Source organism: Kitasatospora sp. NPDC127035, from assembly GCF_042726075.1.
Lineage (GTDB): Bacteria > Actinomycetota > Actinomycetes > Streptomycetales > Streptomycetaceae > Kitasatospora.
This window is the reverse complement of sequence record NZ_JBHXDN010000007.1, coordinates 1-112039: the sequence shown is the minus strand read 5'-3', so window position 1 is coordinate 112039 and position 112039 is coordinate 1. Positions and strand designations below refer to the sequence as shown.

General features: G+C 73.8%; 103 protein-coding genes and 2 pseudogenes (1 of these 105 cut by a window edge). 54 read left to right on the top strand and 51 right to left on the bottom strand.

Annotated elements, in window-relative coordinates; translation table 11 throughout:
* Both ACFWIC_RS06715 and ACFWIC_RS06710 read right to left on the bottom strand, forming a co-directional pair.
* Positions 1-134, bottom strand: the beginning of a protein-coding gene (locus tag ACFWIC_RS06715) for a GNAT family N-acetyltransferase (RefSeq protein WP_380516460.1). It extends 430 nt beyond the left edge of the window; the window shows 134 of its 564 coding nt (coding positions 1-134); its start codon is at positions 132-134; its stop codon lies off the left edge, out of view.
* Between the two features lie 105 nt (positions 135-239).
* The gene (locus ACFWIC_RS06710; protein WP_380516457.1) at positions 240-737 is read right to left on the bottom strand and encodes a hypothetical protein; all 498 of its coding nucleotides are present in this window, start codon (positions 735-737) and stop codon (positions 240-242) included.
* 310 nt (positions 738-1047) lie between these two features.
* Here ACFWIC_RS06710 and ACFWIC_RS06705 point away from each other — a divergent pair, with 310 nt between their 5' ends.
* A complete protein-coding gene (locus tag ACFWIC_RS06705; protein WP_329950702.1) occupies positions 1048-2652 on the top strand; it encodes a hypothetical protein in 1605 nt (534 codons plus the stop codon).
* Positions 2653-2748: 96 nt separating this feature from the next.
* On the opposite strand, the gene ACFWIC_RS06700 is transcribed toward ACFWIC_RS06705, so the two are convergent.
* Entirely contained in the window at positions 2749-3621 is an 873-nt protein-coding gene (locus ACFWIC_RS06700) for a class I SAM-dependent methyltransferase (protein ID WP_380516454.1), read from the bottom strand.
* A gap of 128 nt (positions 3622-3749) precedes the next feature.
* Between ACFWIC_RS06700 and ACFWIC_RS06695 the strand changes: the two genes are divergently transcribed.
* Complete coding sequence (locus ACFWIC_RS06695; protein WP_380516450.1) at positions 3750-4394, top strand: PhzF family phenazine biosynthesis protein; 645 nt, start codon at positions 3750-3752, stop codon at positions 4392-4394.
* Positions 4395-4517: 123 nt separating this feature from the next.
* On the opposite strand, the gene ACFWIC_RS06690 is transcribed toward ACFWIC_RS06695, so the two are convergent.
* The 5 genes from ACFWIC_RS06690 to ACFWIC_RS06670 all read right to left on the bottom strand — a co-directional run bounded on the left by ACFWIC_RS06690 (position 4518) and on the right by ACFWIC_RS06670 (position 8123).
* Positions 4518-5147 (bottom strand): VanZ family protein, encoded by a 630-nt coding sequence (locus tag ACFWIC_RS06690; protein WP_380516447.1) that lies wholly within the window; start codon positions 5145-5147, stop codon positions 4518-4520.
* A gap of 256 nt (positions 5148-5403) precedes the next feature.
* The gene (locus ACFWIC_RS06685; RefSeq protein ID WP_329950706.1) at positions 5404-5769 is read right to left on the bottom strand and encodes a hypothetical protein; all 366 of its coding nucleotides are present in this window, start codon (positions 5767-5769) and stop codon (positions 5404-5406) included.
* Complete coding sequence (locus ACFWIC_RS06680; RefSeq protein ID WP_380362119.1) at positions 5766-7280, bottom strand: ATP-binding protein; 1515 nt, start codon at positions 7278-7280, stop codon at positions 5766-5768. Before ACFWIC_RS06680 ends, ACFWIC_RS06685 begins: the two co-directional genes overlap by 4 nt.
* 22 nt (positions 7281-7302) lie before the next feature.
* A complete protein-coding gene (locus ACFWIC_RS06675) occupies positions 7303-7449 on the bottom strand; it encodes a hypothetical protein (RefSeq protein ID WP_380516443.1) in 147 nt (48 codons plus the stop codon).
* Positions 7446-8123: a response regulator transcription factor gene (locus ACFWIC_RS06670; protein ID WP_327677620.1), complete on the bottom strand. Its 678-nt coding sequence runs from the start codon at positions 8121-8123 to the stop codon at positions 7446-7448. Before ACFWIC_RS06670 ends, ACFWIC_RS06675 begins: the two co-directional genes overlap by 4 nt.
* A gap of 485 nt (positions 8124-8608) precedes the next feature.
* On the opposite strand from ACFWIC_RS06670, the gene ACFWIC_RS06665 reads away from it, so the two are divergent.
* The gene (locus ACFWIC_RS06665) at positions 8609-9400 is read left to right on the top strand and encodes a SigE family RNA polymerase sigma factor (RefSeq protein WP_329950708.1); all 792 of its coding nucleotides are present in this window, start codon (positions 8609-8611) and stop codon (positions 9398-9400) included.
* 392 nt (positions 9401-9792) lie between these two features.
* Here the strand turns inward: ACFWIC_RS06665 and ACFWIC_RS06660 are convergent, their stop codons facing one another.
* From ACFWIC_RS06660 to deoC, 5 genes are all read right to left on the bottom strand, one after another.
* Positions 9793-10428, bottom strand: coding sequence for an ATP-binding protein (locus ACFWIC_RS06660; RefSeq protein ID WP_329882704.1), 636 nt, complete (start codon positions 10426-10428; stop codon positions 9793-9795).
* Between the two features lie 70 nt (positions 10429-10498).
* The gene (locus ACFWIC_RS06655) at positions 10499-10909 is read right to left on the bottom strand and encodes a hypothetical protein (protein WP_329950709.1); all 411 of its coding nucleotides are present in this window, start codon (positions 10907-10909) and stop codon (positions 10499-10501) included.
* Positions 10910-11232: 323 nt separating this feature from the next.
* Positions 11233-12138 (bottom strand): aldehyde dehydrogenase family protein, encoded by a 906-nt coding sequence (locus ACFWIC_RS06650; RefSeq protein WP_329882706.1) that lies wholly within the window; start codon positions 12136-12138, stop codon positions 11233-11235.
* Complete coding sequence (locus ACFWIC_RS06645) at positions 12131-13642, bottom strand: aldehyde dehydrogenase family protein (RefSeq protein WP_380516437.1); 1512 nt, start codon at positions 13640-13642, stop codon at positions 12131-12133. Before ACFWIC_RS06645 ends, ACFWIC_RS06650 begins: the two co-directional genes overlap by 8 nt.
* A gap of 5 nt (positions 13643-13647) precedes the next feature.
* Complete coding sequence (deoC, locus tag ACFWIC_RS06640) at positions 13648-14634, bottom strand: deoxyribose-phosphate aldolase (protein WP_329950710.1); 987 nt, start codon at positions 14632-14634, stop codon at positions 13648-13650.
* A 202-nt stretch (positions 14635-14836) separates the two neighbouring features.
* Here deoC and ACFWIC_RS06635 point away from each other — a divergent pair, with 202 nt between their 5' ends.
* Positions 14837-15514 carry a PH domain-containing protein gene (locus ACFWIC_RS06635; RefSeq protein WP_329882709.1) on the top strand — a complete coding sequence of 226 codons (678 nt, stop codon included), beginning with the start codon at positions 14837-14839 and terminating at the stop codon, positions 15512-15514.
* 147 nt (positions 15515-15661) lie between these two features.
* On the opposite strand, the gene ACFWIC_RS06630 is transcribed toward ACFWIC_RS06635, so the two are convergent.
* From ACFWIC_RS06630 to ACFWIC_RS06620, 3 genes are all read right to left on the bottom strand, one after another.
* Positions 15662-17377 (bottom strand): phospho-sugar mutase, encoded by a 1716-nt coding sequence (locus ACFWIC_RS06630; protein WP_329950711.1) that lies wholly within the window; start codon positions 17375-17377, stop codon positions 15662-15664.
* Between the two features lie 260 nt (positions 17378-17637).
* A complete protein-coding gene (locus ACFWIC_RS06625) occupies positions 17638-18459 on the bottom strand; it encodes a purine-nucleoside phosphorylase (protein WP_329882711.1) in 822 nt (273 codons plus the stop codon).
* A gap of 389 nt (positions 18460-18848) precedes the next feature.
* The gene (locus ACFWIC_RS06620) at positions 18849-19286 is read right to left on the bottom strand and encodes a gamma-glutamylcyclotransferase (RefSeq protein WP_329882712.1); all 438 of its coding nucleotides are present in this window, start codon (positions 19284-19286) and stop codon (positions 18849-18851) included.
* A gap of 78 nt (positions 19287-19364) precedes the next feature.
* Here ACFWIC_RS06620 and ACFWIC_RS06615 point away from each other — a divergent pair, with 78 nt between their 5' ends.
* Positions 19365-20819: an NAD(P)H-quinone dehydrogenase gene (locus tag ACFWIC_RS06615; RefSeq protein ID WP_329882713.1), complete on the top strand. Its 1455-nt coding sequence runs from the start codon at positions 19365-19367 to the stop codon at positions 20817-20819.
* Between the two features lie 236 nt (positions 20820-21055).
* Positions 21056-22021 (top strand): DeoR/GlpR family DNA-binding transcription regulator, encoded by a 966-nt coding sequence (locus ACFWIC_RS06610; RefSeq protein ID WP_329882789.1) that lies wholly within the window; start codon positions 21056-21058, stop codon positions 22019-22021.
* Positions 22022-22092: 71 nt separating this feature from the next.
* Here ACFWIC_RS06610 and ACFWIC_RS06605 read toward each other — a convergent pair whose 3' ends face one another.
* The 6 genes from ACFWIC_RS06605 to ACFWIC_RS06580 all read right to left on the bottom strand — a co-directional run bounded on the left by ACFWIC_RS06605 (position 22093) and on the right by ACFWIC_RS06580 (position 28112).
* The gene (locus ACFWIC_RS06605) at positions 22093-23865 is read right to left on the bottom strand and encodes a biotin carboxylase N-terminal domain-containing protein (RefSeq protein WP_329882714.1); all 1773 of its coding nucleotides are present in this window, start codon (positions 23863-23865) and stop codon (positions 22093-22095) included.
* Between the two features lie 264 nt (positions 23866-24129).
* On the bottom strand, positions 24130-24963 hold the full coding sequence (locus ACFWIC_RS06600; protein ID WP_329950712.1) for a hypothetical protein: 834 nt from the start codon (positions 24961-24963) through the stop codon (positions 24130-24132).
* Between the two features lie 385 nt (positions 24964-25348).
* Entirely contained in the window at positions 25349-25948 is a 600-nt protein-coding gene (locus tag ACFWIC_RS06595; protein WP_380516431.1) for a nucleoside triphosphate pyrophosphatase, read from the bottom strand.
* A 49-nt stretch (positions 25949-25997) separates the two neighbouring features.
* Positions 25998-26123, bottom strand: coding sequence for a morphogenic membrane protein MmpB (gene mmpB, locus ACFWIC_RS06590; RefSeq protein WP_329882717.1), 126 nt, complete (start codon positions 26121-26123; stop codon positions 25998-26000).
* A 151-nt stretch (positions 26124-26274) separates the two neighbouring features.
* Entirely contained in the window at positions 26275-26496 is a 222-nt protein-coding gene (locus ACFWIC_RS06585; RefSeq protein WP_329882719.1) for an acyl-CoA carboxylase subunit epsilon, read from the bottom strand.
* Positions 26497-26531: 35 nt separating this feature from the next.
* Positions 26532-28112 carry an acyl-CoA carboxylase subunit beta gene (locus ACFWIC_RS06580; protein ID WP_380358069.1) on the bottom strand — a complete coding sequence of 527 codons (1581 nt, stop codon included), beginning with the start codon at positions 28110-28112 and terminating at the stop codon, positions 26532-26534.
* A gap of 212 nt (positions 28113-28324) precedes the next feature.
* Here ACFWIC_RS06580 and ACFWIC_RS06575 point away from each other — a divergent pair, with 212 nt between their 5' ends.
* The 4 genes and pseudogenes from ACFWIC_RS06575 (at position 28325) to ACFWIC_RS06560 (ending at position 33473) form a co-directional block, all read left to right on the top strand.
* Positions 28325-29215, top strand: a complete 891-nt coding sequence (locus ACFWIC_RS06575; protein ID WP_329950715.1) for a biotin--[acetyl-CoA-carboxylase] ligase — start codon at positions 28325-28327, stop codon at positions 29213-29215.
* Between the two features lie 201 nt (positions 29216-29416).
* The gene (locus tag ACFWIC_RS06570; protein WP_380516425.1) at positions 29417-30574 is read left to right on the top strand and encodes an adenylate/guanylate cyclase domain-containing protein; all 1158 of its coding nucleotides are present in this window, start codon (positions 29417-29419) and stop codon (positions 30572-30574) included.
* 586 nt (positions 30575-31160) lie between these two features.
* Positions 31161-32297: pseudogene (locus ACFWIC_RS06565) on the top strand (diguanylate cyclase domain-containing protein); the annotation flags it as partial.
* 816 nt (positions 32298-33113) lie between these two features.
* Complete coding sequence (locus ACFWIC_RS06560) at positions 33114-33473, top strand: hypothetical protein (RefSeq protein WP_380516422.1); 360 nt, start codon at positions 33114-33116, stop codon at positions 33471-33473.
* A 2-nt stretch (positions 33474-33475) separates the two neighbouring features.
* On the opposite strand, the gene ACFWIC_RS06555 is transcribed toward ACFWIC_RS06560, so the two are convergent.
* A complete protein-coding gene (locus ACFWIC_RS06555; RefSeq protein ID WP_380358059.1) occupies positions 33476-34117 on the bottom strand; it encodes a TetR/AcrR family transcriptional regulator in 642 nt (213 codons plus the stop codon).
* A gap of 68 nt (positions 34118-34185) precedes the next feature.
* Here ACFWIC_RS06555 and ACFWIC_RS06550 point away from each other — a divergent pair, with 68 nt between their 5' ends.
* The gene (locus ACFWIC_RS06550; RefSeq protein ID WP_380516563.1) at positions 34186-35433 is read left to right on the top strand and encodes a macrolide family glycosyltransferase; all 1248 of its coding nucleotides are present in this window, start codon (positions 34186-34188) and stop codon (positions 35431-35433) included.
* Positions 35434-35486: 53 nt separating this feature from the next.
* On the opposite strand, the gene fdhD is transcribed toward ACFWIC_RS06550, so the two are convergent.
* The gene (gene fdhD, locus ACFWIC_RS06545) at positions 35487-36308 is read right to left on the bottom strand and encodes a formate dehydrogenase accessory sulfurtransferase FdhD (protein WP_329950720.1); all 822 of its coding nucleotides are present in this window, start codon (positions 36306-36308) and stop codon (positions 35487-35489) included.
* Between the two features lie 255 nt (positions 36309-36563).
* On the opposite strand from fdhD, the gene hutH reads away from it, so the two are divergent.
* Entirely contained in the window at positions 36564-38147 is a 1584-nt protein-coding gene (hutH, locus tag ACFWIC_RS06540; RefSeq protein WP_380358053.1) for a histidine ammonia-lyase, read from the top strand.
* Between the two features lie 141 nt (positions 38148-38288).
* Here the strand turns inward: hutH and ACFWIC_RS06535 are convergent, their stop codons facing one another.
* Positions 38289-38732 carry a hypothetical protein gene (locus tag ACFWIC_RS06535; RefSeq protein ID WP_329882727.1) on the bottom strand — a complete coding sequence of 148 codons (444 nt, stop codon included), beginning with the start codon at positions 38730-38732 and terminating at the stop codon, positions 38289-38291.
* Between the two features lie 317 nt (positions 38733-39049).
* Here ACFWIC_RS06535 and ACFWIC_RS06530 point away from each other — a divergent pair, with 317 nt between their 5' ends.
* The 6 genes from ACFWIC_RS06530 (at position 39050) to hutI (ending at position 46289) form a co-directional block, all read left to right on the top strand.
* On the top strand, positions 39050-39919 hold the full coding sequence (locus ACFWIC_RS06530; RefSeq protein WP_329882728.1) for a MurR/RpiR family transcriptional regulator: 870 nt from the start codon (positions 39050-39052) through the stop codon (positions 39917-39919).
* A 42-nt stretch (positions 39920-39961) separates the two neighbouring features.
* Positions 39962-40282 (top strand): hypothetical protein, encoded by a 321-nt coding sequence (locus ACFWIC_RS06525; protein WP_329950721.1) that lies wholly within the window; start codon positions 39962-39964, stop codon positions 40280-40282.
* Between the two features lie 435 nt (positions 40283-40717).
* Positions 40718-42385: a urocanate hydratase gene (gene hutU, locus ACFWIC_RS06520; protein WP_329950729.1), complete on the top strand. Its 1668-nt coding sequence runs from the start codon at positions 40718-40720 to the stop codon at positions 42383-42385.
* Positions 42386-42414: 29 nt separating this feature from the next.
* Complete coding sequence (locus ACFWIC_RS06515) at positions 42415-43614, top strand: allantoate amidohydrolase (RefSeq protein ID WP_329882791.1); 1200 nt, start codon at positions 42415-42417, stop codon at positions 43612-43614.
* Entirely contained in the window at positions 43605-44954 is a 1350-nt protein-coding gene (locus ACFWIC_RS06510; RefSeq protein ID WP_380358048.1) for a formimidoylglutamate deiminase, read from the top strand. The genes ACFWIC_RS06515 and ACFWIC_RS06510 overlap by 10 nt, the downstream gene beginning before the upstream one ends.
* Positions 44955-45119: 165 nt before the next feature.
* Positions 45120-46289: an imidazolonepropionase gene (gene hutI, locus ACFWIC_RS06505; protein ID WP_380516560.1), complete on the top strand. Its 1170-nt coding sequence runs from the start codon at positions 45120-45122 to the stop codon at positions 46287-46289.
* 134 nt (positions 46290-46423) lie between these two features.
* On the opposite strand, the gene ACFWIC_RS06500 is transcribed toward hutI, so the two are convergent.
* Both ACFWIC_RS06500 and ACFWIC_RS06495 read right to left on the bottom strand, forming a co-directional pair.
* The gene (locus tag ACFWIC_RS06500) at positions 46424-48532 is read right to left on the bottom strand and encodes a prolyl oligopeptidase family serine peptidase (protein ID WP_380516416.1); all 2109 of its coding nucleotides are present in this window, start codon (positions 48530-48532) and stop codon (positions 46424-46426) included.
* A gap of 133 nt (positions 48533-48665) precedes the next feature.
* Complete coding sequence (locus ACFWIC_RS06495) at positions 48666-50174, bottom strand: peptide MFS transporter (protein WP_380516413.1); 1509 nt, start codon at positions 50172-50174, stop codon at positions 48666-48668.
* Between the two features lie 330 nt (positions 50175-50504).
* On the opposite strand from ACFWIC_RS06495, the gene ACFWIC_RS06490 reads away from it, so the two are divergent.
* Complete coding sequence (locus ACFWIC_RS06490) at positions 50505-51179, top strand: response regulator transcription factor (protein WP_030300686.1); 675 nt, start codon at positions 50505-50507, stop codon at positions 51177-51179.
* A 71-nt stretch (positions 51180-51250) separates the two neighbouring features.
* Positions 51251-52498, top strand: coding sequence for an ATP-binding protein (locus ACFWIC_RS06485; protein WP_329882734.1), 1248 nt, complete (start codon positions 51251-51253; stop codon positions 52496-52498).
* Between the two features lie 63 nt (positions 52499-52561).
* On the opposite strand, the pseudogene ACFWIC_RS06480 reads toward ACFWIC_RS06485, so the two are convergent.
* Both ACFWIC_RS06480 and ACFWIC_RS06475 read right to left on the bottom strand, forming a co-directional pair.
* Positions 52562-52846: pseudogene (locus ACFWIC_RS06480) on the bottom strand (ester cyclase); the annotation flags it as partial.
* Positions 52847-52977: 131 nt separating this feature from the next.
* Positions 52978-53583 (bottom strand): GtrA family protein, encoded by a 606-nt coding sequence (locus tag ACFWIC_RS06475; protein ID WP_329882735.1) that lies wholly within the window; start codon positions 53581-53583, stop codon positions 52978-52980.
* A gap of 241 nt (positions 53584-53824) precedes the next feature.
* On the opposite strand from ACFWIC_RS06475, the gene ACFWIC_RS06470 reads away from it, so the two are divergent.
* The 4 genes from ACFWIC_RS06470 to ACFWIC_RS06455 all read left to right on the top strand — a co-directional run bounded on the left by ACFWIC_RS06470 (position 53825) and on the right by ACFWIC_RS06455 (position 57379).
* Positions 53825-54982: a 5-(carboxyamino)imidazole ribonucleotide synthase gene (locus tag ACFWIC_RS06470; protein WP_329882736.1), complete on the top strand. Its 1158-nt coding sequence runs from the start codon at positions 53825-53827 to the stop codon at positions 54980-54982.
* Complete coding sequence (gene purE / locus ACFWIC_RS06465) at positions 54979-55512, top strand: 5-(carboxyamino)imidazole ribonucleotide mutase (RefSeq protein ID WP_329882737.1); 534 nt, start codon at positions 54979-54981, stop codon at positions 55510-55512. Before ACFWIC_RS06470 ends, purE begins: the two co-directional genes overlap by 4 nt.
* 23 nt (positions 55513-55535) lie before the next feature.
* A complete protein-coding gene (locus ACFWIC_RS06460) occupies positions 55536-56768 on the top strand; it encodes a dipeptidase (protein ID WP_380516408.1) in 1233 nt (410 codons plus the stop codon).
* A 191-nt stretch (positions 56769-56959) separates the two neighbouring features.
* Positions 56960-57379, top strand: a complete 420-nt coding sequence (locus ACFWIC_RS06455) for a CoA-binding protein (RefSeq protein WP_329882739.1) — start codon at positions 56960-56962, stop codon at positions 57377-57379.
* 56 nt (positions 57380-57435) lie between these two features.
* On the opposite strand, the gene ACFWIC_RS06450 is transcribed toward ACFWIC_RS06455, so the two are convergent.
* On the bottom strand, positions 57436-58212 hold the full coding sequence (locus ACFWIC_RS06450; protein WP_329882740.1) for a TIGR04222 domain-containing membrane protein: 777 nt from the start codon (positions 58210-58212) through the stop codon (positions 57436-57438).
* Between the two features lie 354 nt (positions 58213-58566).
* On the opposite strand from ACFWIC_RS06450, the gene ACFWIC_RS06445 reads away from it, so the two are divergent.
* On the top strand, positions 58567-58728 hold the full coding sequence (locus ACFWIC_RS06445) for a hypothetical protein (protein WP_380361740.1): 162 nt from the start codon (positions 58567-58569) through the stop codon (positions 58726-58728).
* 87 nt (positions 58729-58815) lie between these two features.
* On the opposite strand, the gene ACFWIC_RS06440 is transcribed toward ACFWIC_RS06445, so the two are convergent.
* The gene (locus ACFWIC_RS06440) at positions 58816-60153 is read right to left on the bottom strand and encodes a UDP-glucose/GDP-mannose dehydrogenase family protein (protein WP_329882742.1); all 1338 of its coding nucleotides are present in this window, start codon (positions 60151-60153) and stop codon (positions 58816-58818) included.
* 211 nt (positions 60154-60364) lie between these two features.
* Here ACFWIC_RS06440 and ACFWIC_RS06435 point away from each other — a divergent pair, with 211 nt between their 5' ends.
* The 3 genes from ACFWIC_RS06435 (at position 60365) to ACFWIC_RS06425 (ending at position 63685) form a co-directional block, all read left to right on the top strand.
* Complete coding sequence (locus tag ACFWIC_RS06435) at positions 60365-61654, top strand: LCP family protein (protein ID WP_380516403.1); 1290 nt, start codon at positions 60365-60367, stop codon at positions 61652-61654.
* 199 nt (positions 61655-61853) lie between these two features.
* Complete coding sequence (locus ACFWIC_RS06430) at positions 61854-63161, top strand: beta-ketoacyl-[acyl-carrier-protein] synthase family protein (protein ID WP_380516400.1); 1308 nt, start codon at positions 61854-61856, stop codon at positions 63159-63161.
* Positions 63162-63205: 44 nt separating this feature from the next.
* Positions 63206-63685, top strand: coding sequence for a GNAT family N-acetyltransferase (locus ACFWIC_RS06425; protein WP_355403860.1), 480 nt, complete (start codon positions 63206-63208; stop codon positions 63683-63685).
* Between the two features lie 47 nt (positions 63686-63732).
* Here the strand turns inward: ACFWIC_RS06425 and ACFWIC_RS06420 are convergent, their stop codons facing one another.
* From ACFWIC_RS06420 to ACFWIC_RS06410, 3 genes are all read right to left on the bottom strand, one after another.
* On the bottom strand, positions 63733-63951 hold the full coding sequence (locus ACFWIC_RS06420; RefSeq protein WP_329882746.1) for a DUF397 domain-containing protein: 219 nt from the start codon (positions 63949-63951) through the stop codon (positions 63733-63735).
* A gap of 50 nt (positions 63952-64001) precedes the next feature.
* Entirely contained in the window at positions 64002-64601 is a 600-nt protein-coding gene (locus tag ACFWIC_RS06415) for a hypothetical protein (protein WP_329882747.1), read from the bottom strand.
* A 255-nt stretch (positions 64602-64856) separates the two neighbouring features.
* Positions 64857-65468, bottom strand: coding sequence for an NAD(P)H-dependent oxidoreductase (locus ACFWIC_RS06410; RefSeq protein WP_380516395.1), 612 nt, complete (start codon positions 65466-65468; stop codon positions 64857-64859).
* Positions 65469-65531: 63 nt separating this feature from the next.
* On the opposite strand from ACFWIC_RS06410, the gene ACFWIC_RS06405 reads away from it, so the two are divergent.
* Together ACFWIC_RS06405 and ACFWIC_RS06400 are read left to right on the top strand one after the other, a co-directional pair.
* Entirely contained in the window at positions 65532-66170 is a 639-nt protein-coding gene (locus ACFWIC_RS06405; protein WP_380516392.1) for a class I SAM-dependent DNA methyltransferase, read from the top strand.
* 107 nt (positions 66171-66277) lie between these two features.
* A complete protein-coding gene (locus ACFWIC_RS06400; protein ID WP_380361750.1) occupies positions 66278-66772 on the top strand; it encodes a peptidylprolyl isomerase in 495 nt (164 codons plus the stop codon).
* A gap of 119 nt (positions 66773-66891) precedes the next feature.
* On the opposite strand, the gene ACFWIC_RS06395 is transcribed toward ACFWIC_RS06400, so the two are convergent.
* Complete coding sequence (locus ACFWIC_RS06395; RefSeq protein ID WP_380361752.1) at positions 66892-67332, bottom strand: DoxX family protein; 441 nt, start codon at positions 67330-67332, stop codon at positions 66892-66894.
* Between the two features lie 98 nt (positions 67333-67430).
* Between ACFWIC_RS06395 and ACFWIC_RS06390 the strand changes: the two genes are divergently transcribed.
* Positions 67431-68009, top strand: a complete 579-nt coding sequence (locus ACFWIC_RS06390) for a TetR-like C-terminal domain-containing protein (protein ID WP_329950801.1) — start codon at positions 67431-67433, stop codon at positions 68007-68009.
* A 115-nt stretch (positions 68010-68124) separates the two neighbouring features.
* Here the strand turns inward: ACFWIC_RS06390 and ACFWIC_RS06385 are convergent, their stop codons facing one another.
* Complete coding sequence (locus ACFWIC_RS06385; RefSeq protein ID WP_329950802.1) at positions 68125-68649, bottom strand: peptidylprolyl isomerase; 525 nt, start codon at positions 68647-68649, stop codon at positions 68125-68127.
* Positions 68650-68733: 84 nt separating this feature from the next.
* On the bottom strand, positions 68734-69267 hold the full coding sequence (locus ACFWIC_RS06380; RefSeq protein ID WP_380361754.1) for an NUDIX hydrolase: 534 nt from the start codon (positions 69265-69267) through the stop codon (positions 68734-68736).
* A 188-nt stretch (positions 69268-69455) separates the two neighbouring features.
* Here ACFWIC_RS06380 and ACFWIC_RS06375 point away from each other — a divergent pair, with 188 nt between their 5' ends.
* Positions 69456-70076 carry a hypothetical protein gene (locus ACFWIC_RS06375; RefSeq protein WP_329950804.1) on the top strand — a complete coding sequence of 207 codons (621 nt, stop codon included), beginning with the start codon at positions 69456-69458 and terminating at the stop codon, positions 70074-70076.
* A gap of 50 nt (positions 70077-70126) precedes the next feature.
* Here the strand turns inward: ACFWIC_RS06375 and ACFWIC_RS06370 are convergent, their stop codons facing one another.
* Complete coding sequence (locus tag ACFWIC_RS06370) at positions 70127-70621, bottom strand: hypothetical protein (protein ID WP_380361758.1); 495 nt, start codon at positions 70619-70621, stop codon at positions 70127-70129.
* A gap of 48 nt (positions 70622-70669) precedes the next feature.
* A complete protein-coding gene (locus ACFWIC_RS06365) occupies positions 70670-72073 on the bottom strand; it encodes an LCP family protein (RefSeq protein WP_380516385.1) in 1404 nt (467 codons plus the stop codon).
* Positions 72074-72439: 366 nt separating this feature from the next.
* Between ACFWIC_RS06365 and ACFWIC_RS06360 the strand changes: the two genes are divergently transcribed.
* The 4 genes from ACFWIC_RS06360 (at position 72440) to ACFWIC_RS06345 (ending at position 77024) form a co-directional block, all read left to right on the top strand.
* Complete coding sequence (locus ACFWIC_RS06360) at positions 72440-72526, top strand: putative leader peptide (protein WP_355403890.1); 87 nt, start codon at positions 72440-72442, stop codon at positions 72524-72526.
* 185 nt (positions 72527-72711) lie between these two features.
* Positions 72712-73266, top strand: coding sequence for an NADPH-dependent FMN reductase (gene ssuE, locus ACFWIC_RS06355; protein ID WP_329882758.1), 555 nt, complete (start codon positions 72712-72714; stop codon positions 73264-73266).
* 379 nt (positions 73267-73645) lie between these two features.
* A complete protein-coding gene (locus ACFWIC_RS06350) occupies positions 73646-74434 on the top strand; it encodes an ABC transporter ATP-binding protein (RefSeq protein ID WP_380361762.1) in 789 nt (262 codons plus the stop codon).
* 19 nt (positions 74435-74453) lie between these two features.
* Positions 74454-77024 (top strand): FtsX-like permease family protein, encoded by a 2571-nt coding sequence (locus ACFWIC_RS06345; protein ID WP_329950806.1) that lies wholly within the window; start codon positions 74454-74456, stop codon positions 77022-77024.
* 202 nt (positions 77025-77226) lie between these two features.
* Here the strand turns inward: ACFWIC_RS06345 and ACFWIC_RS06340 are convergent, their stop codons facing one another.
* Positions 77227-78864 carry an LCP family protein gene (locus ACFWIC_RS06340; RefSeq protein WP_380516381.1) on the bottom strand — a complete coding sequence of 546 codons (1638 nt, stop codon included), beginning with the start codon at positions 78862-78864 and terminating at the stop codon, positions 77227-77229.
* 176 nt (positions 78865-79040) lie between these two features.
* Here ACFWIC_RS06340 and ACFWIC_RS06335 point away from each other — a divergent pair, with 176 nt between their 5' ends.
* Both ACFWIC_RS06335 and ACFWIC_RS06330 read left to right on the top strand, forming a co-directional pair.
* The gene (locus tag ACFWIC_RS06335) at positions 79041-80081 is read left to right on the top strand and encodes a glycosyltransferase family 2 protein (protein WP_329950808.1); all 1041 of its coding nucleotides are present in this window, start codon (positions 79041-79043) and stop codon (positions 80079-80081) included.
* A 110-nt stretch (positions 80082-80191) separates the two neighbouring features.
* Entirely contained in the window at positions 80192-80905 is a 714-nt protein-coding gene (locus ACFWIC_RS06330; protein WP_380516378.1) for an acyltransferase, read from the top strand.
* A gap of 129 nt (positions 80906-81034) precedes the next feature.
* On the opposite strand, the gene ACFWIC_RS06325 is transcribed toward ACFWIC_RS06330, so the two are convergent.
* The 3 genes from ACFWIC_RS06325 to ACFWIC_RS06315 all read right to left on the bottom strand — a co-directional run bounded on the left by ACFWIC_RS06325 (position 81035) and on the right by ACFWIC_RS06315 (position 85235).
* Positions 81035-82729: an LCP family protein gene (locus ACFWIC_RS06325; protein ID WP_380516375.1), complete on the bottom strand. Its 1695-nt coding sequence runs from the start codon at positions 82727-82729 to the stop codon at positions 81035-81037.
* Positions 82730-82943: 214 nt separating this feature from the next.
* A complete protein-coding gene (locus ACFWIC_RS06320; RefSeq protein WP_380516372.1) occupies positions 82944-84407 on the bottom strand; it encodes an LCP family protein in 1464 nt (487 codons plus the stop codon).
* A gap of 36 nt (positions 84408-84443) precedes the next feature.
* Entirely contained in the window at positions 84444-85235 is a 792-nt protein-coding gene (locus tag ACFWIC_RS06315) for a TIGR03089 family protein (protein ID WP_329882765.1), read from the bottom strand.
* Between the two features lie 103 nt (positions 85236-85338).
* Here ACFWIC_RS06315 and ACFWIC_RS06310 point away from each other — a divergent pair, with 103 nt between their 5' ends.
* Positions 85339-86655: a peptidoglycan recognition protein gene (locus tag ACFWIC_RS06310; RefSeq protein ID WP_380516369.1), complete on the top strand. Its 1317-nt coding sequence runs from the start codon at positions 85339-85341 to the stop codon at positions 86653-86655.
* 107 nt (positions 86656-86762) lie between these two features.
* Here ACFWIC_RS06310 and ACFWIC_RS06305 read toward each other — a convergent pair whose 3' ends face one another.
* On the bottom strand, positions 86763-87245 hold the full coding sequence (locus tag ACFWIC_RS06305) for an SgcJ/EcaC family oxidoreductase (protein WP_380516366.1): 483 nt from the start codon (positions 87243-87245) through the stop codon (positions 86763-86765).
* Positions 87246-87284: 39 nt separating this feature from the next.
* Here ACFWIC_RS06305 and ACFWIC_RS06300 point away from each other — a divergent pair, with 39 nt between their 5' ends.
* The 3 genes from ACFWIC_RS06300 to ACFWIC_RS06290 are packed head-to-tail and all read left to right on the top strand — an operon-like array spanning position 87285 to position 88963.
* Positions 87285-88220, top strand: coding sequence for a DNA-3-methyladenine glycosylase family protein (locus tag ACFWIC_RS06300; RefSeq protein ID WP_380516363.1), 936 nt, complete (start codon positions 87285-87287; stop codon positions 88218-88220).
* 45 nt (positions 88221-88265) lie between these two features.
* Positions 88266-88520, top strand: a complete 255-nt coding sequence (locus ACFWIC_RS06295) for a type II toxin-antitoxin system Phd/YefM family antitoxin (protein WP_380361472.1) — start codon at positions 88266-88268, stop codon at positions 88518-88520.
* Positions 88517-88963, top strand: coding sequence for a PIN domain-containing protein (locus tag ACFWIC_RS06290; RefSeq protein ID WP_380361474.1), 447 nt, complete (start codon positions 88517-88519; stop codon positions 88961-88963). The genes ACFWIC_RS06295 and ACFWIC_RS06290 overlap by 4 nt, the downstream gene beginning before the upstream one ends.
* Before the next feature lie 34 nt (positions 88964-88997).
* On the opposite strand, the gene ACFWIC_RS06285 is transcribed toward ACFWIC_RS06290, so the two are convergent.
* From ACFWIC_RS06285 to ACFWIC_RS06275, 3 genes are all read right to left on the bottom strand, one after another.
* A complete protein-coding gene (locus tag ACFWIC_RS06285) occupies positions 88998-90290 on the bottom strand; it encodes a coenzyme F420-0:L-glutamate ligase (RefSeq protein WP_380516359.1) in 1293 nt (430 codons plus the stop codon).
* Positions 90287-91297 carry a 2-phospho-L-lactate transferase gene (gene cofD, locus ACFWIC_RS06280; RefSeq protein WP_329950816.1) on the bottom strand — a complete coding sequence of 337 codons (1011 nt, stop codon included), beginning with the start codon at positions 91295-91297 and terminating at the stop codon, positions 90287-90289. The genes ACFWIC_RS06285 and cofD overlap by 4 nt, the downstream gene beginning before the upstream one ends.
* A gap of 68 nt (positions 91298-91365) precedes the next feature.
* On the bottom strand, positions 91366-92034 hold the full coding sequence (locus ACFWIC_RS06275; protein WP_329882772.1) for a cysteine dioxygenase family protein: 669 nt from the start codon (positions 92032-92034) through the stop codon (positions 91366-91368).
* Positions 92035-92653: 619 nt separating this feature from the next.
* On the opposite strand from ACFWIC_RS06275, the gene ACFWIC_RS06270 reads away from it, so the two are divergent.
* From ACFWIC_RS06270 to ACFWIC_RS06260, 3 genes are all read left to right on the top strand, one after another.
* Positions 92654-92923: a WhiB family transcriptional regulator gene (locus ACFWIC_RS06270; protein ID WP_030310813.1), complete on the top strand. Its 270-nt coding sequence runs from the start codon at positions 92654-92656 to the stop codon at positions 92921-92923.
* 270 nt (positions 92924-93193) lie between these two features.
* Positions 93194-97084 (top strand): glycosyltransferase, encoded by a 3891-nt coding sequence (locus ACFWIC_RS06265; RefSeq protein WP_329950818.1) that lies wholly within the window; start codon positions 93194-93196, stop codon positions 97082-97084.
* Between the two features lie 6 nt (positions 97085-97090).
* Entirely contained in the window at positions 97091-98758 is a 1668-nt protein-coding gene (locus ACFWIC_RS06260; RefSeq protein ID WP_380516354.1) for a DUF5719 family protein, read from the top strand.
* Between the two features lie 40 nt (positions 98759-98798).
* On the opposite strand, the gene ACFWIC_RS06255 is transcribed toward ACFWIC_RS06260, so the two are convergent.
* Positions 98799-99254, bottom strand: coding sequence for a metallopeptidase family protein (locus ACFWIC_RS06255; RefSeq protein ID WP_329882775.1), 456 nt, complete (start codon positions 99252-99254; stop codon positions 98799-98801).
* A gap of 162 nt (positions 99255-99416) precedes the next feature.
* On the opposite strand from ACFWIC_RS06255, the gene ACFWIC_RS06250 reads away from it, so the two are divergent.
* The 6 genes from ACFWIC_RS06250 (at position 99417) to ahcY (ending at position 106009) form a co-directional block, all read left to right on the top strand.
* Positions 99417-99782, top strand: a complete 366-nt coding sequence (locus ACFWIC_RS06250) for a DUF3499 domain-containing protein (protein ID WP_329950820.1) — start codon at positions 99417-99419, stop codon at positions 99780-99782.
* A 115-nt stretch (positions 99783-99897) separates the two neighbouring features.
* Complete coding sequence (locus tag ACFWIC_RS06245) at positions 99898-101343, top strand: phosphomannomutase/phosphoglucomutase (RefSeq protein WP_380516349.1); 1446 nt, start codon at positions 99898-99900, stop codon at positions 101341-101343.
* A gap of 65 nt (positions 101344-101408) precedes the next feature.
* The gene (locus tag ACFWIC_RS06240; protein ID WP_380516557.1) at positions 101409-101612 is read left to right on the top strand and encodes a Trm112 family protein; all 204 of its coding nucleotides are present in this window, start codon (positions 101409-101411) and stop codon (positions 101610-101612) included.
* Positions 101613-101806: 194 nt separating this feature from the next.
* Entirely contained in the window at positions 101807-103090 is a 1284-nt protein-coding gene (locus ACFWIC_RS06235) for an SIS domain-containing protein (protein ID WP_329950822.1), read from the top strand.
* Positions 103091-103181: 91 nt separating this feature from the next.
* A complete protein-coding gene (locus ACFWIC_RS06230) occupies positions 103182-104159 on the top strand; it encodes a cation diffusion facilitator family transporter (RefSeq protein WP_329950823.1) in 978 nt (325 codons plus the stop codon).
* A 401-nt stretch (positions 104160-104560) separates the two neighbouring features.
* Positions 104561-106009 carry an adenosylhomocysteinase gene (gene ahcY / locus ACFWIC_RS06225; RefSeq protein ID WP_329950824.1) on the top strand — a complete coding sequence of 483 codons (1449 nt, stop codon included), beginning with the start codon at positions 104561-104563 and terminating at the stop codon, positions 106007-106009.
* Positions 106010-106078: 69 nt separating this feature from the next.
* Here the strand turns inward: ahcY and ACFWIC_RS06220 are convergent, their stop codons facing one another.
* Positions 106079-107170: a hypothetical protein gene (locus ACFWIC_RS06220; RefSeq protein WP_380516344.1), complete on the bottom strand. Its 1092-nt coding sequence runs from the start codon at positions 107168-107170 to the stop codon at positions 106079-106081.
* A complete protein-coding gene (locus ACFWIC_RS06215) occupies positions 107167-107682 on the bottom strand; it encodes a SigE family RNA polymerase sigma factor (RefSeq protein WP_329950826.1) in 516 nt (171 codons plus the stop codon). The genes ACFWIC_RS06220 and ACFWIC_RS06215 overlap by 4 nt, the downstream gene beginning before the upstream one ends.
* Positions 107683-107801: 119 nt before the next feature.
* On the opposite strand from ACFWIC_RS06215, the gene ACFWIC_RS06210 reads away from it, so the two are divergent.
* Together ACFWIC_RS06210 and ACFWIC_RS06205 are read left to right on the top strand one after the other, a co-directional pair.
* Complete coding sequence (locus ACFWIC_RS06210) at positions 107802-108455, top strand: hypothetical protein (protein ID WP_329882784.1); 654 nt, start codon at positions 107802-107804, stop codon at positions 108453-108455.
* A gap of 175 nt (positions 108456-108630) precedes the next feature.
* Positions 108631-109245, top strand: coding sequence for a hypothetical protein (locus ACFWIC_RS06205; RefSeq protein ID WP_380516341.1), 615 nt, complete (start codon positions 108631-108633; stop codon positions 109243-109245).
* Positions 109246-109445: 200 nt separating this feature from the next.
* Here ACFWIC_RS06205 and ACFWIC_RS06200 read toward each other — a convergent pair whose 3' ends face one another.
* Entirely contained in the window at positions 109446-110393 is a 948-nt protein-coding gene (locus tag ACFWIC_RS06200; RefSeq protein WP_329950828.1) for an RDD family protein, read from the bottom strand.
* A gap of 235 nt (positions 110394-110628) precedes the next feature.
* Here ACFWIC_RS06200 and ACFWIC_RS06195 point away from each other — a divergent pair, with 235 nt between their 5' ends.
* Positions 110629-111633: a stage II sporulation protein M gene (locus tag ACFWIC_RS06195; RefSeq protein ID WP_329882787.1), complete on the top strand. Its 1005-nt coding sequence runs from the start codon at positions 110629-110631 to the stop codon at positions 111631-111633.
* Positions 111634-112039 lie beyond the last annotated feature (406 nt).

The following is a 112039-nucleotide window of genomic DNA, read 5'->3' as shown; positions in this document are numbered from 1 at the left end:
CGCGGCCAGTGGCCGAGTTCGTGCGCCGCCACGGGGTCGGAGCGCCAGGAGTACAGCAACTCGGCGTCGTCCACGTCGAGCGGGACGAGGGTGATGGCGGGGGTGGTGGCCTCGGGCGCGCGGGTGCTGGTCATGGGCGGATGGTAGGGCGGGGCGGGCGGGGCGACCACCGGAATGCCGCGCCGCCCGCCGGGCGCGCCGAACGGCGCGGCCCGGCGGACGGCGGTGGGCCGGGTGGGTCAGCCCTGCTGCGGGCCCTGCGGCTGGGCCGGCTGGTACGGGGCGGCCGGCTGGTAGGGGGCGGCGGGCTGGTACGGCTGGGCCTGGTGCTGCGGGGCGGCCTGCTGGTGGGGCTGCTGGTACGGAGCGGCCGGCGGGTACGGAGCGGCCTGGTGCTGACGCGCGGTCGGGTTGTACTGCGGGGCGTTCGGCACCGGCACCGGCTGCGGGGCGGTCGCGTTGGAGCGCTCGGCCAGCGCCTTCACCGAATTGGCGATCAGCACCACCGGCAGGATGAAGGCCTGGAAGAAGATCCGGTACTCGCCGCCCTCGAAGACGAACCCGAGGTAGTACGCGTACCCGACGAAGGCTATGCCGGCGACGATGTTGAGGATGCGCCAGCCGAGCTTCACCCCGCCGAGGTTGATGGCGCCGAGGACCACCATGGCGATGCCGCTGACGGCCAGCAGCACGACGTACCAGGAGAAGAGGGGCTCGGCGTCGAAGTCGAAATTCAAGGGAGGTTCCTGTGGGTGAGTGAGGAAGAGCGGCTGATGGGGACGAGTGCGCACAGTACTGGAGTCCACCGACAGTCGTCCTCACGATTTCGCCACGGTGTCATCGCCGAATCCACCCGGCGAACCCGCCGTTCACCCCTTGAAAACCGCTCAGGAAGCGTCAGTGCGTTCGGATATGATGCGGCCGTCGCTGGTGGTTGGGGGGCGAAGCAGCGACCCGGGTGAGAGTCCCGGTGCGGCCTCCCACCTCGGCGAACCGCCTGCTGCCGGGTTCCGTCGGGTTCGCCCGCCTTCCTCCCATGAGGTCCCCTTGCGTACTCAGCACCGCAGATCCCTCGCCCTGGCCGCCGCGGCGACCCTGGTCTCGGGTGCCGCCCTCGCCGCCGCGCCCGCCGCTTCCGCACTTCCGCGCCCCGCCAAGGCCGACACGGTCCGCAGCGCCCAGGGACAGGGCGTCCCGGGCCCCGGCGTCCAGGAACAGCGCAGCCCCGTCACGGTCACCCTCGACGGCTTCCCCCGCGGCTTCACCGCGGGCGGCCTCGCGGCGGAGTTCACCGCCACGCTCCGCAACTCCGCCGACCACGCCGTCGACGTCACCACCGGGTTCACCGTCGCGAACGGCGACTCGGGGATCCGCGAGACCCAGCTCCGGCTGGAGTTCCAGCCGCCCGGCGGAGCGCAGTGGAAGCCCGCCACGCCCAACCCGGGGGCCGCCGTCGGGGCGACCTGGACGCTCGACGCCTTCAACTCCCGGCTGAGCCTGCCCGCCGGGGGCTCGGCGACGTACCGGCTGCGTCTCGCCGTCACCGCCGACGCTCCCGCCGGTCGGGCGACCGCCGCGCTGAACGCCGTCGTCTCGGACCCGACGCTGCCGCCGGAGAACCGGATCTCCAGCGCGAGCAGCCCGTTCTCCGAGTTCGTCACCACGGCGGCGGGCGGCAGCGCGACCCCCACGCCCGCCCCCGCGCCCGGTGTGCCGTTCCTCGCCCTGGACGCGGTGCCGGTCTCCTTCACCGCGGGCGGCGAGGCGAAGCCGTTCCGCCTGTCGCTCACCAACCGCAGCGGCAAGGAGATCGCCTTCCTGCCCGAGCTGACCTTCCGGGGGCGGGCCCTGCCCACCGCCGAGGGGACCCGGCTGGAGTTCCAGACGGCCGAGGGCGAGTGGCTCCCGGCGGTCGACCAGGGCTCGTCCGCGGCGGGGCGGCTCACGCTCACCCTGCGCACGGGGGACAAGGACAGCGGCCTCGTCCGGCTGCGCGACGGCGAGTCCCGGACGGTCAACGTCCGGCTGGCGTTCGCACAGGACGTGCCGGCCGGCGTGCTGTCGCTGGTGTTCACCGGTCTCAGCCTCCCCCAGGGCGGCGGGAACGGGTCCGGGGCGACGGCCACCAGCTCGGCGGTCGACATCACGGTGGCCGGCGCCGCGCCGTCCACGCCGCAGGCCCCGCAGGCGGCGCCCAGCACGGTGGGCACCGCCCCGGTCGCCGAGCCGACCGCGCCGTCCGTCGCCCCGGCGGGCCCGCCCGCCGCCACCGCGCCCGCGGTCGGCCTCGCGGCGGTCACGTCTCCGGCGCCGTCGACCAGCGCGCCGGTCGTGCAGGCGGCCGACGCCACGCCGACCGCGCCCGCCGCACCGGCCCCGGCCGTCACCGTGACCGTGGCGGCGGCCCCGCTGCCGCCCGCCGACCTGGCGACGACGGGCGGCGACTCCTTCAACGCACCGATGGCGATCACCGGGGGCACCGCGATAGCGATGGGCATCGGCACGCTGCTCGTGGCCCACCGCCGCCAGCAGCTCCGCCCGGCGGCCCGGCCGTCCCGCCCGGCGGCGGGCCCGGCGGCCGGTCCTGCGGGTCCGCCCGGCCCGGCCGGTCCGGTCGGCAGGCCCGGCCCCGGCGGGCCGACGGGGGGCTGAGCCCGGCGGGCGCGTCCGGTACGTCCGGCGCGCCCGCTTCGAGCACTGCCGGGACCTACCGGGAGCTGTCGGGACCTACGCGGGACCTGCCGGGGCCTACCGGGCGGCGACGGTCGCGCGGGCGAGTACGGACAGCTCGAAGGGGCGGAGCGCGTCGGTGCGTTCCCACTCCGCCGGGCCGACCGTCTCGTGCTGCCGGACGTACTCGACCGGGCGGAGCCCGTGCGCGCACAACAGGCGGTCCATCTGCTCGACGCCGAGGAAGGTCCGCCAGGGCTCGCCCTGCTCGGCGGTCGCGGCCATCACCGCCTCCGCGTACGCCGCACCCGTCTCGTCGCGCTGTTCGGGCGGCAGGAGGTGTTCCACCACGAGTTCGGTGCCGGGGGCGAAGCCGCCGACGGCGTCCAGGGTCCGGCCGATCGCCTCCCGGGTGAGGTACATCGTGACCCCGAGCCAGCCGACCAGTGCGGGCCGGTCGAGGTCGAAGCCGGACCGGACGAGCCCGTCGGTCAGTGACCGGGCGGACATCTGCTCGAAGTCCACCGGGACGAGGGCGGTGGAGGGCGGCAGCGGCGTCCCCGTCGCGAGCAGCAGCTCCCGCTTCCACTCCTGGGCCGCAGGGCGGTCGACCTCGAACACCCCGACCCGGCCTGCGAGTTCGGACCGGTAGGCGAAGGAGTCGAGCCCGGCGCCGAGGATCACGTACTGGTCGATCCCGAGGGTGGCGAGCCCGGCGAGCCGGTCCTCGGTGTAGCGGCTGCGGGTGACGGCCGTGGTCCGTGCGCCGGCCAGGACGGGGTGGCTGCCGTAGGACCGGTGATAGCCGAGGAGTTCGTCGGCGTGCTCAGCGAGAAACGTGTGGGCCACGGTGTCGGAGAGGATTGCGGGGGCGTCGTCGACGAGGAGATGCGCCGCGCGTGCCGCAGCCGCCATGAGAGCCGTCCGGCTCGGTTGTCCGTTGTTCACCATGAAAGCGGACATTACCGATAGATTTTGACAGTATATCACAAATTTAAATATTTCGGAAGTTTATTCAGGCGGTATTTCGATAACGAATTCGGCTCCGGAGCGGGATCCGATCGGACGAGGGTGAGCAGATGACCGACCACGAAGTGCTGCACGTGTTCTGCGGACCGGACGGCGGGTACGGCAACCTGCTCGGCGTCGTCCGCGACGGGGCAGCCCTTCCCGCCGAGGCCGACCGGCAGGCGTTCGCCCGCGAGCTCGGCTTCAGCGAGACGGTGTTCGTCGACGACCCGGAGCGCGGCGCCGTCGACATCTACACGCCCACCCTCCGCCTGCCCTTCGCCGGGCACCCGTGCGTCGGCGCCGCCTGGCTGCTCGGCGTGGACCGGCTGGTCACCCGGGCCGGCGCGGTCGACGTCCGGCACGACGGCGCGTTCACCCGGATCGCGGCGCCCGCCGCCTGGGCGCCGCCGCGCACGCTCCGGCGCCACGGCTCACCGGCCGAGGTGGACGGGTTGGCGGTGCCGCCGCCGGGTGAGTGGATCTACGCCTGGGCCTGGGTGGACGAGGCGGCCGGTACCGTCCGCGCCCGCGCCTTCCCCGGCCGGGACGACGGCATCGACGAGGACGAGGCCACCGGCGTTGCCGCCCTCCTCCTCACCGCCGAGCTGGGCCGTGATCTGACGATCACCCAGGGGTGCGGTTCGCAGATCGTCACCGGGATCCGCGACGGCGGCCTGATCGAGGTCGGCGGCCGGGTCCGCAGGGCGGACTGAGCTCGGGCGGACCGGGGCGGGGCGGACCGGGGTGGGGCGGACCGGGGTCGGACCGACTGCCGAGGAGGGTGTCTTGTCGGAGGAGACGCAGTTCGCGGGGTGCCCGGCGGGCGGCGTCGGGCTTCAGTGACCGCGGCCCGCGACGGGCTCCGCGTAGACGGCGGGCGCAGAGGTGGGCGCGGCGGTGGGTGCGGCTGCCGGGGCCTGAACCCGGGCGGACACCGTGGGCCGTGACGCCGTGGACCTCGGTGCCGGGGCCCTCGGTGCCGGGGCCCGGGGGGCCGTCGCGCGGCGGAGGAGGAGGGAGCGTCCGGCGGGGACCAGGGCGAGGTGGGTGATGCCGACGCCGACGACCGCGAGCAGGATGTGGTCCACGTTGAGGACGTGGCCCGGGGCCCAGGAGGAGAGGAACTCCAGGGCGGTGGCCAGCAGGGCCGAGGCGCCGGTGGTGCGGAGGAAGGACAGCAGCCAGGGTGCTCGGAGACGACCTCCGGCGAGCGGCAGCAGGAGGCCGAGCGGGGCGGGCAGGAGCAGTTCGCCGAGGACCTGTCCCAGGCTGGAGGAGTGCAGGGAGGCCAGCGGCGTCAGGTTGGCGTCGTACACCCAGGCCACCGGCAGCGGGCGCAGCACCAGCCAGCCGACCAGGACCAGATGGAGGGTGAGGCCGAGGAGGCCCACCACCCGGAGTGGGTGGTGGACGGCCGTCGCACGCCCGGTGTGGGCGGCTGTCGGCCGCCCGGTCTCGGTCCGCACGCCGGCACGCTCTGCGCGTGTCCTGGTGCCATCTCGCTGCACGGGAGGAAGGACGTGGGCCGACGGCGCGACGGTTCCACGGCCGGTGCGAACTTTGTGCTGCACGCCGGAGCAGGTCCGGGACGGCGCGCCGGAGCCGCGCGCCGGAGCGAACCCGGAGCCGCTCCGGGGCGCGAGAGGCGGCAAGGGGCGCGCGGGAAGGGGTGGGGGCGGCCGAGTGGATGCCCGGTGGACCCGCAGGCCCGCCGGGCGCCCCTCAGCGGCAGGGTGCCGCGGTCGACGGCGAGGTCGACGGCACCGCGCTGAACGCGTTGTCGGCCGGGGGTGTGGACGGCGTCACCACCACCGGCGACGGCGAGGCCACCCCCGCGCGCGCCGGGGCCGACACCTTCCCCGGCTCGGGGGACCGCGTCGGCGTCACCGCCGCAGGGGGGACGGCGGCGGACGACGGCGTGCCGGGCGCCGTGGGTATCTGCGCGACCGTGGGGCAGGCGGTCCGGCTGGCCGGTGCCCCCGCGTCCACCGGGACGGCGGTGGGGCGGATGCCGCAGCCCGCCGCCAGTACGGCCAGGCCCAGCAGGGCGGCGGCACCGAAGGACCGCCGGTCGAAGGGACGTCTCACTGGGCACTCTCCTCGGGGGCGTCGGCCGGCGGCGGGGGTGGCGGCGACACCGGCAGCGTCAGCGTGAACACCGCACCCACCTCCCCGTTGGCGGCCGTGATCGTCCCCCCGTGGATCTGCGCGTTGGCCATCGCGATGGAGAGGCCGAGACCGCTGCCCTCCGACCGCGCCCGCCCCTTGTCGGCCTTGTAGAACCGGTCGAACACGTGCGGCAGCACGTCCTCGGGGATGCCGGGGCCGCTGTCGGACACCTCGACGACCACCGAGTCCGGGGTCTCCCGCACCCGCACCCGCACCGGCGAGCCGCCGTGCTTGAGCGCGTTGCCGATCAGGTTGGCGAACACCACGTCCAGCCGGCGCGGGTCGACCACGGCCCGGACCCCGCGCGGGGCGTCCAGCTCGACCGCGTCGTACCAGGCCCGGCCGTCGATGCAGGACATGATCAGGTCGGCGATGTCCACCTCGTCGGCGACCAGCTTGGCCGTGCCGGCGTCGAAGCGGGTCACCTCCATCAGGTTCTCCACCAGGTCGGACAGCCGCCGGGTCTCGCTGACCACCAGCCGGACGGCCGGCTCGATCATCGGGTCGAGCGACTCCGCCTCGTCCTCCAGGATGTCCGTCACGGCGGTCATCGCGGTCAGCGGGGTGCGCAGTTCGTGCGACATGTCGGCGACGAACCGCCGGCTCTGCGCCTCGCGCGCGCTCAGCTCCTCGACCTGCTCGTGCAGCGACTCGGCCGTCCGGTTGAACGTGCGCGCCAGATCCGCGAGCTCGTCCGAACCCTCGACCTCCAGGCGGGTGTCGAGGTGGCCCTCGCCGAGCCGCCGGGCCGCGTCGCCGAGCCGCTTGACCGGCCGCAGCACCGTCGCCGACGCGGCCTGCGCGAGCAGCGCCGAGCCGATCAGCGCCAGCAGGGTGGCGATCGCCAGCGACCAGCCGAGGGTGTTGAGGTCGGCCCGCTCGTTCTCCAGCGACTTGAACATGTACGCCGTCGGACCGGTCGACACCACCTTGGTCCCGCCGATCACGAACGGCCGGCCGTCGAGGTTCTGTCGCTGCCAGTAGAGGTGGTACGTGTACGGGTTGGACTCGGTGATCTCGCGCGGCTTGGCGACGGCGGTCTGCAACGGGGTCGGGACGTTGGCGAGCGAGTACCGCGCCGGATCGGAGGAGGCGATGCAGTCCGGCAGGGCGGGGTCGACGACGACCACGTCGTAGGTGAGTCCGGAGCTGGCGACGTAGCCGGCGAGGTCGATCAGGTCGTGACAGGTCGCCTTCAGCGGCAGGTTCGAGACGTTGCGGCTGAGGGAGACCCGGAAGTCGTTGAGCGCGGTGTCCTGGGCGCGCTTGAGCACCGCGTCCCGGTTCAGCCAGTACGCGATGCCGGAGGCCGAGACGGCGGTGAGCAGGGCGACCGCGGCGAACACCGCGATCAGCCGCACCCGAAGGGAGCGCAGCCGTCGCCACGGGCCCGAGGAGAACCGCCGGGTCGTCGTCTGATGGTCAGTCACGGGAGCCTGTCGTTGCGGAAGTTCAGTGCGGGGGTCGGGATATCGCCGGGCCGGTGGGGTGTCCGGTGGAGTGCCCGGCGGGGCGGGTGCCGGTGAAGGCACCCGCGGTGGCGCCGATGGGGGCGGCGGTCGGAGTGGCGATCGGTGCGCTGGTCGGGGTGGCGGTCACGCCGGTGGGTCCAGCCGGTAGCCGACCCCGCGCACCGTGCGGATCAGCGTCGGCGCCGAGGGCACGTCCTCCACCTTGGCCCGCAGCCGCTGGACGCAGGCGTCCACCAGCCGGGAGTCGCCCAGGTAGTCGTGCTCCCAGACGAGACGCAGCAACTGCTGCCGGGAGAGCGCCTGCCCGGGTCGCCGGCTGAGCTCCAGCAGCAGCCGCAGCTCGGTCGGGGTGAGCTGGAGGTCCGCGCCGTCCTTGGTGACCGTCATCGCCGCCCGGTCGATCACCACCGTGCCGTAGACGGAGGAGTCCGAGCTCTCCCGCTCGCCGCGCCGGAGCACGGCCCGGATCCGGGCGTCCAGCACCCGTGGCTGCACCGGCTTGACCACGTAGTCGTCCGCGCCCGATTCCAGGCCGACCACCACATCGATGTCGTCGGAACGGGCGGTGAGCAGGATGATCGGCAGCTGGTCGGTCCGGCGGATCCGGCGGCAGACCTCGAAGCCGTCGATTCCGGGCAGCATCACGTCCAGCACGATGAGGTCCGGCCGCTGCTCCTTGAAGAGCCTCAGACCGTCCTCGCCGGACGCGGCGGTGGCCACGCGGTGGCCCTGGCGGGTGAGGGCGAGTTCGAGGCCGGTCCGGATGGCGTCGTCGTCCTCGATCAGAAGGAGGAAAGGCACGGGCTCATTCTGGCTCACCCGGAGCGGCGAATCACCCCCCACTCGCCCCTGCCGTCACCCGCCCCCGTCCCCCACCGCCCGACCGGGAACCGGAACCCGAGCCACCGGCGTCCGTCAACGGCGGGAGGCCGAGCACGACAAAAGGCCCGGCCCTGTGACAGCCCTGTGACAGTCGACGGACAGCGTCATCACAACCGGCGGGCAAGATTTTCGATGTCGCCGCAGGACAGCGGGCCAACTGGCCGGCTGGAAGGCGGCAACGGAACCGCTCGTACCGAACAAGGGGGCGCACGATGAACGCCATGCTTCAGACCCGGACCAACCCGGCTGTCGGCACCGCGCGTTCGTCAGCGAACACCCACAGGACCCGGTTCGAGGTCAGGACCGACGAGACCTCCGGTGCCGTGATCGTACGGGGGTGCGCACACAGCACCGGTGGAAGTACTGCCGCACGCCGGGTGAGCGGCGGCGGCAGGACGGGGGAGATGTACGGGATCGGCCGTCGGGGGAACGCGGCCGACTCCGGCAACACCCTCACGCTGCGGGGGATCCTCCCCGTCCGCGTCGAGGGCACGGACGCCCCGGGGGGGAACCGGGGCATCGGGGGGACCGGCCTGCGGAAGGCCGACTCGGGGGAGTCGGCCGGCCGCGAGGCCGCCGGTGCGACGCTGCTGCGGCTGAACCCCGCGGCGGCGCGCACCACCGAAGTGGCACAGGGCGGCGCGCGGGAGGAGCGCCCGGCCGTCGCGGAGGACCACATCACGGAGTTCACCGCGTACGTGCGCGAGCGTCGCGCCTCTCTGTACGCCACCGCGTACCACCTCACAGGTGACCGCTACGAGGCCGAGGACCTGCTGCAGAGCGCGCTCTTCAGCACCTACCGGGCCTGGGGCCGGATCACCGACAAGGCGGCGGTCGGGGGCTACCTCCGCCGCACCATGACCAACCTGCACATCTCCGCCTGGCGGCGCCGCAAGGTCAGCGAGTACCCGACCGAGGAGCTGCCGGAGACGGTCGGCGACACCGACGCGATGGGCGGCACCGAGCTGCGTGCCGTGCTCTGGCAGGCGCTGGCCAAGCTGCCGGAGAACCAGCGGACCATGCTGGTGCTCCGCTACTACGAGGGCAAGACCGACCCGGAGATCGCCGACGTGCTCGGCATCAGCGTCGGCACGGTCAAGAGCAGCATCTGGCGCGCGCTGCGCCGGCTGCGCGACGACGAGCAGCTGAACACCTCGGGCGACACCGGCCGGGCCTTCGGCGAGCTGGTCGCGTAAGGGCCGCAGGGGGCCGCTCCAGGGCGGTCGCAGGGGCCGCCGAGGGCGGCCCCGGGAATGACTCCCGTCGGGGGACGGGTAGCAGGACGGACACGGCACGGAGGCGCCGGCTCGGGGGAGCGGCGCCGCCGGGGGAGGCCGGGACCGTCCGGGGAAGGCGGCGGGCCCGGTGCGGGGGAGACGCACCGGGCCCGCCGTTTCCGTTTTCCCGTTCTCGGGCTGCGCCGTGAGGCAGACCGCGCGGTGGCCGGCCGTGACGTGGAGCCGACCGTGACGTGGAGCCGGGCGTGCCGCGAAGGCCGGTCGTGCCGCGAAGCCGTGAGGCCGGCCGTCCGGGGCTCCGGGCCGCCGTGGGCGGCCGCAGCGGGTCCGGCCCGGCCCCTGTCCGGACGTCAGACGGCGGAGAGCTCCTGGGAGGCCGCCACGCGGATCCGGCGCTCGGCCTCCGGCCCGGCGCAGGGGTGCGCGCCCAGCGCGACCTGCCGGCCGATGATGGTGCGCTCGGCGCGCATCAGCCGCCAGCCGCGCCGCACCAGTACCGGAAGCGACTTCCGGCCCTCGCGCACGTCCCGGCGCAGCCGCCGCCAGGCGGTGGTGAGCGGACCGTTGCGCAGGCAGAGGGCGTCACCCAGCAGGCCCTCGGCGGCGCATTCGCCGACGATCTCGGCGGCGAAGATGCCCTCGGCGACGAACGCACCGGCCCCGTCGAGGTCCAGTACCCGGGTGGCGATCCGTCCGTTGTCCGGGATCGAGTACACCGGCACCTCGGCCCGGCCGGTCCCGTACAGGTCGCGGATGGCCGCGACGGCCTGCTCGCGGTGCCAGGAGAGCGGGGAGTCCCAGTCGACCGCGCCGTCGGGCAGCAGCGGGAGGGTGGGGTCGTCGCCGTCCTTGTAGAAGTCGTCGAGCTGGAGCACCGGCAGGGCGCTGCGCTCGGCGAGCGAGGACTTCCCCGAACCGGAGGGCCCGGAGAGCAGGACCACCCGGGCGCGGGCTATCGGCACAGGGTTCAGCGGGGAGTCACTCACGGGACACCAGTCTGACGCATCCGGGGCGGATGCCGAAACCGGTCGGACCGAACTGTCCGCATCCGTCGGGTCAGACGGTCTTGAGGACCTCCGGCGCGGTGAGTGCGGCGTGCACCAGCGGCAGGTAGCGGCTGTCGACCTGGAGGTAGACGGGGTGGCCGTCGCCGGGCGGGCGGTAGGCGGTGGCGGCCCAGTCCTGGTCGTGCCAGGTGCCGGGCTCGGGGTCGTGGAAGGTGCCCCCGGCGGCCAGTTCGGTGCGACCGCCCTCGGACGGGCCGAAGGTCACGACGGCGGCCCCGGGGGTGATGCGGAGCTTGCCGTTGACGTAGACGGGCTGCCAGCCGGGACGTTCGGAGCGGGCCGAGCAGGGGACCTTCGCGGTGCGGCCGGCGGCGAGGCGGCGGCGGGCACGGGCCACGAACAGCTTGCGGAGGAACCCGTCCGCGAACAGCGCCATCATCTCCGCCACGAATTCACCCACGGCAGCGTCCCCCTTGATCGTTTCCGGTACGGGCGATTCTGGCCCGGGGTGCGACCGGGCGGGGACCACCGAACGGCTCGACGTCCCGCGACGAAAGTCGCGCGGACGGAGGGGTGGGCCGGGAAGGGGGGCGAGCCGGGAGGGCGAGGGCCGGGAAGGGCCGCGCCCGGCCCGGAAAACCGACGGACCCGCGCCAGGGGGGGAGAGGCGCGGGTCCGTCCTGTGACCGTCCGGGCCCTGGGGGGGTGAGGGCACTGGGGACGGCCAGTCTGTGGAGTTGTTACTCGTGGCTACTCAACGTAACCGTAGGGCCGACCGGGAGGTCAGATCCCCATCGGGTGCCAGACCGTCTTGGTCTCCAGGAACGAGAGTAGCCGGTCCGTACCGGGCGCATTGGTCCAGTCCTGGGCGAACGGGTCCAGCTCCGGGCGGATCACCCTCTTCAGGGTATCCGCGGCAAGTGCCTCCAGCGAGGCCGCCGCGCCGGGACCGTCGTCGGCGATCGCGCCGGTGAGGTCCACCGCGTTGACGTCCTGGTGGGAGGCCAGGGTCGGGGCGATGTCCGAGGTCCTGCCGGAGATCAGGTTGACCACGCCGCCGGGCACGTCCGAGGTGGCCAGCACCTCGCCCAGCGACAGGGCCGGCAGCGGGGCGTCGGCCGCGACCGCCACCACCACGGTGTTGCCGGTGGCGATGGCGGGGGCGACCACCGAGACCAGGCCGAGCAGCGAGTGCCCGTAGCCGGCCTGCGGGGCGACGATCCCGACCACGCCGGTCGGCTCCGGGGTGGAGAGGTTGAAGTACGGCCCGGCGACCGGGTTGGCGCTGCCCGCGATCTGGGCGACCTTGTCGGTCCAGCCCGCGTACCAGACCCACCGGTCGATCGCCGCGTCCACCAGGGCGGCGGCCTTCTTCGGGCCGATGCCCTCGGAGAGCGCCACCTCGGCCGCGAACTGCTCGCGCCGGCCCTGCAGCATCTCGGCGACCCGGTAGAGCACCTGGCCGCGGTTGTACGCGGTGGTGCCGGCCCAGCCCTTGACCGCCGCACGGGCGGCCAGGACGGCGTCGCGGGCGTCCTTGCGGGTGCCGAGCGGGGCGTTGGCGAGCCACTCGCCCTTGGAGTCGGTCACCTCGTACACCCGCCCGCTCTCGGAGCGCGGGAACTTCCCGCCGACGTACAGCTTGTAGGTCTTGAGGACGTCAAGACGCGCGATGGTGGTCTCAGACATCGAGGTAGGCCTCCAGACCGTGCCGGCCACCCTCGCGGCCGTAGCCCGACTCCTTGTAACCGCCGAACGGCGAGGTCGGGTCGAACTTGTTGAAGGTGTTGGCCCAGACCACGCCGGCCTTCAGCCGGTCGGCGGTCCAGAGGATCCGCGAGCCCTTCTCCGTCCAGATGCCGGCGGAGAGGCCGAACGGCGTGTTGTTGGCCTTCTCGACCGCCTCGGCGGGGGTGCGGAAGGTCAGCACGGACAGCACCGGGCCGAAGATCTCCTCCTGGGCGATCCGGTGGGCCTGGCTGACGCCGGTGAAGATGGTCGGCTTGAACCAGAAGCCGGTGCCCGGCAGCTCGCACTCCGGCGACCAGCGGTCCGCGCCCTCGGCCTCGCCGGCGTCCGTCAGCTCGGTGATCCGCGCCAGCTGGGCGGCCGAGTTGATGGCACCGATGTCGGTGTTCTTGTCCAGCGGGTCGCCGACCCGCAGGGTGGACATCCGGCGCTTCAGCGCGTCCAGCAGCTCGTCCTGGATCGACTCCTGGACCAGCAGGCGCGAGCCCGCGCAGCAGACGTGCCCCTGGTTGAAGAAGATGCCGTTGACGATGCCCTCGACCGCCTGGTCGATCGGCGCGTCGTCGAAGACGATGTTGGCGGCCTTGCCGCCCAGCTCCAGCGACAGCTTCTTGCGGCTGCCGGCCAGCTGCTTGGCGATCGCCCGGCCGACCGGGGTGGAGCCGGTGAAGGCGACCTTGTTGACGTCCGGGTGCGCGGTGAGCGCGGCGCCGGTGGTGCCGTCACCCGTGACGATGTTGACGACGCCCTTCGGCAGACCGGCCTGGCGGCAGATCTCGGCGAAGCGCAGCGCGGTCAGCGGGGTGGTCTCGGCCGGCTTGAGGACGACCGTGTTGCCGGTGGCCAGCGCCGGGGCGATCTTCCACGCCAGCATCATCAGCGGGAAGTTCCACGGGATGACCTGGCCGGCCACGCCCAGCGGCTTCGGGTTCGCGCCGTAACCGGCGTAGTCCAGCTTGTCCGCCCAGCCCGCGTAGTAGAAGAACCAGGCGGCGACGGTCGGGATGTCGAAGTCGCGGGTCTCGCGGATCGGCTTGCCGTTGTCGATCGACTCCAGCACCGCCAGCTCGCGGCCGCGCTCCTGGATGATCCGGGCGATCCGGAACAGGTACTTCGCGCGCTCGCTGCCCGGCAGCGCCGACCAGTCGGTGAAGGCCCTGCGGGCGGCGGCGACCGCGCGGTCCACGTCCTCCGCGGTGCCCCGCGCGAACTCGGCGAGCACCTGCTCGGTGGCCGGGTTGACCGTCTTCAGGGCCTCGCTGCCGGAGGAGTCGACGAACTCGCCGCCGATGAAGTGGCCGTACGAGGTGGCGATGTCGCCGGCCGCGGCGGGCGACTCGGGGGCGGGGGCGTAGCCGAACAGGCCGGCCGGCTTGACGGCCTGCGCCGCCTGTCCGGCCTGCCCGGTCGCGGGCCCCGCGGTCTTCTTGGTGTTCTTGGCCATGATTCTCAGTCCACCGTCACGTAGTCGGGACCGGAGTACCGTCCGGTGGTCAGCTTCTGCCGCTGCATCAGCAGGTCGTTGAGCAGGCTGGAGGCGCCGAAGCGGAACCAGTGCGGGGTCAGCCAGTCGTCGCCGAGGGTCTCGTTGACCATCACCAGGTACTTCATCGCGTCCTTGGTGGTCTTGATCCCGCCGGCGGGCTTCACGCCGACCTGGACGCCGGTCTGCGCGCGGAAGTCGCGGACCGCCTCCAGCATCAGCAGGGTGACCGGCGGGGTCGCGTTGACGGCGACCTTGCCGGTCGAGGTCTTGATGAAGTCGGCACCGGCCAGCATCGCCAGCCACGAGACGCGGCGCACGTTGTCGTACGTCTGCAGCTCGCCGGTCTCGAAGATGACCTTGAGGTGGGCGGAGCTGCCGTCGGCGCGCCCGCACGCCTGCTTGACGGCGACGATCTCGTTGAAGACGTCCAGGTACCGGCCCGAGAGGAAGGCGCCCCGGTCGATCACCATGTCGATCTCGTCGGCGCCGGCCGCCACCGCGTCGGCGGTGTCGGCGAGCTTGACCGGGAGCGCGGCGCGTCCGGCGGGGAAGGCGGTCGCGACGGAGGCGACCTGGATGTCGGTGCCCTGCAGCGCGGCCTTCGCGGTGGCGACCATGTCCGGATAGACACAGATGGCGGCGACACGGGGAGCGGTGGGGTCGGTGGGGTCGGGGTTCCTGCCCTTGGTGCACAGCGCGCGCACCTTGCCGACCGTGTCCGCGCCCTCCAGCGTGGTCAGGTCGATCATCGACATGGCCAGGTCGATGGCGTACGCCTTCGCCGTGGTCTTGATCGAGCGGGTACCGAGAGTGGCGGCACGCGCCTCCAGGCCGACCTGGTCGACACCGGGCAGGCCGTGCAGGAAGCGACGGAGCGAGGCCTCGGACGTCGCGACGTCCTGGAGACCGCTGCCCGCAACGCCGGGGGCATTGGCTGCAAGAGTGGACATAGTCACCACACCAGCATATCTACGCGCGTAGCCAACCGCTAGACCGGAGACCTATCGATGCCGGACCGAGATCTGACCGCCCACCCGGCCCGACGCGGGGGCGGATTGCGGCGGGGCCACCCGACGCCGGGAGGAGTGACCGGGGCCGAACCGTGATCGCGGACCCTGTGGGCGGCGGGGGGCATGGGGCAGAATCGTCGGCATGACCGAATCCGACGGCAAGCCCCACCAGGGCTCGGCCGGCTCCGATGGGGAGCCCGTGTACGCCGACCGCGTGTACCGCTCCGTTCCCGGCGTGATCTCCGGGGTGCTGTTGTTGGCCGTGGCGGCGTGGCTCATCGGGGACGCGGCGATCAACGGGAGCGGCAAGACGCCGTGGGTGTCCCTGGCCGCCGTGCCGGTGTTCGTGCTCCCGGTGATCGCGTACACCCTGCGGCCGGCGGTGCTGGCCAACGAGCGGCGGCTGGTGGTGCGCAACCCGCTGCGCACGATCATCGCGCCGTGGGCCGCCGTGGACGCGCTGCGGGCCGGGTACTCGGTGGAGCTGCTCGCCGACGGCCGGAAGTTCCAGGTGTGGGCGGTGCCGGTGTCGCTGCGGCAGCGCAAGCGGGCCGCCCGGGCGCGCGAGCACGGCGGGCGGCAGCACGCGTCCCGGCTCGGGATGGTCTTCGGCCAGGCGTCGTCCGGGGCGGCGGTGCAGGGCTCGACGGACCCGAACCGGGCCTGGTCCGACCAGGTGGTCGGCGTCCTCCAGGAGACGGCCGAGCGCAACGCCTCCCGTCCGGACGCGGCCGGCCCGGTGCAGGTCCGCTGGTGCTGGTGGATCATCGCCCCGACCCTGGCCGGGCTGGTGGCCCTGATCACCATCATCGCGGTCTGACCGCGCCCCCCGACCGAGAGGGCCCGCCGATCCGGCGGGCCCTTCGTCGTACCGCCGGGACGGCGCCGTCCCGGCCCGGCGCGGCGCGTGGACGCGACGAGCGCCTCCCGGCCCGTACCGGGGGCGCTCGGTCGTGCGTGCGGTCGGTCAGGCGTCGATGCCGGCGGCGGCGGCCAGGTCGCGCTTGACGGCGGCGAGGAGGGCGGCGGCCCGCTCCCGGGCCGGGGCGAGGTCCGCGGCGGTGGCGACCGGGAGGACGACCTCCAGGTAGCACTTGAGCTTGGGTTCGGTGCCGGAGGGCCGGACCACGATGCGGGCGGAGCGGACGGCGTCCCCGGCCAGGTAGTAGCGCAGGCCGTCGGTGGCCGGCAGGTCGGCGGAGCCCTCGGTGAGGTCGTCGGCGCGGGTGACGGTCAGCCCGGCCAGCTCGGCGGGCGGCTGCTCGCGCAGGCGGCGCATGGCGTCGGCGATCAGCGCGAGGTCCTGGACCCGGACGGAGAGCTGGTCGGTGGCGTGCAGGCCGTGCTCCAGCGCCAGGTCGTCCAGCAGGTCGGTGAGGGTGCGGCCGGACCGCTTGAGGGTGGCGGCCAGTTCGGCGACCAGCAGGGCGGCGGTGATGCCGTCCTTGTCGCGGACGCCCTCGGGGTCGACGCAGTAGCCGAGCGCCTCCTCGTAGCCGTAGCGCAGGCCCTCGGCACGGGAGATCCACTTGAAGCCGGTGAGGGTCTCGGCGTAACCGAGCCCGGCGGCCTCGGCGATCCGGCCGAGCAGCGAGGAGGAGACGATGGTGGTGGCGAAGGTGCCGGCGGCCTGCTTGGCGACCAGTGCGGCACCGAGCAGCGCGCCGACCTCGTCGCCGCGGAGCATCCGCCAGCCGTTGGTGCCGCTGCCGGCGCCGCCGTTGGCCGGGACGGCCACCGCGCAGCGGTCGGCGTCCGGGTCGTTGGCGATGACGAGGTCGGGGCCGACCGAGGAGGCGGTGCGGAAGGCGAGGTCCATCGCCCCCGGCTCCTCCGGGTTGGGGAACGCGACGGTCGGGAAGTCGGGGTCGGGCTCGGCCTGCTCGGCGACCACGGTGGGCGCGGGGAAGCCGGCCCGGCGCAGGGCGGCGACGAAGGTGTCGCGGCCGACACCGTGCATCGGGGTGTAGACGACGTCGAGGTCGCGCGCGCCGTGCGGGTCGACGATGGAGGCGGCCCGGTCGAGGTAGGCCTCGACGACGGACTCGTCGACGGTCTCCCAGCCGCTCCCGGCGAGCGGGACGTCGGTGAGCGAGCCGATGGCGTCGATCTCGGCGGCGATGCCGGCGTCGGCGGGCGGGACGATCTGCGAGCCGTCGCCGAGGTAGACCTTGTAGCCGTTGTCCTGCGGCGGGTTGTGGCTGGCGGTGACGGTCACGCCGGCGGCGGCGCCGAGGTGGCGGACGGCGTAGGCGAGCACCGGGGTGGGCAGCGGGCGCGGGAAGAGCGCGGCGCGAAGGCCGGCTCCGACCACCACGGCGGCGGTGTCGCGGGCGAAGTCGTACGACTTGTGACGGGCGTCGTAGCCGATGACGACGAGGTCGCCGAGGCCCTGCTGCTTGACGTAGGCGACCAGGCCGGCGGCGGCCCGGATGACCACGGCGCGGTTCATCCGCATCGGGCCGGCGCCGAGTTCGCCGCGCAGCCCGGCGGTGCCGAACTGGAGGCGGCCGGCGAAGCGGTCGGCGAGATCGGACCAGGCGAGCTTCGCCCGGGACTCGGCCTCCGGGTCCTCGGCGTCGGCGAGCAGCGCGGACAGCTCCTCGCGGGTCTGCGGGTCCGGGTCCTCGGCCAGCCAGGTCCGGGCCCGGGCGAGGAGGTCGGTGGTGGTTGCCTGCGTCATGGCTGCAGCTCCATCGGGAAGTGCGTCGGTGGTACGGCCGGAGGGGCGAGCGAGGCCGGGTGGCCGGAGGGTTCCGCGTGACGTGCCTGGGGTTCTGCCGGATGTGCGGGGGGAGGGGCGCATGCGGACGGGGCCCGCGGGCGGACGTGATCAGCGGATCGGTCGATCAACGGATCACGGTCGCTCGCGGACCCCGTCGCCCGGGCGGCGTACGCCGGACGCCCGGTGTGGGGCGGGCGTCCGGTACGGGCCGGAGCGGCTCAGATCCGGTCGAGGACCTTCGCCAGCAGCGCGCCCATCCGCTCGGCGGAGGCCTTGCCGGCCTCCAGCACCTCGGCGTGGTTGAGCGGCTCGCCGGTCATGCCGGCCGCCAGGTTGGTGACCAGGGAGATGCCGAGCACCTCGGCGCCGGCCTCGCGGGCGGCGATGGCCTCCAGGGTGGTCGACATGCCGACCAGCTCGCCGCCGATCACCCGGGCCATGTTCACCTCGGCCGGGGTCTCGTAGTGCGGGCCGCGGAACTGGACGTAGACGGCCTCGTCGAGCGTCGGGTCGACCTCGCGGCACAGGTCGCGCAGCCGCTTGGCGTAGAGGTCGGTGAGGTCGACGAAGTTGGCGCCGACGATCGGGGAGTCCGCGGTCAGGTTGATGTGGTCGCTGATCAGGACCGGCTGGCCGGGGACCCAGCCGTGCCGCAGGCCGCCGCAGCCGTTGGTCAGCACGATGATCCCGCAGCCGGCCGCGGCGGCGGTGCGCACGCCGTGGACGACGGTCGCGACGCCGTGGCCCTCGTAGTAGTGGTTGCGGCCGAGGAAGATCAGCGCGCGCTTCTCGCCGATCTTCACCGAACGGATCGTGCCGGCGTGGCCGGCCACGGCGGGGGCGGGGAAGCCCGGCAGGTCGGTGACCGGGAACTCCGCGACCGTCTCGCCGAGGGCTTCGGCGGCCGGCACCCAGCCGGAGCCCATCACCAGGGCGACGTCGTGGCGCTCGGCACCGGTCAGCTCGCGGAGGCGCTCGGCGGCGGCCTGAGCGGCGGCGTAGGGGTCGGCGGAGACGACCGACTGAGGAGATGCGTTCACACGACCGAGGATAGACGGGAAACGGCTACGCGCGTAGAAAATCCTGGTACGACGTGCCGGATCGTTACCCGGATGGCGTGAACGTACAGCTCCGGGACACCTGGCGGGGGGTGCGACCCGGAGCAAGGCACGAACCCGGTGGCGAGCCGCGGGCCCGGCGGGCGTCACGGGCGGGCGGGCCGCGGGGCGGAGCGGGCCGCGGGCCCGGTCGGCGGGCCGGTGGGGCGGGCCCCGCGAAGGGGGCGGGGGGCGGTCCGGTGGGGCGGGCCCCGCGAAGGGGGCGGGGGGCGGTCCGGAGGAGTAGTGCGGGCGGCGGGGGACCGCCACCCCGGGGGGGCGGGGGGAGGCGGCCGGCGGGCGGGGTGCCCGGGCCGCGCCCCCGGAAGCGGTCAGCAGGGGCGGCGGCGCAGGTCCAGGACGTAGTCGTCGGGGGCGCCGGCGCTCTCCGCCGCGTCCGCGATCAGCCCCAGGTACCGGGCGGCGGGCAGGCCGCCCTCGTAGTCGTTGAGCACGTACGTCCAGACCGGCACGTCGCCGTCCAGGGTCTGCGCGCGCAGCTTGATCTTGCGGTAGATGCCGAGCTGGACGCCCTCCCAGCGGTCGAGCCCCTCCTCGTCCATCGGCGCGACGTCGTAGAGCGAGACGAAGACCTGGTCCTTCTCGTCCTCCACCACCGTGGCCAGCGAACCTTCCCAGCCGAGCTGCTCGCCGCCGAAGGTGAGCCGCCAGCCGGACAGCCACCCCGTGGTGCGCAGCGGTGAGTGCGGGGCGCGGCGGGTCATCTGCCGGGCATCGAGGTTGGTGGCATACGCGGCGTAAAGGGGCATGGGGGGAAGACTACGTTCCTCGGGCGATCGGGCAGAAGCCCCGACCCCGGCGTGGCAGCGCTCCCGGCGTGCGGGACAATGGTGGACGTGACTCGGATCGTGATCATCGGTGGCGGACCCGGCGGATACGAGGCGGCCCTGGTGGCGGCCCAGCTCGGCGCGGAGGTGACCGTCGTCGACCGCGACGGCCTGGGCGGATCGGCGGTGCTCACGGACTGCGTGCCGTCGAAGACGTTGATCGCGACCGCGGAGGTGATGACCACCTTCGACAGCTCGTACGAGGAACTCGGCATCATCGTCGCGGACGACACTCCGCACATCGACAGCCCGGCCCGGGTGGTCGGCGTGGACCTGGGCAAGGTCAACCGCCGGGTGAAACGCCTGGCGATCGCGCAGTCCCACGACATCACCCAGTCCGTCACGCGGGCCGGCGTCTCCGTGCTGCGCGGCCGCGGCCGGCTCGGCACCGGGGGCCAGGCCGTGGACGGCTCCCGCGAGGTGCTGGTGGACGCGCCCGACGGCAGCGTCCAGTCGCTGCGCGCCGACGCGGTGCTGATCGCCACCGGCGCGCACCCGCGCGAGCTGCCGGACGCCCAGCCGGACGGCGAGCGGATCCTGACCTGGACCCAGGTGTACGACCTGGAGGAGCTGCCGCGCGAGCTGATCGTGGTCGGTTCCGGCGTCACCGGCGCCGAGTTCGCCGGTGCGTACCAGGCGATCGGTTCCAACGTCACCCTGGTCTCCTCGCGCGACCGGGTGCTGCCGGGCGAGGACCCGGACGCCGCCGAGGTGCTGGAGGAGGTCTTCCGCCGTCGCGGCATGAACGTGATGAGCCGCTCGCGGGCCGAGAGCGCCAAGCGGATCGGCGACAAGGTGGAGGTGACCCTCTCCGACGGCACGGTGATCGAGGGCACGCACTGCCTGATGGCCGTCGGCTCGATCCCCAACACGGCGGAGATGGGCCTGGAGGAGGCCGGGGTCAAGCTCAACGACTGGGGCCAGATCCAGGTCGACCGGGTGTCCCGCACCTCCGCCCCGGGCGTGTACGCGGCCGGGGACTGCACCGGCGTCTTCATGCTCGCCTCGGTGGCGGCCATGCAGGGCCGGATCGCGATGTACCACGCGCTCGGCGACGCGGTGCAGCCGCTCAACCTGAAGACCGTGGCCTCCAACGTCTTCACCGACCCGGAGATCGCCACCGTCGGCTACACCGCCGCCGACGTGGAGTGCGGCAAGATGGACGCGGTCGAGGTCAAGCTGCCGCTGCGCGGCAACCCGCGGGCCAAGATGCAGGGCATCCGGGACGGCTTCGTGAAGCTGTTCTGCCGCCCGGGCACCGGGATCGTGGTCGGCGGTGTGGTCGTCGCCCCGCGGGCGAGCGAGCTGATCCACCCGATCTCGCTCGCGGTGGACGCCAATCTGACCGTCGAACAGGTGGCCAGCGCCTTCACCGTCTACCCGTCGGTCTCCGGCTCCACCGCCGAGGCCGCCCGCCAGCTCCACATCCGCAAGCGGGACGCGGGCGAATCCTGAGCATCCGGGGCCCAGTTGAGGGCGGTCGCCGTTCGGCGGCCGCCCTTTGCGCAGGCCGGGGCGTCACCCGGACGGCGGGCGCAGTTCCGGGTTGCTGACGGCGCGTATTGTACGGTCACGCGCCGCTCTTGCGTGAGCAATTCCCGCTACTAGCAGCAAACGCCTGAAAGCAGACGGTCACGCACGTTACCGTCGGTTCTGTGTTTGCAGCAGAACGTCGCCAGTTGATCCTCGAAATGGTGCGCGCCAACGGAGCGGTCTCGCTCCGGGAACTGGCCCGCGTCGTCCAGACCTCCGAAGTGACCGTGCGCCGCGACGTACGGGCACTGGAGGCAGAAGGGCTCCTCGACCGCCGGCACGGCGGCGCGGTGCTCCCCGGCGGCTTCAGCCGCGAACCCGGTTACCCGCAGAAGACCCACCTCTCCGCCGCAGAGAAGAGCGCCATCGCCGATCTCGCAGCGGGCCTGGTGGAGGAAGGTGACGCCGTTGTCGTCGGCGCCGGTACCACCACCCAGGAGCTGGCCCGCCGGCTGGCCCGGGTGCCCGGGCTGACGGTGGTCACCAACTCGCTGCTGGTCGCCCAGGCGCTGGCGCACGCCAACCGGGTGGAGGTGGTGATGACCGGCGGTACGCTGCGCGGCTCCAACTACGCCCTGGTCGGCAGCGGCGCCGAACAGTCGCTGCACGGGTTGCGGGTGTCCAAGGCGTTCATCTCGGGCAGCGGGCTGACCGCCGAGCGAGGCCTTTCGACCACGAACATGCTCTCCGCGAGCGTGGACCGGGCGTTGGTGCAGTCGGCCGCCGAGGTGATCGTCCTCGCCGACCACACCAAGCTCGGCGCGGACACCATGTTCCAGACCGTCCCGACCGAGACCATCACCCGGCTGGTCACCGACGAGCAGGCGACCGCCGACGACGCCACCGCGCGGGAGCTGGACGCGCTGGCCGACTGCGGGGTGCAGATCGACCTCGCGCCGCTCGGTACTCCGCCGACCGGTGACGCCCCGGTGCACGGCACCGGCAGCGGTCCCGTCCACCAGACCCAGCCGGGCCCGATGGCCCGCCGGGCGGCCCCGCCCCCGGGCGGCGCCCCGCTGCCCGGCCAGCGCCGCCCGGGCACCCACGGCCCCGGGGGACCGGGCGGTCCGGGCGGCCCGCTGCCGGCCAGACTCGCCGAGCTGGGCCTGCCGCGCGGGCGGTGACCCGCCGCCGGAAACGGCACCGGTCCGCACACCCTGGGGGGCGTACGGACCGGTGACGCAACGGGTGGACGTCAGTCCTTGATCTCGCAGAGCGCGGCGCCGCTGGAGACGCTGGCACCCACCTCGGCCTTGAGGCCGACGACGGTGCCCGCCTTGTGGGCGTTCAGCGGCTGCTCCATCTTCATCGCCTCCAGGACGACGATCAGCTCGCCCTCCGCGACGACCTGGCCCTCCTCGACGGCGACCTTGACGATGGTGCCCTGCATCGGAGAGGCCAGCGTGTCACCGCTGACGGCCGAGCCGGCCTTCTTGGCACCCACCCGGCGCTTGGCCTTCGCGGCCCCCGCACCGGCCGCCGGGGCGGTGGAGACGCCCAGCGAGGACGGCAGCGAGACCTCGATCCGCTTGCCGCCGACCTCGACGACCACGGTCTCCCGGCCCTCGGCCTCCTCGCCGTCACCGGCGGCACCGGCGAACGCGGGGATGGTGTTGTCGAACTCGGTCTCGATCCACCGGGTGAAGACCTGGAACGGGCCCTCGCCGCCGTGCACCTCGGGGGCGAACGCGGGGTCGGTGACCACGGCCTGGTGGAACGGGATGGCGGTGGCCATGCCCTCGACCTTGAACTCCGCCAGCGCGCGCCGGGCCCGCTCCAGCGCCTGCTTGCGGTCGCGGCCGGAGACGACCAGCTTGGCCAGCAGGGAGTCCCAGGCCGGGCCGATGACCGAACCGGTCTCGACACCCGAGTCCAGTCGGACGCCAGGGCCGGACGGCGGGGCGAACAGCGTCACGGTGCCCGGCGCCGGGAGGAAGTTGCGGCCCGGGTCCTCGCCGTTGATCCGGAACTCGAAGGAGTGACCGCGGACCTCCGGGTCGTCGTAGCCGAGCTCCTCGCCGTCGGCGATCCGGAACATCTCCCGGACCAGGTCGATGCCGGTGACCTCCTCGGTCACCGGGTGCTCGACCTGCAGACGGGTGTTGACCTCCAGGAAGGAGATCGTGCCGTCCAGCGCGACCAGGAACTCGCAGGTGCCGGCGCCCTGGTAGCCGGCCTCCTTGAGGATGGCCTTCGAGGACCGGTACAGCTCGGCGTTCTGCTCGGGGGTCAGGAACGGCGCGGGCGCCTCCTCGACGAGCTTCTGGTGCCGGCGCTGCAGCGAGCAGTCACGGGTGGAGACGACCACGACGTTGCCGTGCTTGTCCGCCAGGCACTGGGTCTCGACGTGCCGGGGGTTGTCCAGGTAGCGCTCGACGAAGCACTCGCCGCGCCCGAAGGCGGCGACCGCCTCGCGGACCGCGGACTCGAACAGCTCCGGGATCTCCTCCAGGGTGCGGGCGACCTTGAGGCCGCGGCCGCCGCCGCCGAAGGCCGCCTTGATGGCGACCGGCAGGCCGTGTTCCCGGGCGAACTCGACGACCTCGTCCGCACCCGCGACCGGGTCGGGCGTGCCGGCCACCAGCGGGGCACCGGCGCGCTGCGCCACGTGCCGGGCGGTGACCTTGTCCCCGAGATCGCGGATGGCCTGCGGCGGCGGGCCGATCCAGGTGAGGCCCGCGTCGAGGACGGCCTGGGCGAAGTCGGCGTTCTCCGACAGGAAGCCGTAGCCGGGGTGGACGGCGTCCGCACCCGAGTCGGCGGCGGCCTGGAGGACCTTCGCGATGTCCAGGTAGCTGGTGCCGGGGGTGTCGCCGCCCAGCGCGTAAGCCTCGTCGGCCGCGCGGACGTGCAGCGCATCCCGGTCCGGCTCGGCGTAGACGGCGACGCTGGCGATACCGGCGTCCGAGCAGGCACGGGCGACGCGGACGGCGATTTCCCCGCGGTTGGCGATGAGCACCTTGCGCACTGTGGCTCCCTTCTTGAACCTCGTTGAGTTTATGGATTCCTGGGCAGTACCGGCGAGTAGCCCCAGGTTGTGAACTATCCCACACGGAGGGTGATGCGTCCGGACGGGTGGTGGGCGGCCCGGCGGAAGTCTCTGCAGGTGACGGCAGGTGGGTCGGAGGGCGTCCGGTGCTTGCGGACGGTGACGCAGTGTCCCGGCGGGGCCGTGGCGGGGCGGTGGGCTTGGCCACACTCCGGCGGTTCGCGAGCCGCGCCCGGGCGTTCCTCAGGGAGTCGGCGCCGGGGCGGGGGCGGTGGAGGCGGGGGCACCGGCGGCCGGGGCGGTGGAAGCGGGGGCGGCGGAAGCGGGGGCGCCGGCGGCCGGGGCGGGCGCGGCCGGAGTGGGCGCGCGCTCCAGGGCCTGGGCGGTCACGTCGGCGACCTGCTCGACCACGTCCGGTCCGTACGCCTGGGGGTTGACCACCCGCAGGAGGAGGGCGAACGTGCCGTCCGCGCCGTGGCGGCGGGCCAGCCGGCGGTGGTGCGCCACGAGGTGGCGGACTCCGGCCTGGTTGGCGACCCCGGTCTGGCCGGAGATCAGGAAGACCGGGCGGCCACCCCCGGGAGTGGCCAGCCGGGCCAGCAGGACGTGGACCCCGGCTTCCCAGTCGGCGGTGTAGGAGCGGCCGCCGACGGTGATCACGTTGTCGGCCGCTTCGGGGCCGCTGGATATCGTCACCCCGGGCAGGCCCCAGGCGAGGTGGGCGGCCATCCGGTCGTTGGAGACGGGGCCGCCGAAGCAGAGCTCGGTCTTGGCGCCGAGGCTGCGCGGCGCGGCGTCGTGCGCGACCAGGTCGGCCTGCGAGCCGCACTCCTTCACCAGGGCGGCCAGCTCCATCAGCGCGTAGGCGTCGCGCCGGGTGACGGTGCGGGGGTGTGCGCCGGTGCCGATGCTGCGGTTGACCACGATCAGGCACTCGCCGCCGGCCGGCAGGCCGAGGAAGGCCCTGGTCCGTTCCAGCCGCCGTCTTCGGCGCAGGCTCTGGCCGAGCCACCCGATCGTGGCGCTGAGCGCGCTGGCGACCAGCCCCAGCAGCACGTTGAGCAGACTGTCGGTCATCCGCCCATCACCTCCCCGTTCGAACGGTGCCGGTCAGCCTAGCGGTGGGCAGGCCGGTGGCCCCGGTCCGGACCGTCGACGGTGCCGGAGCGCACTTCTAGCGTGCATCAGATGAGGCAAACAACGGGGAAGTTGGCGTTAATAGCACTCGTCTTTGGCGCACTGACGACGGCCGGGTGCAGCAGTTCGGGCACGGGCGGAGCGGCGGGCCCGCCGCCGGTCGCCGCCGTGGTCCCGCTCAGCGGCCCGGCCCGCTTCGGCGCGGATACCGGGCGGGCGCCCGCCGCCGCGACCTCCCCGGTCAGGCAGCCGAAGCCCTGCCCGGGCTCGAAGTACGGCGCCGAACTGCTCGGGGCGGCGCGTTCACCCCGGCCGGCGGCCGACGTCAGACCCAGAGGTCGGTGATCCGGACGTCCAGTTCGGCGAGCAGGCCGCGCAGCAGCGGCAGCGAGAGGCCGATGACGTTGCCCGGGTCGCCGTCGATGCCCTCGACGAACGGCGCCGAGCGGCCGTCCAGGGTGAACGCGCCGGCCACGTGGAGCGGTTCGCCGGTGGCGATGTAGGCGGCGACCTCGGCGTCGTCGGGGGTGCCGAAGCGGACGGTGGTGGAGGCCGTGGCGGAGGCCTGTCGCCCGGTGACGGTGTCGATGACGCAGTGGCCGGTGCGCAGCACGCCGGCGCGGCCGCGCATCGACTGCCAGCGGGCCAGCGCCTCGGTGGCGTCGGCGGGCTTGCCGAGCGCCAGGCCGTCCAGCTCCAGCACCGAGTCGCAGCCGATCACCAGTTCGCCGTCGGTGAGCGTGGCGGCGACGGCCTTGGCCTTGGCCTCGGCGAGGACGAGGGCCAGCTCGGCGGGGGTGGCGGCGGTGAGGGCGTCCTCGTCGACGCCGCTGACCACCACGCGCGGGTCGAGGCCCGCCTGGCGCAGCAGCCCGAGGCGGGCGGGGGAGGCGGAGGCGAGCACGAGGGTGCGGCGGTCGGTCATGCCCACCAGCGTAGAGGGGCGGTCCGGTCGGCCGAGCGGAGCGTCGCGTTCAGAGCATCAGCAGCACGGCGATCAGCAGGGTGAGGGCGGCGAGCACGTGGCCGGCCCGGTGCAGCCTGCGCTGCATTCGCTGGGCTTCCGGGGACGGCTCGTCGCGGGGATCTGACCAGAGCACTCCTCCAGGGTGCTCCGCGGGGCTGCCGGGACGCCTGAGTATCCGTACTCAGGTTTCGGGGCAATCCGGACGTTCGCCGGGCGTGCCGCCGGGCGGGGCGGCAGGTGCTTCGCCGGCACCCGCCGCCCCGCCCGGGGCGCGCCCGGTGCTGCTATCCGGCCCAGCCGGAGGTGCGCCAGGCGTTGGCGCCCGGGCGCGGGGCGGTCCGGAGCCGGCGGGCGCGGTCGTTCCAGGGGGAGTCCGGGCCGGCGCCGGCCCGGCGGGTCGCCTCGGCGGCGGCCTGCGCGGCGGCGGCCCGGGCCTGGACCACCGCCAGGACGGTGGCCAGCTCCTCGGGGGTCGGCTGCCCGTGCAGCACGTGGATCGGGGCCATGCTCAATCCTCTCGCGATCCTCTCGGAGCGGGCGACTACAGCGGGATGTTGCCGTGCTTCTTCGGCGGCAGCGTCTCGCGCTTGCCGCGCAGCGCGCGCAGGCCGCGGACGATGTGCCGGCGGGTCTCGCTCGGCGCGATGACGGCGTCCACGTAGCCGCGCTCGGCCGCGAGGTACGGGTTGAGCAGGGTGTCCTCGTAGGAGGCGATCAGCTCGGCCCGCTTCGTGTCGACGTCGTCCGCCTCGGCCAGCTCGCGCCGGTGCAGGATGTTGACCGCGCCCTGGGCGCCCATCACCGCGATCTGCGCGGTCGGCCAGGCCAGGTTGAGGTCGGCGCCCAGGTGCTTGGAGCCCATGACGTCGTACGCGCCGCCGAAGGCCTTGCGGGTGATCACGGTGATCAGCGGGACGGTGGCCTCGGCGTAGGCGTAGATCAGCTTGGCGCCGCGGCGGATGATGCCGTCCCACTCCTGCTCGGTGCCGGGCAGGAAGCCGGGCACGTCGACGAAGGTCAGCACCGGGACGTTGAACGCGTCGCAGGTGCGGATGAACCGGGCGGCCTTCTCGCTGGCGGCGATGTCCAGGCAGCCGGCCAGGTCCATCGGCTGGTTCCCGACGATGCCGACCGCGTGGCCCTCGACCCGGCCGAAGCCGGTGATGATGTTGCCCGCGTACAGCGGCTGGGTCTCCAGGAACTCGCCGTCGTCGAGGATGTGCTCGATCACCCGGTGCATGTCGTACGGCTGGTTCGCCGAGTCCGGGACCAGGGTGTCGAGTTCGAGGTCCTCGTCGGTGATCGCGAGGTCCGCCTCCTCGGGGAAGGACGGCGGGTCGGAGAGGTTGTTGGAGGGCAGGTACGAGAGCAGGCTCTTGACGTACTCGACCGCCTCCTTCTCGTCCGCGGCCAGGTGGTGCGCGTTGCCGGACTTGGTGTTGTGGGTGTGCGCGCCGCCCAGTTCCTCCATGCCGACGTCCTCACCGGTGACGGTCTTGATCACGTCGGGGCCGGTGATGAACATGTGCGAGGTCCGGTCGGCCATCACCACGAAGTCGGTGATCGCGGGGGAGTAGACCGCGCCGCCCGCGCAGGGGCCCATGATCAGCGAGATCTGCGGGATCACGCCCGAGGCGTGCACGTTGCGGCGGAAGATCTCGCCGTACAGGCCGAGCGAGACCACGCCCTCCTGGATCCGGGCGCCGCCGGAGTCGTTGATGCCGATCACCGGGCAGCCGGTCTTCAGCGCGAAGTCCATGACCTTGACGATCTTCTCGCCGAACACCTCGCCCAGCGAGCCGCCGAACACGGTGAAGTCCTGCGCGAAGACGGCGACCTGGCGGCCGTCGACGGTGCCGTACCCGGTGACCACGCCGTCGCCGTACGGGCGGGTCCGCTCCTGGCCGAAGTTGGTCGAGCGGTGCCGGGCGAACTCGTCGAACTCGACGAAGGACCCCTCGTCCAGCAGTTCCGCGACCCGCTCACGGGCCGTCAGCTTGCCCTTGGCGTGCTGCTTCTCCACCGCCTTGGCGGAACCGGAGTGCACCGCCTCGTCGAGCCTGCGCCGGAGGTCGGCGAGCTTGCCGGCGGTGGTGTGCGGGTCGTACGGCGCCTCGGTCATCCGGTGGCTCTCCCTGCTCCTTGGCCGCGACCTGTTTCGGGGTCGCGCGGGCCGGGTGGGGATCCGCGCGGATGAGGGCAGGGCGGCGCTACGAACTACCGTTGGGTAGCGTAGTCATCGCTGACGGTTTCCCGTTATGGCCAGCGACACAGTGTGGTCGGCCGCCGTTCTGCGGGACAATGGGGCGGCCTAGGGCCTCTAGGGTGTGCCGCATGACCTCCGACACCCCCCGCCGCAGTGGACTGCGCGGCTTCGGCCATGCCGGGCCGTCGCCGTGGACCGACCTGGACCGCCCGCCGCTGGACGCCGAGGCGCTCCGCCGGGACCTGCTGGTCCCGGGCGGGTTGTGGACCGGGCTGGACGTCGTCGACGAGACCGGCTCCACCAACACCGACCTCGCCGCCCGAGCCCGGGACGGCGCCCCGCAGGGCGCGGTGCTGGTCGCCGAGGCGCAGCGGACCGGGCGCGGACGGCTGGAACGGCAGTGGACGGCGCCCGCCCGTTCGGGGCTCTTCCTCTCCGTCCTGCTTCGCCCGGACGGGGTACCCGTCGAGCGGTACGGCTGGCTGCCGATCCTGGTCGGCGTCGCGGCGGCGAGCACGCTGAGCCGGGTCGCCGAGGTGGAGGTCGGCCTGAAGTGGCCCAACGACCTCCAGGTCGGGATCGACGGGGCGGAGCGCAAGCTGGGCGGCATCCTCACCGAGCTCGGCGGCGGCGCGGTGGTCGCCGGTCTGGGCGTCAACGTCTCGCTGCGCGCGTCCGAGCTGCCCGTCCCCACCGCCGCGTCGCTGGTCCTGGCCGGTGCCGCCGTCACCGACCGGTCCACGCTGCTGCGTGCGCTGCTGCGCGAGTTCGCCGGCCTGTACCGGGAGTGGACGGACGCCGCCGGCGACCCGCACGCCAGCGGACTGCTGAGCGCGTACGCGGACCGGTGCACCACGCTCGGCCGGGAGGTCAGGGTGCTGCTGCCCGGCGACCGCGAACTGGCCGGCGAGGCGGTGGCGATCGACGGGGACGGCCGGCTGGTGGTCCGGACGCCCGACGGTTCGCGGCGGCCGGTCGGCGCGGGCGACGTCGTCCACGTGCGGCCGGAGCCGCGCTGACGGCGGCCGGACGCCCGGCGCCGGGGAGCGGCGCCGGAGCGCGGAACCGCCCGGGCCGACGGGAGTCTTCACCACCCCTTGACCCGGGCGGATGCCCCGGATCGCGGGATTCCGTGCGAATATTCCACCTGGCAGCAGTGTGAGGCGCGCCACTGCCCGCCGGGGTGGCGGGCGCGCCCGGACAGGCAGGACACGAGGCGAGTGCGGCGACCGCACGGGGACGGACCGGTGGCAGAGGACGGCAGCAACGGCGGCGCGGCGGGCTCCCACGACCAGACGGGCCCCCACGACCAAACGGTCGCCCTCGACCTGGAACGCCTGATCCTGGACGCGCCGCGACGCTACACCCCGTACCAGGCCGCGCGGGCGGCCGACGTCCCGATGGACCTGGCCACCCGGTTCTGGCGGGCGATGGGCTTCCCGGACATCGGGCAGTCCCGGGCGCTGACCGACGGTGACGTGATCGCTCTGCGCCGGCTGTCCGGGCTGGTCGAGTCGGGGCTGCTGAGCGAGGCGATGGCGATCCAGGTGGCGCGTTCCACCGGTCAGACCACGGCCCGGCTGGCCGGCTGGCAGATGGACACCTTCCTGGAGAACCTCACCCAGTCCGTCGAACCCGGTCTGACCCGCGCCGACGTCGCGTACCCGCTGGTCGAGCTGCTGCTTCCGGAGCTGGAGCAGTTCCTGGTGTACGTCTGGCGCCGCCAGCTGGCCGCCGTCACCGGCCGCGTGGTGCAGGCCGCGGAGGACAACGAGATCACCAGCGGCCGGCTCGCCGTGGGCTTCGCCGACCTGGTCGGCTTCACCCGGCTCTCCCGGCGGCTGGAGGAGGAGGAGCTCGGCGAGCTGGTCGAGACGTTCGAGAACACCTGCTCCGACCTGATCGCCGGCCAGGGCGGCCGGGTGATCAAGACGCTGGGCGACGAGATCCTCTACGTCTCCGAGGACCCGGTGACGGCAGCCGAGATCGCGCTCAGCCTGATCGAGGCGCTGGCCGAGGACGACAGCATTCCCGCGCTGCGGGTGGGCATGGCGTTCGGCACGGTCACCTCGCGGATGGGCGACGTCTTCGGCACCACGGTCAACCTGGCCAGCCGGCTCACCTCGATCGCCCCGAAGGACGCGGTGCTGATCGACGGCGAGTTCGCCGTCGCGCTGGAGCAGAACGGCAGTGTCGCGCCCGCCGACGTCGACGGGCCCGGCCTGGCCGAGGCGCTCGCGGCGGCGGCCGGTTCGCGGTCGGCGGGCGCCCCGGACACCGGGCACCGGTTCAACCTCCAGCCGATGTGGCGCCGTCCGGTGCGCGGGCTCGGGCTGGTCGAGCCGTGGCTGCTCTCCCGGCGGCTGCGGGCGGAGTAGGGCCCGGTTCGGCAGGCCGCATCGGGTTCGGCGCGGCCGTGACGATGTGTAGTGGCCGGAGCTGCCGGAGCTGCCGGAGCTGTCCGACGCTTTCGGAGCGGGCGGAGGCTTTCGGAGCGGCCTGAACGGTTCGGGAGAACGGCCGTCGTGGGTGCCCGTGGGGCGTGGCCGGGTGGTGCGGGGGCGGCGCGGAACGCCGTCGAGCGACGTACGGGCGGAGCGGGGCGCCGCCCGGCGGAGTAGAACCTGCCCGGGCCGGGCACGGTCTTGCCGCAAGCCGAACGGTTGAAAGTCGTACTGCCCTGCGGATCCTCTTCGACAAACGGGGCATAACCGAATGAAACCGCCATAGTCTTGGTGCAAGCGGCCGAATGGGTGCGGCTCCCGGGGGCGGGGTCCCCGGGGCGCGGGCCCGGCGGCCCGCCGCAGGGGACCGAGCAGGACCGAGCACAGGGAGCGAGGCGAGCCGGTGAGCAGTGAGGCGATCATGACGGACCGCGGCTGCGACTGCGACCGGACGCAGCAGCCGCCGGCCCCCGGGGCCCCCGACACGCGGCTGACCTCCGTGGTCGAACTCGCCCAGGACATGGCCGGGGCGCTCACCCCGCTGGAGGCCGTCCGGGCCGCCGCCGCACGCGCCACCGAGGCACTCGGCGCCACCATGGCCGCCGTCTCGGTCTGGGACCGCGAGTCCGGCCGGCTGCGGGTCCTGGTCAACCACGGGGAACTCTCGCCGGGGGAGGAGGAGCTGCCCGAGGACGAGTCCTACCCGGTGGCCGACTTCCCCGAGATCGTCACCTACCTGGAGGAGCGCTGGACCACCGGCCGGCTGCCGCGCGCCTGGGTCCAGACCGCAGACAACAGCCAGCCGCACCCCGGGCACGCGCACCCGACCGCAGGCGCGTACTGCCAGGAACGCGCCGCCGCGCTGCGCCGGCGCGGGCGGGCCTGCTGCGTGGTCGCGCCGATCGTCCTGCACGGGCAGGCCTGGGGCGAGCTCTACCTCGCCCGGGCCACCGGGTCGGCCGGGTTCACCGACGCGGACGCCGACTACGCCACCCTGCTCGCCGCCCAGATCTCGGCCGGCCTCGCCCAGACCGAACGCCTCGCCGACCTGCGCAAGCTCGCCTTCTCCGACCCGCTCACCGGTCTGGCCAACCGGCGTGCGGTGGATGCGCGGCTGGAGAGCGCGCTGGAGGCCCACAACCGGGACAACACCGTGGTCTCGCTGGTGGTCTGCGACGTCAACGGCCTGAAGCGGGTCAACGACCAGCTCGGCCACGAGGTGGGCGACCGGCTGCTGGAGCGCTTCGCCCACCAGCTGTCGCTGGCCGCCGCCAAGCTCCCCGGCAGTCTCGCCGCCCGGCTCGGCGGTGACGAGTTCTGCCTGCTCGCCGAGGGCCAGAAGGCGGACGAGGTGGTCGCCGTCGCCGAGGAGCTGTGCGCCCGGGCGCTCGCCCTGGCCGAGGGCGAGGGCGTCGCCTGCGGGGTCGCCTCCACCGGTGACTCGATCGGCCCGGTCACCACCCCCGACCGGCTCTTCCGGCTCGCCGACGCCGCCCAGTACCGGGCCAAGGCCGCCCGCGCCGCCCACCCGGTGGTCGCCGGACGCAGCCACGGCCCGGGCTTCTCGCCCGACCCGACGGTGCTGCTCGCCGACGCCGCGGACCCGCACCACCGTGCCGACGGGCGCGGCCGACCCGGCGGCCGGGCCGGCTCCGGCGACCGGCGGCGCTTCCGCGGCGCCGCGCACAGTGCCGACCCGGGGCAGTTGCTCACCGCGGTGCTCGCCGCGCTCGACCAGCACGGCAACACCCGCTCCGTGCACCCCGCGGACACCATCGGCAAGCTGGCCGTCGTCGCCGAGATCTCGGCCCGGCTGCTGGACGCGGTCGGTTGGTGGATCTCGTACGTGCCGCCCGGCTCGCAGCTGATGCGCACCGCGCAGCACGCCGTCTACCGGATGACCAGCGGGCCGAGCAGCACCCGCGCGGAGACGCAGCGGGCCCAGATCGAGGCCCCGGACGCCGTCTTCGACCTGCGCCACTACCCGATGACCCGCCGGGCCGTACGCGGCGGGGCCTTCGCCCTGCGGGCCGGCGCGGCGGGCAACGACCCGGCGGAGGAGGCCATGCTGGTGGTCTCCGGCTACCGCGGCATGGTCGCGGCCGGCGGCCAGAACGCGGCCGGCGGGTGGCTGCTGGAGCTGTTCGCGGACGACGCCACCCTCCCGCTGGGCCAGGTCGCCGCGGCGCTGCGCTCCCTGGTCGCCGTCGCCCTCGCCGGCCCGGCCTCGCCCCCGGTGAGCTGAGGGCCGGAGGCGGGGGAGCGGCGGGCGGGCGAAGGGCGGGCGGGGCCGGGCCGTCGGCGTGGTGTGGCGGTTCGGTGACCGGTCTGTTCCGAGCCGGTCGCGGTCCGGTGGCGAGGGCGTTGCGGGACTGGGCGCGGTGGGGCGGGCGTGGGATGGTGTCCGCGGTCGGCGGGCCGTCGGGGCCGCGCCGGATCGGATTCTCGGGGGTTGACTCCTATGCGCGCTCGGTTGACGGGCCTCGTCCTCTCCGCGGTGCTCGCCTTCGGCGGCGGCGCGCTCGCCGCCGCGCCGGCGGCCTCGGCGGCCCCGGTGGTGCGGTCGGCCCCCGCGGCCCCGGAAGCCCCTGTGGCCCGGCAGGCGCCCGCCCCCGTGGTGCCCGCGGCGGCCGGGCAGGCGGGCGTGTCGGCGGAGCGGCACGGGGCGTCGCGGCTGGCCGAGTCGTCGAAGGACAAGTCCAAGAAGAAGAAAAAGAAGAAGAAGGGCCTCGGCCGGATGATGGGCCTGCTGATCGGCGCCGTGCTGGTGCTGACGGTGATCGCCGTGATCATCGTGGTCGTGCTGGTGCTCCGCCGCCGCAACCGCCGCTGAGGTCAGCCGCCGTCCGGCGCTCCGTCGGCCGCTCCGGCCGCTCCGTCCGTCGCTCCGAGCGCGCGCAGGACCGCGGCGACCAGGCGGTCCGCGTACGCGTGGTCGACCGCCCCGAGACCGTGCAGCCAGCGGTAGTACATCGGCCCGTAGAGCAGGTCGACGGCGAGGTCGAGGTCGGTGTCGGCCGGGAGCTGTCCGGCGGTGCGGGCGCTGCGCAGGCGGTCGCGGGTGACCTCCAGCAGGGGGTCCAGCAGCCGTTCGCGGTACTCGCGCAGCAGGTCCGGGTCGACCAGGTACTCGGAGATCAGACCCCGGCCGGTGTTGTCGAAGGCGGGGTCGGTGAGCTCGTCGGCGGTCGGGCGCAGGACGGCGCGCAGGTCGGCGGCGAGATCGCCGGTGTCGGGCAGCGCGAGGCTGCCGCTGGCGTCCTCGCTGACGGCGAGGAAGGCGTCGAAGACGACCGCGCCCTTCGACGGCCACCAGCGGTAGATGGTCTGCTTGCCGACTCCGGCACGGGCGGCGATCTTCTCGATGGTGAGCTTGGCGAAGCCGACCTCGGAGACCAGGTCGGCGGCGGCGGCGAGGATCGCGGCGCGGCTCTGCTGGCTGCGGCGGCTGGGGTCGGGCGCGGTCTGTCGGGACATGGGGCCATCCTAGCGCTACAGCGAGACGAACCGTCTCGTCTTGACGAGTGGCGGGTCGTCAGGTCATGATGAGGGCGTTCCGACGAGACGGATCGTCTCGTCTCACCATCTCGACGAAGGGCACCACCATGACCCGCTCCGCACACATCGCCATGGTCTCCATCCCGGCCCACGGGCACGTCAACCCGAGCCTCGCCGTCGTCGCCGAGCTCGTCGCCCGCGGCCACCGGGTCAGCTACGTCAACGACGCCTCGTTCGCCGGGCCGGTCGAGGCGACCGGGGCGACGCTCGTGCCGTACCCGACCGCGCTGCCCCTCACCGACGACTCCCAGGTGTGGCTGCAGGACCCGGTGGCGATCCAGAACCTCTTCCTCGACGACGCCGTCGCCATGACCCCGGTGGTCCGCCGGCTCTTCGAGGAGGACCGGCCCGACCTCGTGCTGTACGACATCGCCGGGTTCACCGGGCGGGCGGTGGCCGAGGGGCACGGCGTCCCGGCCCTCCAGCTCTCCCCGACCTACGTCGCCTGGCAGGGCTTCGAGCAGGACATGGCCGAGGTGTTCGAGGCGATCCGCAGCGGCCCCGGCGGGCCCGCGTACATGCGGCGGTTCGCCGACTGGCTGGCCGAGAACGGCACCGTCGTCCGGGACCCGGAGGAGTTCAAGGCCCTCCCGGCCCGCGCGCTCGCCCTGATCCCGCGGGCCCTGCAGCCCAACGCCGACCGGGTCGACCCCGCGCGGTACACCTTCGTCGGCCAGTGCTTCGGCGACCGCTCGCACCAGGGCGGCTGGCAGCGGCCGGACGGCGCCGAGAAGGTGGTGCTGGTCTCGCTCGGCTCCGCCTTCACCCACCAGCCGGCCTTCTACCGGGAGTGCGTCCGCGCCTTCGGCGACCTGCCCGGCTGGCACGTCGTGCTCCAGATCGGCAAGCACACCGACCTGGCCGAGCTGGGCGAGGTGCCGGCCAACATCGAGGTGCACCGGTGGGTGCCGCAGTTCGACGTGCTCGCGAAGGCCGACGCCTTCGTCACCCACGCCGGCATGGGCGGCAGCAGCGAGGGCCTCTACCACGGGGTGCCGATGATCGCGGTGCCGCAGGCCGTCGACCAGTTCGGCAACGCGGACAAGCTGGTGGAGCTGGGCGTCGCCCGCCGCCTCGACACGGAACAGGCCACCGGGGAGGCGCTGCGCGCCGCCCTGCTGGAACTGACCGGCGACCCGGAGGTGGCCGCGCGCCTGGACGTGCTCCGCGCCGAGGCGCGCGCCGAGGGCGGCACCGCCCGCGCGGCCGACCTGGTCGAGGCCGAGCTGCGCTGACGCGGGGGCGGGATCCGGGCCCCGGGCGCGCCCTCGCGGGCGGGCCCGGGGCCTCAGGCGATCCGGTCCGGGCGGGTGTACACGTTGGCGCCCTCGCCGCGCAGGAAGCCCACCAGGGTCAGGCCCAGCTCCTCCGCCAGGTCCACCGCCAGCGAGGACGGCGCCGACACGGCGGCCAGCAGCGGGGCGCCGGCCAGCGCCGCCTTCTGGGTCAGCTCGAACGAGGCCCGGCCGCTGACCAGGAGCACGTGCCCGGTCAGCGGGAGCCGTCCCGCGCGCAGCGCCCAGCCGACCACCTTGTCGACGGCGTTGTGCCGGCCGACGTCCTCGCGGGCGCAGAGCAGTTCGCCGCTGACGCCGTCGAACAGGCCGGCCGCGTGCAGGCCGCCGGTGGAGTCGAAGGTCCGCTGGGCGGCCCGCAGCCGGTCCGGCAGCCCGTACAGCAGCGCGGGCGGGACGGTCAGCGGGTCGTCGGCGACCGGGTGGCGGACGTGGGTGCGGACGGCGTCCACGGTGTCCCGGCCGCAGAGGCCGCAGGCGCTGGTGGTGAGCAGGTTGCGGTGGGCGGAGAGCGGCAGCGCCCCGGCGCCGCGCAGCGTCGCGTCCACCACGTTGTAGGTGTTGGCGCCGGCCTCGTCGGTGCCGGCGCAGTAGCGCAGTGCCGCGAGGTCCTCGGAGGCGTGCACCAGCCCCTCGCCGACCAGGAAGCCCGCCACCAGGTCGAAGTCCTGGCCCGGGGTGCGCATGGTGACCGTGAGCGGCTCGCCGCCGAGTCGGATCTCCAGCGGCTCCTCGGCCGCCAGCGCATCCGGCCGGGTGCTCCGCCCGTCCCCCCGCAGCCGGACCACCCGCCGCCGCGCCGTCGCCCGCGTCATCGTGTCGCCGCCTCCTGTGTCCGTCGGTCTGCCTGTCGGTCCGTGCCGTCCGTGCCGTCCGCGCGGTCTGCGCCGTCCGTGCAGGCCGGGGCCGGTCCGTTGTCGTGGCGTGCGCCGTGGGGCGCCCGTCACCCCCCACAGCGTGCGGCACCGGCTGCGGTATCCGAAAATCCAGGTGACCGACCGGTCCGGCGCCGGAGTCCCGGAAGGGCTCAGGTGTTGTCATATCTTCATTCACCTGATGAGATGGTGTATATGGATATGCACAGTGCTGCGGCCCCCCACACGCCGCTCGTCCAGGTCGGCAAGGCCGACGTCAGCGCCGAGGACGTGCTGGCCGTCGCCCGGGGGAACGCCCGGGTCGAGATCGGCCCGGACGCGCTCGCCGAGATGGCGGTCGCGCGCGCCCGGATCGACGCCCTGGCGGCCGAACCCCGCCCCGTCTACGGCGTTTCCACCGGCTTCGGTGCCCTCGCCGTCCGGCACATCAGCCCCGAACTCCGGGCCCAGCTGCAGCGCTCGCTGGTCCGCTCGCACGCCGCCGGGATGGGCCCGGCGGTCGAGCGCGAGGTGGTCCGCGCGCTGGTGTTCCTGCGGATGAAGACGCTCGCCAGCGGTCGCACCGGGGTCCGCCCCCTGGTGGCCCAGACCATGGCCGCGATCCTCAACGCCGGCATCACCCCCGTGGTCCGGGAGTTCGGCTCGCTCGGCTGTTCCGGTGACCTCGCGCCGCTCTCGCACTGCGCGCTCGTCCTGATGGGCGAAGGCGTCGCGACCGGCCCCGACGGCGTCGAGAAGCCGGCCGCCGAGCTGCTCGCCGCCGCCGGCATCGAACCGGTCGAGCTGCTGGAGAAGGAGGGCCTCGCCCTCATCAACGGCACCGACGGCATGCTCGGCATGCTGGTCATGGCCATCGCCGACCTGCAGCGGCTCTTCACCACCGCCGACATCACCGCCGCGATGACCCTGGAGGCGCTGCTCGGCACCGACAAGGTGCTCGCCCCCGAGCTGCACGCCCCGATCCGCCCGCACCCCGGCCAGGCGCTCTCCGCCGCCAACATGCTGGCCGTGCTCAAGGACTCCGGCCTCACCGGCCACCACCAGGACGACGCTCCGCGCGTCCAGGACGCCTACTCGATCCGCTGCGCCCCGCAGGTCGCCGGCGCAGGCCGTGACACCCTCGCCCACGCCGCGCTCGTCGCCTCCCGCGAGCTGGCCGCCTCCGTCGACAACCCGGTGGTGCTGCCGGACGGCCGGGTGGAGTCCAACGGCAACTTCCACGGCGCCCCGGTCGCGTACGTGCTGGACTTCCTCGCCATCGCCGCCGCCGACCTCGGCTCGATCTCGGAGCGCCGCACCGACCGGCTCCTCGACAAGTCCCGCTCGCACGGCCTGCCGGCCTTCCTCGCCGACGACCCGGGCGTGGACTCCGGCCTGATGATCGCCCAGTACACCCAGGCGGCGCTGGTCAGCGAGAACAAGCGGCTCGCCGTGCCCGCCTCGGTCGACTCGATCCCCTCCTCGGCCATGCAGGAGGACCACGTCTCGATGGGCTGGTCCGCCGCGCGCAAGCTGCGCCAGTCCGTCGACAACCTCGGCCGGATCCTCGCCGTCGAACTCACCGCCGCCGCAAGGGCGCTGGAGATCCGCCGGCAGGCCGACGCCAGCGGCACGGTGGCGCCCGCCAGTGCCGCGGCGATGGCCGCCGCCCGCGAGGCGGGGGTCGGCGGCGCCGGCCGTGACCGCTTCCTCTCGCCGGACCTGGAGGCCGCCGCGGCGCTGGTCGCCTCCGGCGACCTGGTGCGCGCGGTGGAGCGGGTCACCGGCCCGCTGGCCTGACGACCGGTCGTGCGGAGCGCACGGGGCGCTGCTCCGGACCCCGCCGTGGGCCCTGTGGCGGGCTCCGCGACGGGCCCGGCGCCGGACGGGACCGGCCGCCCGAGGCGGCCGGTCCCCCGGCGTGGTCGGCCCGGGGGAGGATCAGTCCCAGTCGCTCCGCACGCTCTCCGCGGCGCGCCGCTCCGCCCGGTCCAGCCGGCGCTCGGCCAGCGCGGCGGACACGTTGACGCCGACGATGCCGGCCCAGCAGACCACCAGTCCCCAGATCCCGCTGGTGCCGCCGGCGATGCCGGACAGCGGGATGCCCAGTGCCATCGAGACGATCGGCACCACCCGGGCGCCCGAACCGTGCGGGCGGTGCGGGCGGCGTCCGGGACCGTGCGGCCGGTGCCCCTCCGCCGGGTCGTAGCCACCGGCGGGGCCGAGCCGCTCCGCGACCCGGCGCTCCACCCGGGCGTCGAGGCGGGCGTCGATCCGGGAGAGGAAGGAATCGACGAGTTCCGACTCGTACTCCTTGCCGAGCTCCTTGCGGGCCTGCAGCGAGGCATCGAGATCGCGCCGCATGTCGTCCTGGCGAGTGTCCATGGCAACCAGGGTGCGCCCACGAGGGCGTGTCGGTCCATCGGTTCGCACCGTAATCCGGGAGGACTAGGGGGGAAATCAGGGTCACCCCCGGGAGGCCGACCGGGTCGCCGGTCCGACCGGTCGCCGCGCGGCAGCCGGACCGACCACGGGGGCGGCGGTCGGATCGGCCGTCGGATCGGTCACGGGGGCGGTGGCCGGACCGCCGTCCGGCCGGCCGCCGGAGGTCTCACCCGGTGTTCCGGCGTACGAGACGTCTTTGCCAGTGGCAGCCCGCTGCTGCACAGTCATCCGAACAGCTCGCATCCGGAGGTACCGCAATGACCGCCACCGAGGACACCGGCACGGTCGGCCCCTCCGCCCGGCTGCTCCAGCTCTTCGAAGGACACCGGCTCACCCCCACCCAGCGCCGGATCGCGCACTCCCTGGTCCGGCACGCCACCGAGGCCCCGTTCCTCTCCAGCGTCGAGGTCGCGGAACTCGCCGGCGTCAGCCAGCCCTCCGTCACCCGTTTCGCGGTCGCCCTCGGCTACGACGGCTACCCCGCGCTCCGCAAGCAGCTGCGCGAACTCGGCGCCGGCGAACCGGCCGCGCCCGAGACCCCCGCCGACGCCGTCCGCAACGAGCACCAGCAGGCCGTTCTCGCCGAGATCGAGCACCTGCGCCTGCTCGCCGACCTGCTCGCCGACCCCGAACCCATCGCCCGCGCCGCCCGGCTCCTCGCGGCCTCCCGCCCGCTGCCCGTCCTCGGCCTGCGCGCCGCCTCGGCGCAGGCGCGCGGCTTCGCGTACTTCGCGGCCAAGGTGCACCCCGACATCCGGCTCCTCGACGAGGGCGGCAGCATGCTGGCCGACCGCCTCGAACAGGCCGCCGCCGCCGGTGCCACCGCACTGCTCTGCTTCGCCCTGCCGCGTTACCCGCGCGAGCTCATGGAGGCTCTGACGGTCGCCCGGGACTGCGGGCTGACCGTGCTCACCGTGGCGGACAGCGCGTTCGCCCCCGTCGCCAAGCTCTCCGACCTGATGCTCCCCGCCGCCGTCGGGACCAACCTGGTCTTCGACACCGCCTGCGCGCCGATGATGCTCGGGCGCGTGTTGTTGCAGACCATGTGTGACGAACTCCCGGGCGCCGAGGCCCGTTTGGAATCCATCGAGCAGTCGGCCGCGGCGCGCGGGCTCTTTCTGGAGTAGTCGTCACAAACCCGGGCATCCCTCTGTACAGGGGGTGCCGCCATGCGCGTGATCCACGAGATGAAGTTCGTCGGGCGCCTCGCCTCGGGCGCCGACGAGTGGTCCTGCCCGACCTGCGGACGCCGCGTCACCCTGCGCCGTCTGCCCGAGCCCGAACTGACCGTCCTCGATCCGGGCGACGACACCGCCGTGCACGTCGGTGTCATCGAGCCCGACGCCCGCGCGGCCGCCACCGCGGAACGCTACGGTCTCGGCCCCGTCCAGGAGATCCCCCGCCAGCCCCGCCCCGCCGACCCGGACGCCGACGACCGCCGCTGGCTCGCCGAGATCGGCATCGACTGGGACGGCGACGCCGCCGCCTGACGGTGGCCGGCGACACGGGGCGCGGACCGGGAGGCCGGCCGTGCCGCTCGCTCGCCCGGGAGCGGCCGGGCGGGCGGCACGGGTGCGCGGCGGGAGAGCCGTCCGACGTTCCCCGCGTGCTTCCCGCGTGCTTCCCGCGGGGAGGCGGGGACGTCACCGCGGTGCCTCCGGCGATCCGGACGCGAAGGCCGGTGCTCCGCTCGACCTCCTCCGCCGTGTCGCGGAGTCCGTCGGGCTGCCCGGTGACGGCCGTCGTCGTCTCCTCCGCTCCCCGTCGCTGGGCCGAGCGGCTGGTGTTCGCCGGGTTCGGGGTAGCGCTCGGTGGTCGGCCGCGCGGGTGTTGATCGGATGTGCGCAGGTCTGGCCGGAGGCTGAATGTTTGGATATATTCAGCCGAGTAGAGACTGAATGAATTCATCCGTAGGGAGGCTGGACATGGTGCAGCAGGCGAGCGGGCCGCGCGAGGTGCGGGCGGCACGGGGAACCGCGCTGACGACGCAGGGGTGGCAGCAGGAGGCCGCCCTGCGGATGCTGATGAACAACCTCGACCCGGAGGTGGCCGAGCACCCGTCGAAGCTGGTCGTCTACGGCGGCACCGGCAAGGCCGCGCGGGACTGGCGCTCGTTCGACGCCATGGTCCGGACGCTGGAGGGGCTGAAGCAGGACGAGACCATGCTGGTCCAGTCCGGCCGTCCGGTCGGCGTCATGCAGACCCACGAGTGGGCGCCGCGCGTGCTGATCGCCAACTCCAACCTGGTCGGCGACTGGGCCAACTGGGAGGAGTTCCGGCGGCTGGAGTCCCTCGGGCTCACCATGTACGGGCAGATGACCGCCGGCTCGTGGATCTACATCGGCACCCAGGGCATCCTCCAGGGCACCTACGAGACCTTCGCCGCCGTCGCCAACAAGCGCTACGAGGGCACGCTGGCGGGGACGATCACCCTCACCGCCGGCCTCGGCGGCATGGGCGGCGCCCAGCCGCTGGCCGTCACCATGAACGGCGGCGTGGCGATCTGTATCGACTGCGACCCGTCCCGGATCTCCCGCCGGATCGAGCACCGCTACCTGGACGTCGAGGCCAAGAACCTCTCGCACGCGCTGGAGCTGGCCACCGCCGCCCGCGACAGGAAGCAGCCGCTCTCCATCGGCCTGCTGGGCAACGCCGCCGAGCTGTTCCCGCAGCTGCTCGCGATGGACGCGCCGATCGACATCGTGACCGACCAGACCAGCGCCCACGACCCGCTGAGCTACCTGCCGCTCGGTGTCGCCTTCGACGACATGGCGACGTACGCGGCCGAGAAGCCCGCCGAGTTCACCCAGCGCTCGCGCGAGTCGATGGCCAGGCACGTCGAGGCGATGGTCGGCTTCCAGGACCGCGGTGCCGAGGTGTTCGACTACGGCAACTCGATCCGCGGCGAGGCCCAGCTGGCCGGCTACGACCGCGCCTTCGCCTTCCCCGGCTTCGTCCCGGCGTACATCCGGCCGCTGTTCTGCGAGGGCAAGGGCCCGTTCCGCTGGGCGGCCCTCTCCGGTGACCCGCAGGACATCGCCAAGACCGACAAGGCCGTGCTCGACCTCTTCCCCGAGAACGAGTCGCTGCACCGCTGGATCAAGATGGCCCAGGAGAAGGTGCACTTCCAGGGCCTGCCCGCGCGGATCTGCTGGCTCGGCTACGGCGAGCGCGACAAGGCCGGCGAGCGGTTCAACGACATGGTCGCCTCCGGTGAGCTGTCCGCCCCGATCGTGATCGGCCGCGACCACCTGGACTGCGGCTCCGTCGCCTCCCCGTACCGGGAGACTGAGGCGATGCTGGACGGCTCCGACGCGATCGCCGACTGGCCGCTCCTCAACGCCATGGTCAACGTCGCCTCCGGCGCGTCCTGGGTCTCCATCCACCACGGCGGCGGCGTCGGCATCGGCCGCTCGATCCACGCCGGCCAGGTCACCGTGGCCGACGGCACCCCGCTGGCGGGGGAGAAGATCCGCCGGGTGCTCACCAACGACCCGGGCATGGGCGTCATCCGGCACGTCGACGCCGGCTACGACCGGGCCGACGAGGTCGCCGCCGAGCGCGGTGTCCGCATCCCGATGGGCGAGCTGTGACCGAGCCCGGCTCCGACAGCTTCGAGCGGATGTGGGCGGAGCTGCTCCCCGTGGGCCGCTCCGCCTCCTCCGGCGGCTACCGCCGGTTCGCCTGGAACTCCGCCGACGCCGAGTGCCGCGCCTGGTTCGAGCAGCAGGCCCGCAGCCGCGGCCTGACCTACGAGCTGGACCGCAACGGCAACCAGTGGGCCTGGCTCGGCGACCCGGCCGGGGAGGGCGCGGTCGTCACCGGCTCGCACCTGGACTCCGTCCCGGACGGCGGCGCCTTCGACGGCCCGCTCGGCGTGGTCTCCTCCTTCGCCGCGCTGGACGAACTGCGCTCGCGGGGCGCCGGGTTCACCCGGCCGCTGGCGATCGTCAACTTCGGCGACGAGGAGGGCGCCCGGTTCGGCGTGGCCTGCATCGGCTCCCGGCTCACCGCCGGGGTGCTGGACCGCGAGGCCGCCCACGAGCTGCGCGACGCGGACGGCGTCCGGCTGCCCGACGCGATGGAGCGCGCCGGCTACGACCCGACCGCGATCGGCGCGGACTCCGACCGGCTGGCCCGGATCGGCGCCTTCGTCGAACTCCACGTCGAGCAGGGCCGCTACCTCGACGAGGACCGGCCGGTCGGAGTGGCCTCGGCGATCTGGCCGCACGGCCGCTGGCGGTTCGACTTCCACGGCGAGGCCAACCACGCCGGGACCACCCGGATCGAGGACCGCCGCGACCCGATGCTCACCTACGCCAACACCGTGCTCGCCGCACGGAAGAAGGCGAAGCTCGCCGACGCGCTCGCCACGTTCGGCAAGGTCGCCGTCGAGCCCAACGGCACCAACGCGATCGCCTCCCTGGTCCGCGGCTGGCTGGACTCCCGGGCCGCCGACGAGGCCACGCTGGCCGCGCTCGTCGAGGAGATCGGACGGGCGGCGTACGAGCGGGGCGAGCGCGACGGCGTCCGGGTCGAGCTGACCCGCGAGTCCTACACCCCGGTGGTGGACTTCGACGGCCCGCTGCGCGACCGCCTCGCGCAGGTCCTCGGCAAGCGCGGACCGGGCGCCGTCCCGGTGCTGCCCACCGGTGCGGGACACGACGCCGGGATCCTGGCATCGGCCGTCCCGACCGCCATGCTGTTCGTGCGGAACCCGAGCGGCGTCTCCCACTCCCCGGCCGAGCACGCCGAGACGGCCGACTGCCTGGCCGGCGTGGCCGCCCTCGCCGACGTACTGGAGGACCTGGCGTGTCAGTGACCTACTGGGCGCGGTACGCCTGGCTGCCGCACGCCAACGGGCCGGTGGTCGAGCAGGACGTGCTGATCAGCACCGGCGCCGGCGGCAAGATCGCCCGGGTGCAGCCGGACAGCGGCCCCTGCCCGCCCGGCGCCGTCCGGCTCGACGGTCTGCTGCTGCCCGGCCAGGCCAACGCCCACTCGCACGCCTTCCACCGGGCGCTGCGCGGCCACGTCCAGGTCGGCTCCGGGACCTTCTGGACCTGGCGCGACACCATGTACCGGTTCGCCGGTGCGCTCGATCCGGACAGCTACCTGGCGCTCGCCACCGCCGTCTACGCCGAGATGGCGCTCGCCGGGATCACCGCCGTCGGTGAGTTCCACTACCTCCACCACGCGCCCGGCGGCGCCCGCTACGACGACCCCAACGCGATGGGCGAGGCGCTCATCGAGGCCGCCGCCCGGGCCGGCATCCGGATCACCCTGCTCGACACCTGCTACCTGTCGTCCGGCTTCGGCGCCGAACCGACCAAGCCGCAGCTCCGGTTCGGTGACGGCGACGCCGGGGCCTGGGCCGCCCGTGCCGACGGGCTGAAGGCCCGCGAGCACGCCCGGATCGGGGCCGCGATCCACTCGGTGCGGGCGGTCCCCGCGGAGCAGCTCGGCACCGTCGCGCGCTGGGCGGCGGAGCGCGAGGCCCCGCTGCACGTCCACCTCTCCGAGCAGACCGCCGAGAACGACGCCTGCCTCGCCGCGCACGGTGTCACCCCGACCCGGCTGCTCGCCGACCACGGCGCGCTCGGGCCGCGCACCTCGGCCGTGCACGCCACCCACCTCACCGAGGAGGACGTCAAGCTGCTCACCGACTCCTCCACCACCGTCTGCATGTGCCCCACCACCGAGCGGGACCTCGCGGACGGCATCGGCCCGGCCCGGACCCTCGCCTCCGGCGGCTGCCCGGTCACCCTCGGCAGCGACAGCCACGCCGTCATCGACCCGTTCGAGGAGGCCCGCGCGCTGGAGCTGAACGAGCGGCTGCGGACCCGTACCCGGGGCCACTGGACGGCGAACTCGCTGCTGCGGGCGGGGACGGAGGACGGGCACGCCTCGCTCGGCTGGCCGGAGGCCGGGCGGATCGAGGCCGGTGCGTTCGCCGACTTCACGGTGATCGCGTTGGACTCGGTGCGGACCGCGGGGCCGGCGTTCCGGCTCGGTGCCGAGATCGCCGTCTTCGCCGCCTCGGCGGCCGACGTGCGGCACGTGGTGGTCGGCGGGCGGCACGTGGTCAAGGACGGCGTGCACCAGCTGGTGCCGGACGTGCCGGGTGCGCTGCACACCTCGATCACCGCGCTGAACTGCTGAGCCGCTGAACTGCTGAGCCGCTGAGCCGCTGAGCCGTTGGACCGCCGAGCCGACGACCGGGAGTCCTCTCCCGGTCGTCGCCTCCTTGTCGACGCCGGTGGAGCGGGCCGCTTCGGCCCGCTCCCCGGCCCCGTTCCCGAAAGGCACGACGTGAGCACCCCGAGCATCCCGAGCACGCTGATCACCGGCATCGGAAGCCTGGTCACCAACGACCCCGCGCACGGGACCGGGCCGCTCGGCCTGCTCACCGACGCGGCCGTGGTGATCGACGGCGCGACCGTCGTCTGGGTCGGTCCGGCCGCAGAGGCGCCCGCCGCCGACGAGCGCTTCGACGCGGCTGGGCGCGCCCTGCTGCCCGGCTACGTCGACTCGCACGCCCACCTGGTCTTCGCCGGCGACCGCACCGCCGAGTTCAACGCCCGGATGTCCGGCCAGTCCTACACCGCCGGTGGCATCCGCACCACGGTCGCCGCCACCCGGGCCGCCGCCGACGCCGAACTCGACGCCAACCTGGCCCGGCTGGTGCGGGAGGCCCTGCGGCAGGGCACCACGACGGTCGAGTGCAAGTCCGGGTACGGGCTGACCGTCGCCGACGAGGCCCGGGCGCTGCGGATCGCCTCCTCGTACACGCCGGAGACCACCTACCTGGGCGCGCACGTGGTCGCCCCCGAGTACGCGGAGGACCCGGCCGGGTACGTCGACCTGGTCACCGGGCCGATGCTGGACGCCTGCGCGCCGTACGCCCGCTGGGTGGACGTGTTCTGCGAGAAGGGCGCCTTCGACGGCGACCAGGCCCGGGCGATCCTGACCGCCGGCATCGAGCGGGGGCTCACCCCCCGGGTGCACGCCAACCAGCTCACCTACGGGCCGGGCGTGCAGCTGGCCGTCGAGCTGGGGGCGGCCTCCGCCGACCACTGCACCCACCTCACCGACGAGGACGTGGCCGCGCTGGCCGGCTCGGCGACGGTCGCCACGCTGCTGCCGGGCGCCGAGTTCTCCACCCGGGCCGTCTACCCGGACGCGCGCCGGCTGCTGGACGCGGGGGCGGTGGTGGCGCTCTCCACCGACTGCAACCCCGGTTCCAGCTTCACCAGTTCGATGGCCTTCTGCATCGCGGTGGCGGTGCGGGAGATGGGCATGACGCCGGACGAGGCGGTCTGGGCCGCGACGGCGGGCGGTGCGCGGGCGCTGCGGCGGTCGGACGTGGGCACGGTGCGGGTGGGGGCCCGGGCCGACCTCCAGCTGCTGGAGGCACCCTCTCCCGTGCACCTGGCGTACCGTCCGGGCGTGCCGCTGACGGCGGCGGTCTGGCGGGCGGGCGTCCGGGAGGTCTGACGGGAGGTCTGGCGGGCCGCCCGAGAGCCCTCCCGACGGGCGGCCGGGCGGGGGAGGGGCCGGTGCTCACGCGCCGGCCCCTCCGGCGTGTCCGGGGCCTGCCGCCGTTCGGGTCCGCTGCCCGGGCCTGCCGCTCAGGCCCGCTTCAACGACCGCTTCAGGAAGTCCAACTGGTGGTGGAGCAGGTTCTCCGACACCGTCTCGTCGCTCGGCGAGTGGGCCGTGCCGCCGAGCGGGAGGACTTCGTGCGGGCGCCCGGCGGCCAGGAGCGCGGCGGAGAGGCGCAGGGTGTGGGCGGGGAGCACGTTGTCGTCGGCGAGGCCGTGGATCAGCAGCAGGGGGCGGCGCAGTCCGGGGGCGTCGGGGAGGAGCGAGCAGGCGTCGTACCGGTCGGGGTGCTCGTCCGGGTGGCCGAGGAATCGTTCCTTCCAGTGGGTGTCGTAGAGCCGGTGGTCGGTCGGGGCCGCCCCGGCGACGGCGGCGTGGAAGACGTCGGGGCGGCGCAGGACGGCGAGTGCGGCGAGGAAGCCGCCGTAGGACCAGCCGCGGATGCCGACCCGGTCGAGGTCGAGCAGACCGGGGCGGGCGCCGGCGGCCTCGTGGAGCGCCTCGACCTGGTCGTCGAGGGCGGGGGTGGCGACGTCGGCGAAGACGCTCTTCTCCCAGCGCGGGCCGCGTCCGGGGGTGCCGCGGCCGTCGACGACCAGCACGGCGTAGCCCTGGTCGGCGAACCACTGGGAGACCAGGTCGGGCCACCCGCCGCCGGCCGAGACCTTGGTGCCGGCCGGTCCGCCGTACGGATCGAGCAGGACGGGCAGCGGCCCGTCCGCGGGGCGGTGGCCGGCGGGCAGGAAGAGCGCGGCGCGCAGTTCGCGCGGGCCGAGCCGGAGCAGTTCGGGCCGCGCGGTGAGGACCGGGGTCTGTGCGCGGGAGGCGATCGTGAGGGCGGGGTGCCCGTCCCGGCGGACGGTGGTGACCGGGCCAGGGGTGCCGGGCGTGCGCGCGGTGTGGACCAGCGTGCCGGCCCGCCGTACGCCGGTGTGCGCGCCGGCTTCGTCGCTGAGCGAGAGGGCGCCCGTGGCGGGGCTCCAGACCCAGAGGTGGGACTCCACCGGCTCCTCGGAGGCGGTGAGGAGCACCTCGTCGCCGTCGACGCCGAGGACCGCGTGCAACTGCCGGCCGGGCGGGGTGACGGGCCGCCCGTCCACGGTGAGGTGCCGGGTGTCGCCGATGTCGGCGGCGTCGATCAGGCGGCCGGAGGCGGTGCGCACGGGCAGGCCGGGGACGAGTTCGACCCAGTGCTCGTCGTGCCGCTCGGCGAGGACCCGGGTGGACCCGTCGGCCGGGTCGATCGCGAGGGTGCGCACCGTCCGCTGGTCGCGGCTCTGGACGGCGGCGAACGGGCCGTGGCCGTCCCAGCCCGCGGCGGTCAGGTACTCGGAGGCGGCGCCGTCCCGGGGGACGTCGGTGCGGGAGCCGTCGATGCCGAGCAGCAGGAGCGAGACGTCCGCGTTGGCGGTGCCGGCCAGCGGGTAGCGGATCGTGCGCGGGGGACTCGCCGGGTCGGACGGGTCGGCGAGGTGCAGGCGGCGCAGCGGGCGCTCGTCGACCCGCGCGACCAGCAGTCGGGTGCCGTCCGGGGACCACCAGTGGGCCCGGCTGCGGTGCATGGACTCGGCGGCGACGTGTTCGGCGACGCCGTACCCGACCTCGGGGTGCTCGGGTTCGGCGAGCGCGCGGTCGCCGGTGCCGTCGGCCTCGACGACCCGCAGGGCGCCGGCGCGGACGTAGGCGATCCGGCGGCCGGTGGGGTCGGGGCGCGGGTCGTACACCCCTCCGCCGGTGGGGACGGGCCGGACCTCGCGGGTCCCGGTGTCGGCGAGCCAGAGGGTGCCGCCGAGGGCGAAGGCGGCGAGCCGGCCGGCGGTGTCGGTGGCGTACGCGGTGATGCCGCCGGTCAGGACGCGGGCGCGTTCGCGGCGGACGCGTTCGGCGTCGGGCAGGTCGCTCTCGTCGACGCCGAGCGCGGCGGGGTCGGCGAGCAGGTGTTCCTCGCCGCTGCCGGTGTCGAGCGTCCAGAGGCAGGAGACCGGGTCGTCGCCGGAGCGGCTGCGCAGGAAGAGGACGGTCCGGCCGTCGGCGGAGATCGTCGGCCGGGCGGGTGCGCCGAGCGTGAAGCGCCGGGTGCGCGCGAGCTGGCGGGGGAGGGTCGGCGGGCGTTCGTGTACGGGGCCATGGGTCATGGTCGGCACACTGACACGCCGGTGCCGGTCCGGTCACCCGGGGCCGTCGGGAACGGCGACCGGGGCCGGCACGGAGCTCGGGACTCCGCGTCGACCCCGGAGGCAGACGGTCAGGCGGTGCGGCCGGGCGTCGTCAGTGGACGTCGCCCATCAGCCGGACGACCTTCCTGCGGTACATCGCGAGGGCCACGCCGGCGATGATCGCCATGCCGCCCTGGACCGCGAAGTACCAGGTGGATCCGACCACCCCGTCGCCGAGGACGAGCTGGAAGATGGCGGCGACGCAGTCGCCCGCGGTGACCGCGAGGAACCAGACGCCCATCATCTGGCTGGCGTACTTGGCCGGGGCCAGCTTGGTGGTGACGGAGAGGCCCACCGGGGAGAGGGTGAGCTCGCCGACGGTCTGGATCAGGTAGACCATCGCCAGCCAGAGCGGGGTGACCTTGGCCCCGCCGGAGGCGGCGGCCATCGCCAGCATCATGACCATGAACGAGGCGCCGATCATGAGCAGGCCGAAGGCGAACTTCATGGTGGTGCTGGGGTTCTTGGCCCTGCGGGACAGCAGGACCCAGAGCCAGGCGAAGACCGGGGCCAGCGCCATGATGTACAGCGGGTTGAGCGACTGGAACCAGCTGGACGGGAAGTCGAAGCCGAACAGGGTCGACGAGGTGTTGTCCTGGGCGAAGATGTTCAGCGTCGAGCCGGACTGGTCGTAGATCATCCAGAAGACGGCGGCGGCGACGAAGAACCAGATGTAGCCGCTCATCCGGGACTGCTCGGTCTCGTCGAGGTCCTTGTCCTGCTTCACCTTGGCGAAGACGAAGACCGGGAGCGCGATGCCCGCGATCGACAGCGGCCAGATCGCCCAGTTGATGGTGAAGTGGCCGGTCAGCGCGACGACCGCGTAGAAGACGGCGGCCACCGCCAGCCAGAGGCCGGCCTTCTTGAAGATGGCGCTCTTCTCGGCGGGCGAGATCGGCGAGGTCACCACGTCGCTCTTGGCGCTCAGGTGGCGGGTGCCGAGCAGGAACTGGGTGAGGCCCAGGGCCATGCCGACGCCGGCGAGGGCGAAGCCGAGGTGCCAGTCGACCTCCTGGCCGATGGTGCCGATGATCAGCGGGGCGGCGAAGGCACCGAGGTTGATGCCCATGTAGAAGATGGTGAAGCCGCCGTCACGACGCGGGTCGTTGGGACCGTCGTAGAGGTGGCCGACCATCGTCGAGATGTTGGCCTTGAGCAGGCCGGAGCCGACCGCGATGAACGCGAGGCCGGCGAAGAACGACACGCTCGCCGGAAGGGCCAGCATGAAGTGGCCGATCATGATGATCGAGCCACCGAGGGCGACGGTCTTCCGGGCGCCGAGGAAGCGGTCGGCGATCCAGCCGCCCGGGAGAGCCAGCAGGTAGACCATGGCCGTGTACACGCTGTAGACGGCGCTCGCGACGGCGAGCTTCATGCCGAGGCCGCCGTCGGTGACGGAGGCGGTCATGTAGAGCACCAGCAGGGCACGCATGCCGTAGTAGCTGAAGCGCTCCCACATCTCGCTCATGAAGAGCGTGGCGAGGCCCCGGGGGTGCCCGAGGAAGGTCTTGCCGCTGGGAGAGGCCGGCTGTACGCCGGACTCCAGGGTCGTAGACGCCATGTGTAGTGGGTTCCTTGCCTGACAGCGTCCGCCAAGGGGGGTGGCGGCGGACGTGGACGGAACCACTCTACGTGGCGATATTTGGCGTCATCAGCTGACAAAACACGGCAATTAGGTATGCCGATAGCAAAGTCGGCGACAGATTCGCTGGATCTATCCATGGTAGAGCAGCGTTAATTCCTTCAGTTGCAAGATCCAAGAGCAGAATCTTCGCCGAACGACCGGGCCGGGCGTGTCGGTTGAGGCTTGATCGCACTCCGTATAACGATCACGCACTGTGAACTACCTCACGGCCGCAACGGCCGTACCCGGGCGGACTACCATCACCACATGACCTGTGTGCTGCTCGCCGAGGACGACCCGGCGATCTCCGAACCGCTCGCCCGGGCCCTGCGCCGCGAGGGCTACGAGGTGCTCGTCCGGGAGGACGGCCCCTCCGCGCTCGCCGCCGGACTCGGCGAGGAGGTCGACCTCGTCGTCCTCGACCTCGGCCTGCCCGAGATGGACGGGCTGGAGGTCTGCCGCCGGCTGCGTGCCGACGGCCGCAGCTGCCCCGTCCTGGTGCTCACCGCCCGCGCCGACGAGGTCGACACGGTGGTCGGCCTGGATGCCGGCGCCGACGACTACGTCACCAAGCCGTTCCGCCTCGCCGAACTGCTCGCGCGGGTCCGCGCCCTGCTTCGGCGCGGCAACGTCGACCAGCTGACCACCGGGGCGCACGGGGTCAAGATCGACATCGAGTCGCACCGCGCCTGGCTCGGCGAGGAGGAGCTCACCCTCTCCGCCAAGGAGTTCGAGCTGCTGCGGGTCCTGGTGCGCGACGCCGGCCGGGTGGTCACCCGGGAGGAGATCATGCGCCAGGTCTGGGACACCACCTGGTGGACCTCCACCAAGACCCTCGACATGCACATCTCCTGGCTGCGCAAGAAGCTCGGCGACGACGCCGCGAACCCCCGCTACATCGCCACCGTGCGCGGCGTCGGCTTCCGCTTCGAGAAGAACTAGGGCCCGGGGGGCGCGATGCCCCGGCACCCGGGCAGGCACCACCACTTCGCACCACCACGGGGAGCGCCAGCGTGAAACGCCGGATGATCAACTCGCTGCTCGGCGTCGTCCTCGTGGTGGTCGTGGTGTTCTGCGTCCCGCTCGCCCTGGTGGAGAAGCGCACCATCGTCAGCTCCGCCCAGGACCGGGTGGACGCGGCCGCCGTCCGGGTGCTCTCCCTGGTGGAGAACCGGCTGGCGGCCAACGAGCCGGTCACCGGCGACAAGTTCGCCAACCAGGTCTCCGAGGGCCAGTACGTCGAGGTGGACATCCCCGGCCAGTCGACCGTCTCCAGCGGACACCGGCCCGACGGGAACCACCTGCTCAAGGCGGTCGAGCGGGGCGTCAGCGGCGAGACCGTCACCGTCGAGCAGTCCCGGGCCGCCGTCGACCACGAGATCGCCAACATGCTGCTGCTGCTCGGCGTGGTCGCGCTGCTCGCCGTCCAGGCTGCCGTCGCCCTCGCCGTCTGGCAGGCCAAACGGCTCGCCCGCCCCCTCACCGACCTCGCCGAGACCGCCGAACGGCTCGGTTCCGGCGACCCGCGCCCGCGCGACCGCCGCTACGGCGTGCCCGAACTCGACCGGGTCGCGGAGGTCCTCGACGTCAGCGCCGAGCGGATCGCCCGGATGCTCACCGCCGAACGCCGCCTCGCCGCCGACGCCTCCCACCAGCTGCGCACCCCGCTGACCGCACTCTCCATGCGGCTGGAGGAGATCACTGCGCTCGCCGAGGACCCGGACACCGTCAAGGAGGAGGCCACCATCGCCCTCCAGCAGGTCGAGCGGCTCACCGACGTCGTCCAGCGGCTGCTCACCACCCAGCGCGACCCGCGCAGCCCCACCGCCGTGGCCTTCGACCTCGACGACGTCGTCAAGCAGCAGGTGGAGGAGTGGGGCGCGTCGCTGCGCGGCACCGGACGGGTGCTCCAGGTCGAGGGCCTGCACGGGGTGACCGTGGTCGGTACCCCCGGCACGGTCGCCCAGGTGCTGGCCACCCTCATCGAGAACTCGCTGATGCACGGCGCCGGGACGATCACCCTGCGGGTCCGGCCGTCCGGGACGTCGGCGGTGGTCGAGGTGCAGGACGAGGGCCCCGGGGTGCCCGCCGAACTGGGCAACCGGGTCTTCGAACGCGCGGTCAGCGGCCGCAACTCGACCGGGATCGGGCTGGCCGTCGCCCGTGACCTCGCGGAGGCCGACGGCGGCCGGCTGGAGCTGCTCTCGCTGCGGCCCGCGGTGTTCGCACTCTTCCTCGGCCGCAGCCGGCGCGACGTCTAGGCCCGGACGGGGCCTGGCGGGCGGCGGCGGCGACCCGGGGAACGGGGCGGGTCAGAACCGGGCCTCCCGGACCACGTCGAGATCGGTGAACGCGGGCGGCTCGTCGCAGAGCGCGACCATCTCGCGGAAGATCCGGTCCGTCTCCGGCAGCCGGGAGTTGCGCATCGCGTCCTCGTACGACGCGAACTCGACGATCTCCACGACGTGCCGGGGGTCCGACCGGTCGGTGGCCAGCACCGCGTGGTCGACCGTCCGCCGGCCCTCGGTCTGCTCGGCCCAGCGGTCCAGCAGACCGTTGAGCTCGTCCACCCTGTCGGTCCTGCAGTCGATGATCTGGACGAACGCCATGACGAGCCTCCTGGGTTCCCCCTCGGACTCGATCGTTCGCCGGCCGTGCTCGCCCTCGGTCACCACTCTCCTCTTGCCGGAGCGGGTGGGGCAAGCGGAGGAGCGGCACCCGGGCGGGCCGGGTGTGGCCGCTACTCGGCCTTGGCGTACCGGATCTCCTGGGCGGCCAGCATCAGCTCGGCCTGGGCGACCACACCGGCCGCCGGAGCCGTCCCGGCGACGGTCTCGGCCAGCGCCTCGGCCAGGGGCGCGGGCACGGTCCCGGGCGCGGCCGACGGCGCGGTCGTCGACTCGGGGACGGCCTTGAACACCCAGGTCCGGTACGAGACGAAGCGGAACACCGTGCCCAGCGCGAGGCCGGCCACCTTGGCGGCCAGCTGCTCGAAGTGCGAGGAGAACCCGAGCGCGTACACCGTGATGCCGAGCACCCCGGTCTCGATCAGCATGCCGGCGCCGCTGAACACCAGGAAGAGCGTGATCTCGCGCTTGCGCGAGGCGGCGTCGCGGTCCCGGTACAGCCAGTAGCGGTAGCCCAGGTAGTTGGTGGCGATCGCGACCAGCGTGGCGGCGATGTTGGAGCGCAGCGAGGCGAGGTGCAGGCCGTTGAGGCAGACCCAGAAGACGACGAAGTTGACCACCACGCCGCTGAGGCCGACGAGGCCGAACTTCACCACCTCGCCCGACATGCCGCGCAGTTTCTGCGCCAGTGAGGGGTTCGACGCCGTGGTCGTCGCCATACCGGGCTGCCTCCATGTGCCTGCGGACGAAAGGGGCCCGGCGCGTGAACGCGGTCGGCCCCTTGAGCCCTGCGTGCACGCACATGATCGGATCACGCGTACCAGGACCTGGCCGTCCAGGCTACCCGGTTCCGCCGATCGGCTCAGCCCCTCCGTACGGTATCGAAGGGCCCCGAACCGTAGACGCCCCGACTGCCGGAGCGGTTCCACACCCTCCGACCGGCCCGGATATCCTGGCGGGGTGACTTCTCCGGGCAATGCGAATTTTCCAGTGGTCGGCATGATCGGAGGCGGGCAGCTGGCCCGCATGGCGCACCAGGCGGGTATCCCGCTCGGGATCCGGTTCAAGCTCCTCGCCGACACTCCCCAGGACTCGGCCGCGCAGGTCGTCTCCGACACCGTCCTCGGTGACTACCGCGACCTCGACACCCTGCGCCGCTTCGCGGCCGGCTGCGACGTGATCACCTTCGACCACGAGCACGTGCCGACCGAGCACCTGCGGGCCCTGCAGGCCGACGGCATCGCCGTCCGGCCGGGCCCGGAGGCGCTGGTCAACGCCCAGGACAAGGGCGTGATGCGGGCGACGCTCGACTCCATCGGCGTGCCCTGCCCGCGGCACCGGCTCGTCGCCGACCCGGCCGACGTGACCGCGTTCGCGGCGGAGGGCGCCGGCTACCCGGTCGTCCTGAAGACCGTGCGCGGCGGCTACGACGGCAAGGGGGTCTGGGTCGTCGACGACGAGACGGAGGCCGCGGCCCCGTTCCGGGCCGGCGTCCCGGTGCTCGCCGAGGAGAAGGTCGACTTCGTCCGCGAGCTGGCCGCCAACGTGGTCCGCTCGCCCAGCGGCCAGGCGGTCGCCTACCCGGTGGTGGAGAGCGTCCAGGAGAACGGCGTCTGCGCCGAGGTCACCGCCCCCGCGCCCGACCTCGACCCGGCCCTGTCCGACGAGGCCCAGCAGCTGGCCCTGCGGATCGCCGGCGAGCTGGACATCACCGGCCACCTGGCGGTCGAGCTGTTCCAGACCCGGGACGGCAGGATCCTGGTCAACGAGCTGGCCATGCGCCCGCACAACTCCGGCCACTGGACCCAGGACGGCGCGGTCACGTCGCAGTTCGAGAACCACCTGCGGGCCGTCCTCGACCTGCCGCTCGGCGACCCCCGCCCGCGCGCCCGGTGGACCGTGATGGTCAACGTCCTCGGCGGCGACTACCCGGACATGTACCACGCCTTCCTGCACTGCATGGCCCGCGATCCCGGCCTGCGGATCCACATGTACGGCAAGGACGTGAAGCCCGGCCGCAAGGTCGGCCACGTCAACGTCTTCGGGGACGACCTCGACGACGTCCGTGAGCGCGCCCGTCACGCGGCCGCCTACCTGCGAGGAACGATCACCGAATGACCTCCCCCACCGCGCCCCTGATCGGCATCGTCATGGGCTCCGACTCCGACTGGCCCGTGATGGAGGCCGCCGCCCAGGCCCTCGACGAGTTCGAGATCCCCTACGAGGTCGACGTCGTCTCGGCGCACCGGATGCCCCGCGAGATGGTGGCGTACGGCGAGAGCGCCCACGGGCGCGGGCTGAAGGCGATCATCGCCGGGGCCGGCGGCGCCGCCCACCTGCCGGGCATGCTCGCCTCCGTCACCCCGCTGCCGGTGATCGGCGTGCCGGTGCCGCTGCGCTACCTGGACGGCATGGACAGCCTGCTGTCGATCGTGCAGATGCCGGCCGGCGTGCCGGTGGCCACCGTCTCGGTGGCGGGCGCGCGCAACGCGGGCCTGCTGGCGGTGCGGATGCTGGCCGCGTTCGACTCGGAGCTGGCCGAGAAGATGACGGACTTCCAGGCCGAGCTGAACAACCAGGCGACCGAGAAGGGCCGGAAGCTTCGGGCCAAGGTGGCGGGTTCCCCCTCCTTCGGCTTTGGGAAGTAGGCAAATCGGATACAACAGCTCGTATGACCTCTGAGCTGCTGGATCCCTCCGCCTCCACCGCCTCCCCGGCCCTGCTGGAGCGCGCCGGAGCCGTCCTCCGCGACACCCCCGTGGTCGACGGTCACAACGACCTCCCGTGGGCGATGCGCGAGCAGGTCGGCTACGACCTCGACGCGCTCGACCTGGCGGCCGACCAGAGCGCCCGTCTGCACACCGACCTCGCCCGCCTCACCGCGGGCGGGGTCGGCGCGCAGTTCTGGTCCGTCTACGTCCCCTCCCGGCTCGCCGGGGACCACGCCGTCAGCGCGACCCTGGAGCAGATCGACTTCGTCCACGCCCTGGTCGACCGCTTCCCCGACCGGCTGCGGCTCGCCGTCACCGCCGACGACCTCGAAGCCGCGCGCGCCGAGGGCCGGATCGCCTCCCTGATGGGCGCCGAGGGCGGCCACTCCATCGACTGCTCGCTCGCCACCCTGCGCGCGCTGTACGCGCTCGGCGTCCGGTACCTGACGCTCACCCACAACGACAACACCCCGTGGGCCGACTCGGCCACCGACAAGGCGGTCGCCGGCGGCCTCACCGCCTTCGGCGAGGAGGTCGTCCGGGAGATGAACCGGCTCGGCATGCTGGTCGACCTCTCGCACGTCTCCGCCGACACCATGCGCGACGCCCTGCGGGTCGCCGAGGCGCCGGTGATCTTCTCGCACTCCTCCGCCCGCGGGGTCTGCGACCACCCGCGCAACATCCCGGACGACGTGCTCGGCCTGCTCCCCGGCAACGGCGGCGTGGCGATGGCCACCTTCGTGCCGAAGTTCATCCTGCCCGCCGCCATCGACTGGACCCTCGCCGCCGACGAGAACATGGCCGCCCACGGCTTCGACCACCTCGACACGACGCCCGCGGGCATGGCCTGCCAGCGTGCGTTCGAGGAGACCTACCCGCGTCCGATCGCCACCGCGTCCACCGTCGCCGACCACCTCGACCACATGCGCGAGGTCGCCGGCATCGACCACATCGGCATCGGCGGCGACTTCGACGGCACCGCCTTCCTCCCGTCCGGCCTCGACGACGTCGCCGGCTACCCGAACCTGATCGCCGAGCTCCTGCGCCGCAGCTGGTCGGAGACCGACCTCGGGAAGCTGACCTGGCACAACGCGGTCCGCGTCCTGCGCGACGCCGAGGCCGCCGGTGCCCGGCTGCGCGCGGCCGGCCGGACGCCGTCGATCGCCACCATCGGGCAGCTCGACGGCTCCTGACCCCGCGCCGGGCCCGAGCACGTGCCCGGGAGCCGGGTCCTGGCGGGTCCGCCCGCCGGGCCCGGCTCCCGGGCGTCCGCGAGCGGGAATGACCCGGCGCCGGGCTGCGCTGGGCATGACGAGGCCCCGGCGCCCGGAGCGCCGGGTACAGCCCGAGAGCACCGGCACAGCGGGACACGAGGAGGCACGGCATGTACGGCGACCCGGAGACGGTCCGCAGGATCCTGACCGAGACGGGCGACACCTGGGCCGTCGTCGGCCTCTCGTCCAACCGGCGGCGCGCGGCCTACGGGGTGGCCGAGGTGCTCCAGCGCTTCGGCAAGCGGATCGTGCCCGTGCACCCGAAGGCGGAGACGGTGCACGGCGAGCAGGGGTACGCCTCCCTCGCGGAGATCCCCTTCGAGGTCGACGTGGTCGACGTCTTCGTCAACTCCGACCTCGCCGGGCCGGTCGTGGACGAGGCCGCGGCCATCGGCGCCAAGGCCGTCTGGTTCCAGCTCGGCGTGATCGACGAGGGCGCGTACGAGCGGGCGCGCGCCGGCGGGCTGGAGATGGTGATGGACAGGTGCCCCGCCATCGAGATCCCGAGGCTCGGCCCGGCCACCCGTTAGGCCCTGTCCGGCCCTGACCTTCCGGCCCTGACCTTCCTGCCCCGGTCGTCCGGCCCCTACCGGGCGGTCCCGGGCGGGACGTAGGTGGCCGCCCCGGCCGTCGCCAGCGGGTGGTCCGGCGGGAGCGCGGCGAGCCCGCCGAGCGCGACGAGGACGGCGGGGGAGTCCCCCGCGGAGGAGGACCGGGCCCGCGCCAGCACCTTCCGGCCGAGCTCGGTGGTGCGGCTCGGCCGGGGCCGCGGCCACAGGGCGACGGCGAGGGCCGCCGCGAGCACGACCCCGAAGCCCACCTGGACCAGTCGCACCGGACCCTCGTGCAGATCCGCCTGCCAGAGTGCGACCGCCCCTGCCAGCCCGACCAGGACCGGCGCGAAGGGCGCCGACTGGTAACCGGCCCGCGCCTTCGCGTACAGCCGCTGGTCCCGGAGCAGACCGGACGCCACCAGGCGGTCGTGGAGCTCCGCGGACGCCTCGGAGAGCTGCCACCCGGAGAGCCGCCGGTCGTCGAGCAGGTCGGCCAGGCCGCGGGTCCGGGTCGGGCCGACGGCGAGGACCACGGTGGCCTCGGCGGGCACCTCGATCTCGGCGGCGGTGGCCGGATCGGTGACGGTGACCGTGCCCGAGCGGGACGCCGTCAGCCGGCCCTCCTGGTGCATCACGGCGATCGCGGTCTCGGCCAGGTGTTCCGCCAGGTAGGCGAGTTCGTAGGGGCCCGTGGTGAAGCCCGAGCGCCTCGGGGTCCGTTCGGCCCGGCGGAGGGCCGCCACGGCCGTGGCGGCCCTGAACACGTTGTAGCCCACCACCACGACGGAGGCGATGAACAGGACGGTCACGGCTCCCACGGCACCCCCGCTCCGAGGCGGCCCGGCCGGCCACCGCCTCCACAGTGTGGGAGCGGTGACGGCCCGGCACAAGGCGGCCGACCTGGCGACGGTGGCCCGCTACGCGCGGGACCACCGGGGCATCGACTTCGCCTCGGTCCAGCCGGTCAACGAGCCAGGCCTGGACCGGGGGTACAAGCCGTTGATGAACACCATCCAGGAGGGGGCTGCCTCTACACGAACGCCGGGCACCCCGACGCGGTCGCCGCGTACGACGGCGTCAACCACAAGCTGGTCATCGTCGCCGCCAACTACCAGAACGCGCAGTGGCTCACCTTCGACCTGTCCCGGTTCAGCGGGCCCGGGGTGGAGGGCGCCCTCGTCAAGCGCTGGGTCACCGGCGTCGGTGACGGCGACGGCCAGCGCTACCGGTACTACGAGGACACCCTGATCCAGGGCGGCCGTTTCTGGTCGGGCTGTGGTGCGCTGAGCGTCCAGACGTTCGAGGTCTCGGACGTCTACCTGTAGCAGCAGCGGGTGCCCCGTCCGGATGCGGGCGGGCGCCGATCGGGCACTGACCGGCGGCCCACTGACCGGGGCGCCGTCCCGGTCGGGTCAGCTCGGGCGGCCGAGGGCCCGGTAGGTCCAGCCGGCGGCACGCCAGGCGTCGGCGTCGAGCACGTTGCGGCCGTCCAGGAGGCGGCGCTCGGCGACCACCGCGCCCAGTTCGGCGGGGTCGAGCTCGCGGAACTCCTGCCACTCGGTGAGGTGCAGGACGACGTGCGCGCCCTCGGCGGCCTCCAGCGGCGAGCCGGCGTACGTCAGGCCGGGGAACATCTTGCGGGCGTTGTCCATCGCCTTGGGGTCGTAGACGGTGACCTGTGCGCCCTGCAGCTGGATCTGGGCGGCGACGTTGAGCGCGGGGGAGTCCCGGATGTCGTCGGAGTTGGGCTTGAACGCGGCGCCGAGGACGGCGACCCGGCGGCCCAGGAAGCCACCGACGCACTGCTCGCGGGCCAGCTCGACCATCCGGGAGCGGCGGCGCATGTTGATCGAGTCGACCTCGCGGAGGAAGGTCAGCGCCTGATCGGCGCCCAGCTCGCCGGCCCGGGCCATGAACGCCCGGATGTCCTTCGGCAGGCAGCCGCCGCCGAAGCCGAGACCGGAGTTGAGGAACTTGCCGCCGATCCGCTCGTCCAGCGCGAGCGCCTTGCTCAGCTGGGTGACGTCGGCTCCGGCCGCCTCGCAGACCTCCGCCATCGCGTTGATGAAGGAGATCTTGGTGGCGAGGAAGGAGTTGGCGGCGGTCTTCACCAGCTCGGCGGTGGCGTAGTCGGTGACCAGGAACGGAACCCCGGCGGCGATCGGCTCCGCGTACACCTGGCGCAGCAGCTGCTCGGCGCGGCCGTCGCGGGTGCCGATCACGATCCGGTCCGGGCGCAGGGTGTCCTGGACGGCGAAGCCCTCACGGAGGAACTCCGGGTTCCAGGCCAGTTCGGCGGCCTCGCCGACCGGTGCCTGTGCGGCCAGCCGCTCGGCCAGCCGGCTCGCCGAACCGACCGGGACGGTGGACTTGCCGACCACCAGCACCGGGCGGGTCAGGTGCGGCGCGAGCGCGTCGACGGCCGCGTCGACGTACGACATGTCGGCGGCGAACTCGCCCTTGCGCTGCGGGGTGTTGACGCAGACGAAGTGCACGTCGCCGAACTCGGCAGCCTCCTTCGCGGAGGTGGTGAACCGCAGTCGGCCGGTCGAACCCTCGTGTCCCGCCACGTGCTTGAGCAGGAGCTCGGAGAGGCCCGGCTCGTACATCGGCACCTGGCCCGCGGTCAGGGTGGCGATCTTCTCCGGGTCGATGTCCAGGCCCAGCACCTCGAAGCCGAACTCCGCCATGGCGGCGGCGTGGGTGGCACCGAGATAGCCGGTGCCGATCACGGAGATGCGGAGGGTCACGGTTTCCCCTTCGGAACGAGCTGAGGGTGACGGTCCCGGTGGGGGCCGCGCCCACCGATGCTATCCGGCCGCACGAGCCGGGCCCATGCCGTCCCGTGTGACCTCCGGTTTCGGCCGCCGCAGCCTCACTTTCCGGGCAGGGGGCGCGCACGCGGGCGCGGGCTCGGCGGAAACCCCGCGCGGCGACTGTGACCGGCGGCACAATGCGCGCATGGTGGCGGATGGCGAACGGGTGGACGGCCGGACGGACGACGAAGTGACGGGCGGGGCGGGGGCGGAGCGTCCGGGGGAGGTGCGGGCCCCGTCCGGGCTGAGCCTGTTCGAGCCGCGCGCCGGGTCCACCGCCCCGCCGACCGGTCCCCCCGGCCCCGGTCCCGACGCCCGGGACCCTGATGCCCGGGAGGCTGACGCGTCCGCCTCCGGTCCCGAGAGCCCCGAGAACCCTGAGAGCCCCGAGACTCCCGAGCCGCCGGCCCGACGCCGCCGTACCCGGCGCGTCCTGCTCTGGACGCTCTCCATGCTGCTGGTCCTCGTCGTCGGCGGGTGCGGCGCCCTGTACTGGACCGCCGAGCACTACGCCTCCTCCGTCCACCGGATCCCGGACGCCTTCCCCACCGCGCCGGAGTCCGCCCAGCCCCGGCCGGTCCCGGCGAGCGGCCTCAACCTGCTGCTGGTGGGCCTGGACGCCCGCTCCGACGCCCCGACCACCGGCAGCGCCGCCAAGGGCCCGGCCTGGCAGGCGGGTGCGGCCCGCAGCGACACCATGATGCTGCTGCACCTCTCCGACGACCGCCGCTCCGCCACCCTGGTCTCGCTCCCCCGCGACACCTGGGTGCCGATCCCCGGCCACGGCGAAGCCAAGCTGAACGCCGCCTACTCCTGGGGCGGCCCGGCGCTGATGACCGAGACCGTGCAGAACCTCACCGGCATCCGTATCGACCACGTCGCCGTGATCGACTGGAACGGCTTCCGCGCGCTGACCGACGCCGTCGGCGGCGTGGACATCACCGTCCCGCGCACCATCGAGGGCGTCGGCGAGGCCCGGGCCTGGGAGGCCGGTACCCGCCACATGGACGGCGCGCAGGCGCTGCTCTACGTCCGCGAGCGCTACGGCCTCCCCGGCGGCGACCTCGACCGCACCAAGCGCCAGCAGAACTTCCTGCGCGCGCTGATGCTGAAGGTCATGGACTCCGGCACGCTGACCAGCCCGTCCAGGCTCGGCGGCCTGCTGGGCACGGTCGGCGAGGTGGTCGGGGTCGACGACCGGCTCTCCAACACCGACCTGTACCAGCTCGCCTGGAGCCTGCGATCGTTGCGCGCCGACGACGTGCGGTTCATGAACGCGCCCTTCGGCGGCTTCGACACCCGGGACGGGCAGAGCGTCGTGCTGCTGGACGAAGGCCCGGCCGCCCAGCTCTGGGAGGCGGTGCGCAACGACCGGACGGCGCAGTACTTCCAGGAGCACCGGACCGGCGACCTCCTCGGGACGGACGTCGACTGACCTCCGCCGGCCGTGGGGGCATCCGTGCCGATGTGGAGGATTCTGACAAACTCCCACCGGTCGAATCGGTCGGCTTGCGCGCCTGAACACCCGTCACGACCGTGACAGTGTGGCTGAAGAGGCGAGAGCGACCCGCATCCATCAATGTGGCGGGTTGTGTCGACCTCACAACACTCACCACAACCACGGAGCGTCCTGGATGGGTACCGACAACCACCGCGACCACGCCGACCGCACTAGCCACGCCGACCGCACCGGCCGTGCCGATCGCACCGGCCGTGCCGCCGGCCTCGTCGCCGAGCCGGTCCTCGTCACCGGCCTCGGCGCCACGACCCCGCTCGGCGGCGACGTCGCCTCGACCTGGGCCGCGATGCTGGCCGGCGACTCGGGGATCCGCCCGATCGAGGCGGAGTGGGCGTCCGGTCTGCCCGTCCGGATCGCCGGGCAGCTCGCCGTCGAGCCGTCCGGGGTGCTGGACCGGGTGCAGGCCCGGCGGCTGGACCGCTGCCAGCAGGTCGCACTGATCGCCGCCCGTGAGGCGTGGGCCGACGCGGGGGCGCCCGAGGTGGACGGCGAGCGGCTGGCCGTGGTGATCGGCACCGGCACCGGCGGGGCCCTCACCATGCTCGGCCAGGACGACGTCCTGGAGGCCGCCGGGGTCCGGAAGGTCTCGCCGCACACCGTGCCGATGCTGATGGCCAACGGTCCGGCGGCCTGGGTGTCGATCGAACTGGGCGCGCGGGCCGGCGCGCACACCCCGGTGAGCGCCTGCGCGTCCGGTGCGGAGGCGATCGCGCTCGGTCTGGACCTGATCCGGCTCGGCCGGGCCGACGTGGTGGTGGCCGGCGGCGCCGAGGCGTGCATCTGTCCGCTGCCGCTGGCCGGGTTCGCCCAGGCCCGGGCCCATTCGACCCGCAACGACGAGCCCGGGCGGGCCTCCCGGCCGTTCGACGTCGGCCGCGACGGCTTCGTGATCGGCGAGGGCGCGGCGGTCGTCGTCCTGGAGCGGGCCGGCTTCGCCGCCGCCCGCAGGGCCCGCGCCCATGCCACCCTCGCCGGCGCGGCGGTCACCTCGGACGCCCACCACATCACCGGGGCCGCCGCCGAGGGGCAGGTCCGGGCGATGCGCCGGGCGGTGGCCGAGGCCGGGCTCTCGCCCCGGGACGTCGCCCACGTGCACGCCCACGCCACCTCCACCCCGCTGGGCGACCTGGTCGAGGCGGCGTCCGTCCTGGAGGCGATCGGGAGGCACCCGGTGGTGACCGCCACCAAGTCGATGACCGGTCACCTCTTCGGCGCGGCCGGGGCGGTGGGGGCGCTCGCCGCCGTACTGGCCCTGCGTGACGGGGTGGTGCCGGCCACCCGCAACCTGGAGGTGCCGGACCCGGCGGTCGAGCTGGACGTGGTCGCCGGCGCCCCGCGCCGGGGGTGGCTGACCGCCGCGCTCACCAACTCCTTCGGGTTCGGTGGGCACAACGCGTCGCTGGTGTTCACGCCGGCGCCGTGAAATCCGGGCGACGGCCCGGGGAGCCGCTCACTAGGGTGGCCGCCATGTCTACGTCATCACCGTCGCTGCGCCTGGAACCGATCACCCCGCAGAACATCGACGCGGCACTGGAACTGAAGGTCCGCCCCGACCAGGAGCGCTTCGTCTCGCCGGTGGCCAAGTCGCTGGCCGAGGCCTACGCGCACGGGGAGATCGCCTGGCCCCGGCTGATCCTCGACGGCGACCGGCTGGTCGGGTTCGTGATGGCCTTCTTCGACGTCACCTTCCACCCGGACCGGCCCGGCGAGCTCCCGCGCTCCGGTCTGTGGCGGCTCAACATCGCCGCGGACACCCAGGGCCGGGGCTACGGCCGGTTCGCGGTCGCGCAGGTCGGCGAGGAGATCCGGCGGCGCGGCGGCAGCAGGGTCACCGTCACCTACGTGCCGGACGACGACGGGCCCGGCGGGTTCTACGCGAAGCTCGGCTTCCGGCCGACCGGCGAGTTCAGCGGGGACCAGGCCGTCGCGGAGCTGGACCTCGTCTGACGGCGGGCGGGCCCGACCGCCCCGGCCCCCGGGCCGGGTGCCGGCCCTCAGACCAGGTGGTCGAACTCGCCCGCCTTCACGCCCAGGATGAAGGCGCGCAGCTTCGCCTTGCTGGTGGTGACGACGAGCGCGGGGGCGTCCGACTCGCGGAGCCGGATCAGGTCCCCGTCGGCGGCGATCTCCAGGCAGGGCACGGGCGCGTCGGGGTCGAGTGTCCCCTTCTGCCAGTGCAGCGGCTCGGCGTCCGGCGTCGTGTCGTTCTCCATGGGGGCAGGCTACCGGGCGTCCGCCGGGCGGCCCGCCCCCACGGCCGTATTCAGCCGATCAGCAGGAACTTGGTGGACGGTACGCCCTGGATGTGGCTGCAGTCCCAGTTCTGGGTGGTGGCGCTGTAGGTGAAGCCGTTCGGGACCTGGCACGCCCAGAGGCCGTTGACCGGCTTGCGCAGCCGGAAGGTCGTGGCCTGGGTCCCCTGGTTGAGGCTGCACCCGCTCGTGTAGGTGATCAGGTCGTAGGTGAAGGCGGGGGTGCCCATGCAGGCGGTGAGGCCGTCGTACGGTGTCCGCAGGCGGTACGCGTTGGAGGTCACGCCGGGCTGCTGGCTGCAGGCGCTGCCCCAGGTGATGGCGTCGTAGACGAAGCCGGGCGCGCTGGTACAGGCGGTCAGGCCGTCGACGGGGGTGCGCAGGTGGAACTGCGGCGCGTTCCAGCTGCCGGAGCTGCAGGTCCGGTTCATGGACACCTGGTCGTAGGTGTACCCGGACGGGACGGAGCAGGCCCAGGCGCCGTCCAGCCCGGTCGTGGTGGCCGAGGCGGTGGTCGCGGCGGCGGCGCCGGAGAGCAGCAGCGCCAGGGCGGCGAAGGCGGCGAGCAGCAGGCGCACGGGGGCGCGGCGGGGGGCGTGTGCGGTGAACATGGGTCTCCCTTGTTGGGTGGCCGGGGTTGCACGGAATCGCACGGGTGACGCAGGTGGCACGGGTGGCACGACGCGCCACGGACGGGCGCGGGGTTGCGCGGTGACGCGGTGGTGCCGGGGTGCGGTGCAGGGTGAGCGTTCACACCCGATGCCGGTTCTAGCACGCCCGCGCACACCGGTACCCGGACGTCCCGGTCCGGACGGTCACTCCCCGGTCCGCCGTCTACGCGCGACGCACGGTTCCTCCGGCCGGCCTCAGCCGATCAGCGCCGCGGCCTCCTGCCGCGCCTGGCGGAGCCACTGCGCGCGGACGTCGCCGGACGAGTCCGTCACGGTGCGGAACACCCGCCGGCGCACGTCGGTGACGCCCACGTACGGCAGGACGCAGGCCGCCCAGATCCGTTGCAGCGGATCCCCGAACTCCTCGCGTTCGCGGTCCTCCGGGGTGTCCGAGGTGTTCAGCACCAGTGCCCGTCCGGCCCGCAGCAGCCCGACCGGCTCGCCGTCCGCCGTGCCCAGCTTGTAGGCCACTCCCGGGACGAGCACCCGTTGCACCCAGCCGGTGAGCACGGCGGGCGGCATGCCCCACCAGTTCGGGTGGATCAGGACCAGCGCGTCCAGGGCGGCCACCTCGGCCCGGTGGAGGGCGAGTAGGGGATCACCGGGCCCCGGCCGCTGCGGCCCGTGCTCGGCCACGGTCTCCGTCTCCTCGGGGGTCAGCAGCGGGGAGAACCCCTCCGCGTACAGGTCGTGCGCGACGACCTCGCAGCCGCGCCGTTCCCGCAGCTCGTCGACGACGGCCCCGAACAGCGCGTGGTTGAAGCTGCCCGTCCGAGGGTGCGCCAGATAGACCCCGATCCGCATCATGTCCCTTTTCCCCTAGGCCGGTTGTTTCTGGCGGCGATGCTAGCCCCGATAGGGTCGGGGACCATGACCGAACCGGAGTTCCTGACCGCGGCCCGGGCGTTCTACGACGCGGTGGCCGTCGACTACGCCGACCGCTACCGCGACGAGCTGGCGGCCGAGCCGCTGGACCGGGCGATGCTGGCGGCCTTCGCCGAGCTGGTGGGCGACGGCCGGGCGGTCGAACTCGGCTGCGGACCGGGCCGAGTGACCGATCACCTGGCCCGGCTGGGCCTGGACGTCTCGGGCCTCGACCTCTCCCCGCGCATGGTCGAGGTGGCCCGGGCCACCTATCCCGGGCTCCGGTTCGAGGTCGGCTCGTTGCTGGAACTCCCCTACGCCGACGGCGAGCTGGCCGGAGCGGTGGCCTGGTACTCGATCATCCACACCCCGGAGGAGCACCTGCCCCGGGTCTTCGCCGAGTTCCACCGCGTCCTCGCGCCCGGCGGCCACCTCCTGCTGGCCTTCCAGGTCGGCGACCGGCCGCTCCGTGTCGACCGGCCGTTCGGCCACCCGGTGGTCCTGGACTTCCGCCGCCGGCAGCCCGACCACGTCACGGCACTGGCCGCCGGGGCGGGCCTGACGGTCACCACCCGCCTGGTCCGCGAGCCGGTGGGCGAGGACAAGACCGCGCAGGCGTTCCTGCTCGCGCACAGGCCGGGCTGAGGCACGGCCCGTGGACCGGCCCGGGGCGCGTCGCCCTCCCCGTCGCGGCGTGCCCGGGCTTCGGGGGGTGTCGCGCGCCCGGGCGCGCGACATGCCATGATCCCTGCATGGGTTCCAACGTTTACTTCGACATCACCATCGACGACAAGCCGGCCGGCCGCATCGTCTTCACGCTCTTCGACGACATCGTCCCGAAGACCGCCCAGAACTTCCGCGAGCTGGCCACCGGCCAGCACGGCTTCGGCTACGCGGGCTCGTCGTTCCACCGCGTCATCCCGGACTTCATGCTCCAGGGCGGCGACTTCACCCGTGGCGACGGCACCGGTGGCAAGAGCATCTACGGCGAGAAGTTCGCGGACGAGAACTTCCAGCTCAAGCACACCAAGCCGGGCCAGCTCTCGATGGCCAACGCGGGCAAGAACACCAACGGCTCGCAGTTCTTCATCACCACCATCGTGACCGACTGGCTGGACGGCAAGCACGTCGTCTTCGGCGAGGTCGTCGAGGGCCTGGACCTGGTGAAGAAGATCGAGGCGCTCGGTTCGCGCAGCGGCCGCCCGTCGGCCAAGGTCACCATCGCCGCTTCCGGCATCGTGGAGTAGGGGCCGGTCCCTTTCACCGCACTCGGACGCGGCCCGCACCATGCGGGCCGCGTCCGCGCTTTTTCCGGGCCGGCCGGGGCGGCCTGGCCGTGCGGCCCCGGCGGGCCCCGCCCGGCCCGTCAGACGGCTGCGGCGACGGCTGCGGCGACGAAGAGCACCTGGAGCGCGGTGCGGGCGGGCAGCGGGGTGACCGGCCTCCCCGCGAGGGTCAGGCGGTGGCGGGCCGCGTGGACGTTGGCCGGGAACATCGCGAGCATCAGCAGGGCGAGTCCGGCGGCGGCGAAGGGCGCGAGCGGGGGCACCAGGAGTCCGGCGGCGCCGGCCAGCTCCAGCGCGCCGGTGACGGTGACGAGCAGCGCGGGGGCGGGGAGCGCCGGCGGGACCATCGCGACGAACTGGCGGCGCCAGGACGGGACGAAGTGCGGCACGCCGGTGGTGACGAACATCAGCGCCAGGGCGCCGCGGACGGCGGGCTGCCAGGCGTCGAGGCCGTCGACGGCGATCAGGCCGAGCAGGCGGAGGACGGCGAAGCCGCCGACGAGCGCGATCAGGGGGGCCATGGTCGGACTCCAATCTTGTCACTGGAAAGATTGCCCCCCGGAGGTAATCTTGTCAATGACTAGATAAGGTGGGGGGATCACCCAGGAGAGGAACGGACATGGCGACGACCGACCAGGAACGACCGGGCTACCACCACGGGAACCTGCGGCGGGCGGTACTGGACGCCGCGCTGGCCGCCGTCGCCGAGTCCGGGCCGTCGGGGTGGAGCCTGCGCGAGCTGGCACGGCGGGCGGGGGTGTCGCACGCCGCGCCGGCGCACCACTTCGGCGACAAGGCGGGCGTGCTGACCGCGGTGGCGGCGGAGGGGTTCGAGCTGTTCGCGGACAGCCTGGAGCGCGCGGCGGGGGACCCGTTCGGGGCGGGGGTGGCGTACGTGCGGTTCGCGGTCGACCACCGGGCGTACTTCGAGGTGATGTTCCGGCCGGAGCTGTACCGGGCGGACGACCCGGAGATGGCCGCGGCGAGGGAGCGGGCGGGCGCGGTGCTGGCGGCGAGTGGCCGGAAGCTGTCGCCGTCGGGGGGCGCGGACCGGCTGTCGACGATCGCGGCCTGGTCGCTGGCGCACGGCTTCGCCGCCCTCTGGCTGAACGGCGCCCTGCCGGAGAGCCGGGGCGAGGCGGACGTCGAGGAGTTGGCGCGGGCGGTGCTGGAGCTGGTGTTCGCCCGCCCGGCGTAGGGGGCGGGAAGCGGGAGGCCGGACGGGTCGGCCCCCGCTCCGGAGCCTTCGGCGGGCCGCCCGCGCGCCGTCGAGCGCGAAGTCGAGTGCGTCGTCGCGCGGCGACGGTACGACGTCAGCGGCGCTCGATCACGACCGACTCGACGACCACGGCGTCGAGCGGGAGGTCGCCCGGGCCGGTGGGGGTGGCGGCGACGGAGTCGACGACCTTCCGGCCGGCCTCGTCGGCGACCTCGCCGAAGATGGTGTGCTTGCGGTTCAGGTGCGGGGTCGCGCGGACGGTGATGAAGAACTGGGAGCCGTTGGAGTTGGGGCCCGAGTTGGCCATCGCCAGCAGGTAGGGCTTGGTGAAGAAGAGCTCGGGGTGGAACTCGTCCGGGAACGAGTAGCCGGGACCGCCGGTGCCGGTGCCGAGCGGATCGCCGCCCTGGATCATGAAGCCGGGGATGACCCGGTGGAACGTGGTGCCGTCGTAGAGCCGGGCGGTGCTCGGCTCCCCGGTCGCCGGATCGGTCCACTCCCGGGCGCCCTCGGCGAGTTCGACGAAGTTGCGCACGGTCTTCGGGGTGTGGAACTGGAAGAGCTTGACGGTGATGTCACCGTGGTTGGTCTTGAGGACGGCGTACAGCTGCTCGGCCACGGGATGCCTCCGGGAGTGGTGGGGAAACGTCCGCCCGATCCTGCCACGGCCCGGTGGCCCTCCGGCGAGCTCCGCTGGATCGGCCTACAGCAACCCGAGGTGGTCCAGGCCCAGGTAGGCCGGCCCGACGTCGGTGAGCAGCCCGCGCCGCAGCACGGTGGCCCTGAACTCCTCCAGCGGCATCGTTACGACCTCGATGAACTCGTCCCGGTCGGGCGCCGGTCGGGACGCGGGGGTGCAGTCGGTGGCGACGAAGGCGTAGCGGCGGGCGTTGGAGTAGGCGTCGTGCCAGGCGGCGGCCGCGAGTTCGACGGTGCCCCGGTAGCCGGTCTCCTCGGCGAGTTCGCGGGACGCGGCGTGCTCCGGCGCCTCGCCGGGTTCCACCACGCCGCCCGGCAGCTCGTACAGCAGGGCCTGCGGGCCGGGCCTGAACTGCCTGGTCAGGAGGATCCGCCGGTCCGGGGTCAGGGCGACGACGGTGGCGGCCGAGTACTCGTTCGCGAGGTGGTAGACGCCCTCGCGGCCGTCCGGGAGGGCGAAGGTCACCCGGTCCGTGCCGCGTCCGTACGCGCTGTGGATCGGCTCCCGGTGGAGCTCCCGCCAGTGTGCGTCGCCCATTCGGGACCGACCTCCTCCACGTGGTGTGCACGCGCAGAATAGCCGCGCACCGACCGGTTCGGGCGGGTTCGTCGGAATCACGGATCGCGACCGTCCGTGCACCGTAGGCTGCCCTGGCGCGGGTGGATCACCGGTTCCGGGGTGCCCGCTGCCGACCAACTCAGCTCTCCGGCAAGGTGGTTCCACCCATGAGTCAGTCGAGTCGACGCAGGGACGACGCCGAGGTGACGTTCGAGCAGGTGACCGTCCTGTCCTTCGAGGCGCACAGGGGCACCCGTGTCGACCGCCAGGGCCGCGTGCTGCTCGTCGACGAGCCGGCGAACCTGACCCGCATCCCGGTGCGGATCGTGCGCGAGGGCATGACGCTCAAACGGGTCGCCGGCTACTGGGTCACCTGGGCGGAGTGGTTCGGGCCGGACGACATCCGCAACCACGCCCGCTGGGTGCCCGAGGAGGAGTACGTCCGCCCGGGCGAGGGCAGCGTCGAGGGCCGGTTGGACGTCAAGGTGGCCGCCTACTGGGCCTGTGACCGGGGGGACGGCCGGGCGCGGATCCGGACCAGCGAGACGGTGATCGCCTTCCGGCCCGGCGAGACCCTCCGCGAGCTCGTCCTGGAGCGCCCCGAGCCGCACCACCCGGCCACCCTCGTGGTGCACCTGGCGGATGCCTGGTGGACCGGCGGCGCCGGTGGGCCGGAGATCCACTACGGGTTCGCCGGCGAGACGGAGGGGTGCGACGGGGAGGGCGAGCCGGTCCAGCGGTACGCGGAGTGCGCCACGGGCCACCTCCGGCAGATCGTCGTCCCCTGATCGGTCCGGTCCGGTCCGGTCCGCGCCGCCGGGTCACCGGGCGCCGGCGCCTAGGGTCCCGTCACCGCCGCCACCGCCTGCGGCGCCACGCGCGGTCGCTCACCGTCCCATCCCGCCCGCGTCCCCACCTTGTGGGCGGGGGCGCCGGCCCAGACCTCGCCCGGGCCGGTGGAACGGGTGAGCACCGCGTTGGCGCCGACGACGGTGCCCGCCCCCACGGTCAGCACGCCCTCCTTGCAGACCACCTTGGCGCCCGCGCAGAGCACCGCGCCGTCCTCGACCACCACGCGGCGCATCGGGCTCAGCTCCTGCGGCACCCACGGGTCGGCCCGGCCGACGGTCACGCCGTTGTACAGCGTCACGCCCGAGCCGAGCGTGGTGTACGGGTGCAGGACGGTGCCGAAGCCGCGGTGGAAGACGACCAGGCCGGGCCCGATCTCGGCGGCGGCCGGCACCTCCATCCCGTAGACGGCGAGCGCCTCCTGGACCAGGCGGCCCAGGAGGCGGTGACGGCGGCGGTAGATCAGCGCGGTGACGAGAGACATCCACCCATTGTGTCGGGAGCGTTACACGGCGTCACGCAGGACCCGCGGTCACTTGACCTCGGGCACGGCCGTGTCGTTCTTGAAGGCCTCGAAGACCTGCTTCGCCTTGGCGGTGTCCCACTTGACCGCCGACTCCCCGGTGCTGGTCCTGAAGTCCGGGTTGGCGATCGGCACGGTGATGCTCTTGCCGCTGCCGCCGTTGACGTCCTTCATGGCGAGGAACAGCGAGCCGAGGTCGGTCAGTCCGGCGTCCTCGTCGACGATCAGGGTGCCGAGGCCGGAGGAGACCAGCGGGTAGAAGGTGAACGGGTTGAGCACCGTGGCGGGGGAGGCCGCCTGCTTGGCCAGGGCGCCGAGGAACTGCTGCTGGTTGCGCATCCGGCCGAGGTCCTGGTCGGCCATCTGGTGGCGCTGGCGGACGAAGGCCAGCGACTGGGTGCCGCTGAGGGTCTGGCAGCCGGCCTTGAGGTCGAGGCCGGAGTCCTTGTCCTTGACGTCCTGCTCGATGCACATGTCCACGCCGCCGACCGAGTCGACGATGCCCACGAAGCCGGCGAAGCCGATCTCGGCGTAGTGGTCGATGCGGATGCCGGTGTTCATCTCGACGGTCTGCGCCAGCAGCTTCCCGCCGCCCAGCGCGAAGGCCGAATTGATCTTCGCGGGAGCGGACTTGACGGTCTTGCCGTTGTCGCCCGGGTGGTCCGGGATCGGCACCCACGAGTCGCGCGGGATGCTCATCAGGGTGTTCCCGTTCTCCCCGACGTGCAGGACCATCATCGAGTCACTGCGCTTGCCGCCCGCGTGACCGGTGTGAAGGTCCTCCTCCTGGGAGTCGGAGAGGCCGTTGCGGCTGTCGGAACCGACGATCAGCCAGTTGGTGCCCTTGCCCGCGGCGGGGCGGCCGGGGTAGTCGGCGAGCACGTTCTCGTGGTTGAGCTTGGAGTCCGCCCAGAACCAGGTGGAGACGGTCGTGACCATCAGCGCGATCAGGACGCCGAAGACCGACCACTTGACGATCCGGCGCCGCGGCCAACGCGACGGACGGGCGGCCGAGGGCGGCTGGGAGCCGCCGGGGGTTATCGGCCCCCCGGGTGCGCCGGGGCCGCCGGGCGTCCCCTGCGGGGGTACCCCCGGTCGCCCGTCGGGCTGCCCGTACTGCTGCGGCCGGCCGTAGCCCTGGGCCGGCCCGTACCCGGGCGGCTGCGGCTGCGGCTGACCGCCGCCCGGCCGCCCGCCGCCCGCCGGCTGCCCGTACTGCTGGGGCGGGGACTGCGGCGGCTGCGGCTGCCGGGGCGCCGGGGCGCCCGGGCCGCGCGGGTTCATCGAGGAGGGCAGCGGCGGCTCGGCCTGGGCGCCGCCACCGCTCTGCCCGTACGCGCCGCCACCGCCACCGTTGCCGCTGCCGTACGAGTTCCCGCCGCCACCGGGGCGGCCCTCCTGCCACGTGTTCATGTGGGAGAGGATGCCCGACGCCGGGTGCGGTGACTCCCCCCGGGGCCCTCACCAGGACCCTTGTAGCAGTTTTGATGCACGCGCCGGATCGTTCCGCGGCAAGGTCCCGGACGGGCGTACGCGGGGTGCCCGGCCCGCCACCGCACGCCACCGCCGCGCCGCGCACCGGTCGTTCGCCCGCCATGCACCGTCCGGCCCCGCCGCGCCGTCCTCCGCGGGGCCCGCCGAGCCGCTCGCGGGGCGTCCGCCGCACAGCCCGCGGGGCCTCCGGGCCGCCACCCGCCGCACCTGCCGTCTCACCATCCGTCTCACCTGGTGTTCGGCTGCCGGGACGATCCTTGACCGTCCGGAACGCTGCGTGTTTGCATGAATGCCATGGATCAGCGATGGACCCTCACGCGTCGGCGTCACGTCGACCTTCTGCGTGTGTCCTGTTCGCTCTGTTGTGGCTGACGCTCGACCGTCGAACCCGCCACTCCCTCCTCTTCTCCCCCTTCTCGACGCTGCCCGCGCAGCGCGCTGACCGCTGCCCCGCCCGGCCCGCCGTCCGTCCGGCCCGCCGCCGGGCCGGTGGGTCCGACGCCGCCGAGGTGCCGTGCCGCCCGCAGTTCCGCCCGCTTCCTCCCCGAGGTGAACCCATGGCCACCGTCCTGTCCGTCTCCGGCTCCCCGTCCGCCACCTCCCGCACCACCCGCCTGCTGCGCCACGTGGACGCACAGCTGGAGTCGCGCGGCCACCGCGTCGTCCCCTTCGAGGTGCGCAGCCTCCCGGCGCACGCCCTGCTCACCGCCGACTTCTCGCATCCGGAGATAGTGGCCGCCCTGGAGCTGTTCGCCGAGGCCGACGGCGTGGTGATCGGCACCCCGGTCTACAAGGCCGCCTACTCGGGCCTGCTCAAGACGCTGCTCGACGTGCTGCCGCAGTTCGCGCTCCGGGACAAGGCCGTCCTGCCGCTCGCCACCGGCGGCTCCACCGCGCACGTGCTGGCGGTGGACTACGCGCTGCGTCCGGTGCTCAGCTCGATGGGGGCGGGTCACATCACCCAGGGCTGGTTCGTGCTCGACCGCCACATCACCGTCCGGGAGGACGGCGCCACCGTGATCGAGCGTGAGACGGACGTGCTGCTCCGCCCGGTGGTGGACGGGTTCGCCACCGCGCTGGAGCGGCTCGCCACGCCGGTCCTGGCCTCCTGACCGGGCGTCCCGGGCCGCCCCCCGCGGCCGGTGCGGATGCGAACCGAAACGGGATGACCGAGCGTCAGAAGCGTTCCCGTACGGGCCCACCCTGAGGTGGGGCGCGGCTACCCCTAGGGGGAGGGGTGCCGCGCCCCGTACAACTACGGTTGGGCCTCTTCCTCCCGTCGGATGACGAGGACGGTGGGCCCCGACTCCTAACGTGGTTCCTGTCCCCACCCGTCCGAAACGGGCCCGCCTCTGTCGGGTCCGGGCTTCCGGTACACCGGGAGGGTGGGGCTAACTCCCGGTCAAGAACTATCCCCTGCGCGATGTCGCAGGGCAGGTGGTGAGGACGAGGCTGGGGGCAACGGGTGGGCCCACTTCTTAGGAGACGCACGTGACGACGGCAGCAGCAGCCGTGTACGACCCCCAGCTTCCCGGCGGTGCCCCTGCCGCCGCCGCCTCGGCGCGTCAGGTGACCAAGGCCTACGGTTCGGGCGAGACCAGGGTCACCGCGCTGGACGCGGTCGACGTCGACATCCAGCGCGGCCGGTTCACCGCGATCATGGGGCCCTCGGGCTCCGGCAAGTCGACCCTGATGCACTGCCTGGCCGGGCTGGACACGGTCACCGAGGGACGCATCTGGATCGGTGACACCGAGATCACCGGCCTGAAGGACAAGCAGCTCACCAAGCTGCGCCGGGACAAGATCGGCTTCATCTTCCAGGCGTTCAACCTGCTCCCGACACTGAACGCGCTGGAGAACATCACGCTCCCGATGGACATCGCCGGGCGCAAGCCGGACGCCGCCTGGCTCGACCGGGTGGTGGAGACCGTCGGCCTGGCGGACCGCCTCAAGCACCGCCCGACCCAGCTCTCCGGCGGCCAGCAGCAGCGCGTCGCGGTGGCCCGGGCGCTGGCCGCCCGCCCGGAGATCATCTTCGGGGACGAGCCCACCGGAAACCTCGACTCCCGTTCCGGCGCCGAGGTGCTCTCCTTCCTGCGCCGCTCGGTCGACGAGCTGGGCCAGACCATCGTCATGGTCACCCACGACCCGGTCGCCGCCGGCTACGCGGACCGCGTGCTCTTCCTCGCCGACGGCGTGATCGTCGACGAGATGTACGCCCCGACCGCTGATTCCGTCCTGGAGCGCATGCGCCGCTTCGACGGCAAGCGCACCAGCTGAGCGCGGGGGACACCGGACCATGCTGCTCAAGACGTCACTCAGAAGCTTCTTCGCCCACAAGGGCCGGATGCTGCTCTCCCTGGTCGCGGTCGTGCTGTCGGTCGCGTTCGTCTCCGGGACGCTGGTGTTCTCCAACACCGCGACCAGCACCTTCGACAAGCTCTTCGCCTCGACCGCCTCCGACCTCTCCGTCCAGCCGGCCAAGGCCGAGTTCGGCGAGGAGGACGACGACGCCCGGGGCAAGGCGCGGACGATACCCGTCGACACCCTCCAGAAGGTCTCCGTCGTTCCCGGCGTGAAGTCCGCGATCGGTCAGATCTTCGTCACCAACGCCGTCCTGGTCGACCCGGCCACCAACAAGAAGGTCGGCCCGACCAACGGCGCCCCGACGATGACCGGCAACTGGGCGGACACCCCGCGCAACCCGGTCGAGATCACCTCCGGTCACGCGCCGCAGGGCGCCGACCAGGTCGTGCTCGACGCCGACACGGCGAAGAAGGCCGGTCTCGCCCTCGGCGGGAAGCTGCGCGTGCTCACCGCGGACGGCAAGCACGACCTCACCATCGCCGGTATCGCCACCTTCAGGACCACCAACCCGGGCGCGGCACTGGCCTTCCTCGACACCCCGACGGCGCAGGGCCTCCTGCTGGGGCAGGCCGCCTACACCTCCGTCGAGCTGTTCGGCGACGGCAGCCGCTCCGACGACCAGCTCAAGGCCGACGCCCTCGCCAAGCTCGGCGGCGGCTACCAGGCGAAGACGGCCGCCGAGCAGAAGGAGGAGGGGGCCAAGGACGTCGGGTCCTTCCTGGACTTCATGAAGTACGCCATGCTCGGGTTCGCCGGTGTCTCGCTGCTGGTCGGCGGCTTCCTGATCATCAACACCTTCTCGATGCTGGTCGCCCAGCGCACCCGGGAGATCGGCCTGCTCCGTGCCGTCGGCGGCAGCCGCCGCCAGGTCAACCGCTCGGTGCTGGTGGAGGCACTGCTCCTCGGCGCGGTGGGTTCGACGCTCGGCATCGGTGCCGGGCTCGGCCTCGCGGTCGGCCTGATCCAGCTGATGAACGCCGCCGGCATGCACCTCAGCGCCTCGGACCTGAAGATCGGGCTGAACGTCCCGCTCGCCGGGTACGCGGTGGGCATCGTGATCACCGTGCTCGCGGCCTGGATCCCGGCCCGCCGGGCCAGCCGGATCGCGCCGATCGCCGCCCTGCGCGACCACGGGACCCCGGCCGAGGCCCGGTCCAACACCGTCCGGGCGGTCCTCGGCCTGGTGCTGACGGCGGGCGGCGGGGGCCTGCTGGTCCTGGCCGCGAAGGCGGAGAAGGCCGCCACCGGCGGCCAGTACCTGGGCCTGGGAGTGTTCCTCACCCTGGTCGGCTTCGTGGTCCTCGGCCCGCTGCTGGCCACCACCGTGGTCCGGGTGCTGGGGGCGTTCCTGCCCTCGCTGTTCGGCCCGTCCGGCAGGCTCGCCCAGCGCAACGCGATGCGCAACCCGCGGCGGACCGGCGCCACGGCCGCCGCGCTGATGATCGGACTGGCGCTGGTGATCGGTGCCTCGGTCTTCACCTCGTCGGTGATCGAGTCCACCAACCAGCAGATCGACCGCTCGGTGGGCGCCGACTACATCATCTCGGCGGGGCAGACCGGCATCACCCCGGGCATGGTCGACGCGGTGCGGAAGACCTCGGGCGTGGACCACGTCACCGAGCAGAAGTTCCTCCCGGCGGTCTTCACCACGCCGGACGGCAGGACCACGGAGGACGGCATCTCCGCCGTCTCCGCCACCTTCGCCGACGACTTCCGCCTGCCGGTCAAGGCGGGCACCGCCGAGTCGCTCAAGCAGGGCTCGCTGGCCGTCGGCGAGGACTACGCCAAGGAGCACGGCCTCAAGGTCGGCGACACCGTCAGGATCGACTACGGCAAGGGGCGCACCCAGTCGCTGCCGGTCGGGGTCGTCATGACCAAGGGCAACTCGCTCTTCGACGGCTCCACCTTCGCCGACCTCGCCGCCGTGACGAAGGCGGTCCCGGCCGCCGACCTGCCGGTCGACGCGGTGCTCTTCGGCAAGGCCGTCTCCGGGGCGGACGTCACCAAGACGCTCGCCGCACTGGAGGAGTCACTCAAGGAGTACCCGCAGGCCTCCGTCCGCGACCAGGCCGGCTACAAGGAGCTCGTCCAGGAGCAGGTCAACACCCTGCTCTACATGATCTACGGCCTGCTCGGCCTGGCGATCGTGGTCGCGGTGCTCGGCGTCGTCAACACCCTGGCGCTCTCGGTGGTCGAGCGGACCCGCGAGATCGGCCTGCTCCGGGCGATCGGGCTCTCCCGCCGCCAGCTCCGCCGGATGATCCGCCTCGAATCCGTGGTGATCGCGCTGTTCGGCGCGGTGCTCGGCACCGGCCTCGGCCTGGCCTGGGGGATCACCGGCCAGCAGGTGCTCAAGTCGCAGGGGCTGGAGGCGCTCGCCGTCCCGGTCGGGACGATCGTCGCCACGCTGGCCGCCTCGGTGGTCATCGGTCTGCTGGCCGCCCTCGTCCCGGCCTTCCGGGCCGGTCGGATGAACGTCCTCTCGGCCATCGCGACGGACTGACCCGGTCCGTCCGGGGTCGGACCGGTCCGACCTCGGACGGACTCCCGAGGGCGTCCCCCCGGTCGGGGGGCCGGGGGGACGCCCGGCAGGAAGGGGCAGGGTGCCGATGCGCACCCTGCCCCTTCCCGTCCGTCCGCGGCTGCCCTGCTTCCCTGCCTCCCGCGCACCTCCGGGGGCGGGGGAGTGGCGGTTCGGGCCCGACTCAGGGGCAGATGATGTCGCTCGCCCGCCCGGCCCCCGCGGCCGTGTCGGCCGCCGCCGCGCCGGTGCCCGCGCCGGGTGCCTGGGCGGTCGGCGCAGGCGGCGGCGGTGCCGGCACCGCCGCCGAGGGACTCACTACCGAGGGACTCACCGTCTTCGCGCCGAGCGAGGGGCTTGCGGGCGGCGGGCTCCCGAGCGGCGGGCTCCCGAGCGAGGGGCTTGCGGGCGGCGGGCTTGCGGCCGCCGGGTAGTCCCCGCCCACGTACACCTGCAGCGTCGGCCCCAGCCCCGGGACGGGCGTCAGCTCGGCCTCCGGCAGCGCGCCGGACAGCGTCCGGGCCGACTCGGCCCAGCGCGGGTCGTACCGGATCACGCTCCGTCCGCCCGCCGTCCCGACCGGGGCGTTGGACGGCGCACCGGTGGTGGCGAAACCGGCCCGCCGCAGATCGGCGTCGGCCCGGGCCCCCAGCCCGGCGACCCCCGCCGCGTTGAACACCTGGACGTGCACCTGCTCGGGGGCGACGGCCGGCACCGCCGTGGGCGTCGCCGGCGGCGTCGCCGCGGCCGGTCCGGAAGCGCCGGACGGCGCGGCGGAGGCCGTCGCCTCCGTCGGCGGCCGTCCGGCCCGTACCGCGTCGAACAGCGCCCGCGCCCCGGCCCGGTCCCAGAGCACCGTCGAGCCCCACCCGGGGACCTGGTGGTCCACCGCGGACAGCGGCACGGTCGCGAAGTCGGCCCGCCCGGCGGTGAGGTCCTTCATCCGGGTCGCCAGGGTGATCAGGTCGTCCGCCGTGAGGCCCTTGTCGGCCTTGACCGAGCCGAGGACGCTGTCGGTCACCCGGGCCAGCCGGACCGGGCTGAGCAGGGTGCCGCCGCTGGTCAGCTGGTGCAGCAGCTGGGCGACGAGCTTCTGCTGCCGGTGCATCCGGCCCAGGTCGGAGCTGCCGTCCAGGTGCCGGGCCCGGACGTACTTGAGTGCCCCCGCGCCGTCCAGGGTGCTGGTGCCGGCGGGCAGGTCGAGGCCGGAGTACTCGTCCTTGAGCGGCTTGGCGGTGCAGACCCGCACCCCGCCGACGGCGTCCACGGCGGAGACGAACCCGGCGAAGTTCACCTGTAGGTAGTGGTCGATCCGCAGCCCGGTGTTCTGTTCGACGGTGGCGACGGTCAGCTGCGGCCCGCCCAGCCCGTACGCGGCGTTGATCCTTCCCTTGCCGGCCGGGACCTCCTTGCGGGTGACCCGGTCCCGGTGGGCGGGGATGTCGACGTAGGAGTCGCGGGGGATGCTGATCACAGTGGCCCGCGAACCGTCCCCGGAGAGCTGGACGATCATCATCGTGTCCGTGCAGTGGCAGGACTCGCCGCCGGCGTGCAGCACGTCCTTGAGCGTCCGCTCCGGGATGCCGTCACGCTCGTCGGTGCCGACCACCAGGAAGGTGGTGGAGCCGTCGTCGGCCGGCCGGGCCTGGTCGTTGCTGAAGGCGTCCACCCGGTCGATCGAGCCGAGGCCGTGCAGGAGCGCCCAGCCGCCGCCGGAGGTGGCGAGGACGCTGAGGGCGATGCCCGTGGCCAGCCGGCGGGGCCATGGACGGTGCCGTCGGGGCTGGGCCCCGGACCGGGCGTAGAGGAGGGAGACGGGCATCTCTCGGATGGTAGGGGCGCCCTCCCCCGGGCCGGGTGAGGGCGCGCCGTGGCCTGGGAGTACGGTGGGCCTCGATCGGTGAAACGTTCCTCCGGCCGCCCCGGACCCCGGGGCCTGCGGAGCAGCCCGGACCGGGACAGGACGGCGGCCCGCCCGCACCGGTACGGTTGGCCCCGATGAACACCAAGGCTGCTGAGGAGCTGCCGGCGGTCTCCGTGATCATGCCGGTGCTCAACGAGGAACGACACCTGCGCACGGCCGTCCGGCACATCCTGGAACAGGACTACGCCGGCCCGATGGAGGTGGTGATCGCCCTCGGTCCGTCCTCCGACCGCACCGCGGAGATCGCCGCCGAACTGACCGCCGAGGACCCGCGGGTACGCACCGTGGAGAACCCCACCGGTCGTACGCCCGCCGGGTTGAACGCCGCCATTCGCGGCTCCAGCCACCCGATAGTGGTCCGCGTCGACGGCCACGGCCTGCTGACCCCGGGCTACATCACCACGGCGGTCCGGCTGCTCGGCGAGATGGAGGCCGCCAACGTCGGCGGCGTCATGCACGCCGAGGGCGAGACCGAGTGGGAGAACGCGGTCGCCGCCGCGATGACCTCCAAGATCGGCGTCGGCAACGCCGCCTTCCACACCGGCGGCCTGGCCGGTCCGGCGGACACCGTCTACCTCGGGGTGTTCCGGCGCGAGGTGCTGGAGCGGCTCGGCGGCTACAACGAGGAGTTCGTGCGCGCCCAGGACTGGGAGCTGAACTACCGCATCCGGCAGGACGGCGGCCTGGTCTGGTTCACCCCGCAGCTGCGCGTCACCTACCGGCCGCGTCCCGACGTCCGGGCGCTGGCCAAGCAGTACAAGGACTACGGCCGCTGGCGCCGGGTGGTCACCCGGTACCACAAGGGCTCGGTCAACCTCCGCTACCTCGCCCCGCCGGCCGCCTTCCTCGGCGTGGTGCTCGGGCTGGTCCTCGGCGCGGCCGTCCACCCGGCCTTCCTGGCGGCGCCCGGCGCCTACCTGCTGGGCATCACCGGCGGCGCGCTGGTCGAGGGGCGCGGCCTCTCCGCCAAGGCCAAGGCGATGCTTCCGGTGGCCTTCGCCACCATGCACCTCAGTTGGGGCTTCGGCTTCCTCACCTCGCCGCGCTCGCTGGCCCGCAAGGTGATCGGCAGCAGCGCCCCGTCTCCCGGCAACGTCGTCGCCGAGCGCCGCTGACCGCGCCGCCGGCCCCTACCGCCCCACCGCCCCACCGCCCCGTGCGGTGATCCGGCCAATCCCGCGGACCCGCCCTCCCGTCCCCCCGCCCGGCGCTATCGTCGGGCGCCATGGGGACAGTCGAGGGCGGGTCCGCCGCCGTTGCCCGGGTCGAGGCCAGCGCCGACGTCGACGACCGGGCCGTGCTCGGCCCCGGCACCACCGTCTGGCACCTGGCCCAGGTGCGTGAGGACGCGGTGATCGGCGCCGACTGCATCATCGGCCGGGGTGCCTACGTCGGCCCCGGCGTACGGATCGGCGACCGGGTCAAACTGCAGAACCACGCGCTGGTGTACGAGCCGGCGGTGGTCGAGGACGGCGTCTTCGTCGGCCCGGCCGCGGTGCTCACCAACGACCTCTACCCGCGCTCGGTGGACGTCGACGGCCGGCTCAAGCGCGGCGACGACTGGGACGCCCGTGGGGTGACGCTCCGCCGGGGCTGCTCGATCGGCGGTCGTGCCGTCCTGGTCGCCGGGGTGACGGTCGGCCGCTGGGCGCTGGTCGCCGCCGGTGCGGTGGTGCACCGGGACGTCCCGGACTTCGCGCTGGTGGCCGGTGTCCCGGCCCGTCGGATCAAGTGGGTCGGCCGGGCCGGCGAGCCGCTGGAGCCGGCCGGCGAGGGCCGGTGGCGCTGCCCGCGCACCGGTGAGGAGTACCGGGAGACGGACGGCGTGCTCACGCCCGCCGAGCCAGAGCCAGAGCCAGAGCCGGAGCCAGAGCCAGAGCCGGACCCGGAGTCGGCCCCGGACCCGGCCCCGGAAGCGCCGCCGCCACATCAGCCGTAACACCCGCAGCATCCCCGGCGCTCCGCACTCCGGGAGCGCCGAGCAACCCGACGGACCCAGGCGCGGACCCGGGCGAGGGCCAGGACGCGGACCCTGGCGCAGGTCCTGGTCCACACGGCCGCAGGAGCGCTACTTCGCGCAGACGTCGGTGTCGTCCGCCTGGACCCGCTGGAGGTCCTTGGGCGCCTCGGTCGGCACCGCGCTCGGCGTCCCGACCTGGGCCTGGGCCGTCGGCAGGTCCTTGCCGAGCACCACCACCAGCCCGTCCTTCGCCCCCGCCTTCGGGTCCGCCTTGACCGCGTCGGCCGGCAGGCCCAGCGCGGTGGCCAGCGAGGCCGCCTCGTCGGCCTTCCCGGCCGGGTGGGAGACCGTGGTGGTCGGCACGGTGGTGGCGTTGGCACCTGTCGCGGCCTTGGCGAAGCCCTGCGTCCGGAGCCGGTCTACGGCCTGCTGTGCCTGTCCCGGCGTCCCGGTGCCGTTGCGCACCGTCACCCGGACGCTTTTCGCGTCCGCGGCCGCCGCGGCCGTCGAGGGAGCCGCCGCGGCAGCGGACGACGGGGCGGCGGACGGTGCCCCGGCCGCGGGTGCGGTCTCCGGAGTCGCGGGCGGGGCCGTCCCGGTCAGCGACCGGTCGTTCCCGATCATCGAGAAAAGCTGCCCGGCGTCCGGCTGCTTGGCCACCAGCCGGTTCTCGTCCGCCGGGTCGTCCACCACCGGCACCGTGGCGAAGGTGATGTGCTCGGTGTCGACCTTGCTGACGTCCAGTGCGAGGTCCTTCAGCTTGTCGACGCTGCCGATCCCCGAGTCGACGGTGAGCGCCTTGGTGGCGGCGTCCGCGAGCTTCCACAGCTTGGCCGGGTTGGTCAGGGTGTCGCTGCTCTTCACCGCGCGGATCATCGAGCTGATGAACTGCTGCTGGAGCGGGATCCGGGTGAGGTCGCCGCCCAGTCCGACGGCGTGCCGGGTGCGGACGAAGGCGAGTGCCTCGTCGCCCTGGACGACGTGCCGGCCCTTGCTCATCTTCAGGTGCGAGTCCGGGTCGTTGATGTCCTTGGCCGCGCACACCTCGACGCCGCCGACGGCGGTGGAGAGCGTCTTCACGGCGTCGAAGTTGACCATCACGAAGTGGTCGACGCGGATCCCGGTCAGTTTCTCGACGGTCTTCCAGGTGCAGCCCGGGTCGCGGCCTTCCTGGCCGAGGCTGTTGTTGAACATCGTGCGCGCAGAGCCGGGGATCGTCTTTCCGTCCGCGGTCCGGCACTCCGGGACTTCCACCATCAGATCGCGCGGAATGCTGATCGCGGTCGCATTGCTGCGGTCCTTGGCCACGTGGAACAGCATCGTGGTGTCGGCGTGCCCGGCGCTGCCCTCGTCGCCGTACTCGCGGCCCAGGCCCTCCCGGCTGTCGGTGCCGATGACCAGGACGTTGAGCGCGTCACTGGTGGCCTTGGGCCGCTCCGCCTCGTCGCCCAGCTGCACCTTGACGGCGGTGATGTTGTTGTTGAAGTGCTGGTACGCGTAGTAGGCGCCGCCACAGCCCGCCACCAGGACCAGCGCGCCGATCCCGCCGGTCCACTTCAGCAGCCGCCGGCGACGGTTGCGCTTCCTGGCGCCGGCCCGGCGGTGGGCGGCGCGCCCGCCGGTGCGGGCCTGGTGCGGGACGGTCGCGGGCGTCCCGCCCGCCCCGCCCGCCGCGGTCGGTCCGGGCCGGGCACGACGGCGCTGGGCGGGGATGCCGGCGGCCGGGTCGAGCCGGTACTGGCCGGTGTCCGGGTCGAGCACCCACTGGTCGGCGGGGTCGACGTCGTGGCTGTCCTGCTGCACGGGCTTTCCCCTCCCTCCGACCGGTCCACCGGCGGTTCGCGAATTGCGCGACCGACTCGGACACCCTAGACGAGCCGGGTGGGGGAATTGTTCCTCGTGTGATCTCCGCCATGTTCGCGCACCGCAATTCCGCAGGTGAATCGAGTCCTGGGAATTGCCGGGGAGAACCTGCGAAGATCATGATCCGTACACGAAAGTGTGACCTGAACCGAGGTCAATGCACGGTGCAGGCGTCCACGTCGGCGGTCCGCCCTTCGAAGGACGGGGGAGCCGTCGCGGTCGGCGACGCCCCGGATGCCCGCTCGGCGCCGCCGCCCGGCCCGGCCGCCGCAGCGTCCGCCTCCGCCCCGGCCGCCGCACCGACTGCCGTGTCGGCCGCACCGGCCGCCGCCTCCGCCGCGGAGTCCGCCGCCGCAGCGGCCGGGGCGCCCGCCGACGCGCCGGCCCCCGGGGACGGAAGGGCCGTCGCCGAGGGAAGGGCCGTTGCCGACGGAAGGGCCGTCACCGACGCGAGGGCCGCCGCCGAGGGGCCGGTCCCTGCCCCCGGTGAGGCCCCCGCCGAAGGGGTCGACCCCGGTGGCCGGACGGTCACCGGCCGGTCGTCCCGCAGGGCCGTGAACAGCTGCGTGGTCTGCGGCTGCACGAACTCGTCCCGGTCCGAGTCGAACCGGTACGGCCGGCGCGGGGCGGTCAGGAACACCACGTCCGACGACGGGATGCCGCGCAGGTCCTGGGTGAGGTCGTACAGCGCGCCGAGCGAGGAGAGCCCGCTGTCGGCCTGGACGGAGGAGGTGGCCGCGTCCAGGACCGGCCACAGCTTGGTGGGGTTGAGCAGCACGTCCTGCGACTGGGCCTTGCGGATCAGCGCCGCCAGGAACTGCTGTTGACGCCCCATCCGCTGGGTGTCGCTGCCGTCGCCGAGGGTCTCCCTGGCCCGGACGTAGCCGAGGGCCTGCTCGCCGCGCAGGGTCTGGCGCCCGGCGAGCAGGTCCAGTTTGGCGTCCTTGTCGTGGATCGCCTGCGGGACGCACACCTCGACCCCGTCGACGGCGTCCACCATGCGCTTGAACCCGGCGAAGTCGAGGATCACGTAGTGGTCGATGCGGATGCCGCTGAGCTGTTCGACGGTCCGGATCGAGCAGGCCGGGCCGCCTGTCTCGAAGGCCGCGTTGAACTGCATCAGGCTCTGGCGGCTGCGGGTGCCGTCCGGCTTCTGGCAGGCCGGGACGGTCACCATGACGTCCCGCGGGATGGAGACGGCGGTCGCGTGGTGCCGGTCCGCCGCCAGGTGCAGCAGGATCGTGGTGTCCGAGCGCTGGCCGCCGGCCGTGCCGTAGGTGGCGTTGGCACCGGTCCGGTCGTCGCTGCCGATCAGCAGGATGTTCTCGGCGCCCCGGGCCCCGGCGGTCCGGCTGGGGCGCTCGGCCTCCAGCCGGGCCAGCAGCTGGTCGGTGGTGGAGTCGGTCCGAATGTTGCCGTCGAGCTTGCGGTAGGCGATCCAGAGCAGGGCGCCGCAGGCGACCAGGACGAAGGCGAGGGCGCCGGCGGTGATCATCAACCACCGTCGGCGCCGTCGCCGGGGCGCGGTCGGAGTGTCAGGAGCGTCCGGGCCCGGAGTGCCCGGGCCCGGATCGTCGGGGTTCTCGGTCGGGGGGTGCTCGGTGTCGTCCTCGGCCATGGCAGGGATCCCTACCCGCCGGGCCCGGACCGGGGGTTACCCGAGGCGCAGTGTCACCCGTTCGGATTCCACCCGCTTCTCCCACTGCTCGGCGCTCAGGCCGTCCGAGTTGCGGCAGAGCACCACCGACGCGCCGGCCGCCAGCGGAGCCAGCAGGCCGGCCTCCAGGCCCGTCCAGCCGTCGTACGAGAGGGTGGAGAGCACCCGGTCGCCCGGCTGCAGGCCGAGCCGGGCCGCGCCCTCGCGGGCGAGCCGGACGGTCTGGTCCCCGGACAGCTTCAGCGGCAGACCGTCGACGAAGGTCTCCAGCGCCGGTGCGTCCGGGGCGACGGGGGAGTAGGGGGCGAACCGGTCGCCCTGGCCCGGCACCTCGGCGGCGTAGTCGAGGAAGCCGTCCGGGCGTTGCGGGAACCGGCCGCCGAGCGGGCGCAGGGCGAGTGCCACCCGTTCGCCCTCGCACGCGTGGGCGGCCTCCAGGCCGTCAGGTCCGCTGACCACCAGGTCGGTGGTCGACGGGTCTCCGGCGGGCAGCGCCACCACTCCGACGGACCAGCAGGCCAGCAGCCATACGGCGCTCTGCCAGTGGGCCGGTAGCAGGAGGGCGGCGCGGTCGCCCGGGCCGGCGTTCAGCTCGTCCTGGAGCAGGTTGGCGGTCTTGGCCACCCAGTTGTCGAAGGTCCGGGCGGACAGCTCCACCCGTTCGCCGGTGGCGTCGTCGTAGAAGGTGACCAGCGGGGCCGCAGGGTCGACCGAGGGAGTGCCACCTCGCAGGAATGCGTGCAGCAGCTCGACGGGGGTTTGGGCATCGGCAGCGAAAGGCGCAGTCATGGTGCGCCCCAGCCTACGGCCTTCGGGTGGACGACCGGGAGGGTGGTGGAGCAGGTGCGGAGCGGCGTGGCGCTCGGGGCGGTTTGAGGTGAACATCCCGTTTATGCGCATCTTTTCCCCGATCGTCCTGCCCGCCGCCCTCCGTCCGCTGCCCGGCCTCCGTTCCCTGCCGGTCCTCCGGCGCCCGTCGGCCCACCGCCCCCCGGCCGCCCGCCGTTCCCCGTCCGCGTACCGACCGCCGCCCGCCCGTGCCGCCCGCCGGCCCGTCAGTTCCCTCCGCGGCGCCGTCCCCGCCGCCCTGCTCGCCGGCTGCACCGCCGCCCTGCTGCTCCAACCGGCGGCATCCGCCGCGTCGGCCGGCCCGTCCGCCCGGATCCGGACCTCGGCGGGCGGCGGGTCGGTCACCACCCTGCCGCTGACCGCCGGTCATCTCCTCACGCCGCGCACCACCCCGCGGTTCGAACTGCTCGGCGTCGGCTGGGACGGCCCCGCGAGCTCGCTGGCCGGCGGTACCGTCCGGGTCCGCACCCGGGACGCGGCCACCCGGGTGTGGAGCGGCTGGCACGAGCTGGAGACGGACGGCGAGGACGGTCCGGACGGCGCGGCCCACGGCCCGGACCGTCTGCCGCGCGGTGCGACGGCACCGCTCTGGACCGGGCCGAGCGACGGGGTGGCCGTCGAGGTGCTGCCCGGTCCCGGCGGTCTGCCGGCCGGGCTGCGGGTCGACCTGGTCGACCCGGGGCACGGCGCCGACTCCGCGGCCGTCCGGACGCTGCCCGCCGAACCCCCGGGCGGCGGTCGACGGGTGGGTCACCAGGCGCCGCGGCCCGGGATCGTCACCCGGGCCGGCTGGGGCGCCGACGAGTCCATCCGCGAGGCGGAGTTCGCGTACACCGGTGCGGTCCGGGTCGTCTTCGTCCACCACACCGCCACGGCCACCGCGTACGAGTGCGCGGACGCGCCCCGGGTGATCCGGGCGATCTACCAGTACCACGTGCAGGGCAACGGCTGGCGGGACATCGGCTACAACTTCCTGGTCGACCGCTGCGGCACCGTCTACGAGGGCCGCGCCGGCGGCACCGACCTGCCGGTGCACGGCGCGCACACCCTGGGCTTCAACACCGACTCGGCCGGCGTCGCGGCGATCGGCACCTACGTCACCGACGTCCCGCCGCAGCCCCTGCTGGACGGCCTGGCAGGGATCTCCGCCTGGAAGCTCGGTCTCACCGACCAGGACGCCGCCGGCCGTACCCAGCTGGTGTCCGGGTCGAACGCCAGCCGCTACCCCCTGGGGACGAGAGTCGGCTTCGACGCCGTCTCCGGCCACCGCGACGGCTTCAACACCGAGTGCCCCGGGGCCGCCCTCTACCCGCTGCTGCCCGACCTGCGGACCCGGGCCGCCGCGCTCCAGGGCCGCTGACCCCCCGCTGCCCGCCGGACCCTTCCGCCGCCCGCACCCCCGCGCGCCCCACCGCCGGGGTGCGGGCGGCGGGGCGAAGGAGACGGCGATCAGGTGCCGCCCCGGCGTCACTCCGGCCCCGGCCCCCGCCCGGTCAGCCCCCGCAGCTCCGCCGTCAACGCCTGCGCGAGGTCCGGCCGCAGGTCGTACCGGGCGGGGGTGTTCTGCAGCAGCGTGATCCGCCACCCCGCCCCCGCGTTCACCGTCTGCACCGCGTTCAGCGCCGGGTCCGGGTCCTCCGCGTCGTCCGGCACCAGCCCCGCCACCGCGTCCAGCTGCGCGACCCCCGGCCCCAGTGCCCGGACCCGCCGCACCTTGGCGACGTACTCAGGGGTGGCGTGGTCCGTGAAGATCCGGCCCGGTTCGGCGGCCATCACCGATCGCCCGCTGTGCCGGGTCCCGTCGAACCCGATCACCTCGCCGTCCGCCGCGAACGGTCCGGCGAACGCCGAGCCGTCCCGCAGGTTCCACCCCTCCAGGGCCCGGCGGTAGAGGGCCCGGACCGCGTTCCGGTCCCCCGGGGAGAGCTCCGGCAGCCGCGTATCGTTCATACCCCCATGGTCGGGGGCGAGCGATGGAGGTGCACGGCGATGAACGGCGCAGTCGCGACGGTGGAGGGCACCGCCCGCCGCTGGCGGCCCGGTTTCCCGCTGGACGCGGCCCGGACCCTGCTCCCGCTGCGCCGCGGCCCCGCCGACCCGTCGTACCGGACCACGGGGGACGGCGCGGTCTGGCGGGCGTCCCGCACCCCGGCGGGTGTCGGCACCCTGCGGGTGCTGGCCCGCCCGGCCGAGGGCGCGGTCGAGGCGAACGCCTGGGGTCCGGGCGCCGAGTGGCTGCTGGACCGGCTGCCCGTCCTGCTCGGCGCCGAGGACGACCCGGCGGGCCTGGTGCTGCCGCCCGGTCTGCTGCGCGACGCCCAGCGCGCGGCGGCGGGGGTGCGGCTGGCCAGGACCGGCCTGGTCATGGAGTCGCTGGTGCCGGCGATCCTGGAGCAGAAGGTCACCACCAGGGAGGCCTACCGGGCCTGGCGCACCCTGCTGCGGGACTTCGGCACCCCGGCGCCGGGCCCGGCCGAGGACATGTGGGTGGCGCCGTCGGCGCGGGAGTGGGCCATGGTGCCGAGCTGGGAGTGGCACCGTGCGGGTGTGGACCCGAAGCGCTCGGCGACGGTCCAGCGGGCCGTCCGGCTGGCACCCCGGCTGGAGGAGGCGTCCGCGATGGACCACACCGCCGCCTTCGCCCGCCTCACCGCCGTCCCCGGGATCGGTGTCTGGACGGCGGCCGAGACGCTGCAGCGCAGCAACGGGGATCCGGACGCGGTCTCGGTCGGCGACTTCCACCTCCCGAACACGGTCGGCTGGGCGCTGGCCGGCCGGGTGCGCAGCGACGACGCCCAGATGCTGGCCCTGCTGGAGCCGTACCGTCCGCACCGCCACCGGCTCTGCCGCCTGCTCGCCTCCACCGGCGCCCACGCACCCCGCTTCGGCCCCCGCCTCGCCCCCAACGACCACCGCCACCGCTGACCCGAACTCACTCCGCGGTGTACTACGCCGTAGTACCGTGGGTGCATGGAAGCAACCATGCGGGAGCTGAACCAGCAGACGGCCCGGGTGATAGGAGCCGTCGAACGCGGTGAGACGGTGACCGTCACCAAGGACGGCCGCCATGTGGCGACGATCGTGCCGCCGAGCCTGGCCGAACCCGTGTACCCGTTCCGGACCGATCCGATGGGGGACGAGGTCGACGACATGCCGGTCGTCGGCGGTGGCGGCGGCCGCATCCTGGCCGACCTCGACCGGCTCATGGAAGGCTTCGGCGAATGACGGCGGTCGCGGTGGTCGGGGACACCGGCGCCCTGCTCGCCGCCTACGCGGGGGACGAACCCGATCACGTCGCCTGCCGAAAGGCCCTGCGGACCGTGGGCCATCTGGTCATCTCGCCGCTGGTCCTCGCGGAGCTGGACCACCTGGCCACCAGAGCGCTCGGCCCGGCCGGGGCGATGCGCATCCTCGACGACGTGATCGACAAGTGTGCCGTCGGCCGTTTCGAGGTGCCGGAGGTCGCCTCGCACCTCGCGGCGGCCAGGGTCGTGATGCGCAGGTACCCGGCGCTGAACGTCGGCCTGACCGACGCGGTCAACGTCGCGTTGGCAGCCGAGTTCCGCACCGACGCGGTGTTGACGGTCGACCGGCGCCACTTCCGTGCGATCCGGCCGTTGAGCAACCACGACGCCTTCCGGCTGCTGCCGGACGACCTCGGCAGCTGATCCCGGCGTCGGCCGCTCCCGTGTCGAGGTGCGGCTACCGCACCTCGACGAACGCGTCGGCGGTGCGCTCCGGGCGGCTGCGCGGCGGCTCCGCGGGGCGGCCGACGGCCACGGCGCCCATCGGGTCCCAGTGACCGGGGAGGTCCAGCACCTCCCGCACGGTGTCGCGGCAGAACATGGTGGAGGAGACCCAGGCCGAGCCGTAGCCCTCGCCGGCCAGGGCGACCAGCAGGTTCTGCACGGCGGCGCCGATCGCGACGGTGAACATCTCCCGTTCGGCCGTGGTCCGGCGCGCGTCGGGGTAGTCGTGCGAGCCGTCCATCACCAGGCAGGGCACGACCAGGTAGGGCGCGGCCCGCAGGACGTCGCCGCGGGCGGTACGGCGGGCGATCTTCTCCTCGTCCCAGCCGTCGAGTCCGGCGAGGTCGCGTCGCCAGGCGGCGAGCATCGCGTCCAGCAGCTCGGTCCGCACCGAGGGGGTCTCCAGCAGGACGAACCGCCAGGGCGTGGTGTGGTGCGGTGCGGGTGCGGTGACCGCGGCGGCGACGGCGCGCCGGACGGCGCCGGGGTCGACCGGTTCGGAGGTGAAGGCGCGGACGGTGCGCCGCTGGGTGACGGCCTGTCGGACCGCTTCGGAGGTGCCGAGCCGGAACATGTCCTCGGTGGCGGGGCGGATGATCGGCCGGACGCCCTCGCCGTCCTCGGCGGTGACGAGGTGGCCGAGGCCGCGGACCACGGCGACCGGGGTGCCGGTGGCCTTGCCCTTCACCAGGTCGGCGGCGGCGGCGAGCTCGTCGGCCGTGGCGGTGACGGTGAGGGCCAGTTCGTTGCCGTGCGAGTCGGTGCGGCCCCGGTGGTCCTCCAGGACGGGCAGCCCGGCGGCGCCGATGGCGACGTCGGTGAGCCCGTTGCGCCAGGGGCGGCCGAAGGTGTCGGTGACGACGACGGCGAGCCGGCGGCCGGTCAGCTGCTGGAGGCGGGCGCGCAGGGCGCGGGCCGAGCCGTCCGGGTCCTCGGGGAGCAGCAGGACGGTGCCGGGGGCGGTGTTGGAGGCGTCGACGCCGGCTGCGGCCATGACCAGGCCGTTGCGGTTCTCGACGATCCGGATGCTGCCGCGCCGGGCGATCACCCGGACGGTCTCGGCGTCGATCGCGGACTCCCGGTCGGCGGCCCGGAGCACCCGGCCCTCGGCCTTGCTGATCACCTTGGAGGTGACGAGCAGGATGTCGCCGTCCTCGTACGCCGCGGCCTTGGCGATCAGTCCGGCGAGGTCGGAGCTCTCGTCGATCTCGGGCAGTCCGGTGACGGGGAGGACGGTCAGGGTCACGCGCGCACCTGCTCGGCGAGCGCGAGGGCGGCCCTGGCCATCTCGGCGGTGGTGGGGACGTCGGTCATCAGCAGCGGGACGGCCCGGCAGGCGATGCCGCCCGCCTCGACGGCGGCCACGGAGGCCTCGTCGGCGGTGTCGACCAGCCAGCCGTCGAGCAGGCCCTCCCGGTGTCCGGGGCCGCCCTCGTCCGTGCCGTCCCGCAGCGCCGCCCTGCTCCCGTAGTTCAGCGCGACGGCCTCGGCGGTGGCCTCGACGCCGACGGCGGCGAGCACCTTGTCGGCCATGCCCCGGACGGGCGCGCCGCCGATGATCGGGGAGAGCCCGACCACGGGGGCGGTCGCGGCGGCCACCGCGGCGCGGATGCCGGGCACGGCGAGGATGGTGCCGATCGAGACGACCGGGTTGGACGGCGGGAAGAGGATGACGTCGGCGGCGGCGATGGCCTCCAGCACGCCGGGTGCGGGCTTGGCGGTGTCGGCGCCGACCGGGACGATGGCCTCGGCGTCGACGGCGGCGTGCAGCCTGACCCAGTACTCCTGGAAGTGGATCGCCCGGGTGCCCTGCTCGTCGGTGATCCTGACGTGGGTCTCGATCCGGTCGTCGCTCATGGGCAGCAGCCGCACGCCGGGCCGCCAGCGGACGCAGAGCGCCTCGGTGACCTGGCTGAGGGTGTAGCCGGCGGTGAGCATCTGGCTGCGGACGAGGTGGGTGGCGAAGTCGCGGTCGCCGAGCCCGAACCACTCGGGGCCGACGCCGTACTCCTTCATCTCGGCCTTGATCGACCAGGTCTCGTCGGTGCGGCCCCAGCCCTGTTCCTCGTGGATTCCTCCGCCGAGGGTGTACATCACGGTGTCGAGGTCGGGGCAGACCTTCAGTCCGTAGAGGTGGATGTCGTCACCGGTGTTGCCGATGACGGTGATCTCGTCCTCGGGACCGATGGCCTCCCGGAGTCCGCGCAGGAAACGCGCTCCGCCGATCCCGCCTGCCAGTGCCACGATGCGCATGCGCCCATCCTGCCACGCGCCGACGGGTCGTCAGCCCGACCCTCGACCGTCCGTGGCCGGGTCCCGGGTCAGTGGGCTCCGGCCTGCTCCTGCGGGTGCTGCTGCGGTTCCCGGTCGGCGTGCTGCTCGGCGTGCTGCTCGGGGACCGCGGCGCCGCCGTACTGGTTCATCGCGGTCAGACCGGGGGTGTACAGGTGGATGGAGACGGCCGGTTCCAGCGAGCCGTTGACCACCTCGTGCAGGTAGCCGGAGGAGAAGACGCGCTGCCCGCCGGGGCGCAGCGTCCGGGCGCCCTCGCCCGCGTGCGTGAGCGAGCGCTCGACCAGCTCGCCCCGGACGACGGTCATGACGCCGTTGGACTCGCCGTGGTCGTGGAAGCCGCTGCTCTGGCCGGGCAGCCAGCTGAGCAGCCAGACCTCGTATCCGGGGCCGGTCTCCAGCCGGGCGTACCAGCGGGTGAGCGCGTCGTAGCGGACGAGCGGCTCCCAGCGGGAGCGGTCGGCGGCGATCTCGCGCACCAGCTGGGCGTAGCCGGCGACGGTGGTGGGGTGGCTGGGCAGGTCGGTGCGGGCGAGGTGCGGGAAGGCCAGCGGGTCGCCGGCGATGGAAACGTCGCTGAGTCCGTCCGTCCAGGCATGGGTCGGGCGGACCGGGGTAGCCGGGTGTGCGGCACCGGGACCGCGGTGGATGAGCTTGTTGCGGTCGCGGTTCCGCTTGCGGATGCGGATCATTCGCACGGGAGTCGTCCTCGGATGGCTGGTTCGTCAGGGGATCAGCCGGATCCGGGATGTCCTGGGGCGGGAATCGCGGGCGGCCTCTGTGCTTCCTGGGCGGCGCGCGGTGGGACGGCGGGCGCCTAGATACAGCGGCAGGAACAGAGGCGACAACAGGAGTTCACGGCACGGCGGAGCGTGGAACCGCTCCGGGGGCTGGCGAACTCTGACATAGGGGAAAGGAGACCGCATCCGCGGGTGCGGTGTCAACTCCAGAGAGCGGACATTCAGGTGATATCGGCCATGAACTAACCGATGGGGTGATAAATCACCCTCTATGTTTCGATGAGAAGATCGCCGGGAAGGCAGCCCGATGACCGGCCTGTGCAGGTGAGTGCGCGTCATTCGGCCCCTGATGGCGAACGGTTCATGAACGTTCGAGGCAATCGGGCGACAGGTCCCATGTGTCCGGTTATGTACACTATTCGTAACGGCTTGGTGCCGGGGAGTGAATCCTGGCCCCAATACCAGAGCTCGGCTTGACTGGGCCAGAGTGACGCAACTGTAATTTCACTCGTGTCGTCGGCCGCACGAGGCAACGGCAACCACGGGGACGCCAATAGGGGCAGAGGAGGCGCGCCACATGAGCGAGCTCTTTGAGCTGTTGATCGGTGACGGCATCGAAGAGGAGGAGGAACTCGGCTGGCAGGAGCGCGCGCTGTGCGCCCAGACCGACCCCGAGTCCTTCTTCCCGGAGAAGGGCGGCTCGACCCGCGAGGCCAAGAAGGTCTGCCTCGCCTGCGAGGTCCGTTCCGAGTGCCTGGAGTACGCCCTGGCCAACGACGAGCGGTTCGGCATCTGGGGCGGCCTCTCCGAGCGCGAGCGCCGTCGGCTCAAGAAGAGCGCCGTCTGACCGGTCCGGCCTCCGGGCCCGGCCACCGCTCCGGACCCTCCCGACCCTCCGCGAACCCCGGCGGCGACCGCGGCCGGACACCCGCACCGCCCTGAAGGCGCCTCACCCCGGTGGTGAGGCGCCTTCGCGTTCCCGGCCCTTTCTCCACGGCCCCTGCACCGCTCGCACGGACTCCGTGGACGGAGCGGCCACCCGGAGCCGTTAGTGTGGTGCGCCATCCGGTTGCCGTTCACCGGCTGTGTCCACCGAGAACTGGGGCCCGCGCACGCGATGACCGTCTACAGCCACCAGAGCGGACTCTCCGCCAGCAGGCCGCCCGCCTATCCGCGTCACCTGGTCACCGCCGTGATCGTCTCGCACGACGGCGCCCGCTGGCTGCCCCAGGCCCTCGCGGGCCTGCTCGGCCAGGACCGCCAGGTCCAGCGGATCCTCGCCGTCGACACCGGCTCCACCGACGACTCTCCGCGACTGCTCGCCGACACCCTCGCCGACTGGCTCCCGGAGAGCGGCCCGACCGTCCTCGGCCGCCGGGCGGGCTTCGGCACCGCCGTCGCCGAGGCCGTCTTCAACAGCCCGCCGCTGCGGCCCGAGGACCTGCCCTACCGCCTCGACCCCTCCGGCTACGACCCGGTCACCGGCGGCTGGGACGACTTCGGCGACCCGCTCGGCCAGGACGACGACCTCGGCCGCGGCGGCCCCCGGGAGACCCAGCCGATCGAGTGGCTCTGGCTGCTGCACGACGACTGCGAGCCGCAGACCGACGCGCTGCGCCGCCTCCTCCAGGTCGCCGACTCCACCCCCAGCGCCGCCGTGGTCGGCCCCAAGCTGCGCAGCTGGTACGACCGGCGCCAGCTGCTGGAGGTCGGCATCAGCATCGCGCGCTCCGGCCGCCGCTGGACCGGTCTCGACCGCCGCGAGCAGGACCAGGGCCAGCACGACCAGGTCCGCCCGGTGCTCGCCGTCTCCTCCGCGGGCATGCTGGTGCGCCGCGACGTCTTCGAGGAGCTCGGCGGCTTCGACAAGGCCCTGCCGCTGATGCGCGACGACGCCGACTTCTGCTGGCGCGTCAACGCGGCCGGCCACCGGGTCGTCGTCGCCCCCGACGCCGTGCTGCGGCACGCCGAGGCCGCCAGCCGCGAGCGCCGCGCCATCGACTGCGGCCCCGCCCACCCGCACCGGATGGACAAGGCCGGCGCCGTCTACACCCTGCTCGCCAACTCCAAGGGCGTGCTCTTCCCCTACGTCCTGCTCCGGCTGGTGCTCGGCACCGTGCTGCGGGTGGTCGCCAACCTGCTCGGCAAGGACCCGAAGCAGGCCTTCGACGAGCTGGCCGGCCTCGGCCACGAGCTGGTCCGCTTCCCCCGTCTGCTGGCCGCCCGCAAACGCCGGGCCCGGGCCCGCGCCGCCGACGCCCTGGACGACCGGACGCTCTTCCCCGCACCCGGCGCCACCGCCCGCCTCGCCGTCGAAAGTGTGGTCGGCTCGCTCGGCATAGGGGGAGCGGACGACGCCGGAGCCGGCCGGCACGGCTCGGTCGAGGCCGGCCCCGGCGACGAGGACGCCGAGGACCTGGTCGTCGAGCAGTTCACGCTGATCAAGAAGCTGGCCCGGCGCCCCGCGCCGGTCCTGTTCGCCGCCCTGCTGGTGTTCGCCCTGGTCGCCTGCCGCGGCCTGTTCGGCGGCGGCGCCCTGTTCGGCGGCGCCCTGCTGCCCGCGTCCGACGGCGCCGCCGGCCTCTGGTCGATGTACGCCGACGCCTGGCACCCGGTCGGCACCGGCTCCACCTCCGCGGCGCCGCCCTACCTCGCGGTGCTGTCGGTGCTCTCCTGGATCCTGTTCGACCACGCCGACCTCGCGGTCACCCTGCTGGTCGTCCTCGCCGTTCCGCTCTCGGCGGTCAGCGCCTACCTGGTCTCCCGGCCGCTGATCGACTCCAAGCTGGTCCGCGCCTGGGCCAGCGCCACCTACGCGCTGCTGCCCGCCGCCACCGGTGCACTCGCCCAGGGCCGGATCGGCACCGCCGTCCTCGCCGTCCTGCTGCCGCCGCTGGCCCGCGCCGCCGCGATCGGCGCCGGCCTCGGCATCCGCGCCGAGAGCGCCGCCAAGGGCGCCCGGCCGGGCTGGCGCCCCGTCTGGATGACCGTCCTGCTGCTCACCCTGGCCACCGCGTTCGTCCCGCTGGCCTGGGCCCTGGCCGTCCCGCTCTGCCTGGCCATGCTGGTCGCCGCGGTGGTCCGGGGCGGTGCCTTCGGCTCCGGCGTCGCCGCGCTGCGCCTGCTCGGCCTGCGCGTCCTGGTGATCCTCGCGCTTCCGGTGGCGGTGCTCGCCCCCTGGTCGTTCCAGGTGCTGTCGCACCCCCAGCGGCTGCTGCTGGAGGCCGGCCTGCCCGGCCCGCACGGCGCCGTCCCCTCCGCGGCCGGCCTGCTCATGGTCAACCCGGGTGGCGCCGGGGTGCCGCCGGTCTGGCTCTCCGCCGGTGTGGTGCTCGCCGCGCTGGCCGCCCTGCTCCGGGCCGACCGCCGCCGCGCGGTGCTCGCCGCCTGGGGCGCGGCCGGGGCCGGACTGCTCTTCGCGGTCGCGGTCGCCGGCACCTCGGTGACCCCGGCCTCCGGCGGCCCGGACATCCCCGCGTGGTCCGGCCCGGCCACCCTGCTGGCCGGCATCGCCCTGCTCGCCGCCGCCGCGATCGGCGCCGACGGCGCCAACACCCGCGTGGCCGGCATCGCCTTCGGCTGGCGCCAGCCCGTCGCCGCCCTGGTGGTGGCCGCCGCGGTGCTCGCCCCGCTGGGCACCGGCCTCTGGTGGGCGGTCACCGGCGCCGACGGACCGCTGCACCGGGCCCGCTCCGCCCAGGTACCCGCCTTCATCGCGGAGCAGGCCGGCACCTCCGACCGCTCCCGCACCCTGGTCGTCACCGGCGACCGGAAGGGCGGCTCGGTCAGCTACACCGTGGTCCGCGGCGCCGGGCTGACGCTCGGCCAGGCCGAGTCCACCGTCGACCCGGCCACCGGCACCACCGCGGGCCTGGACCGGACGGTCGGCAGCCTGCTGGCCGGCTCCGGCGCCGACCAGGCGGTCGCGCTCGCCGGGTACGGCATCGCCTACGTCCTGGTAGACCAGCCGCTGATCGGCGCCTTCAAAGACGTCCTCGACACCACCCCCGGCCTGGTCAAGGCCAACCAGGACGGCGGCGCCGCGCTCTGGCAGGTCGACGGCACCCCGGCGACCCGCGCCCTGATCACCGCCCCGGGCGCCGTCCCGGTGGTGGTCCCGTCCGGCGAACGCGACATCGCCACCACCGTCCCGGCCGGTCCCGAGGGCCGGGTCCTCCGGCTCGCCGAGGCCGTCGGCCCCGAGTGGCAGGCCACCCTGGACGGCACCGCGCTGGAGGCGACCACCGTCGACGGCTGGGCGCAGGGCTTCAAGCTCCCGGCGGCCGGCGGCAAGCTCGCCGTCACCCGGGAGGGCAGCCTGCTGCACACCGGCTGGATCTGGGCCCAGCTGCTGCTCGGCCTGACCGTCCTGGTGCTGGCCCTGCCCGGCCGGCGCAGCCACAAGGACGACGACCTCCCGGAGGACGTGGTGGCCGCCGCCGCACTGGCCGCCGCGGCCCAGGCGCAGGCCCCCGCCCCCGGCAGCCGCCGGGCCCGCCGGATGGCCGAGCGCGCCGAGGGCGGCGAGGCCGGCGACGGCCCGGAGCACGGCGACCCGGACGGCGGCGTGTACGAGGGCCGGCCGGGCGCGGTCCCGGCCCAGGCCGCCGGCGACCCGTCGGGCGGCGCGGTCCGGGCGGCCGCCGCCGCCCAGGAGTCCGAGCCGTACGCGGACCCGTACCAGGCCTACCAGCAGGCCGACCCGTACAGCTACGACCCCTACACCGCGCAGCAGCCGGTGGCCGCGCCGTACGGCGGCGGGGCGGGCTACGGGCAGGACGGCTACCAGCCGCAGGCCTACCCGCAGACCCCGGGCTACGACCCGTACCAGCAGCAGGAGCCGCAGGACCCGGCGTACGGCTACGACCAGTACCAGCAGACCGGGCAGCAGCCGTGGGTGCCGGGGCAGCCGCAGCCCGAGCCCTACTACGACCCGAACAGTCCGAATGACCCGAACGATCCGCACGGGCCGGGCCGGTACCCGCACCACCACGGATCGGGGAGCTGACCCGCGATGAAGAAGCCCGCGTTCAAGAAGAAGTCCGACCCGCAGACCGAGGGGGCCGCCGGGCAGTCCGGCGCCGCCCCGAAGGGCTCCGGCGCGGCGAGGACCACCCAGTCGCTGCTGGCCGCCGCCGTGGTACTGGCGGCGGTGTTCGGGATCGCCTCGCTCCGCCCGCCGGCGACCCCGGCCGCGACCACCGCCACCGCCGCCTCGGCGCAGGTCGAGCGGACCTCGGTGGTCTGCCCGCAGCCGATCCAGGGCCTCACCGGCTCCACCGCGTTCACCGCCTACACCCCGCCGGGTGCCGGTGCGCCCGCCGCCGGCGGGGCCGGCTGGATCTCCGAGGCGGCCGCACCCGCCGCCGCCCCGCCGTCCGCGGCCCCGGCCACCCCGGCCCCGGCCGCGACCGGTGCGCCGACCGGTGCGCCGGCGACCGCCGCGCCCGCCGTCGACAAGAACGCCGCGCCCGCCGACGCCCGGCTCACCCTGGCCAAGCCGGGCACCCCGGTGACCGCCCCGGCCTCCAACGGCGACACCGCCCCGGGCGCCGGAGCCGTCGCCACCGGGGCACTCGCCCCCGGCTTCACCGTCACCCAGACCACCACCGTCACCGAGCAGCGCGGCCTCGGGCTCTCCGGTCTCACCTGCACACCGGCGGGCACCGGCTTCTGGTTCGCCGGCGCCTCCACGGCCGGGGACCGCACCGACTACGTCAGCCTGGTCAACGCCGAGTCCACCGCCGCCGTGGTCGACCTCAAGCTCTACGGCGACAAGGGCCTGATCGAGAACGACGCCGCCAACGGCATCACCGTCGCCCCCGGCAGCTCGCAGTCGGTGCTGCTGCCCACGATCAGCAGGGGCCAGGTCGCCGACCTGGTCGTACAGGTGGTCGCCCGCACCGGCCGGGTCGGCGCCGCCCTGCACGCCGCCGACGGCGCCAAGGGAGCCGACTGGGTGCCGGCCTCCGCCGATCCGGCGCCCACCCAGGTGCTCCCCGGGCTTCCCGCCGACACCTCGGCCGCCCGGCTGGTGGTGTGGGCCCCGCCGGAGGACGACGCGGACCTGAAGATCCAGCTCTCCGGCAAGAACGGCTGGTTCACCCCGGCCGGCAACGAGTCCGTCCACGTCAAGGCCGGCACGGTGGTCGCCGTCGACCTCGGCAAGGTCACCCGTGACGAGGTGGCGGGCCTGCGCCTGTCGCCCACCGACGACAAGCACCCCACCAAGGTGGTGGCAGGCCTGCGGATCGACCGCGCCGCGGCCAACGGCAAGTCCGACGCGGCCTGGCTGAGCGGCACCGTGCCGGTCGGCGCCCGCGCCACCGTGGCCGACAACCGCGGCGGCGGCGCCTCCACGCTCTTCCTCACCTCCACCGGCGAGGCCGCCACCGTCCGGGTCACCGCCTCGGCGGGCACCGGCGGCGGCACGCCCGCCACCAAGGACGTCGAGCTGCCGGCCGGCGGCACGGTCGCCCTCCCGGCACCCGAGCCCACCGGACTGAACGGCTCCTACGCGCTCACCGTGGAGACCGTCTCCGGCGGTCCGGTCGCCGCCGCCCGGATGCTCGCGATCACCACCAAGGACGTGCCGATGTTCACCATCCAGGCGCTCCGCGACGACCGCAGCAGCGTGCAGGTCCCGAAGGCCGCCCAGGACCCGGGCGTGGTCCTGCGCTGAGCGCGGACCGACGGACCCGCCGCCGTCGGGCCGGTGACCGTCAGTCCTCGTCGTAGCGCGGGTCGATGGCGTCCGGCGAGAGGCCCAGCAGCTCGGCGACCTGCTCGATCAGGATCTCGTGCACCAGCGCCGCACGGTCCTCCCGCGACTTCGCCCGGATCTCCACCGGCCGCCGGTACACCACGATCTGACTCTTCCGCCCCTGCCGGCCCGGTGAGACCCGGCCCAACGGCACCCCGCCGTCGGGATCGGCCGTGCCGTCAGGCTCGTGCAGCGGCACCTCCTGGACGGCGAACTCGACTTCGATCAACTGCGGCCAACGCCGTTCAAGCCGCTCCACCGATTCGCGCACGTAGTCGTCGAACAACTCGGAGCGCGTGAGCGAGATCGGTACCTGCGGAGGCGCCAGCGGGCCGCGCAGCCCCCTGCCGTGCCGGTCACGGTGCCGGGGGCGGCGCGAGGGACCCGTCGATGACTGCGGTGCGGAGCTGTCCATATCACTGCCGAGGGTAGTCCTTGGGCGGTCGGAAGTGGACCACCCCCGCACCTAATCGCCCGGGGCGGCGGGTGCACGCACGGGCGCGCGGCCGCGACACGGGACGCCCTCCGGGCAGGCGGTCTTCGCTCCCCGGCGGGGAGTGCTGTACCGTCCACCCTCGTGAGCTCTGTACGTCGTTGTTCGCGGACCGCGTGCGGCCGGCCGGCCGTCGCAACGCTGACGTACGTCTACGCGGACTCCACCGCCGTCCTGGGCCCGCTCGCCACCTACGCCGAGCCGCACTGCTACGACCTGTGCGCCCAGCACGCCGAGCGCCTCACTGCCCCGCGCGGCTGGGAGGTGGTCCGGCTCGTCGCCGAGGCCGGCCCGCTCCGCCGCAGCAGTGACGACCTCGAAGCGCTCGCCAACGCCGTCCGCGAGGCCGCCCGCCCGCAGACCCCCCGTCAGGGCCGCGGCCCCGAGGGCGAATCCACCGAGGCCGGCCGCCGCGGCCACCTCCGGGTGCTCCGCTCGCCCGACAACTGACACCCGGTCCCCACCCCCCGGGCACCACCCGCCTCGCACGAACGCCTCCACCGGCCCCGGTACGCTGCCCCATGACCGGGTACCGGCCGCTGCCGAGCCCGGACGTATCGTGACCATGGGCGACCAGCCCGTCGACCGACCCGTCGATCAGACGGAGAACCAGGGTGGAGCCGCAGTGCGCGACCTCAAGCAGCTCGTGAAGGCGTACGACGTCCGAGGCGTCGTCCCGGACCAGTGGGACGAGAACCTCTCCCGCGCCTTCGGCGCCGCGTTCGTGCAGGTCACCGGGGCGACCGCGATCGTGGTCGGCCACGACATGCGGCCCTCGTCCCCGTCGCTCAGCCTGGCCTTCGCCGAGGGCGCCGCCGCCCACGGCGCGGACGTCGTCCGGATCGGCCTCTGCTCGACCGACCAGCTGTACTACGCCAGCGGCTCGCTCGACCTGCCCGGCGCGATGTTCACCGCCAGCCACAACCCGGCCGAGTACAACGGCATCAAGCTCTGCCGTGCCGGCGCCGCCCCCGTCGGCCAGGACACCGGGCTCTCCGAGATCCGCGAGCTGGTCGAGTCCTGGACCGCCGACGACGACACCGTCACCGTGCCGGTCCGGGACGTCGAGCCCGGCTCCCTCTCCGAGCAGGACACCCTGCGCGGCTACGCCGACCACCTGCTCGGTCTGGTCGACCTCACCGCCGTCCGCCCGCTCAAGGTCGCCGTCGACGCGGGCAACGGCATGGGCGGGCACACCGTCCCGACCGTCTTCGACGGCCTGCCGATCGACCTCGTCCCGATGTACTTCGAGCTCGACGGCACCTTCCCCAACCACGAGGCCAACCCGCTCGACCCGAAGAACCTGGTCGACCTCCAGGCCAAGGTCCGCGAGGTCGGCGCCGACCTCGGCCTCGCCTTCGACGGCGACGCCGACCGCTGCTTCGTCGTCGACGAGCGCGGCGAGCCGGTCTCCCCGTCCGCCATCACCGCGCTGGTCGCCGTCCGCGAGATCGCCCGCGCCCGGGCCGCCGGCGAGGACGAGCCGACCGTCATCCACAACCTGATCACCTCCTGGACCGTCCCCGAGGTGGTCCGCGAGCTCGGCGGCAAGCCGGTCCGCACCCGGGTCGGCCACTCCTTCATCAAGCAGGAGATGGCCGTCACCGACGCGGTCTTCGGCGGCGAGCACTCCGCGCACTACTACTTCCGCGACTTCTGGCGCGCCGACACCGGCATGCTCGCCGCGCTGCACGTGCTGGCCGCCCTCGGCGGACAGGACCGCACCCTCTCCGAGCTCACCGCCGAGTACGACCGGTACGCGGCCTCCGGCGAGATCAACAGCACCGTCGCCGACCAGGCCGACCGGACCGCCGCCGTCCGCGCCGCCTACGCCGGCCCGGAGGACGTCACCGTCGACGAGCTGGACGGCCTGACCGTCACCGGCCCCGACTGGTGGTTCAACCTGCGCGCCTCCAACACCGAGCCGCTGCTGCGCCTGAACGTCGAGGCGAAGGACCCGGCGAGGATGGCCGAGCTGCGTGACGGCGTCCTCGCGCTCGTCCGCGCCTGACGCACACCCGTCGTGCCCCGGCCGGTAGGGTTTACACTCGGCCGGGGCACCGCCGTGCCATCCCTCTGAACTGGAGCCCGAACCCCAAGAAACACGAAGCCATACAGAAGGAGATACTCTTATGCCCCCACTTCCGATCCCCCCACACCCACGGCTGCACCGAGGAGCAGCCGGAGCTGGTCTGCGCCGGCGAGGGATGCGGCCTGGCCTACCCGGTCCGGGACGGCATTCCGGTCCTGCTGGTGGACGAGGCCCGCCGCCCCGCGTGATCCTTGGGTCGGGCGCCACCGGGCCCGACCCGCACCCCGCAGTACCGGCATACCCGCAGTACCGGCCTTGCTCGCAGTCTCCGCAGTACCGGCAGTACCGGCAGTGCCCGCGGTGGAACTCCGCCGCACCACCCCGCCGCACACCCCTCAGCCAGCAGCCCTCAGCGCCCAGCCAGCAGCCGGAGGCCCGCCGCATGCTCGACGACACCCTGCTCGACGACCCGGCCGCCCTCCGGCGCGCCGACCACGACCGCGCCCTGCTGGCCCTGGCCGGTTCCGGCGCCCGGGTCCGCACCGCGCTGCGGCTCGCCGAAGCCGCAGGCATCGACCGGCTCCGCCCCGACGGCCGCCCGCGCGCCGTCCTGGTCGCCGGCCACGGCAGCGCGCTGACCGCCGCCGAGATGCTGGCGGCCCTGGCCGGGACCGCGAGCCTGGTCTCCCCGCTGCCGCCCGCGGACGCCGCGCCCGTCCCGCGCACCGACCGGGCCACCGCGCCGCCCGTCTTCACGGCCGGCCTGGCCTGGCAGCTCCCCGGCTGGGCCGGGCCGCTCGACCTGCTGGTGGTGAGCTCCGCCGACGGCGGCGAACAGGGCCTGGTCGCCCTCGCCGAGCAGGCCTACGCGCGCGGCTGCGCGATCGTGGTCGTCGCACCCGAGGGCAGTCCGCTCGCCGGGGCCGCGCTCCAGGTCCGCGCCCTGCCGCTGCCCTTCGTGCCGTCCGCCCTGTCGTCCGACTCCCCTGACGACGGCACCCCGCCCGCGGCCGCGTACGCCGCCGAGCCCGACCTGCCCGCCGAGGACCCGGCCGCGCTCTGGTCCCACCTCACGCCGCTGCTCGCGCTCTGCCAGAAGCTCGGCGTCACCCAACTGCCGTACGACGCGCTGGCGGCCACCGCGGACCTGCTGGACGAGAGCGCCGTCCGCTGCCGCCCGGACGCCGCCGCGTACACCAACCCGGCCAAGGGGCTGGCCGCCCGGCTGGCCGGGACGGTACCGCTGCTGTGGGCCGAGGGCCCGGTGGCCGGGGCGGCCGCCGGCCGGTTCGCCGCCCAGCTCGCCGACCGGGCCGGCCGCCCGGCCCTCGCCGGCCCGCTGCCACAGGTGCTCACCGCGCACCGCGGCATGTTCACCGGCCAGCTCGGCGCCGGGGCCGACCCGGACGACTTCTTCCGCGACCGGGTGGAGGAGCCGGACCCGCTGCACCTCCAGGTCCTGCTGCTGCGGCACATCCCCGGCGACCAGCCGTCCGCGGCTCCGGCCGGGCCCGGCGAGCCGGACGACGGCCCGGCCGAGGTACCGGCCGACGACGAGGGCCCGCGCAGCTTCGGCGCCACCCGGGCGCACCGGCTCGCCGCCGCCCACGACGTCCGGCTCACCGAGTACGCCAGCCGCCGGGCCGACCCGCTGCACGCGCTGGCCGACCTGGTCGCGCTCACCGACTTCGCCGCCGTCTACCTCGGGCTCGCGGCACAGTCCTGAACGCGTCCGGCCCGGCCCGGTACCGTATGCGCTCGACAACGACTGGGCGCGGGCTGCGTGGGCGGCCCCCGACGGAGGGACCACCCCGAGCATGAGCACCGAAGGCGGTACCAAGGCACTCGTCGCGGCATTGTCCGCGAACCTGGGCATTGCGGTGAGCAAGTTCGTCGCCTTCGCGTTCTCGGGCTCCTCGTCGATGCTCGCGGAGGGCGTCCACTCGGTCGCGGACTCCGGCAACCAGGTGCTGCTGCTGGTCGGCGGCAAGCGCTCGAAGCGGGTCGCCACCCCCGAGCACCCGTTCGGCTACGGGCGCGAGCGGTACATCTACGCGTTCCTGGTCTCGATCGTGCTGTTCAGCGTCGGCGGCATGTTCGCGATCTACGAGGGCTACGAGAAGATCGCCCACCCGCACGAGCTGGACAACTGGTACTGGCCGGTCGGCGTGCTGGTCCTCGCGATCGGCCTGGAGGCCTGGTCCTTCTACACCGCGTACCGCGAGGCCGTGAAGGACAAGGGCAAGCACGGCTGGACCGCCTACATCCGCCGGGCCAAGGCCCCCGAGCTGCCGGTCGTGCTGCTGGAGGACACCGGTGCGCTGATCGGCCTGGTGCTGGCGCTGTTCGGCGTGAGTCTGACCGTGATCACCGGCGACGCCGTCTGGGACGGCATCGGCACGCTCTCGATCGGCGTGCTGCTGATCGCCATCGCGATCGTGCTGGCACTGGAGACCCGGTCGCTGCTGATCGGCGAGTCCGCCCACCCCGAGGTCGTGGCCGAGATCCGCGACGCGCTGGTCGACCACGACTCCGTCACCCGCGTGATCCACATGCGCACGCTGCACCTCGGCCCCGAGGAGCTGCTCGTCGCCGCCAAGATCGCCGTCCCCGCCGACGTCACCGCCGCCGAGGTGGCCCAGGCCATCGACGCCGCCGAGGCGCGGGTCCGCCGGGCCGTGAAGATCGCGCGGGTGATCTACCTGGAGCCGGACATCTTCAGCGCCGAGAAGGAGGCCGAGGGCGACGACCCGAACGCCACGCCCGGCGGGCCGGTGCCGGACGCCGCGCACTGACCGCCGCGTACCGGCCACCGCGCAGCGCCGCGGGGCCGGACCGGGCGGCACACGTGCGGGGCTCGTAAGGGGCTCGTACGGGGCGTGCACGGGACGTGCGCGCCGCCGGGGGCGAGGCCGAAAAACGGTCGTACCGGGCCGCCGTCCGGGGCCTGCGGTGTAGATTCGTCCTCAGAGCCAGAACGTCGCTGCTGATGGCGGTCGATCGGCGGCCCGTGTCCGCACGGGCACGCGCCGGTCGAGGGACAGAGGTCCTCCGACGGTTTGTGCGAACAGCGGGGTACCGGTCCCTCCCGGACCGGTACCGTCCCGGCGCCGCCGCCCACCTGTGCGGCCCGCCGCGCTGTGACGCACCCCGAGGACCTTGGCCACGCCCCACCCCATCAGCGAGGAGCAGACGCATGTCGACCGACATCACCGGTGACTTCAAGGTCGCCGACCTTTCCCTGGCGCCGTTCGGCCGCAAGGAGATCCAGCTGGCCGAGCACGAGATGCCCGGCCTGATGACGATCCGCGCCGAGTACGCCGCGGCCCAGCCGCTGGCCGGCGCCCGGATCACCGGCTCGCTGCACATGACCGTGCAGACCGCCGTCCTGATCGAGACCCTCACCGCGCTCGGTGCCGAGGTCCGCTGGTGCTCCTGCAACATCTTCTCCACCCAGGACCACGCCGCCGCCGCCATCGCGGTCGGCCCGGAGGGCACCCCGGAGAACCCGCAGGGCGTGCCGGTCTTCGCCTGGAAGGGCGAGACGCTGGACGAGTACTGGTGGTGCACCGAGCAGGCGCTCACCTGGCCGAACGGCCAGACCCCGAACATGATCCTCGACGACGGCGGCGACGCCACCCTGCTGATCCACAAGGGCGTCGAGTTCGAGAAGGCGGGCGTCGCGCCGGACCCGTCCACCGCGGACAACGACGAGTTCCGGATCATCCTGGAGCTGCTCAACCGCACCCTCAAGGACACCCCGAACAAGTGGACCGAGGTCGCCGCCACCATCAAGGGCGTCACCGAGGAGACCACCACCGGTGTCCACCGCCTGTACGAGATGCACCGTGACGGCAACCTGCTCTTCCCGGCCATCAACGTCAACGACTCGGTCACCAAGTCGAAGTTCGACAACAAGTACGGCTGCCGCCACTCGCTGATCGACGGCATCAACCGCGCCACCGACGTCCTGATCGGCGGCAAGGTCGCCGTCGTCGCCGGCTACGGCGACGTGGGCAAGGGCTGCGCCGAGTCGCTGCGCGGCCAGGGCGCCCGGGTCATCGTCACCGAGATCGACCCGATCTGCGCGCTCCAGGCGGCGATGGACGGCTACCAGGTCACCACCCTGGAAGAGGTCGTCGAGACCGCCGACATCTTCATCACCACGACCGGCAACAAGGACATCATCATGGCCTCCCACATGGCCCGGATGAAGCACCAGGCCATCGTCGGCAACATCGGTCACTTCGACAACGAGATCGACATGGCCGGCCTCGCGAAGCTCCCGGGCGTCGTGAAGACCGAGGTCAAGCCGCAGGTCCACGAGTGGCGCAAGGCCGACGGCCGCACCATCATCGTCCTCTCCGAGGGCCGCCTGCTGAACCTGGGCAACGCGACCGGCCACCCGTCGTTCGTGATGTCCAACTCCTTCGCCAACCAGACGATCGCCCAGATCGAGCTGTTCACGAAGACCGAGCAGTACCCGATCGGCGTCTACGTGCTGCCGAAGCACCTGGACGAGAAGGTCGCCCGCCTGCACCTCGACGCGCTGGGCGTGAAGCTGACCACCCTCAGCAAGGACCAGGCCGACTACATCGGCGTCTCCGTCGACGGCCCGTACAAGGCGGACCAGTACCGCTACTGATCCGCCCGACGGCACACGCCGGTGGCCGGCACCCCCGCTCGGGGGTGCCGGCCACCGGCGTTCCGGTGCTCAACGGCGCAGGACGTCAGTGGTCCAGGTGCCCTCGTCGGGGCCCGTGACGCGGACCAGCCCCAGCAGGCCGTTCAGGCCGCCGAGCTGTTCGAGCGCCGCCGGTGCGGCGCCGTCCGAGACCGCCGCGCAGACCTTCAGCCCCTGCTCGGTCCGGCAGGTCGGCGACGCCGGACCGAGGACGGTGTCGCCGGGCACCGGTTCCACGTCCGGGCTCACCGTGACCTCGACCGTGCGGCCCTCGACCCGGAACTCGATCTCGGCGAACCAGGGGAGCGAGCTGTTCGCGGGCCGGCCGATCGAGGAGTTCTCCGGCCGGAAGGGCTCCGTCAGCCCGGCGAACCAGAGCGGCAGCGGCACGTCCCAGGCCCCGAAGGAGGCACCGGCCGCGATCCGCAGCAAGGTCTCGTCGGAGTAGTCGGCGGGCTTGCCACCCCACCAGTAGAGCTGGGCCCACCGCCCCGAGGGCGTCAGCCAGCGCAGTATGTGGTCGTCGGCGCTGCCCTGCCGCGTCAGCCAGTACGCGGTCCGCCCGTCGACCGGCGGAGCCGGGCTCTTCACCTGGGGGAACGCCGACGTCGAGTCGATCGCCGGTTCCGGCCCGGCGGGGAACAGCGAGAGCCTGATCATCGGGGAGTGGTCGTTCCCCCCGCCGGCGGTGGCGGCCTGGCCGTGGGTGCCCGCCTGGTAGCCGACACCGGCCGCCCACGCGGGCAGCCAGCCGAACCTGACCTCGCTGGTCAGCGGGTCGCCCACGGCGGGCGGGACGGCGGTGGGCGAGGCGCCGGCGGCACCGGGCGTCCGCGCCGCGGAGTCCGCGGGTGTGTCGGCCGTCGTGGGCGTGGCCGCGGGGGCCACCGGGACCGGGGAGCCGACGGGCCCGTCGCCGGCGCCCGGCTCCAGCAGCAGCGTGCCGGTGAGGACCGCCGCGGTCAGGACCGCGGCCCCGCCGATCGAGGCCCGGCGCCGGCGGCGCAGGCGGGCCCGCCCCTGACGGACGGCCCAGGCGGTGTCGAAGCCGACCGACGGCGCGGGCGCATCGGCCACGGCCACCAGGCGCTCGGTCAGGTCACGGTGCTCGTCGACGGTCATGACGTGGTCCTCCCAGCGGGGGCGGGACGGGGGGAGAGAAGGCCCCGGAGGGTGTGCAGGGCCCGGGAGCTCTGGCTCTTGACGTTGCCGGGCGAGCAGCCGAGCGCCTCGGCGGCCTGGTCGACCGTCAGGTCGCAGTAGTACCGGAGCACCACGGTGGCCCGCTGGCGCGGCGGCAGCGCGGCCAGCGCCCGGCGCAGGTCCAGTGCGGAATCGAGGTCCGGGGGCACCGAGACGACGTCCGGCTCGTCGCCGGTGCGGCTGATCCGCCGCCACCACGGCGAGCGCTGCTCGGCGAGGAACGTGTTCACCAGCACCCGGCGGGCGTAGCCGTCCAGGTTCTCCACCTCGCCGATCCGAGGCCAGTGCACGTAGAGCTTGGTGATGCTCTCCTGCACCAGGTCGTCCGCGCGGTGCCAGTCCCCGCACAGCAGATAGGCGACCTTGCGCAGCCAGCCGCCCCTGGAGGCCACGTACACGGTGAACTCCGCGTCGCGTGCCTGCTTCGCCATCCTGCCCCCCTTCCCCTCACCCGGCGGCGCCGGTCGGCGGCCGTCCACCCCCTTGATGCGGCACCGGAACGGGAGGTTGCATGCCGGGCGCCGGTGATCGCGGACGTAGGCTTTCGGGCATGCCCAACGGCCGGTACTCGCTCCACGACACCCACGACCACGTGCTGCTCGGTGAGGAGCGCTTCAGCTGCGCGCCCGGCCCGGCCGGCTGGCGGTACGTCTCCAAGACCTACGCGCCGGACGGACACGTCCTCGGCACGGTGGACCTGACGCTGGACGCGCGGGCCCGGCCGCTGCGGATGGAACTGCGCGCGGGCGGCTGGCAGGTGCGGGGCGGCGCCGTCGACGGGGTCGCCTGGGTACGGGCGGACGCCGCCGACCCGGCCGGCGAGCAGGCGGCCGAGGGCCACGACCGGGCGCACGGCTTCGCCGGACGCTCGCCGGGGTTCCTGGTCGCCACCGCCCGGCTGCTGCGCCTGCGGGAGGGGGCGAGCGCGCGGGTACGGCTGGTCGCGTTCACCGAGCCGGTGCTGGCTCCGCGCACCTTCGACCAGGGGTGGCTGCTGGAGGGCGCGGACACGCACGAGACCGACTCGGGGCCGCTGCTGGTCGAGCGGTACCAGGTGGCGGACCTGGAGACGGGGGAGCAGCAGGTCGTGCACCTCGCCGGGGACGTGGTGCTCGCCGCGGGCGGGATCGAGCTGGAGGAACTGGAGTCCCCGCCGAACGCGTGGCCGGCCGCGTTCGGGTACGGCGAGGGCCTGGGCGGCTGAGAGGGCGTTCCGTGACCTCGTGCCGGCGCCCCGGACGTGAACCGGCGACGGCCCCTTGCCCGCCCAGGCCCCCGGTTCGCCGTGCCGGCACCGCCGGCCGGTGCCGCGCCGGGTAGCCGGTCAGATCGGTGGAAGAGCCGTTGAACCGACGACGACCGCCTGCAAGGCTGGGGCCATGGGCTCCCCGAGGTTCAGCGCACCACCACCGAATCCCGAACCTCCGGCCGTCGACGCCTTCCTCTCCGCCGTCGACAGCGCGATGAACAGCAACACCCTGCTGCTCACCGCGGATTGCGACGCACTCGTGACGGCCGGGAGCTGCCGGGCCGTCCTGCACGCCTTCCTGCGCAGTGCCCTGTTCGAGCGACTGATGCGCGCCGCCGACGCACGCCGCAACTGGTACGTCCTGGCGGACGCGTACGACAGCGAGCCTTTCGAGCGCCCGCTCCTGCGCGAGGGATTCCGCGCCGCGGTGAGCCCGCTCGACCGCGCCGGCTTCCTGGCGCGGCTGCGCTGGATGCTCTGCGAGGCGTACAGCCCCTACGGCCACCACTACCCGGCGGCGGACGCCGAGCGACTGGTGTGCGACTTCGCCCGGGAACTGCTCGGTGAGGACGGCCCGGCGTGGTCCTTCGCCGCTGTCAGCCCGGACTTCCTGCGCCCCACCGGCTACCACAGCGGCGAGGAGCCGCTGTGGCCGGTCTACTTCGACGGCTGCGAATCCGACACCGCCACGTTCGTCCACCGCGGCCGCAGCTTCCATCTGCTGCTGACGAACGGGTCGCCCTGAGGCGCCGTACACGAGCCGGTGTCCGGCCCGGTCCGCGTGAAGGGAGGACACGAACCCGAGCCGACCACGTCCGTGATCGGCGACCTCGCCTCGCGCACGACGCGACGAGACCGCGCCGATCCGGCGAGGGGCATCCAGGGACGCACGGGCAACGCGCCTGCTTCAAGGCCCTCCGGGACCGGGGCCGACCAGGGAACGACTCAGGCCGGCGGGGCGAAGCCGGTACCGGGCGCGGGCTTCGGTGCGGGCTCCGGTGCCGGCGGTGCGGTGGGTGCGGCGGGAGCCGTCGGGTGCGGGTGAGGGTACGGCGGCTGGTGCTGTTGTCCCTGCGCCGCGGGCGCCTGCGCCGGGTACTGCGCCTGGTGGCGGGCCTGCTGGAAGGCGTGCCCCTGGGCCCGCTCCCACTCACGGCGCTGGCGCTCGGTCAGGACCGCACCGAGGTACGCCGCCGGATGCACGCCGTAGGGGACCGGATGACCGGTGCGGGCGGTCACGTCGTCCGCCAGCCTGACCGACATCTGGTGGGCCACCGCCGGGTCGAGCTCGCCGATCCGCCCGAGCAGCTGGCGGACGGCCAGCCAGAGCGGCTCGGGCACGGCGGAGAGGTCGAGCGCGACCAGCTCGCCGCCGATCGCCTGCAACAGCTGCGGGTGGACCGGCGGCAGCGCCGTGGCGGTGCCGCCGCCACCGGGCACGCGCTCGCGGACCACCAGTGTCCCCGCGAACACGTCGCCCAGCCGCTTGCCCTCCGTGGACACCATCGAGCAGATCACGGCAGGGACGCCGAACAGCACGACGATCTCCAGGAAGCCGACCAGCCCGCGCACCAGCGCGTGCCGGAACCGCACCGGCCCGCCGTCGCTGCGCACCACCCGGAGCCCGAGGGCGGCCTTCCCCAGCGAACGTCCGCGGGTCAGTGTCTCGATCATGACCGGCAGGGCCACCAGGAAGAAGACCATCAGCCCGAGCGTGACCGCCGCGACCGCCGCACCGTCGATGTCGACGAGCGTCAGGCTCAGCACCAGGGACACCGCCACCAGGCCGGCGATCTGCAGGGTGAGGTCCAGCGCGATCGCCAGTGCCCGGCTCGGAAGCTTCGCCGCACGCAGGCCGAGGACGACCGCCTCGCCCGTCACCAGGTCGCTCAAGGCACCCGTCCGTTCCCGTCGGTGGTTCGTGGTCCGTGATCCGTGATCCGCGGGGAGAGGAATCCGATGGATCGCCCCCACGATCCCGTGATCTGCAGTCGTCAACATACGGGGCCCCGGACCCGGTCGGGAAGGGAGGTCCCGGACGCCCGCGCGCACCCGTGCCCTGGCATGCTGGGCCCACCTGTCCGACCAAGCCCGCCCGCGCGCCCCGCGCCGACCCTGGAGTCGCCGAATGGACCTGGACGTCTTCGTCGCCACCCACCAGGGGGAGTGGGCCCGGCTGGACGCCCTTTCCAGGAGGCGCCGTCTCACCGGGGAGGAGGCCGACGAACTGGTCTCCCTCTACCAGCGCGCCACCGGGCACCTCGCCAAGGTCCAGGCCGCCGCGCCCGACCCCACGCTGGAGGGCAGGCTCACCAGTCTGGTCTCGCGGGCGCGCGACTCGGTCACGGGCAGCCGGACCAGCGGCTGGCGGGACGTCGTGCGCTACTACACGGTGAGCTTCCCGGCCGCGCTCTACCGGTCGCGCCGCTGGTGGCTGCCGGTCGCGATCCTCTCCCTCCTCGCGACCGCGCTCGTCGCCTGGTGGGTCGCCGGACACCCGGAGGTCCGGAACAGCCTGGCTACCCCGGACCAGATCCGGGAGATGACCAGGCCCGGCGGCGACTACGAGGCCTACTACTCGGACCGTCCGGCCGGCTCCTTCGCGGCGCAGGTCTGGACGAACAACGCCTGGATCGCCGTGCAGTGCCTGCTCTACGGGGTCGTGCTCGGGATCCCGGTGGTGATGGTGCTCTGGAGCAACGTCCTCAATCTCGGTCTGGGCGTCGGACTGATGGCGTCCGCCGGCAGGCTCGACATCTTCCTCGGCCTGCTCATCCCGCACGGGCTGCTGGAACTGACCGCGGTCTTCGTCGCCGGAGGCTTGGGGCTGCGCCTCGGCTGGACGATCGTCGACCCCGGCCCACGTACCCGCGCGACCGCTCTGGCCGAACAGGGGCGGTCCATCATCGGCATGGCCGTCGGCCTCACGACCGTCCTGGCCGTCTCCGGTGTCCTGGAAGCCTTCGTCACGCCGTCCGGCCTGCCCACCTGGGCGCGGATCACGATCGGCGCGCTGGCGGAGGTGGCGTTCCTCCTCTATGCCCTGGTCCTGGGTCGAAAGGCCGCGGCGACCGGAGAGACCGGCGATCTGGAGGCGACCGACCGGGCGGACCTCCAGCCGGTCGCTGCGTGAGTCGATGTGATCACCAGGCCCCTGACCTGCTACTCTTCTCGCATCTCAGCCAGACCATTGACGTGGCGCGGGTGGGCTAGTAGGTTTGAACGGTTGCGAGCGACTGGACAACGGTCGGGCACAGGCGTTAGTGTCTACGACACCGCCGAGTCGAGGTGAGCGCGTTTTACGAATGCGCACCCTCTCCGACGAGGTAAATCCCGGAACTGAGCACACCGAAAGCTTTGATAAGCTTCGGAGCGAAGTCGAAGGAAATCCCCCAGCGGGAATCGGATGAATGAAGCGCCGGAAACGGAGCGGAAAACGTCTGGTAAGCTGGAAACACGAAAGAACGAAGCGCCCGGAGGGCCGGTGTGAAAGCCGCCTGAAGGAAGTGTCCGTTCCTTGAGAACTCAACAGCGTGCCA

Coding starts and splice junctions, on each gene's coding strand:
- ACFWIC_RS06700 (WP_380516454.1), bottom strand. CDS start 3,621: ATGGTGAACAACGGACAACCGAGCCGGACGGCTCTCATGGCGGCTGCG.
- ACFWIC_RS06695 (WP_380516450.1), top strand. CDS start 3,750: ATGACCGACCACGAAGTGCTGCACGTGTTCTGCGGACCGGACGGCGGG.
- ACFWIC_RS06665 (WP_329950708.1), top strand. CDS start 8,609: ATGTACGGGATCGGCCGTCGGGGGAACGCGGCCGACTCCGGCAACACC.
- ACFWIC_RS06650 (WP_329882706.1), bottom strand. CDS start 12,138: ATGTCTGAGACCACCATCGCGCGTCTTGACGTCCTCAAGACCTACAAG.
- ACFWIC_RS06645 (WP_380516437.1), bottom strand. CDS start 13,642: ATGGCCAAGAACACCAAGAAGACCGCGGGGCCCGCGACCGGGCAGGCC.
- deoC (WP_329950710.1), bottom strand. CDS start 14,634: ATGTCCACTCTTGCAGCCAATGCCCCCGGCGTTGCGGGCAGCGGTCTC.
- ACFWIC_RS06635 (WP_329882709.1), top strand. CDS start 14,837: ATGACCGAATCCGACGGCAAGCCCCACCAGGGCTCGGCCGGCTCCGAT.
- ACFWIC_RS06630 (WP_329950711.1), bottom strand. CDS start 17,377: ATGACGCAGGCAACCACCACCGACCTCCTCGCCCGGGCCCGGACCTGG.
- ACFWIC_RS06620 (WP_329882712.1), bottom strand. CDS start 19,286: ATGCCCCTTTACGCCGCGTATGCCACCAACCTCGATGCCCGGCAGATG.
- ACFWIC_RS06615 (WP_329882713.1), top strand. CDS start 19,365: ATGGTGGACGTGACTCGGATCGTGATCATCGGTGGCGGACCCGGCGGA.
- ACFWIC_RS06610 (WP_329882789.1), top strand. CDS start 21,056: ATGGTGCGCGCCAACGGAGCGGTCTCGCTCCGGGAACTGGCCCGCGTC.
- ACFWIC_RS06600 (WP_329950712.1), bottom strand. CDS start 24,963: ATGACCGACAGTCTGCTCAACGTGCTGCTGGGGCTGGTCGCCAGCGCG.
- ACFWIC_RS06595 (WP_380516431.1), bottom strand. CDS start 25,948: ATGACCGACCGCCGCACCCTCGTGCTCGCCTCCGCCTCCCCCGCCCGC.
- ACFWIC_RS06585 (WP_329882719.1), bottom strand. CDS start 26,496: ATGGCCCCGATCCACGTGCTGCACGGGCAGCCGACCCCCGAGGAGCTG.
- ACFWIC_RS06580 (WP_380358069.1), bottom strand. CDS start 28,112: ATGACCGAGGCGCCGTACGACCCGCACACCACCGCCGGCAAGCTCGCC.
- ACFWIC_RS06575 (WP_329950715.1), top strand. CDS start 28,325: ATGACCTCCGACACCCCCCGCCGCAGTGGACTGCGCGGCTTCGGCCAT.
- ACFWIC_RS06555 (WP_380358059.1), bottom strand. CDS start 34,117: ATGTCCCGACAGACCGCGCCCGACCCCAGCCGCCGCAGCCAGCAGAGC.
- ACFWIC_RS06550 (WP_380516563.1), top strand. CDS start 34,186: ATGAGGGCGTTCCGACGAGACGGATCGTCTCGTCTCACCATCTCGACG.
- fdhD (WP_329950720.1), bottom strand. CDS start 36,308: ATGACGCGGGCGACGGCGCGGCGGCGGGTGGTCCGGCTGCGGGGGGAC.
- hutH (WP_380358053.1), top strand. CDS start 36,564: ATGGATATGCACAGTGCTGCGGCCCCCCACACGCCGCTCGTCCAGGTC.
- ACFWIC_RS06535 (WP_329882727.1), bottom strand. CDS start 38,732: ATGGACACTCGCCAGGACGACATGCGGCGCGATCTCGATGCCTCGCTG.
- ACFWIC_RS06530 (WP_329882728.1), top strand. CDS start 39,050: ATGACCGCCACCGAGGACACCGGCACGGTCGGCCCCTCCGCCCGGCTG.
- ACFWIC_RS06525 (WP_329950721.1), top strand. CDS start 39,962: ATGCGCGTGATCCACGAGATGAAGTTCGTCGGGCGCCTCGCCTCGGGC.
- hutU (WP_329950729.1), top strand. CDS start 40,718: ATGGTGCAGCAGGCGAGCGGGCCGCGCGAGGTGCGGGCGGCACGGGGA.
- ACFWIC_RS06515 (WP_329882791.1), top strand. CDS start 42,415: ATGTGGGCGGAGCTGCTCCCCGTGGGCCGCTCCGCCTCCTCCGGCGGC.
- ACFWIC_RS06500 (WP_380516416.1), bottom strand. CDS start 48,532: ATGACCCATGGCCCCGTACACGAACGCCCGCCGACCCTCCCCCGCCAG.
- ACFWIC_RS06495 (WP_380516413.1), bottom strand. CDS start 50,174: ATGGCGTCTACGACCCTGGAGTCCGGCGTACAGCCGGCCTCTCCCAGC.
- ACFWIC_RS06490 (WP_030300686.1), top strand. CDS start 50,505: ATGACCTGTGTGCTGCTCGCCGAGGACGACCCGGCGATCTCCGAACCG.
- ACFWIC_RS06475 (WP_329882735.1), bottom strand. CDS start 53,583: ATGGCGACGACCACGGCGTCGAACCCCTCACTGGCGCAGAAACTGCGC.
- purE (WP_329882737.1), top strand. CDS start 54,979: ATGACCTCCCCCACCGCGCCCCTGATCGGCATCGTCATGGGCTCCGAC.
- ACFWIC_RS06460 (WP_380516408.1), top strand. CDS start 55,536: ATGACCTCTGAGCTGCTGGATCCCTCCGCCTCCACCGCCTCCCCGGCC.
- ACFWIC_RS06455 (WP_329882739.1), top strand. CDS start 56,960: ATGTACGGCGACCCGGAGACGGTCCGCAGGATCCTGACCGAGACGGGC.
- ACFWIC_RS06435 (WP_380516403.1), top strand. CDS start 60,365: ATGGTGGCGGATGGCGAACGGGTGGACGGCCGGACGGACGACGAAGTG.
- ACFWIC_RS06430 (WP_380516400.1), top strand. CDS start 61,854: ATGGGTACCGACAACCACCGCGACCACGCCGACCGCACTAGCCACGCC.
- ACFWIC_RS06425 (WP_355403860.1), top strand. CDS start 63,206: ATGTCTACGTCATCACCGTCGCTGCGCCTGGAACCGATCACCCCGCAG.
- ACFWIC_RS06420 (WP_329882746.1), bottom strand. CDS start 63,951: ATGGAGAACGACACGACGCCGGACGCCGAGCCGCTGCACTGGCAGAAG.
- ACFWIC_RS06415 (WP_329882747.1), bottom strand. CDS start 64,601: ATGTTCACCGCACACGCCCCCCGCCGCGCCCCCGTGCGCCTGCTGCTC.
- ACFWIC_RS06410 (WP_380516395.1), bottom strand. CDS start 65,468: ATGATGCGGATCGGGGTCTATCTGGCGCACCCTCGGACGGGCAGCTTC.
- ACFWIC_RS06405 (WP_380516392.1), top strand. CDS start 65,532: ATGACCGAACCGGAGTTCCTGACCGCGGCCCGGGCGTTCTACGACGCG.
- ACFWIC_RS06400 (WP_380361750.1), top strand. CDS start 66,278: ATGGGTTCCAACGTTTACTTCGACATCACCATCGACGACAAGCCGGCC.
- ACFWIC_RS06395 (WP_380361752.1), bottom strand. CDS start 67,332: ATGGCCCCCCTGATCGCGCTCGTCGGCGGCTTCGCCGTCCTCCGCCTG.
- ACFWIC_RS06390 (WP_329950801.1), top strand. CDS start 67,431: ATGGCGACGACCGACCAGGAACGACCGGGCTACCACCACGGGAACCTG.
- ACFWIC_RS06380 (WP_380361754.1), bottom strand. CDS start 69,267: ATGGGCGACGCACACTGGCGGGAGCTCCACCGGGAGCCGATCCACAGC.
- ACFWIC_RS06375 (WP_329950804.1), top strand. CDS start 69,456: ATGAGTCAGTCGAGTCGACGCAGGGACGACGCCGAGGTGACGTTCGAG.
- ACFWIC_RS06370 (WP_380361758.1), bottom strand. CDS start 70,621: ATGTCTCTCGTCACCGCGCTGATCTACCGCCGCCGTCACCGCCTCCTG.
- ACFWIC_RS06365 (WP_380516385.1), bottom strand. CDS start 72,073: ATGAACACGTGGCAGGAGGGCCGCCCCGGTGGCGGCGGGAACTCGTAC.
- ACFWIC_RS06360 (WP_355403890.1), top strand. CDS start 72,440: ATGAATGCCATGGATCAGCGATGGACCCTCACGCGTCGGCGTCACGTC.
- ssuE (WP_329882758.1), top strand. CDS start 72,712: ATGGCCACCGTCCTGTCCGTCTCCGGCTCCCCGTCCGCCACCTCCCGC.
- ACFWIC_RS06345 (WP_329950806.1), top strand. CDS start 74,454: ATGCTGCTCAAGACGTCACTCAGAAGCTTCTTCGCCCACAAGGGCCGG.
- ACFWIC_RS06340 (WP_380516381.1), bottom strand. CDS start 78,864: ATGCCCGTCTCCCTCCTCTACGCCCGGTCCGGGGCCCAGCCCCGACGG.
- ACFWIC_RS06335 (WP_329950808.1), top strand. CDS start 79,041: ATGAACACCAAGGCTGCTGAGGAGCTGCCGGCGGTCTCCGTGATCATG.
- ACFWIC_RS06330 (WP_380516378.1), top strand. CDS start 80,192: ATGGGGACAGTCGAGGGCGGGTCCGCCGCCGTTGCCCGGGTCGAGGCC.
- ACFWIC_RS06320 (WP_380516372.1), bottom strand. CDS start 84,407: ATGGCCGAGGACGACACCGAGCACCCCCCGACCGAGAACCCCGACGAT.
- ACFWIC_RS06315 (WP_329882765.1), bottom strand. CDS start 85,235: ATGACTGCGCCTTTCGCTGCCGATGCCCAAACCCCCGTCGAGCTGCTG.
- ACFWIC_RS06310 (WP_380516369.1), top strand. CDS start 85,339: ATGCGCATCTTTTCCCCGATCGTCCTGCCCGCCGCCCTCCGTCCGCTG.
- ACFWIC_RS06305 (WP_380516366.1), bottom strand. CDS start 87,245: ATGAACGATACGCGGCTGCCGGAGCTCTCCCCGGGGGACCGGAACGCG.
- ACFWIC_RS06300 (WP_380516363.1), top strand. CDS start 87,285: ATGAACGGCGCAGTCGCGACGGTGGAGGGCACCGCCCGCCGCTGGCGG.
- ACFWIC_RS06295 (WP_380361472.1), top strand. CDS start 88,266: ATGGAAGCAACCATGCGGGAGCTGAACCAGCAGACGGCCCGGGTGATA.
- ACFWIC_RS06290 (WP_380361474.1), top strand. CDS start 88,517: ATGACGGCGGTCGCGGTGGTCGGGGACACCGGCGCCCTGCTCGCCGCC.
- cofD (WP_329950816.1), bottom strand. CDS start 91,297: ATGCGCATCGTGGCACTGGCAGGCGGGATCGGCGGAGCGCGTTTCCTG.
- ACFWIC_RS06270 (WP_030310813.1), top strand. CDS start 92,654: ATGAGCGAGCTCTTTGAGCTGTTGATCGGTGACGGCATCGAAGAGGAG.
- ACFWIC_RS06265 (WP_329950818.1), top strand. CDS start 93,194: ATGACCGTCTACAGCCACCAGAGCGGACTCTCCGCCAGCAGGCCGCCC.
- ACFWIC_RS06260 (WP_380516354.1), top strand. CDS start 97,091: ATGAAGAAGCCCGCGTTCAAGAAGAAGTCCGACCCGCAGACCGAGGGG.
- ACFWIC_RS06255 (WP_329882775.1), bottom strand. CDS start 99,254: ATGGACAGCTCCGCACCGCAGTCATCGACGGGTCCCTCGCGCCGCCCC.
- ACFWIC_RS06245 (WP_380516349.1), top strand. CDS start 99,898: ATGGGCGACCAGCCCGTCGACCGACCCGTCGATCAGACGGAGAACCAG.
- ACFWIC_RS06235 (WP_329950822.1), top strand. CDS start 101,807: ATGCTCGACGACACCCTGCTCGACGACCCGGCCGCCCTCCGGCGCGCC.
- ACFWIC_RS06230 (WP_329950823.1), top strand. CDS start 103,182: ATGAGCACCGAAGGCGGTACCAAGGCACTCGTCGCGGCATTGTCCGCG.
- ahcY (WP_329950824.1), top strand. CDS start 104,561: ATGTCGACCGACATCACCGGTGACTTCAAGGTCGCCGACCTTTCCCTG.
- ACFWIC_RS06220 (WP_380516344.1), bottom strand. CDS start 107,170: ATGACCGTCGACGAGCACCGTGACCTGACCGAGCGCCTGGTGGCCGTG.
- ACFWIC_RS06215 (WP_329950826.1), bottom strand. CDS start 107,682: ATGGCGAAGCAGGCACGCGACGCGGAGTTCACCGTGTACGTGGCCTCC.
- ACFWIC_RS06210 (WP_329882784.1), top strand. CDS start 107,802: ATGCCCAACGGCCGGTACTCGCTCCACGACACCCACGACCACGTGCTG.
- ACFWIC_RS06205 (WP_380516341.1), top strand. CDS start 108,631: ATGGGCTCCCCGAGGTTCAGCGCACCACCACCGAATCCCGAACCTCCG.
- ACFWIC_RS06195 (WP_329882787.1), top strand. CDS start 110,629: ATGGACCTGGACGTCTTCGTCGCCACCCACCAGGGGGAGTGGGCCCGG.